This window comes from Paenibacillus yanchengensis, assembly GCF_042684845.1.
In the GTDB taxonomy this organism is placed as follows: domain Bacteria; phylum Bacillota; class Bacilli; order Paenibacillales; family Paenibacillaceae; genus Pristimantibacillus; species Pristimantibacillus yanchengensis.
Map to the genome: position 1 here is coordinate 173014 of NZ_JBHUMH010000016.1, position 114536 is coordinate 287549.

The following is a 114536-nucleotide window of genomic DNA, read 5'->3' on the forward strand; positions in this document are numbered from 1 at the left end:
ATAGAAACAGGGCAAGTGCAATATAAAGAAGCTGCAAGAAAACTCGTTGCATATATGCAACGAAGACAGCTATACGATGGTTCCTGGCTAAACGATGAACCGTCGGATTGGAAAGGTACGACCGTTTTTCAAGTGTTATCATTGAGCCATGCATATGATTATTTAAGTCGTGCTGGTGAACAACAAGAAGCAGAAAATTTGCTTCCTCTCATACAGAAAGCAGCGGGATGGCTTGTCTGGGCGTTTTGTCAGGGAGGCATTCCTAAAAACAATATAAATTATTTGGTTTCAGCGGCAGCTGCATTGCAATGGTGTGCAAAAATATTGGACGATAGCTGCTATGCAACTGATGCGGAAGAGTTAATGAGGCAGTCTTTAGTTCAAGTCAATCGTGACGGCTTTTTAGTAGGCGAATCTAAGTATCCCCATCTAGCAGGTGATCAGATTGATATTGGTTACAATATTGATATGTCCATCGGTGTCATGGCAGAATATGCGATGTTAACGAATGATGAGGCGGTACGAGAGCAAGCGGTTCGAGCATTGCAAGCCCATATGGAAATGATGTATCCAGATGGTTCTATCGATAACTCATTTGGTAGTCGGAGCTATAAGTGGACGATGTATGGAAGTAAAACAGCACATGGTTGCCAGATGGCATATATGATTTTGGCTGATGAAAATCCAGCATTTATCGAAGCAGCGAGTCGTAACCTTACCTTTTTAACTAGTTGTATAACATCGAATGGCATGGTTGGTTATGGGCCTGCCCATGAACAGCTGAAGCTGGACACTTGTATTCATAGTACACTAAATCGAGCGGATAGTTTAGCGGTTGCATTAGTTTATGGGAAATGGGATGTAAAAACGGCTAACAAAGCAACAATTCCAGCAGATATTAACTTCGGCTTTAAATATTACCGTTCATTAAATACAGCACAAATACGCAGTCAGTCATGGATGGGAACGATTAGTGGGTATGGTAGTTTAAATGCCGCTACAGGTGGTATGTTATCTTATTTGTGGCAAGAGCAGTATGGAGCTGTACAAGCAAGTTCTGCAACGGTATACAAACGTACGGAAATCGCGAATATGCCAGAATATCCAGGACGATATGTAGGACCGCTTACGCCAAGAATAGAAGCTATTATAGCTGGAAACCGAGTGAGTAGTTTATATGAACATCAGCCAGCGATTTTACAGGATGAAAAGACCAACACATTGGGTAAAGTTCGGGTAGAAGGGAAATTAAAATCAGTACCATTGGAAACGCAAGTAGAGAGTCAATTGTTCTACACCATCGATTATGAGTGGTCGGATAAACAAATTAAAAAAGTGTACTATATCGATGTACAAGTAGCATGTGAGGAACTCTATATTACGGAGCCGATTATTGTTACGGATGATGTAGAAGTGAAAGGGCTTACAACTGGTTTGCAACTAACAAAACAATCAATAAAACTTCATATTGAAGGTAGTGGGGAACATTTTGAGAAACAGCCGACTACAGCAGAGAAAGTTATAAGCTTATTTCCAGCGCTCGAGAGTGTACCGCTTAGATGGAAGTTATCTCATGTTGAGCGTGGAGTTTACACATTCACATTTACATTAACTGATGGAGTAATAGAACAGCGAGAAGAGGGTGAGACCGATGAAAACAGCTAGTTATAAAATAAGTAAGTCAGCTCGTAAAGAAACGATAGCTAGTTATCTATTTATTTCTCCGATGTTGATTGGTGTTGTAGTATTAGTTCTAATACCTGTTTTAGCAACAATCATATTAGGATTTACAAATTGGAATTTCGTAGCAGGATTTGAGCAAGCAAAGTTTATTGGGCTAGATAACTTCAAAGCATTGTTGGATGATGATATCTTTTTAGTATCGATGAAAAATAATGTATTATTATTATTTGTAGTTCCGATTGGGATGGCATTTGCATTACTATTGGCAGTTGTTATTAATAATTTTGTTTACTTGAAAGATTTGATGAAAGTAATTTATTTCATGCCTTATATATCAAGTACTGTAGCAGTAGCGGTTGTGTTCCAAGTATTGTTCCATCCTAGCTTTGGTCCAATCAATCAATTTTTAATGGCAATTGGAATAGATAATCCACCTAAATGGCTTTCTGATATTACCTTTGCACTTCCTTCTGTTATGTTCATTATGATTTGGATACAGATCGGTTTTCAGTTAATTATTTATATGGCTGGATTGCAAAATATTCCTCGAGATTTGTACGAAGCAGCTGATATTGATGGAGCAAACGGATGGCAAAAGTTCCGCAATATTACATTCCCGATGCTTACATCGACTAGTTTTTTCTTATTAATCGTTGGGGTTATCGGTACATTCAAGGTGTTTGACCTTATTGCAGTATTAACAGCTGGTGGTCCATCTAACTCGACCTCAGTTACGGTTTACTACTTATATGAAACAGCATTCCTTAATTTGAAGTCAGGCTACGCTTCGGCGATTGCATTAGTATTGCTGTTATTCGTTTTCATTATTACCCTCATCCAATGGATAGGGCAAAAAAAATGGGTGAATGAATAGGAGGAAATAACATGCAATCGAAAAGCTTAAATCAATTAAGTCTTAAAAGAGTTTTAATTACCGTAGTGATGTTAATTGTCGGTTTAGTATTTTTATTACCGTTTGTATGGATGTTAGTTACTTCATTCAAATTTGAAGACGATGTATTTAATTATCCTATTCAATGGTTACCAACGCGATGGAATGCAATTGAAAACTATAAAGAAGTTTGGTTAGGGGCATATCCATTTACACTATATTATTTGAACTCGATAAAAGTTGCATTGTTAACTACAGCTATTTCAGTTATTGTATCTAGCTTGGCAGCATTTGCTTTTGGAAAGCTGCAGTTTTTCGGAAAAGACTTTTTGTTTATACTTATTTTAATGTTGTATATGGTTCCCGTACAAGCAATATTAGTACCACAATTTTTAATTATGAAATGGGCAAACCTTTACGATACACATCTAGGTATGATAGTATTGCATAGCTTTAGTGTTTTCGGTACATTTATGTTACGGCAGTTTTTCATCGGTATTCATCCGGAGTTTCTAGAGTCTGCTAAGATGGATGGTGCAGGATATTTTAAAATATTTACTCGGATTGCGCTGCCATTAGTAAGACCGGCGATAGCGACATATGCGATATTACGATTTATTTGGACGTGGAATGATTACCAAACACCGTTAATATTTCTACGTGATAGAGCGTTGTACACGATTCAAATGGGAATGCAGCAGTTTGCCGATAGTGAAGGTCAATTTTATGCTCTAACGATGACAGGCGCTGTATCCGCTATTGTTCCATTGCTAATTGTGTTTATTATAGCTCAGAAGAACGTTATTGAAGGTATTGCAGTCGGCGGTGTAAAAGGATAAGCTGGATGAAAACTATATTTATTAAAGGATTGTGCGATAGGAATGAAGAGACGAGTTAATAAATGGGACACATTTTCATTACGACAAAAAATTGTAAGTACATCTGTCATTTGTTTATTAGTGCCATTGCTCATCTCAACAGCAGTTTCCAACTATTTGTCTAAAGATGTTTTAATGGAGAATGCTGTGAATAATGCACAGGACGCAATGAAAATTGTTGAACTCAACTTGGCTGGTTTAATGAATAACATTTTGTATATTACTAACTATATTCAATTTGACAGCGAAATGAATGCTCTCCTTCGTGAAGGACAGACGAATGATGCGTCCGCTCAAAACGTGTTGAATTATGCAAAGATAACGTCGCGATTAAATAGTGTTACAAATTTACTAAACGATATTTATATTACTATTTTGACGGACTCTGCTGGTGGATATACAAACTATTCAACCTATAATCATAATTTTGAATTGTTTTTCAAAGAACCTTGGTTTGCACAATTGCAAAAACAAAGTGCTTTTGAAACATTATGGCTTGGAGGACAACCTAATTATATGTTGTCCTCTCAGCAAGATAATCCTTATTTAATAACTATTGCTCGAAAGATACAGCCGTCTACAACACCGTTAGGGTACATTATTATTAGTTTGAAAGAATCTGATTTTAGTAAGTCTTTCGCACAATTAACAGGTAGTCAAGAACTGATGCTAGTAGATTCGGAAGGCACTGTACTATCTCATCCAGATACGTCGAAGATTGGACAGAAGTTTGCTTATAGAGATAGTATTCGTTATGATCAAAATGATGCGTTAGTCACTTCAATCGCTGGCGAAAAGTATTTACTTGCTAGTCATAAACTGACCTATTCCGATTGGTCGTTAGTTAGCTTGACGCGTTACAAAGATGCAAATGAAAAATTGAACTCCATTCAACGAGCGAATTTGTTTATTCAAGTTTCGTTTTTTTCTATTTTCCTTATTATTTTAATCTTTTTCATTCGACGGTCTACAAAACCATTAGCCAAGTTAGGTCGGGTTGCGAGTGAGTTTGAAACAGGTAACTTGTCAGTACGAGCGCACATTGAAGGAAATAATGAAATAAGTAAAGTTGGTCATTCCTTTGATAAAATGCTTGATAGAATTGAAACTATGCTTAACCAAATTGTACAAGATCAAGCGAAAAGAAGAATGCTCGAGCTGGAAACGCTACAAGCGCAAATACATCCACATTTTTTGTTTAATATATTGAATTCGATTCGATTGAAAATATTGATGAAAAATGATCATGAAAACGCAGCATTGATTCAATCATTATCACATTTGTTAAGAATGACGATTAATCGTAATAATGAGTTTATTATGCTATACCAAGAAATCGAAGTAGTGAACCATTACATCAAGTTAATGAACATGCGGCAGCACAAACCGATTGAATTTATAGTTGAATTAACAGAACAAGCCAGTATGGTGGAAGTACCACGATTGTTTATTCAACCATTAATTGAAAATGCGTATATTCATGGGTTTAATGAAAGTGGCGGTAAGATTTGTATTAAAGCATCAATTCAACAACAGCAGCTTGTCATCACAATTGTCGATAATGGCAATGGAATGAGTGAAGAGCAAGTGAACAAATTGCTTACCCACTTACACAACAGTGGTGAAGAATCGGAAGCAGAAGAGAAATATAATATATTTTCTGGTATTGGCATGAAAAATGTTTATGAAAGATTACAATTGATTTATGGTCCCACCGTCAAACTACAGCTAGAAAGCGAGCTAGGAGTAGGAACAGAAGTAAGTCTATTTATACCAATTATTGCCGGGGAGGCCCGTTATGTATAAAGTCATATTAGTTGATGATGATGTTCCAGTAGTGGACTACTTGCGACAAGTTATTCCTTGGAAGTCTTTGAATATGGAAGTAACGGGTGTGTTCGATAATGGAAAAAAGGCTTACGAATATGCTAAGCTGCATATACCAGACATAGTAATAACAGATATTGGCATGCCGTTGATGAATGGTTTAGAATTAATAGCGGCTTTATTAGAACACAAAGATGATGTGCATACTGTTATTTTATCTTGTCATGATGAGTTTTCCTTTGCTAAGCAAGCGATTCAGTTAAATGTTGCAGATTACATTTTGAAAGAAAGTTTGGAGCCGGAAACATTAATTGAATTGTTGAAAAAAATAAAATTACAGCTTGATTCTGAAAAACAGACAAAGAAATTAGAAGTAAGTAGCCAATTACTGAATTCTTTGACCGATGATCCTTTAATGAATGAAGCTAGTTGGTCAACACAAGTAGAGCAGATTGGATTAGATTTCAGTTTATATGGCTATATTCCTGTTCTATGCTTCATTAATCGCCCGTTAGTAGCCGAAGAACGTTACTCTTCTCAAAAACTGTTAATGTTTGCTATGCAAAACGTGATGGAAGAAAGTATTACAGGTGACCAAAAGAAATCGGTATTCCATCTTGCTTATAACGGTCAAGAAACGGTACTTTTATTTCAATATCGTGATTTTGTGAAAGAAAATGTATATACACAGACGGAACAAGTACTAGAGGCAATTAGAGAATCATTATTAGCTTATTTAAAATTAACTGTAACGTTTATTATTGGACAATTAACAGAAGAAAAGTTGATTTTGAAAGAAAATATGAAACAATTGTTGAAGGGCAAAGAATTATGTTTTTATTATGAAGAGGGCTTAACGATTAAACTAGAACAAATCAATGCTTCTTATATTTATACAGATTTGTTGAGTTATCATCTGGAGGCGAAACAACAGTTCCAACAGTTAATCATGAACGAAGATAGTGAAGGTTTACGAACTGCATTGTCTGAATGGATTGAGAAATTGCGAAGTGGACGATTTCAACCACATATGGTACGTGAGTGGGGAATAAAAATATTATTGGATTTACGATTGAAAATACAATCTTTGCAGTTTTTTGAAACCAAGTTTTCTGAAGAAATTGTTCATCAAAATTTGTTTCGAGTAGAATCATTGGATCATATGTATGATGTAATGTGGTTTTATATGAATGAACTGTTAAGTATTATCCACTATGTACACAAAGGTTCCAAGCGGAAAGAAATCATTGAAGCACAAAATTATGTTGTACAGCATTTGCATGAAAAAATTTCGATGGCTGACGTAGCCCAAAAACTACATTTGAATGCAGCTTATTTTAGTAGACTATTTAAAAAAGAAACGAATGAAAATTTCGTTGATTATGTGTTACGAGTTAAGATGGAGAAAGCCTGCGATTATTTGGATCATAGTGATCTCAGTATTGACCAAATTGCAGAGCGGCTGGGGTTTGATAGTAAAAGTTATTTTATTCGAACGTTTCGTCGCTTAGTTGGTATGCAGCCTGCATTATGGCGACATCGAATATAGTGCTGTATTATATAGAAAAGCCTTTGCACCAGTTAAGATGATAGGTTATATACCATCTTGTTGGCACAAAGGTTTTTTTGTTATTGTATCAATAGTTACAAGCTCGATTACATTTTCATTACGCCGCCAGTACTTGCTGAAGTAACAAGATGAGCGTAGCGTGCAAGGTAACCACGTTTAATTTTCAATTCAAAGCCTGGCCATGCAGCACGACGTTGTTCGAATTCTTCGTCGCTAATAAGAACATTCATCGTTCTATTGTTCATATCGATTTCTACAATATCGCCATCATTAACGAATGCGATTGGTCCGCCTTCCGCAGCTTCTGGGGAAGTATGACCAATACTAATACCACGGGAAGCGCCTGAGAAGCGACCATCGGTAACGAGAGCAACTTTTGCACCTAGTCCCATACCAACGATTTGGGAAGTTGGAGCTAGCATTTCTGGCATACCTGGACCACCACGTGGGCCTTCATAACGGATAATCACAACATCGCCTTCTTTGATTTTACCATTTACGATACCTGCAAGACATTCATCTTGTGAGTCGAAACAAACAGCAGGTCCTTTGTGGTAGCCACCAACAGATGCATCAACAGCTCCTGTTTTGATGATAGCGCCATGAGGAGCCAAGTTACCAAACAATACTGCTAGTCCACCACGCTCGGTATGTGGGTTATCGATAGGACGAATAACGTCTGTATTTTGAATTTCACAGCCTGCTACATTTTCACGTAGTGTTTTGCCAGTAACGGTAATACGACTACCATCAAATGCATCTTCTTTTTTTAGAAGCTCATGAATAATTGCACTTACACCACCTGCATTGTGTACATCTTCAATGTGATAGTCTGACGCAGGAGCAATTTTTGCAAGATGCGGTACACGTTCTGCAACTTCGTTAATACGTTCGATTGGATATTCGATGCCTGCTTCATGAGCAATAGCAAGTGTATGCAATACAGTGTTCGTAGAACCACCCATTGCCATATCCAATGCGAAAGCATTGTCGATAGCTTCAATCGTTACAATATCGCGAGGTTTGATGTCTTGTTTAATAAGTTCCATTAATTGACGAGCACATTGCTTTACAAATTCTTTTCGCTCAGGTGCAACAGCAAGAATTGTTCCATTACCTGGCATAGCTAGTCCAAGTCCTTCAGCTAGACAGTTCATGGAGTTAGCTGTAAACATACCAGAACAAGAACCACATGTAGGGCAACCATACTGCTCAAGCTCTAACAACTCATCGTCGCCAATCATGCCTGCTTGATGCGCGCCTACTCCTTCGAAAACACTGGATAGAGAGATTGAACGACCATCCGATGTTTTTCCAGCTTTCATCGGTCCACCACTAACAAGCATCGTTGGAATGTTAACGCGTAATGCTCCCAAAATCATACCTGGTGTAATTTTGTCGCAGTTAGGGATACAGATCATCCCATCAAACCAGTGTGCATTAACAACGGTTTCTACAGAGTCAGCGATAATTTCGCGACTAGCTAGCGAGTAGCGCATACCGATATGACCCATCGCAATACCATCATCTACACCGATTGTGTTAAATTCGAATGGAACGCCACCAGCTTCGCGAATGGCTTCTTTTACTAGCTTACCGAATTCTTGTAAGTGGACATGCCCGGGTACAATATCAATGTAAGAGTTACAAACAGCAATAAACGGTTTGTCGAAATCTTCTTCTTTTACACCAGCTGCACGTAGTAAACTACGGTGTGGAGCACGGTCGAACCCTTTCTTGATCATATCTGAACGCATTCTTTTGGATGCCATTAGTTAAAGAACCTCCTCGTTTATATAGAACAACAAATAGAATCAAATTAATTCTGCTCATTGTCATAACATTAGTCCTGTTTAGTTTATCATATTGGCGATGCATTGGCTATATTGGTTGGCTCCTTTCGACAGTGATTTACATTACAATGTTGTGGCAAGGAACAGAACAGTTAATTATTAATAAAAACTTAAACATTGTAAATATTTAATAAGAACTATGCCAGGAAAACTGGATTTCATGTATAGTAAGTAAAGTAGGACTAGATCTGATTTTTTAATTTATTAACGGAGGCGAATGTCGCTTTGGATAAACGGATTTTAATTGTAGATGATGAAAAAGAAATTGCTGATTTAATCGAAATATATTTGCGTAACGAAGGATTTTTAACTGAAAAAGCATATGACGGTGAAGAAGCATTGCAACGATATGCAGAGCAGTCTTTTCAACTGGTTATATTAGATATAATGATGCCGAAATTAGATGGGCTGGAAGTTTGTCGTACATTACGTCGTGATCAGCATGTTCCTATTTTGATGCTAAGTGCTAAAACACAGGATATGGATAAAATATTAGGGTTAATGACTGGCGCAGATGATTATATGACAAAACCATTTAATCCATTAGAATTGTTAGCAAGAGTTCGTTCCTTACTGCGGAGATCGTATCAATATAGTGCAGTAAAAGAAGAAGTTCAACAGGAACAAGACGAGATGGAGCTGCATATTGGACAGCTGAAAATAAATCGGTTAAGTCACACAGCAGAAGTAAATGGACAAGCATTACATTTGACGTCTACGGAATTCGGAATTTTATATTTGCTTGCCAGTCAACCAGGTCGAGTATTCAGTGCGGAAGATATATTTCAGCAAGTTTGGAAAGAAAAGTATTTTGATTCTAACAATACGGTAATGGTTCATATTAGTAAACTGCGTGATAAGTTGGAGAAAGAACTAGGAGAGAAACTTATCGTTACCGTCTGGGGGGTAGGCTATAAAATTGAAGGATAATATTATGTTCCGCCTTCTTATGCGTAGCACTTTAAACGTTGTTTTAAGTGCGATTTTGGCATTTATTACACTTACAGCTACTATCTTTTTAATTGCAGTCGCATCGGATTATTTTCCGTTTGTCTCTAATATTGCACACTCGATTAGAACCGTATTATCTAGTGATACGGTGTTATTTATTACGTATACATTAATGCTGATCGGTTTATTTTTTGTTTATTTTATATTGTTGCAATGGACATTGTTTAAATATTTTATTAAATTAAATACAACCGTGAAAAAAATTGCTGACGGAGAACTTCATTTGAATTACCAAATTCCGATTCGGAAGTCTAATCCGTTTGGGATGTTGGCGTTTAATGTGAATCAGCTTTCATTTCGTTTGGCTGCTGCATTGGAAGAAGAAAGGAAAGCAGAACAAGCGAAAAATGAGTTAGTTACAAATGTTTCGCATGATTTGCGGACGCCACTAACTTCCGTTATCGGTTATTTAGGGTTAATCGAACAAGATCGTTATCGGGATGAAATAGAATTGCGGTACTATGTACAAATTGCTTATGAAAAATCGCTTCGTTTGCACACGTTAATTGATGAATTATTCGAGTATACGAGAATGAGACATGATTCTGTTGTCCTTCATAAGGAACAACTTAATTTGGTTGAATTGTTAGGTCAACTATTAGCTCAGTATCATGTAACACTACAGGAAGAAGGTATGGAAGGGAAAATGATGAGCAGTAGTAAATCAATTATGTTGGAAGCCGATCCTACTATGCTCGCTCGCGTATTTGAAAATTTAATTGCCAACGCACTACACTATGGAAAAGAAGGTAAATATTTAGATATTCATGTGGAACGCAGAGGGGAAAAAGCCGCAGTCCATGTTATTAATTACGGTGAGCCAATTTCTGTTATGGATTTGCCACATATTTTTGATCGTTTTTACCGCGTCGATCGCTCTAGAACACATTGGAAAGGTGGCTCTGGATTAGGACTTGCTATTTGTAAAAGTATTGTTGAAAAACATAACGGGCAAATAGAAGTAAATAGTGCGGACGAAAAGACAGTGTTTACTATTTATTTACCTATTACTGTTTAGTTAGATTATGTCATGATAGTGATGACTAGAAATGAAAGTTAGACTTATGATATATGTGACCAAATGATGAACATTGGCGATTGCCATGCAAATATTTGAAAATGGATATGTTATAATGATTGGTTTGAAACGTTAAATATAGGGAGTGTAGAGAAATGTATTTATCCGTATTAGAAGTAGGGGCAGAACAATTGCCAAAATTAGCTCTTGTTTGTGGTGATCCAAGAAGAGCGGCATTAATAGCTACAAAATTAACCGATGCCAAAGAGCTGGCGTTTGCTAGAGAGTATCGTACATTTGTAGGAACATACGAAGGAGTAGCGGTTGCTGTTGTAAGTCATGGAGTAGGATCGGCTGGAGCTGCTGTTTGCTTCGAAGAATTAATTAAAGGTGGTATAGAGACAATTATTCGAGTGGGGACGGCTGGTTCATATACAGCGGACATACCTGCGGGTAGTCTTGTCGTAAGTACCGCTTCTGTTCGTGCAGAAGGGCTGACGAAACAGCTAGTGCCAGACGGATTCCCAGCAGTTGCGGATGGTGCAGTGACTAATGCATTATATGAAGCTGCTACAGCACTTGGTGGCGGTGTCGTGGCGAAAGGAATAACATTAACGCTGGATGTGTTTTTTAATGGTGTTGTGGAATTTCCACACAAGTTATACAAAGCAGCAGGTGTTCTCGCTGTAGAAATGGAAATAGCCGCATTGTATGTTATTGCTTCATTACGCGGAGTTAAGGCTGGAGCGATAATAGCGATTGATGGATATGCAGATAGCGATTTGGCAGCGGAATATAACCCCCATACGAATGCTGTTAGTGATGCTGTAGAGCGAGAAATAATTGCTGCATTAGATGCGTTAGTATTACTGTCAGCTACCACTACTGCATAATGATTGCGTGATCAGAATGTGCTACAAGAAATATAGACTGGCGCTGGAGGCAGCTGAAGATGGTACTTTGGGCTAAGCGTGGGAAATGGTTGATCGATAGGTTTAGTAGACATGCGCAAGTTATTCCTCCCGAAAAAAAGTTAAGTCGAGACGCGGTAATTACTTTAATTATACATTGTTGTTTTCAAATCGGCGCCTCTATGTCAGGGTTATTTCTTAATTTATATTTGTGGCGATTGACAGAAGATCTTGTCATCAATGGACTTTATAATATTATTATGCATGGGGTTACCCCGCTAGCATTTGCTGTTGGTGGGTACTTAGCGAAAAAAACGGATCGGATGGTTACTTATCGGTTTGGGATAGTAATGATCGCCATATTTTATTTATGTGTAGTCATTGCCAAAGAACAAGTAGTCAATTATTATATTTTATTTGCGATATGCAATGGCATTGCCGCAGGCTTTTATTGGACAGGATATTTGATTCTGCAATATGATGTTTCTACTGAACAAAATCGGATTCGTTTTTTAGCAATTAATTTAGTTGTGTTCAATACGGCTGGTTTAGCAGGACCGGCTCTAGCTGGTTATATTATTCAACGTAGTAACGGATTAACAGGCTATATTATTATTTTCTCCATAGCCTTTGTTATGTTTGTTATTGCAGCTATCGTTAGCTTTAAAATTCCGAAAATAGTGAGTACGTCAAAAACTTATTATTTAAAGTTTGCCGGTATTTTAATGCGCAGAGATAAGTTATGGTTAAAAAGCTTATACGGATTTTTTTTCGTCGGTTTATTTCAAGGAACGATGTTGTTTTTACCTAACATACTGTTATTTCGTGCCGTTGGTCGTGAAGACTGGGTAGGCTACTTGGGAATGTTATTTGCTACTGTCACTGTATTAATCGGTTATGTCATATCACGTAAAGGTTCCGCTGAACAGAGTAGGCGGTATATGTTTCTCTCTGCGGCAGGTGTAACTTTTGGTTCCTCATTATTATTATGGGATGTTTCGCTGTGGACAGTTGTTATATTTATGATATTATTTTCAATCTGTAATCCGTTAGCTCTGAACACTTTATCTACTTATTATTACAAGCTTATTGCCGGGCTTCCATTGCGTGGTCAATTACGAGTAGAGGCAGTTGTGATGCGAGAAGTGTTTATTAACTTGGGCAGAATAGTATCTATTGGCTTATTGATTTTATTTGCTCGCAATACAGAATCGATTGCTATCGCTATTATATTATTTGCAACTGCTGTATCGCAGTTCATGATATTATTTTGTATACAACACAAACAACGAAAACAACCTACATTGCAGCAAGATAGTCGTTAAAAACAACATAAGATGATGGTCGAAGCTGCGCTTTATGCGCAGTTTTTTATTTAGTAAGCTGGATGTAATCAGCAAAAAAGGTTAAACTAGCTACATAACATCGGTATGTTAGTTTGAAAACTCGAATGGAGAAGCAGCATGTCAAAAAAAAGAATTCGTATAATCGCCAATATGGTCATTATAGTTTCTGCCATAGGCATCTTAATTACCTTTCCATTACAGCATACATTTATTGGAGGCTGGTTGTTTGCCATTTGTAGTGCTGCCGTCATTGGCGGTTTAGCAGATTCATTTGCTGTTTCTGCACTATTTGGACAACCACTCCGAATTCGTTGGCCTAATTGGATGGGAACTAATATTATTGCCAAAAATAGAGATCGCTTAGTAAAAGAATTAGTTGATATGGTTCAACATGAATTACTTTCTGTGGAACAAATTAATAGACAACTATCATCGTTATCTTTTTCCAATATGATTAATCAATATGTAACGAAACCAGGCACTGTATCTTTTTTGCAACAACTTATTACGTTGTTTTTAAAAGAAATGCTTGAAAATACGAATAGTGAAAAATTAGCGACAGACTTAAAAATATTAGTCCAGAAGCACGGCACTGCCATTCCAATTGTTGAACTTGTTGATGTGTTGCTGGATTGGGTGCTAGAACATAAGTATGAACGTAAATGTGTTGCATTTCTTGCTTCTCAATTAAATACGATCGTTCAAGCTCCTACGTTTTATTATATGATCAATCAATTTATAGCTACTTCTCTTCGGACGTATGAAGGAGATAAAGTAAGTCGTCGATTAGTGGATCAAGTTGCTGGATTGAATAGTGAGACGATTACGAAACATGTGCAGCACTGGTTAGTTGGTTACTTGCAACGGGCAGAAGATAGTGAGTCTGAGGTCAATTCCAAAATAGCTGTTGAAGTGAAAAACTTGGTGGAGAAGTGGAAAGTAAACGAAGATTGGCGTTCAGGCTTAGAGCAGCAGCAACATAAATTAATATCGGCGGTGACAGAAAGCAAGCAATGGAATAGTATGATTGTTCCGTTGATCGAAAAGCTGCGAGAAATGATACTACAGCGGTTCGGAAATGAGCAAGAAATGGTTGTGCAACAAAAATTGGAACAGCTTATTATAAAGTGGCAATCAAATGAAGAGCTACAGCTCCGTGTAGACGACAATTTGAAACGATGGATTATTCAATTTATAGAGCAATACCATCATACTATCGGGAAGATGGTGGAGGATGGGCTTAATCAATTTGATGAACAACAGTTGAATGAGTTAGTCCAAGATAAAGCAGGAAAAGATTTGCAATTTATTAGACTCAATGGCATTATCGTTGGAGGTCTGATCGGATGTTTCATCTATCTCGGCACATTTTGGCTAAAAGGAGTGTAGCCGAATGACTATGCGTAAAAAAGCTAACCTTAGTGTTCTATTATTAGCGATATTGTTTTTGATTATGGTCTGGTGTAACTATCGTTTTGAAGATGTGTGGTGGACAGGATTTTTATTGTATACGACAGAAGCGGGATTAATTGGAGCTTTAGCGGATTGGTTTGCTGTCACTGTACTGTTTCGCCATCCATTTGGATTAACTTGGTTTCCTCATACAGCCATTATTCCACGTAACCGAAACAAACTAGTAGATGGCATTGTCATGCTAGTCGAAAAGCAGCTATTGAGTAAAGATTTACTGTACAGTAAATTGGAACAAGTCGATTTTATTAAATTAATTTTGCAAATAGGTGATCAGGCGACTACAAGGTATAAATGGGGGGATAAGCTTTGGGAATGGGTGTTACAATTCAGTACTGCTGAGCGATTAACGTTGTTTTCGAAACGGGCAGATAATATAGCGAAACAAAAATTACGAGAAACAGATGCAGCTCCTCTATTAGGAAAAGCACTACAGTATGCTTTAGAACAAGGAATGATCGATCGTGTTATTCAAATAGTGGTACCGATTATTGCCAACAAGATGAACCAACCTGAGGTGCGTCTAGAAATTTTTAAGATGCTCGATCGTGAAAAACAAAAAATTAGTGATGAAGGCAGCGGATTAAAACGGTGGTTTAAACAACAAATGATTCGATTTGCCGAAGAGACTGATGCGGTCAACTTGCAAGTAGCAGCTTCTGTATTACACCGTGATTTAATACAATTCGTTCATCGATTACAAGAAGAAGATCATGAGATTAGGCAAATGCTTAACCAAATGCTGCATAATCTTGCGGAACAATTACAAACTAGTACTAATATGGAGCAAACGATTCGTAAATGGTTAACGCAACTGATGCAGCAACTATCTTTTGAGCCTATTATACTTGCGTTATTAACAGATATAAGAACGGCCATGGGTTCTAATTCCGAATCGATGCGTAGATGGCTACAACAATGGATTACAATTAGTTGGCGTCATTTTCGCAGTAATAAACCATTACAGCAACAACTGCAACAATATATTCAACAATTACTTGTTACAGTTGTTGAATCAGAACATGCACAAATTGGACAAATAGTCCGCAGTACGTTAGATGAATTTACAGAAGACAAACTAGTTAATTTTATAGAGAGCAAAGTTGAGGTTGATTTACAACGAATTAGGCTGAATGGTGCATTAATCGGTTCGGCTGCTGGTGCATTAATTTATATTTTTTTGCACACGATCTATGCTCAGTTTTTTTTATGATATTTAACCGGTCGTTCATTTCATTAAAATCTCATCTTAAACAATAAACAGGCCTCTACATACAATAAATGAAAGGCCTGTTTAAGTTTTCTTTTTCTTATGTTTAATAATGGAGACTGGTTTGGCAGAGTAATGGACCAATGGTTTCGTTGTATTCGTTCGTATAGAGTAAATTGGTTCTTGTTGTTTTGGTTTTATTTTTTTCACAGCAGGAACATAATTAGTATACTCACGTTGGAGTAGATCAATTGTTTTGTAAATAATATATTTGTTTTTCTTACTTGAAAACGGAAAGGTATGTGACACTTGAACGAGTAATGTACTTGCTTCATGCAAACGATAATTATTTTGTTGTAATTGAGTGTCAGCATCACCATGAGATGAGTAACAAGAAATAGGATAAAAACTAATCTCGTCAGGAAATGATGTCATTATGGTAGATATCATTAAAGCTAATTTTACAAGTGTTGTTTCATACTTAACGAGGTTGATGTGGTGTTGGTTTACCTCCTGTAACACCTTGGTCATCTCTGCTAGAGATAAAATCCAATCACTTTTTAATAATAGAAGTGCTCGTAATTGTGAAATGTCTAAATGTTTATCCAATTCTTTATCCAGAGCGTTTCCATATTGTGTATGTAAAACGTCAAGATATAGGTTAGTTTTTTGAAAAGAAATCATTTGCAGTGTATTAATTCGTTCACCCATATTGAGCTGAGATTGTACAGACATAATAAAGTTAGAGTTATCAGATTTATTTAACGATTGTTTAGAAGAGGAGCTGTTTTGTAAAATATGAGCCTCTAACAATCGAGACAGAGATTGAAACTGTACGTTTATTGAATTAATTATTAATAATATAGTTGCTTCATTGTCCAAACTGTTCAAGGAGTGAGTCCATGCGTTTTGCTGTGTAACAGATAGGGGAACATTATTCTCCTTCTTCATAATGCTCATTACAACTGCATGGTCGATTCGTACATTTCTTATTGCTCCGCCCTTGACAAGCCGGATCATCACAACAATTGGCCATTGAGTTTCTTGGATCGACATTATTTGCTAACTTCATCACGTCACCTAATTTATGTAATAACAATATTTGATTTGTCATTACTCCTCTCATCATTTGCTCCACACTATTATTGATAGTAAGGGCATCACAGAGTGACAAATGTTCATCCTTCAGGAAGTGTTGAATCTTTTCGGCTTCTGCATTAAGAATGTGTGAGAAACTAATTTCTTCCATAGCGATGGAAGTTAATAGTAAATGGACGACATCTTCTCTGTCAAGAATGATATCAGGTGTAATGTCTGGAATATTAGGCATTGACATACTCATCAAATCCTTCCGCTAGTAGTAGCTATCCATACATTATATGTAGGCTTATCTTTAACTTTACTAAATAACGATAATTTATTTTTGATAAGAGTCTAATCATCACGCATAACATAGTATTATAAGCATAGTACGGGCACCTTTGGGCATATACCTACATATACTGAATAACAACATTCAGATGATACGAATCCAATAGCTGACTAACAAGAAACAGCTTATTCGTAACATAACATCATGGAGGTGTAGCAGTGTATGGCTGGATTACTTGCGTCAATTGCGTTGTTTATAAAACAAATATCATTGTTAGTTTCTTATGTGAAAAACAATGCATTTCCACAGCCGCTAAAAGAAGATCAAGAAGCGAAACATTTAGCACTTATGGCGGAAGGTAATGCTGAATCAAGAAATATTCTTATCGAACATAATTTACGCCTTGTTGCACACATAGTTAAAAAATTCGACAACACAGGAGAAGACCAAGAAGATCTGATCAGTATTGGAACAATCGGATTGATCAAAGCAATTGAAAGCTTCCAAACTGGAAAAGGTACGAAACTAGCTACATTTGCAGCCAGATGTATAGAAAATGAAATACTGATGCACCTTCGATCGTTAAAAAAAGTGCGTAAAGATGTTTCGTTGCATGATCCGATCGGAACGGATAAGGAAGGTAATGAAATAACCCTTAGTCTATAGACATATGAAACCGCAGCTTCAATCAGGAAACTGCGGGAACACAACTAGCGAGAAATCATCATTTCGCTGGTTTTTTTCTTTTTTATAGATGCAATAATCAACAACGGATTTTAAAATGAAGTTTTTTTCGGAAGGTTCGTTAGAGTTATGATACAGAATAATAGCGGATTCGATTTTCGGAATAATGTCATGTCGAGCTTTATTACGTTTTTCATCTAATTCAAGTGCTGCTGTTAAATCAGTAATCGATTGTTCTGCAACATGAATCCGTTCTGCAATTTCTTTGGAACGAGCGAGAAACAATTCTTCGTTATAAATACCTCTTTCCAGTAAATCAAATAGATTGTTTTTTTGCACGGACAGATCATCAAGTTCTTTTTGCTTTTCTTTTAGCAGCTTTGTTTTCATTCTACGAATATCGTGATCAGGATTGTGATCATCTTCTGGTTTATAATTGAGCCATTTGTTTCGATAATCTTCCATCCAACTTTCTAGCCCTTCGATTAATTTGGATTCCACATATATGTACTTACTGCTTTTATTATCGCAACTTTTGTATGTACACATAATATGAGCATCCGCATTCACGTAAGGACGATAGACCATTGACGATCCACAATTACCGCATCGGATTAATCCAGCAAGTGGGTTAGTTATACCGTTAACTAACTGGTAGGGGACATGATATTTTTTCCCTAATATGCGCTGTGCTTTAGCAAAGACTTCTTCTTCAATTAGAGGTTCATGCCTACCTTGAATATCAATCCAGTTCTCCCGTGGTTGCAAAGCGACTTCTCTACGCTTACCAGGTACTTTCGATTTGGAGCTACGTTTCTTTCCCCACTGTATTCTGCCAATGTATACTTCGTTTTTTAATATATTAAGTACGGTGCTTGCTTCCCATGCTTTTCCACTATAGGTTTCTACTTTCATTTGATTAAGTTTGGTCGCAATTTTACTTGAACCAGCTCGCTTAGCCGGATCATCGTGTGTGTACAGTGAGAATATCAATGTGACAATACCCGCTTGATCGGGATGGGGGACCAATGTCCGGCCAATCGTATCTTGGTGTAAGTCATAACCGAATGGGGGACGAGTACCTAAGTAATTTCCTTCTTGTACGGAGCGTCTGCGTCCGCCTTGCATTCGTTTTGTAATTTGTTTGAGCTCCATCCGAGCCAGGAAGGACCTAACTTCAACATTGAATTCTCCTGCTTCGTTATTCATATCAAATACATCTACTGGTGTAACGATGAGTGTTTCGCTTTCTTTGAACGTTCGTTCTATAATCCCTTGATCAATTTTATCCCCACGTCCGAACCGATCAATATCCATGACCAGCACACCAGCAGGAGGTTTGGCTTCCAAATCTTTGAGCATACGTAGCATTTCGGGACGATGTAATATGCTTTCCCCGCTAGCGGTTTCTGCATAAATTTGAGTAATCGTTAAGTTACGATCTTTGGCAAGTTGCAACAATGCTTTCCGATGTTTCGCTAACGTTTCCCCTTCGCCGCGGGCTTCTGCTTCCAGATCAGCACGGCTTTTCCGTAAATACATCCAATATTCACCTTGCGGCAAATTCATGTTGCTTCCTCCAATCGATGATATATTCAAGTGTATCTTCTATATCTGCTATTCGTAAAATTAAGCGTGTAATATCAAGCACGTGGTGTGCAAAATTACTTTGTGTCTTGTGAAGTTCCTCTTTTATATAAGGTAAGTTAATTCCGATTTGGTTTGTTACTTGTGTCCTTACGAGTGCATGTGCAGGTATATTTATAGCTGGAAAATCGAATAGTTCCCCATATGATATGTATGCAAAGGGAGCGATAATATCAATATGTAACATACTATTCCAACAAAAATCTGCCGATTCCACTAACACCCATACTGGATTTTTACAATAAGCTTCGCCTGTATATTCATATAAGACGTTAATGTTGTACATGATAAGGTGCATTCCTTTCTGCTACTTGCTGATGTAATTGATTCAAAATTCGTTTAGTTTCGCTGCTGTACTCGTATGTAGCTGGTTTAGGTTTAGTTTGATTTATGTAGTCTCTATCTTGTTGTTCTTGCTGGATGCGATTTAATATTTGCACAACTCGTTTTCGTACGAAACTATAAGGTAATTGAAATATATCTACTAAACAAAGAACGTAGTCGTCATAGGAACCGTAAATAACGTTCGGAATCATGTAGTAGGGAATAGCAGCATAATATTGGAATCTAGCACTTTGAGCTTCTTGCAAGTTTTTAAATAGTTCATGCATTTGATGCTGATCGCCAGCATGAAGAACACAATGCGCTGCTTCGTGATAAAAGATTACTTTTTGTTGTATGTAGGGATCCTGTTGGTTTAATACAACGATACCGATATCATCATCCCAATCAGCAAACGGTTTGCCATCATAATAACCTAATTCTATATTGAAAGCAGCTGAAACGTTATCAATCGTCAAATCATCAGGTGTGTGTATACCGTGTTGTTTGTAACACTGTTCTATCTTCAATTCTAAATGGGCTGGTCTGTAGAGATTCATATCTATTGCCATATGAGTACCTCCGCTAGTAAGTATTATAAAACAAAAAAGAAACATATGTTCTATTTTGAGGTTAAAAGAAAAGCCCTGAAGGGCTGGGTATTATCTGTTTTTTAACATTTCTATATCTGTCTTGAGCTTCAACTGTTCACGATTTAGAATATCAATACCAAACTCATGTGTGTTCAAGGTAGACGCTGTTTTCTTATCGGATTCTTTTATTAACTCCAAAGATTCAAGAGTAGCACGGCGAATCAATGGGATGTCGGAGGTGTCGGCTTTGATCGAATTCATTGTTTCTTCAATGCTACTTATTCGATCATCAAGATGATTAAGTTTTTCGAGAATTTGCTTTAATATTTTTTCACTCATCATTAGCCAGCCTCCTATAACTTAAATTAAGTATACAATGGGTGATGGGAAAATGCATCTGTTGAATTTTTGAATGATACACTGAATACTATTATTCCGGTTCTTTGCCACCTAATGCTTCATAAGCATCTAACACATTACGTAAAGCTTTCTTTTCTGCTTCTATAACAAACCAATCAAAATAGTATTGATCACCTTGATGTCTAATAATTGTTGTTTCAGAATCGATAATAGCAGTAATTATGTTATAGATTTCATTCGTTACAAGAGCATCATAATATTCCCAAACTTTACCATCTTTATTATCTCTTTTTATTTTTCCGTTCGATGGATTGATGTTGAATGTAGTGTCATCTACTTTAATAATATAGGAATCTACAAATACCCACTCATATCCCGAATATTGCAAACGAATTCTAAGCCAAGGATATCCAGTTGTTTGTTCACCAAAATACAAAGCAAAGCTACTTCTATCTACACCCTCAGTTGTTGTTTTGTCGTGATACCAAGTTATATCTTTAACAAGATCATAATTAGTACGCATTTTTTCTATTTTTTCTTCTAATCGCTTCTCCTCAGCGGCTTGTTTTTTAGCAGCTTCTTTTTTTTCCTGTTCTTTTTCCTGTTCTAATTTTTCGGACAATGTAGTAATTAGTTTTTCTATAGCATTAATCTGCTCTACGGATGTCGGATATTTATCAGTTAGTACAGTTAATGTATCTTTAATCCCATCCAAGTCTTTTTTATAAAAAAATTGTTGTGCTTTTGCATGTAAGACATTAGGACCATTCTGCAAGTCCTCCGGTTTACTTTCCGTCGTGAGCACTATTTGTTCTTCTTTTACTTGTGAAAGCTCTGAGGTATTAGAAATAGCAGTACATCCTGTTATAACTGATAACAATATTAGAGCGATTAGAATTTTATATTTCAAATGTGATCATTCCTGTTGGATCCCCATCGGCTGAGGTACTTGCTTGAAAGATTAGTCCAGTGATTTCATTTTGTATCCTTTTGCAGCATCTAGATTCATCTTTGAATTACTTGAGCTAGGCCTTTTAGCTGCGTAATTTGGTTTATTGTCCGAATCTGTGGAGGATGCTAGGCTGTACTTAAGATCATTCATGTCTTCTTCTATATAAATCAGCTTTTCCAGTATTAATGCGAACGTAAAGAATAAAACACCCGATATGATACCAATTATCCACCACGTTAGAGCAACTGACCACTGAAAAGGGATTTCAATACTTCTACCTAGTATTTTTTCAACACCACTATAGCTTTTTGCACTTGTATATCCATTAATAGCTCCACCAATAATTGTTAACACCCCGATAATCCTTAAAATCATTGGCATAATTATCACCTAATAAATTCCCCATCGGCTGGGGGAGTTGCTTCAAACATTAAAAGAAAAGCCCAAAGGGCTTATTGTTTATCATTTTTCTAAGTCTGTTACAGGAGTTGAAATTAAATCTGAAAGAACTAAACCAGAAGTTTAGATCAGCTTTAACAGTTTGTTTACTGATAAACATCTAAGAAAGAAGTTTTCTTGAGAATTTCTTTTATGAGTTCGCTGTATTCGTAGATATCAACGTCTCCTTTTCCAAATTGTAGACTTGTCATTACAATAGTTGTTCTGAACTCAAAATTCTTATAATCATTATTGTTATTAAGTGCTGAAACAAAATTAGAGATCGTAGTTCCTTTAGGTGAATTTATTTTTATTAGTTCATTAAACGATAGTTGGATATCTTTAACATGTTCAAGTAGTTTTGTATCATTACCAGCCTGTAACAGCTTAGCTAAGTGATTTTCTAGATCCTTTATAATAGATTGCGCTTCATTAACAGCAATTAGTTCTTTTTTTGCTTTTTGCATTTGTGTTCTGACTTCTGTATTTTCATGAAGAGATAATGCCTTTTCATATACCTCGATCGAACTTTCAAGCTGATGATTATCATACAGTTCATCTGCTTGTATTTTTAAATTGTTAGCCTCTTTTTCATTTGAGCATGCAGTTAATAAAATAGATAATACGATGAAAAGTAAACCTAATTTTTTATACACTGAGATTTCACCTGATAAAATTCCCCATCGGCTGAGGTACTTGCTATAACATTATTGTTTTCTTTTCTTCCTCAATAATTTAATAAAATCATCTGCTGCTTGAATTTCTTCCTCAGTCCAGTCCTTACCACCGTCTAAATAGGCACGACCAGAATTAGATGGTTTATCACTATTTGCGCTTGTTGATGAATCATCGGTTCTACCTAAAAGGTAATCAACTGAAACATCGAAAAAATCAGCTAGGCTTTGTAATGTTTCCGTATCTGGAGAACGATTACCACTTTCGTAACCTGATATAGAGACGTGTGTCACATTTACTTTCTCGGCAAGTTGTTTTTGCGTTAATTTATGTGAAGTTCTTAAATTCTTTAAACGAGAACCTAGCATATAAACCACTCCTTAGTATCATTATAATTTAACGAAGTGTTAAATCAAATGAAAAATGAGTTGTAGAAAGAAGATTTAACTAAATAGAAAATTTGTTGTTGACTTTAACTTGTTGTTAAGTTATATTTTATTTAACACCAAGTTAAGTTAAGGAGGTTGATAAAGTGAACTTAGATAACTTACAAAAATTTCGTCAAAGTAAGGGTATATCTTATCAGAAAATGGCTCAAGAATTAGGAATTACTTTTCAATCTTATTGGATGATTGAAAATGGTAAGAGAGGGATGTCTTATGAAATGGCAATAAAAATAGCGAATATTCTAGAAACCACACCTGACAATATTTTTTTGAACAATAATTTAACTACAGGTTAATTCGGAGGGCTAGTAAGTGTTACAACTAAAGAAATAGACCAGACAAACAACGTCTCAGGAGGGAGGTGGGGTAGGTGGATACTCAAAAATATCCGCGGAGAGGAACAGATAGTGCACGGGTTATTCGAGTGATAGAAACTAAAGCCGCTCGAGGTTTGGGTACTGAAGAAGACCCTATGAGGGTCGTCATTCAGTATTGGAGCTTTGACGGAAGACTGTTGGCTGAAAATGATTCTAAATGATTGTTATGTTTTATTACGTTGTACCCGTTTGCTTTCGTCAATTTGAATTATTTCAGCATAAAGTTGTACTTGTTCGTGACGTTGTATGTACCATTGCTCGATTAACAATTCAATTAATTTAATAAGTTTGGTGGCTTCTTCTGGCTGAATATCAATAATTAAGTTAACATCTTTTTCCATGTGAGCGCCAATGTTACCTATGCGACGAATTCCGTCAATTACTCGCCATTGTGCAGCAGGGACTAAGTTCTTTAATTCATCCATTTCATCTACGAGTCTTTTTTTGGAAATATTCCAAAAATCACGAATCATACCTTGAAGACAGCGGCGTGAGAGTGTTGCTGAAGCTTTAGGACTAAGATTCACAATTGCACAAGCTTCTTCATAATCACTGCGAATAGGTTTAGGAATATAATCAGGAAATTGTATAGCAAAAGATTGTGGAAATAAAGGAGTAACGATATCGATATTTTCTACTCCAGAGCCTATTGAATACACACATGTTTTATCGCAACCCGGACATTTATGATATACCAAAGTAATGTTTACGTCTTGCTGGTGTTTAGTGTTCTCTAAATAAAAAGAGCTTTGATAAATCCTAAGCGTGCTTGAGTTCTCGCTCATAATACGCCTACAAAATGGGCAAGTAAATCCAGCCATTAGTCTATCATCCTTTCTATGAATATGTGATCTGGACAATCTCATTTTAACAGAGAAGGAGTAATAAGCACAGAAGGGAGGTGAGAAATTGAATAGGGTAGTCCACTCGAATATGCAGCATATACATCCCAATGGGAGGGATGTAACTATGGCAAAAAAGAAACGTGAGACTAAACGGGAAGAAATAGTTCGTCTTGCCAATGGAGATGCAAATATTGTAAAGACCATTCATAACGGAGATACAGTTATACACTTCGCAGACAATTCATACAGCGATAAAACCCCAGAAGAAATTGAGGAAGCCATTGCTCATCACTGGCACGTTGCTTGGCAGGTTGTAAAGTCGATGCGTGAAAGAGGTGAGGACATATGAAATGAGGTGAGCAAATTGGAAATCGGATTTTCGGATGTAAAGGAAATACTTCAAACTTCTGATGAAGAGCAAGTAAATGAAATGTTAGAAGATGGCTGGATTTTGCTTGATGCTACTCGTGGAAATCTTAAATATCTATTTTTATTGGTACGTGTTTGAGGGTAAGCCGCCGATCTGCTAGCCGTTCCGGCGGCGATGGGGATTGTAGGGGAACAATATAACTTAATTTTACAGCAAGAAACACCTGCAAGTCCTCTCGAATTTAGAGAAGGGAGGAATCAACTTGAACTTTGGTGTGATCGTAAAAGCTATCAGAGTTAGAAAAGGTTGGACCCAAGAGGAGCTTGCGGATCAGTTACATATGTCTCGCAGCGCAATCGGAAAGCTGGAGAATGATCAGCAAACGTTGGATGTGCCGACGCTAATGCGGTTGGTCAGTGTTACTGGGGAGCCAGCCATTGCAGTATCAATTATGTTGGGTATGGATGGGATTACACTATTACAGCAGTTTATGAGTTTTATAGGAGGGTGATTGAAATGTCGAGAGAACAATTAGCTGCGGATGCATTGGCTGCAGGTCAAGCAGCGAAACATAATCTTCGCTGGATGGACAAGCATCCAGAACGAGTAAATCAAAATAAGCGTGATGGTATGGAAGTGTATTTGAATAATATGATTCGGTTTTCAGAAATAGAAATGAAAAATGCCCGCCGGGCAGGGCGAGCATCACTTCGAAACAATTTGAAAAATCTCTTGAAATCTATTGTAGCATTCGAAACTAAAGCAAGCAATACAGGAAAAGAAAAAGGTGATCGACATGACATACGTTCCACATCCTGATAAGCCAGGTGAAATTAATACTATACGTAAAGCAATTGACGAATTAATAGAATGCCAATCAGTTGGCGGTGGCATCGACTTAATCAAATTAAATAGTTGGTTGCAATTGTACCCATATCAAATGTTGGAGGCAGCTGAAGTACTAGATAGTATATTAGACGAGCATTATCCACCAGGGAAACTAATAGAAACTGAGCAGATTGCTTAAGTAATTATAAAGAGGAGCGATATAAATGAAAGCAACTGGAATTGTAAGACGTGTAGACGAATTAGGACGGGTGGTTATTCCGAAAGAAATGAGAAAGTCATTCGGAATGAATGAAGGTGAACCGATTGAGTTTTACGTAAGAGATCAGGATATTATTCTACGAAAATATCAACCTGGTTGCGTGATTAGTGGCACTTTAGAAGATTTGGTTGAATTTCAAGGCAAGCAATATAGTAAAGAAATCATCAGGCGTATGGCAAGGAAAGCAGGTATCTAGTTATCGGACAAGGTTCAACCTTGTCTCAGAGCATCAAACTTACACCCCCAAGTTCGGTGTTCTGAGATGCGGTTGACGCATCAATAAAAAAAAGGAGGATTACGATGGGCGAAGCTGCTGAAATGGTTTTTGAAGGTTTGTTATGTAAAGTTTGTGGGAGTTATATCGATGGCGAGGAGCCGGGTTATCCGCGAAGCTGTGAAGATTGCGAGGAGGCATAGACATGATCAAACAAACACTTGATGAATGGCGTAACGAAGCAATGGAACGATTCGGAGAAAAAACTTCACAGTGGAAATTCACATGTCCACGTTGTCAAAACAGCCAGTCTCCGCAGGATTTTGTAGATGCCGGTATTGCTCAGCAAGAAGCAGCTAATATGTCTTACCAGCAATGTATTGGTCGCAAGGTTACAGGAAAGGGTTGTGACTGGGTGGCCTATGGATTGCTTGGAACGCTTGGACAAGGAAGGGTTGTTGTAGCACCTGACGGTAGAGAAGTTGAAGTGTTTAATTTTGCAGAGCAACAAAAAAATAGCCCGCGGTAACGGACTATCACAAAACAAATTAATTGCTCTCATTTTAACATGGGGGCTGTGAGGAGGCAACAATAATGAACAAACAATCAATTATTGAAAGACTTTTAGCGCTGCCGAAAGAGATCGCTGCAGCTGAGGAAGCAGTAATTTCAGCAAACAAAGCTGTACAGGACGCGAAAAATGCTTTGCAGGGACATGAGTATGTACTCCTTACTTCCGGAGCGATTGACGGTAAGAATGCGGAAATCCGTTCGGCTCAGTTGCGTTCATTTACATCAGAGCAACATGAAGCAGTTACCCAAGCGGAATATAATCTTGTCCGAATTAAGAATCACTTGGCTTTACTGTACAACGAGTTCAGAGCACTACAAACAGTAGCGGATCTTTTAAAGGGGGCGGCTTAATTGTCTGAAGCAAATCTTCAGGTACTGCCCCAATCCTCCGGTGGAAACACCGGGGGAGGGGCAATTATTGATCTTGAGTTCGGTAGCGTGGCTGATTTTCGTAAAAGGCTGGTTGATATGGAGCAAAAGTACAATTTTCTGCAAGAGTTTTTCCAAAAAATTATGGTTAAGGACGAAGATTTCGGTGTTGTTCCTGGTACTAAAAAGCCAAGCCTGTACAAGCCTGGAGCTGAGAAGTTGTGTGAGCTCTATGGTTTTGCCGCTATTGTCAAAAGCAAGGAAGAAGAGCGCGACTTTGATACGGGGTACTATCGGGTATGCTACACACTTCAATTAGTCCATCGAGCATCAGGAATAGTTGTTGGAGAGGGTGTTGGTGAGTGTAGCACATATGAATCGAAGTATCGCTGGCGTTGGGTTAATGAAAATAAAGTACCGGTTCACCTAGCTAAAGAAGATTTGTTGTTTGAAGAAAAAGATGGTTCTTATGGTCCATATAAGCAGTATCGTATTCCCAACGAAGATATGTTTTCGCAATGGAATACAGTTTTGAAAATGGCTTACAAACGTGCTTTTGTGGGCGTTACCCTTCAATGTACCCGTTCAAGTGGAATATTTACACAAGAAGAATCGGAAATGGACGAATATGCTGACGTTCCAAAAGAAGAAAGGAAACAAGGTGCGCAAGGTCGCACAGCCAATGCTAATAGCGGTCGTTACCAAGGTGGCAACCGATCTACTGGCGGAACTGCCCAGAAGAATCGAGTTTTGAATCTGATGAAACAGCAGGGGCTAGATTGGAACGGACTGGCGGACGCAGCGAGTGAAGCACTTCAAAGGCCTATTAAAAAAGTTATTGCTGATATCACTGCAGAAGCTGATTGGAAAACAGTTGGCGATTATCTTGAAGCTGATGACAGTCAAAATGATATCAGTTTCGACGATCTGCCGGAGGACCTCCGATGAAAATAGCCCACGTTGCAGATAGTCACTGGGGTTTTGGCTATCCTGGTCCGAATCCAGAATCGCGCTTTGAAGATATTACTCAAACAATGGATTGGGTAGCTGATCAGATTATTGGAGAGGGCTGTGATTTGGTATTGTTTGCTGGCGATGCATTTAAGGATGCACGTGTGTTTATTGATAGAGCTACTGCGGAGATTCAAGCATTTGTTGCTTGGCTCCGCAAGCTATCCGCTGCTGGTCTCGAGGTAATTGTCATTAGCGGTACACCTTCGCACGATGCAATAAGTGCTTATCTATTGATTGCAGAGATGCAGATACCTGGTGTGGAAGTGTTTACAGAGCCTGCTACTACGAATTACGGAGATATAGCGATCTGCTGTCTTCCCGGTATGAACAGATCGTCTTTTGCAACAAATTCACGTTATACAGGGTTACCACCACATGAATTTCATACAAAGATGACGGCAGATATTACTGCAGAATGTGCATATATGCGTGAGGAAGTAGAAGGTCAATCGGCTATTCTTCTATCCCACCTTACCTATGATTTAGCTGATACCGGGTTCGAAGATGCTCTACTACAGAATGAGCCTATTCTAACGGATGAAGCAGCTCAAATGTTTAACCTTGTCTGTCTTGGTCACATACATCGACCGCAACGAGCTGGTACTAATGTATTTTATAGCGGTGCACCAGAAAGGCATAACTTTGGAGACGAGCACACGACACCAGGATTCTGGATTCACGAAATACCACCGGCTCCTAAGCTGATTGTAGCTTCTACATTTATCCCAACACCAGCACGACAGTTCAAGACGATTGATTGGTGCGACATGGATATTGCGGCTTGGCTGGATGGTCAAGTAGATGATTTTGCTGATATTCAAGACGCAATCATCCGTGTTCGCTATTCTTGCAGTGAAGAGTTACAAAAGCAATTTGATCGGCGATCGCTGGAAAAGGCTCTGTATGATGCTGGTGCATTCTTTGTAGCTGAGATACGTGCTGAGGTTGAGAGATCGGAACGCATTCGCGATGCAGAAGTTACTGAGGGTCTAAACCCGTTAACAGCGTTAGGAGTATGGGGAACTAATCAGGAAATTAAAGAAGCAGAGATCGTTGAGCTTCAAGCTTTGACTACTGAGTTATTGGAGGGAAGTATATGAGTGGCTTGAATCCAAGAATATGTAGGGTCTGCGGCTGTACTGAGAACAATGCATGTGTACATGAGTGGGGAGCTTGTGGATGGTACGATGACACTCGAACGCTCTGCGATTCTCCTATATGTGTAGAGGAAATTCAACGGAATGAACAGTTTTATGGCTACTGTTACCCTGAGCCTGATGGTTGGCACACTCCTTCTGTAACGCTTAATTCGGCTGAAGAAGTTTTTCATTACACGCAACTACACGGTAGAACGGGAATGTTTCGTGAAGTACGTATAACGGATAGTGGCGATCATATTGTTGTTCAGATGATTGATGGCCAATACGTTTGGCCTGAAGAGTGGAAGCAGTTCAATAAGGAGGATGCTGCAGGATGATTCCTATACGACTTATTATTCATAATTTTAGAGCAATTGAACATGCCGACATCGATTTGTCGGCTGTCTCCTTAGCTGCTATTGCAGGCCGTAACGGGGCTGGCAAATCATCAGCCTTTACGATTGCTCCACGATATGCACTGTTTGGCGATGTAATCAGTGGTGTTAGCCTGGACGATCTTGTACGACGAGGTGCGTCAGATATGTCAGTAACGTTTGAGTTTGAGCACCAGGGCAATGTGTACAGAGCAATTCGAACACGTAGCACCAAGGGAAAAGGCAAGTCAACGCTCGAATTACAGAAGCGTGTCAACGGTCAGTGGGAAAGTCGTTCTGCTGAAAAAATTGTCGATACTGAGGCAGTCATTCGTAACTTGCTCAATTTGGACGATGAGACATTCACAGCTAGCTCTATGATACTGCAAGGACAAGCCAACGCATTTACAGGGGCAACTGCTGGTAAGCGTAAGGAGATTTTATCACAGATTCTTGGACTTCATATTTACGAAAAATTACAGGAATGCGCTCGTCAGCAAGCGAGTTCATTGCATATAGATATCGAAAAAATGAAAGACAAAATGCTACTGCTAGAAGAACGGATTGCTATAAAACCTATAAAAGAACAAGAACTATTGTTGCTTGAAGCACAACATATTAGTGTATTGGAAAACATCAAACAAGAGGAAACCACCATCAAATTAGCAGAAACTGAGCTAGCTATGCTGGATACCAAAAAGAATCGAATTGAACAAATTAATAAAGAACTGTTTACGCTAGATGAGGAACAAGATAGTTTGCAGAAAGAAAAAGTAGTGCAGTCGGAACGATTAGAACGTGCGAAAAAAATACTTGAGAATGAAGAAAACATTTTAGAGAAATCAGCAGAGTTGGAAAAAATCCAGCAACAGATATTGTCCTTGGAAACTCGGAAATCAGAACTAACTCGAATACAAACTGATTTTCTTACGTCACAAACAGAACTACAGCAACTGGACGATAACTTGGTTCAATTGGATGATCGTATTACGAAATTACAGCAAGAACTAGCTGGGAGAGAAGCATTGCGTGAACAATATGAATGCTACGAAAAAGAAATTGTAAAGTTACGTGATTGGGAAGTTAAAGCAGATACATGGAATTTATTAAGTGCTGAACTATCGGATATATCAAGTAAGAAAGAGCGAGAAGAGTCACAGTATAAGCTAAAAAAGCAACGATTAACCGATAGAATTGCTGCACTTGAAGAACAAGCAACACATTTACACGATAGCGGATGTTTACCTACATGTAAATATCAACAAGCTGCTGCATTAGCTTTAGAAGAACTTCCTAAACTACAACAGATATTGGCTGCACTTGATAGAACAGAAATAGATCAGCTAGCAGTTTTGATAGCTAATAAGCAAATGGAACAAGAAGCACTCGGATATGATTATGCTGCACATCGAGCATGCAAAGTACAAGTGGATCTACTTGTAGAAGCAGTTGCTGCATATGCGCAGTTGTCAAGCAAGGAAGAACTTCTGCAGCAACTTAAACAACAACAACATGAAAAACAGAATAGAAAACTTATGGAAACGAAGCGATTAGATACCTTACAAGAACAGCTATTAGAACTGGAACAATCGCTAGCGCCTTTAGTAGAGTTACATGCAAAAGTAACTGAATTGGAACGATGGGCAAAGCTTAAAGATCAAATTGCTGTCGCTCGTGAAATCAAGGTAACTGCTACAGAGCGACTTGCTTCCATTGCTAAAGCAATATCTGCGATAGAAAGCAAACAATTCGATGCATTGCAGGAACGAGATCGTTTGATGATCGACACACTTGATTATGAGCGTATCGGAACGTCACTCATTCATGCCAAAAGTCTGTTACAAGAACAACGTGAGCAACTAACATCTTTAGCTGAGCAGATCGGCGGCATAAAGGTAATTCTTCAGGCGATTGAGCTGGACCAGCAAGAACACAATCATTTAGTTAGTGAATTAGAGCCAAAAGCACTTCGCTGGACAAGGTATCAGACGCTCATAAAAGCATTCGGGCGAGACGGTATTCCAGCTTTAATTATAGAAAATGCTGTTCCACAGCTCGAGCGCATTGCCAATGAAATCCTTGGTCAGATGAGTAAAGGCAAGCACTATGTGCGATTCGAAACGCAACGCGAACTTAAGAGTCGTGCTGGTGTGACAGAAACACTTGATATTCTAATTGGCGACTGGACAAGTGAGAGACCATACGAGACCTTCAGCGGTGGCGAACAACTTCGTATTGACTATGCAATTCGTTTTGCACTAGCAGAGCTTCTAGCTCAGCGTGCTGGCAGTAAGGTTGAGTGGCTAACGATCGACGAAGGATTAGGCAGTCAAGATGCTGAACATCGTGCCCTCGTTTTGGAATCTATCAAATCAGTTGCTAGTAGGTTTAAGAGAGTGCTTGTCATAACCCACATTGAGGATGCACAAGCTGCATTTGACCAGGTAATTCGTTTTGATAATGACGATGGTGGAGTTGAGATATTAGTTGCTTGATCCTATCTACGATGATTATGGCGTGCCACTATGTCGATCAGGTGTTTCAGAACGGATATGGGGACTATATCATCAAGATTTGGAGTTATTCAAACAAGAGGTAAGGAAATACTTCGAGCGGGGTTATCCTGGCTGGACGGTAGTAAGAGTCAATTACAAGCATCGTATCATTTGGTTGCGTGATGATCGGAGGCGAAGCGTTTGAGCGTGGAGCAGCTAGACTTATTTAATTTGGACGAGTCTGTTCAAGTGCATAATCAGACTGAGTTAAGAGGCTTTTATTACGAGGAGCTGACCAAGCGGTTCGTCTCCTTTGCAAACGGGAAAAGGTATTTTGAAATATTGGCCAGTCGGTGTAGACCACCGAAATGGCCAAAAGAATGGCAAGATCAAATTATGAGGGAGCGATCAATTTGAATAAATACAGTATCGAAATTAAACGGTTGATGGACCAGGCTGCAGCAGATGGTGCATCAAAGCAAGTCATTCAAGAAGTTACTAGAATTCTCGGGGCTCACGCAGCACAGCAAGCTAAATCCCCGGAAGAAGTACCAACTATGCTTAGAGATATTCTAGAACAAGCATCTAAAGGAATTACTGCCGGCATGCTCATGTATCACGGCAGGCATGGCGTAATGGACATCCATATGATGCAGGTCAAAGGATGAAGAAAGGAAAACGACCAACACGCCGTCAAAAACAATTGATTCATATGGCAGGTTTAAACGCAGAAAACTGGTTAGTAGTTAAAAGTTTACCAACACATTTGCACTTAGTTCATCGTTATACGACAACAACGAAGATCATTGTAATTTAGGAAGGTGAAAGCCGGTGGATTCCAGTGTAAACCCTCAGCCAACAGACGCACATATTCGAATATCGCATGATTTTCATCGGAATTTGATCCGGAGGAAATTTACACAAAGACAACGGGTCATCATAGATTTCATCCTCACGTTGAGTTGGGGATGCGGAAAGCCATCGGCAATCATTCCTATGTTAAAGCATTTTGAGCTATGTGGTATTCGTAAAGGTCATATTCGTAAAGAGCTTACAGCGCTCGTTGAAGCGAATGTGCTGTTATGGGATGAATCGTTAAATATATTTCAGATCAATAAGCATTATGACAAGTGGAAAGTGGAACATGTTGACAAATTCGAACCGAGTAATATGAACAATTTGATCGCACTTAACCTTGAAAACAAGACTCAAAATCTATTAAAAAAAGTTACTGAAAAGGGTACTGAGTTACCAAAAGAGGAACCGAAAAAAGTTACTAAAAAAGTAACTTGGTTACTAAAAAGGGAACTAAGCAGTTACCGAAAAGGGAACTCGTCGGTTACTAAAAAGGTAACTCTGACACGCGAATATCCTTGTTATATCAAGCGATTTCAGCTCTCTAAAACAATTATTAAAGCTATTATTAAAAAAAGAACTACTACAACTACAACAACACAACCGAAATCGAAGCATGATTATTCTTACGGAAATGTATGGAGAGCTTATCAGCAGAACTTCGTTGTTGGTGGCAAGGTCACGCAGTTCGATGTTGATGAGTTTTCCATATTGTTCGACGATTATGGTGGAGACTGGTTACTGCAGGCAATGCGAGAAGCATATCGTCAAGGACCGGACAAGCGTAACATGGCTTATGTGCATGGTGTGTTAAAGGGATATAAAGAACGAGGTGGTCCTGATATTCAGACGGAGAAGAAAGGAACTGAGAATGCAAGGGCTCCTGATCAGAAGACGAAACAACAACAGCGTAGCAGTAGAGCTGCCGAATTAAGACGACTAGCAGAGGGAGGGACAACATGACTAAAAACGAAGTTATTTTGATTATTGCAGAGCTTGTCGAAAACTATCCGAATTTTGATTCCGGTGATGAAAATATAGATCGGCATTATAAATATCTTTCAGATTTTCCGTTTGAAGCTGCTATGCAAAATGTGCAAGAGCACATCAAAACTAATCGTTTTCCACCTTTGATTGCAGATATACGGGGCAGACTGGGCGATCAGATGGATGGCCAGCGGAGTAAGGATGCTACAGCTGCACACTTTGCTAATCTCGATGCATGGGGAGCAGACGGAACACCGCCGCCAGAAGGGTATTGGGAACATGGACGTCGGTTGTTAAGAGGTGAAGCAGATTGAGCACATTCGACGAGTTTTTAGGCATTGAAACACCTTGTGATATTCCAGCAGAACAATCGTTACTTGGTGCTATATTGCTTAAACCAGAAATATTTGATTTGACGCAAGAGACAATACATGGTGGTGAATTTTTCGATAAAGCTCACGGACGAATCTATCGAGCGATGAGTCGCATTACTGCAGAAGAAAAAGCGATTGATATTATCACGCTTACTGGATACTTACAAGATTCAGAAGAGCTTGATTCCATTGGTGGCGTATCGTATTTGTCAAATCTAGCAAGTTCTGTTCCGACAGCAGCAAACTTCGGAGATTACGCTGAACGAGTGAAAGAAATGTTTCTCCGCAGACAAAACATTGATACGGCATTGTCGTTGCTAAAAGAAGCCGCACAAAAACAAGATGTTAGTGGGTTTGTTGCGATGGCGGAAGCGGCACTTGCACAGCTGAATGATCAAACGACACCTGTTCGAGAATTTACTGAAATTAAGCAGGTACTTATACAAGTTTGGGAAGAGGCGGAAGAACGTTACAACACCAAGGATATCAATCGGGGCGTAACCGGTATCCCTTCCGGCTTCATTGACTTGGACCGTATGACCGCAGGATTTCAGCGTAATGATCTCATCATCGTTGCGGCACGACCGTCGGTAGGTAAAACAGCTTTTGCACTCAATGTAGCGCAGAATGTTGGCGTCAGAGCAAATGAAACGGTGGCTATATTTAGCCTAGAGATGTCTGCAGGTCAGCTAGTACAGCGTATGCTGTGTGCTGAAGGACAGATTGACGCAACACGAATGCGTACAGGTCGTTTTGAAGGTGATGATTGGGAGCGGATGTCTACTGCAGTTGGGCTGCTATCAAACGCAAATATTCACATCGATGACACACCAGGAATTACGGTAAACGAGATTCGCACAAAGTGTCGCAAGTTAAAAAAAGAGCGAGGATTAGGTATGATTGTAATCGATTATCTGCAGCTTATCCAAGGTCGCGGGAGCCGTGGAAGCAACCGACAGGAAGAAGTCTCGCAGATTTCTCGTACGCTGAAGCAAATTGCTAGGGAACTTGAAGTACCGGTTATTGCACTATCTCAGCTCAGCCGTGGCGTAGAACAACGAACAGACAAGCGTCCAATGATGTCAGACCTTCGTGAATCGGGGGCGATTGAACAAGATGCGGATATCGTAGCGTTTCTCTACCGGGATGATTACTACGACAAAGAATCGGACAAGAAGAACATCATCGAAATCATTATTGCGAAGCAGCGTAATGGTCCGGTAGGTACGGTTGAGCTGGCATTCCTGAAACAGTTCAACAAATTCGTCAACCTTGAACAAAGCTATAGCACTACTCCAGAACCGCCTGAGCCGAAAAATAAAGGTTGGCAGAATCCGGACATGTATAGGGGGCAGCAGGGAGCATGATACAGTTCACAGTTTACGGAGAACCGGTCGCACAAGGACGTCCTAAGTTCACAACTGCTGGAGGTTTTGCGAGAGCTTATGATCCTAAGAAATCTCGTGATTATAAAGACTATGTGAAGATAGCTGCAGCGGAGTATGCGCCAAGCGAACTGCTAGAAGGTCCATTGGCCGTTATGATTATCGCTTATCGTTCTATTCCAAAAAGCTTCAGTAAGCGCAAAACAGCAGCTGCAGAAGCAGGGGAAATTTATCCGACAACAAAGCCTGATGCAGATAATTATCTGAAGGGCGTCAAGGATGCACTTAAAGGTGTTATGTGGAAAGACGATAGTCAAGTAGTTGATGCTTACGCTCGAAAAAGATATAGCAGTAGACCACGAATTGAAGTGAAAATTAGAAAGCTGGGAGCGTGAATGAGATGGCATATACAGAGTTTGAAGCAGTGTTGAAAAAATTTGTTGCAGTTGATGATGTCGTTTTTACAATTGTAGCAGAGGGAGATGCTATCGCAGGTAAGCTAGATATGCTGAAACGGATGAGCGGTAAGCGTGTGTTAATTGCGATTGAGTCAGAAGTAGTTCGTTACAATGTCGAGATTAATGCACGTACAGAAAAACCGATTAAATCCTATAAAGTTGACGAACATGGTGTCGTATCAGAAATCAAGCCAGAAGGCGAGCAATTGGAACTGGATTTAGGTGTACCTAAAAAAGCAGATCCTATCGAAAATATTCCAGAGGAGATCAGCCGTGAAGTAGTAGATGAATTTATATTGTCAGGTCTTGCTCCTCGTCCGAAAGAATTTTACCCAATTCACGATTGGATCGAGCGCATAGATAACGGAGAGACCTATCTTAGACTAGCAAACGAGTATGGCATTAGTAGCGGAAAAATCGTTGATCTAATAGACGAATATCGTGAATCTGTTGCTCCATTGGCCGCCAAATGGGATGAATGGCGCCAAGATGGCGGTGTTGCAGCTGAGGTTGTCGAACAAGCGGAAGAGTCGGAAGAAATCCAAGAACAAACGGACAGCGACAAAAAGGAACAAATTGAAAATGATGTTGGTGACGACATTGTTTTTGAAGATGGGGAGCAGCAGGAAGAAGTTCAGAGTACAGAAGATGAGCTTAGCGATTGGGAAAAGGAAGTCATGGGTGAATCGTCGAACGACAGTGGGCCTGTACCTGTTATTGATGATTTGGACACTTTCATTCTACAAGAAAAACCGCAGTTTGAAGATATTCCGTTCGATTTTCCGACACTGTTACAACGTAAAAAGGACGGGGAAACGTGGATGGATATCGCAAATTCCATTGGTACTAGAAGTTCTGTTCTAAGTGCTGCGTTCTCTAAGTATAAGACTCGGGTTAAAGAGCAATACGGTGGAGCTGCATAACATTATTCAGCGGATGTGTACTCTTCGGAGTATGCATCTGCGCTGATCGTAGGAGGTGTGGGTAGTGGAAAAAAGGGAGAATGGTTTTGGCCAAGTTAAATCATATTTCATGACGCCAGAACAGATCGCTGAGATGGACCGTAAGGCACGAGAAAAGAATGAAGGACCAAGAACTTGGAAGTGGGAACGCACGATGACAAAGGAACAGTATTTGCAAGCTGTGGCGGAGGGCCGCAGCAGGGGAGATATTATTCTGAAACATTTTAATAACGATCCAAGAGAGTTCAGAAAACAACTCAAGGATTGGGAGATGACTGAGGAGGAGGCGATGGAATTGGCTAAGGTGGCTAAGCCGATTGATTTGACGAAAGAGCAGTACCTGCAGCGTAGATTAAACGGAGAGAAGAGAACGCAGATTATCAACTCACTTGGCATTGCGAAACCGCGTGCGTATGAACTGCTTAAAGAATGGGGTATTCGTGAGCTTGATGCTGAGGAATGTGAATTGGAGCTATTAGCACCAGCGAGAGAAGCGAAAGAAGTTGACAAGCGAGTTTCAGAGCAGATTGAACAAAAGGTGGAAGCACGATCTGATCAACAATGGCATGCCGAAGTTGTGAATGAGTTGGAACGAACCGATGCAGGCGAGGAAATCTTAAAGCGAATAGAACAACGTTCAGAGGCACAGGAACAAGAGATCGCAAATCTACAAGCTGAAATAGCTCAACTGAAAGGAAATCGTAATGACTTACTAAAAACGATTGGGCAAGCGGCCAGCACAGATACAGGCATGATCACATTTCATATTCCGATATTGCCAGTTCAAGTAGCAATAATCGAACGTACTCGAATATACGATGCTTTGGAGTCTCTCGGACACGGTATTGAGGGAGCTGAGATTGACAGGCAGCGAGTAGCCCTAGAATTGTTCGAGTTGTTGCAACGCATTGTTAACTTCGTTACAGCTGATCTGACAGAGCTTCATCCTGGACAAGATGCTACAGCATTCATTCATCGATTTTTCGGATTTTACAATGATCAGCATATCCAATCAGCATCAGAAGCACTATCAGATCTTCGTGAGGTGGGGTGAGAGAATGCGTAATACATTAGGCGATTTGAATAATCATTTGTTCGCTCAATTGGAGCGTTTGTCCGAAGAGGAACTTACTGGAGAGAAGCTAAACGAGGAAATTAACCGCGCTAAGGCAGTTACAAGCGTGGCCTCACAGATCATATCAAATGGTTCTCTTGTGTTGAAAGCGAGAAAAATTGTTGATGGTAGCATTAATGCTGATGCAAAACTCCCTAAGATGCTGGAGGGTTAGTCAATGTTTCGGTATACGTCAGAACATAAGGATTTTATCCAGAAATTTGCACCAGGCAGATATAACGATGAGATTACCAATTTATTTAACGCACGGTTTGGAACTAATCTCACAGAAAATCAGATAAAGAATTTCAAATCGAATCACAAGATAAAAAGCCACGTTCCAAGCGGCCGGGCAACTGGCCGAGAAATTTTATTCACTAAAAAACAGAAAGACTTCATCGTTAAACACGTTGAAGGGAGAAGTAACGTAGAACTGACAGACTTATTTAATAGTCATTTTGGTTTATCTATAAAAGTGTCTCAAATTAAATCATTTAAGAAAAACAACAGATTGAGCAGTGGGTTGACTGGGAGATTTGAACCTGGACGAGTTCCATTCAATAAAGGTATAAAGAAATACTGGATTGGTGGAGAAGATACGCAATTTAAGAAAGGACATATACCCAAAAATTATATGCCTGTGGGTACTGAAAGAGTTAACACAGACGATTATGTAGACATCAAGATTGCTGATCCTAATAAATGGCGCGGGAAGCACTTAGTTATCTGGGAAAAACATAATGAAAGAGCTGTTCCAACAGGATACGTTGTTATTTTTGGTGATGGTAACCGTCGTAACTTTAATCCAGATAATTTAATTTTGGTGACGAGGGGACAACTCGCGATCATGAATAGAAGAGGACTTATTCAGAAAGATGCTGAACTGACTCGAACGGGAATCTTACTGGCGGACATCTACAAGAAGATCGGAGAGAAAAAGCGCGAAAGGAAGAATGAGAAATGAAAGCAATTACGATACATCAGCCGTGGGCTACGCTAATTGCGATCGGAGCGAAGCGATTTGAAACGCGCAGCTGGTCGACAAAGTATCGAGGGGCATTAGCTATACATGCAGCGAAGAAGATTGATCGAGAAGCTTGCGAACGGGAACCAATTAAGTCAGTGCTAGCTAAGTATGGGTATACGGTGGACAACCTGCCTACTGGAGCAGTTGTTGCTACAGCCGAATTAAATGAATGCTTTTTGGTTAAGCATGATGTTATAGGTGGCGTGGTCCTGTTGGAATCAGATAAACGTAATACTCATTTCAATACGTTGGATAACGAGTATTATTTCGGCGAATATAGTTCAGGTCGTTACGCATGGAAATTGACGGACATTGAGCAAATAGATGAGTAAGCAAGAGAAAATCAGGCAGATGGAAGCAGCTTTGCGGAACATTCTTGAAATAAGTACGTGTGATTTCGCAAAGCATCAAGCAGCTTGGGGACTTGGGCTGAAGATAGATAGCGCAGTAAGTAAGTCCAATAAAAAATAAAATGACCCCTCACGTTAGCTTGCCGGCGGCGTGGGGGATCTGACGTTAATTCTCACCATCAGTATAGCATAAATGGGGAATGGTGAGGGGATGGCTATGGTACAATCAGAATTATTTCCTATTGCAAATAAACAAGAGATTGAGCGGACGAGGTTTTGGCTTGAGAAATATACACATATGGTTAGTTTAATGTCCGACTTTGAACAGAATGAAAAAGCAATGCAGCAAGTGGCCATCGACGGAGAAGTTGCTCGTCGCATCGATCAGGAAGATTTACATGCGGATAAGACGGCCAATGCTGCTGTACTGCTTGAAAAGCAACGCTGGGTGTACGAACAATATAGTTACTATACTCGTCATCTCCAGAGGGCGGCAGCATTGATACAAGATATAGATGAGCGAGTAGCGATAGATTATAGATATATGGAAGGGCATAGCTTCAAAGAAACGGCACTCTATCTCAGACGTTCAATAGGTGATGCAAGTACAGTAAGGCGCAAAATCAACAAGGGCATTGAAAGCATGGCCAATACGCTTAAGCTGCTCGGATTCTTTGAGCATGACGACAAGTTCTAAATTTGCCTATGAAGTGCCTCCACATTGCCTACAAGATGCAACTCTATTGCAACTATTACCGTGCTATATTGGTATTGTGCCAAATGAGGTTAACCGCCTCAACCCTCCTTGACCGCTCTGAAAGAGGTGGTCTTTAATTTTGACATTTGAAGGATTTGGAAGATTGATGTCGAAAGTAAACTTTAGTTATTGTCAAAGGGGGAGTAGTAAATGTCAAATGGTAAGAGTGTTGAACTTGTAACTGACAAAATAGATCTGCTAGAAAATCAGATAAAACGATATTTGAATTTAAAAGAAGGGATTTTTGATAATGAGTATCTTGAAATCGCAGGGGATACTGTTCAGTTTATAGGGGCTGTAAAAAAGATCTCTTCTTTAATAATGCAAAAAAGATTCGAATCCTTTTTAAAAGGATTCGATAATGAAGATCCAAACGTTGACCAAATTGAACGACTTATTAAATACGTTAACAATGAACGGAAAGCAGAGTTTCTATCTGATACTCTGTCTAAAATTATGCTTGCGCGTTCAACGAAAGCGTGTGTAATTATGGGAACATTGTTTAGTTCTTTGATTGACGATAAAGCTAATATAAGTCATATTGATTTAATTGGCCTGCAGGCATTATCACAATTCTTTGATGACGATATAGTTAATTATGTTTTTATTTGTCGATATATACAAATGAAAGGCGAAAATAAGTATACTGTTTTATGGGGAAGTAAGTTTATTCAAGCGTTGAATAATGAAGGACTTGAAGAGGAAAGTGTAATGTTAACAATAGAAAAATCTGTTTCGAATCAGCTATTGAGTAAAATCAATGATGTAGAGTTGAGCATAGACGATGATCATCCTTCATTTAGTAGCTCTGCCGAGGTTGAAGAAAACTTTAAGATCACAAAACCAGGTGAAGTGTTAAATAAATATATATTGAAAAGTGGATTAAATTAAAGGAATGTAGTTTGAAAACCAACTCAACACAAGGGATTTCCCATTTATCGTCGAATTATGATATCAAGGAGGGAATTCATGAAAATAATAGGCTTCATGATTTTGGGGATGGCCATAGCATATTTGTCATTGCTCTTAGGTGAGTTTGGTTTAGTATTACTTGGTGGAGCAGCTTTTGGACTGTTATTATATATTGCAATTAATGTTTCGAACAATAATAAATAAGGAGTTAATCAATCGAAAGTCAGGAGATCGAACCCTGGCTTTTGTTTTTTGTCCGCAGGTTTTCGTAAAATCGGACGAAGCAAGCGGCGAGGACTGCTCCTTCTACAATTTCTTCCTTGACCACTAGAACGACCTGTACGATACTGAATAGAGAAATGATTGTGTCGAGAGGGGGGAGTTTGGATTTGGAACAACCAAGTCTGGATGAATCGAAAAGTAATACCGAGAGTATTACTAGAACTTTTGAGCTAATCAGTGAATCCTATCAGATGCAAATGCCTTCTTTACAAAATGTGTTCAGATCAGCGACAGAATTAATGCGAATAGCTACACCCAAAATAGCATTGTCACAAATTCAATTTCCACAACCTATACTTCCGAATATTGACTGGTCCGATTTTTACGAACGGTTTGCCGATGAATGTAAAAGTAACGCAAAGTATGGTTGGTGTCTTTCATCTAAAATGTCGTTTAGTATGTACAGGGAGATAGCACGAACTGAAGACAGACAAGAGGTAAGGGATGCTCTATTTGCAGAGTTGTTCGAGAACAAAGATTCGGAATTATATATAGCCGAAAAGATATTTATAATTACCCAAAGTTCTGATAACTGGAAGGGATTTTATGAAGAATGTTTTCAATCTTTTGAAAATGGACTATATAAACCAATCATTCCAGCGCTAGTATCCTCAATAGAACATGAAATTTCCATTAACTTCGAAAGTAATGCAATAGGTGGACGACTAATAAAAGTAGCAGATCAGTCTATTAAAGAAAAGTATGGGCCACAGGGTATAGCTTATATTATGGGTGCATCAGTAATTTCATTACTTGAAAATGGGGTTTTTAAAGGTGATGATTTTACGCAATATAGACAACCACTATTGAATAGAAATAGGGTTTTACATGGAAGAGATGATCCTGAATCTTGGTCAAAAGTTGATGTGTATAAGTTGATGTCTATTATTTCATCTATAAAAATGTTTTCATTATAATACAATATCAGATTTTATATTAGCATCTCGAAGTAATGAGATGCTTTTTCTATTGGGAAGGAGTATTTATATGAACATACAAACGATTTCAATTGATCGTATTAACGCAGCAGTCTACAATCCGCGCATCGATCTTCAGCCAGGAGATCCGGAATATGAAAAACTAAAGCGTAGCATAGAAACCTTTGGCTACGTCGAGCCGATCGTGTGGAACGAGCGCACCGGTAACATGGTCGGCGGACATCAGCGGTTCAAAATATTGAAGGAACGTGGCGACACGGCAGTGACTGTCTCCGTAGTTAATCTTGACGATCAGCAAGAACGGCTGCTGAATCTAGCACTTAATAAAGTATCCGGCCGTTGGGATGATGAGGCACTTGCTAGACTACTAGACGAGTTGCAAGCTACTGGAGTAGAGCTTGATTTGACGGGATTCGATGCGGAGGAGATTGGCGAACTAATTGCTATATTACCGCATAATATCGAAGTACAGGATCCTGTTATTGATGATGACTTTGACGTTGGAAGAGCGCTGGAGAATATTAAAGAGCCTGAAACACGATGCGGCGATGTGTGGCAATTAGGTAGGCATCGGCTAGTGTGTGGAGATGCTACGTATTGCGATGATGTAGCGCTATTAATGGATGGTGCTAAGGCTTCACTGGTCGTAACAGACCCTCCATACAATGTTGCAGTAGAAAGCGACTCTGAGCGTCTTGCTGCTGATGGCCGAGATAGAATAATGAACGATGATATGCCTGCAGAAGAATTTGCGGGCTTTTTGTATGCCGTTTTTGAGCAGTACGCTTCAATCATGGCTTCTACGTCTGCAATATATATATTTCATCCGTCATCATATCAGCGAGAGTTCCAGGATGCGATGGAGGCTACGGGAATTGCTATTCGCAGCCAATGTGTATGGGTGAAGAATGCAGCTTCGTTTGGCTGGTCGCAGTATCGCTGGCAGCATGAGCCGATTTTCTACGCTCATATGAAAGGTAAAGCGCCTGCCTGGTACGGCGATCGTAAGCAATCAACCGTATGGCGATCAGGATTAGACGAGCCAGAACCTTCAACAGTCTGGGAAGTGTCTCGAGGTGATGTGAACAAGTATGTACATCCCACACAAAAGCCACTGCCGTTATTAGAGATACCTATCAGCAATAGTAGTAAGCGAGATGATATTGTGGTTGATTTCTTTGGTGGTAGTGGATCCACGCTTATGACCTGTGAGCAGATGGGAAGGGAATGCCGTACACTTGAGCTAGATCCATTGTTTTGTGATGTGATTAAGGAGCGATTCCGTGTATCGACAGGTATTGAGCCAGTTCTATTACAGCAATCTAAATAATAAAAAGAGAGGTGCGGAAACACCTCTCAACCAACCAGGGTAACACCCCAGCAAGAGATCATGCACAGTCGTGGCCACGATTTGCGAACGCATGATCTCATATCCATAATAATGGACAAATGGGGTGATTACCAATGCCTAATTCAGATGATTTACTTCAGCAGCATGAAGCTGAGATCATGCTTGGGATCATGGAGAGTAAGGAGCAGTACCGCAAGATAATTAAGGCTGCTATCGCTCGTTGGGTGAAAGACTTCCAGGATAATCGCATTGAGATTAGTACCGTTGACGATTTGAGGAAGCTGATCGAACTGGACATAGAGCTACAGAAGGACGAGCTGAAATAGATTTAACCTATTTGTGTCGGAGGTGGTGATCATGTAATGGCGAGGCAACGTAGTCCAAACCGTGGCAAAGCGAAACAGATGTGGCTTGATAGCAATGGAGAAATGCTACTGAAAGATATTGCCGCTGAGCTTGGAGTTAGTGATTCGCAAATACGAAAATGGAAGAATCAAGATACTTGGGAAGCTTCTTTGAATAGTAACGTTACCAATGAAAGCAATAGTAACGTTACTAAACGAGTAGGAGCGCCAAAGGGTAATAAGAATGCTGTTGGCAACATAGGCGGTGCACCGAAAGGAAATAATAATGCGGTAGGTAATCGAGGCGGAACAGGTGGTCCATACGGTAACAAGAAGGCGGTCACCACTGGAGAGTATGAATCTATTTGGTTTGACACATTGACAGATGAAGAAAAAGAGTTGCTCGACACAATTGATACTGATCCGATTCAACAGGCAGAAGAAGAGATTCAACTTTGGTCAATAAGGCAGTTTAGGATGCTCCAGCGGATAAAGAAGTTGAATGATGGTCTTACCGAAAAGGAACGCAGCGTTCTATACGAGCTTAAGACAACGAAGGATGTCGCCATTGTACACGATGAGAAATCAGGTCAGACAAAGAAGGTCCCTGTATCACGTGATGAACTAGTTAAGTCAAAAGTGGAGATAAGCACGTTTCGCAAGCTGGACGACATACTGAAGCTTGAAGAAGCGCTGACTCGCGTTCAAGACAAAAAGTTAAAAGCAATCGAGCTCAAGAACAGATTGATCGCAGTTGATGAAGAAAAGCAAGTCCGAACTGCGATACTTCAAATTGAATTACAGAAGCTTCAGGGCGGCGCTGGCGCAACACAGAGCTGGACCGAAGCACTTAAAGATATTGCTGAACGACGAAAAGCAAAGCGTGCTGAGGTGACTACAAATGAGTAAGCCGTACAACGTTGTAGCGGATCTCGTGCAGCTGCTTGATCTTTACTGGGACGATCCGGTGGCATTTGGTGAAGATATGCTTGGCTTTGAAGCTGATGAATGGCAAAAGGCTGCCATGATGGATGTGGCTAATCATCCACGTACTAGTGTCCGATCAGGGCAGGGTGTCGGCAAGACAGGTTTCGAAGCAGTGCTTGTTATATGGTTTCTTTGTTGCAGACCTAATCCAAAGGTGGTTTGTACAGCTCCAACAAAGCAGCAGCTGCATGATGTATTATGGGCGGAAGTAGCCAAGTGGTTAGAATCATCTATGGTCAAGAATTTACTCAAATGGACCAAGACAAAGGTTTACATGATCGGTCATGAGGAACGATGGTTTGCAACTGCTAGGACGGCCAACAAGCCCGAGAATATGCAAGGGTTCCACGAAGATCATATGTTATTTATCGTTGACGAAGCATCTGGGGTATCTGATGCGATCATGGAAGCTATTCAAGGTACGTTATCTGGTGAAGACAACAAGCTGCTCATGTGTGGTAATCCCACGCGAACGAGTGGCTATTTTTATGACTCGCATAACCGGGACCGAAAGCTATTTCGCACTCATAAAGTAGATAGCCGTGACAGTAACCGGACTAGTAAAGAAAACATTCAGATGCTCATCGATAAGTATGGAGCTGAAAGTGATGTTGTTCGCGTTCGCGTCTACGGTGATTTTCCCAAGGCTGAAGCTGATGCTTTTATTGCGTTGGAACTTACAGAACTCGCTGCAAATGCTACTGTGCAGCCTATCGGAGATACGCTTCATTTGGGAGTTGACGTAGCTCGCTTTGGTGATGATGAAACGGTTATAGCCCCACGTATTGGCACAAAGGTATTTGACCTTCGTTGTTATAACAAGCAGGATACGATGGTGACGGCAGGTTGGGTAATTGCAATTGGTAGAGAAATACTAGGCTTATATCCGAGACTAATGCAAGTTTCAATAAAAGTGGATGACAGCGGTGTTGGTGGTGGTGTGACTGATCGTTTAAATGAAGTCATCCTGGAAGATGGTTTATACAATTGGACAGTTGTTCCTATTAACAATGGCAGTAAGGCTACTGATGATGAAGTGGAGCATTACGAGAATCGTGGTACTGAGACATGGGCTACCGTTCGAACTTTACTGCAAGAGTCATTTTCGAAGCACATGCAAGGTTTGCCGGCTGAGGTTGAGTTGCCTGAGGATGAACGGTTAATAACTCAACTTACACAGCGCAAATATCGAATGACAAGCAAAGGGAAATTAGCGATAGAAAGTAAAAAAGATATGAAGAAACGAGGACTGGATTCCCCGGATAGGGCGGATGCAGTCGTATTAGCGTTTGTAGAAGAAAGAACAATGCAGTATAGCGACCAGCGTCCAAATGGTTGGTAGAAAGGAGAGTATCATGACGATCGTTTATACAAATAAGAAGTTTCCGCCGCCACCGTTCGACAAGGATGTCGAGCTAATGCGCTACTATCGCGCGCTATACGATGGCGATCATGATGAGATCTTCCCACGTGCAAAGACGGTTGGAGCTGATAGGCGCATGAAGTGGCGACGTAAGAGTTATAAAGAATGGGAACAGACTCACGAGACAATACAGAGTAATCATCCGTACATCGTTGCTAACTTTAGTTGCCTTGTCGCAGAGGTGCCTGCCGACTTAGTAAACCGTGCGTTAGGTAATATTTCAGCTGATACTGAGGAAGGTCCCGAGCTTGAATTTGTTTCAAATGTAGTTAGTGTATCCAAGATTAACGATAAGATATGGGCAGCTGTTACGCAACAGCAGGTGGACGGTTTTATCGCCTACAGAATTCGTCGTAATGACCAGGGCAAGGTTTGGTTTGAATGGCTGCTTGGCGATCGTTATTTGCCGCATGATGACGATCAAGGCGCCGACATCGCATGGATTGAAGAATGGGGCGACGAATCGAACAAGAAGCGTTTCTTACGAGTAGAACGGCAGCTACTTACTAATGCTGGTTTGTCGGTTCAGCAGTTGGTTTATAAGATGGATAGTGATAATGTCACAGAAGAATTGGATATTAAGCAGTATGCGCAGGAGTATGAAGCATCGGTTCCAGAAGATATTGACTTACCAGGTGTAACTGAGCTGCTCTGTGGCTACGTACCTAACGATGATACACTTTGTAACCCTAGAGGTCGTTCATCGCTTCGGAATATCGATGTGCTGCAAGAAGAAATCAATTGGACCATTACTCGAGACAGCATCGTTTTCGAAAAGCATGGAAAGCCGAAACTTGCTATTCCCCGTGCGCTTTGGGATACAGTGGCCAATACGAATCAAAAGCATTATGGTGCACGATTCGTTCGTAATGCTGATCTTGAGGTTGTCAGTTATGACGAAAAGAATGGTGCTGTACCACTGTATATAACATGGGATGCTAAGACAGAACATTCCTTTTCGCACGTTGAGAGGTTGATCAAGTATATGCTCGCTGTGTCTAAGACTTCGCCACAGGCTGCAGGACTTGAAGAAGGCAGTGGGGCAAAGGCAGCTGTTGCTATGCTTTATGAATGGATGGTATCGGTTATTAAAGCTGAAGCTATTCAAGCCAAGTTTGATACTGCGCTTAAGGATGCTATTCGCAAATGCATGATACTTGAAAATGTGCTTGGCTCCTCTCAATTAGAAGTTAAATCCCCTGTGGTTGAATGGGGCGACATGCTACCAAAAGCTGATAGCGAAAGGGACACAGAGGAAATTGCGAAATACGAAGCAGGTGTACAAGCGCTTGAGACGACCGTTAGACGTATGCATCCTGACTGGTCTGAGGAAGCAATTGAGGAAGAGATGACTAAGATAGAAGATGAGCAGACTGCTACTCGTATGAATCCGACATATAGCCAGCCGCCGAAAGTGACGTTATAGTATGACTTACGAAGATATTGTTAGGCTGTATGCGGAGACGGATGAGCGACTGCGATCACTTGTTCAACAGCTTGAAAACGGGAATTTGAGCACTAGACGAGTTGAGCAGCTGAATCGTGAGATAGAACAGATTGTAGCAGAGCTAGCGGAACGAGCTGGACTAAATGTAGCTACATTGATCGGTAATGAATATCGAACTGGTGTAGCTATTGCAGTTAATCAGATGATTGCTGCAGGGAGAGCCAAGGAGAGCATAGACGTATCCGTTAAGTCTCTACAGCACCAGCGCGCTGTACAGGCGATATCAGACGAAGCGTTTTATTCGATCCTTGAATCCACGGATAATATGGCTATGGACACAAAAGAGCGGATTAAAAAGGCAGTGCAGTTGGCAAACGAGAAATCCCTAACGCTTGGTATGAGCCGTAAAGAATCGACCAAGCAGGCAGTTGCCGAACTTAATACCAAGGGAATTACTGGCATCGTTGCAAAAAATGGTGCTGAAATACCCGCAGATAAGTATGTGGCTGGTGTGGTCCACTATCATCAGCGGAAAGCCCACGTCACCGGAACAGAAAACATGGCCACACAGAACGGTTATGATCTCGTATATGTCAACTATGTAGGCATTACCTGCGAGCATTGCGCTCGAAAGCAAGGGCGTGTTTACTCTCTTAGCGGCAATGACAAGCGTTGGCCACATATGACAGACGAGTACAAGCCGCCTTATCATTCACATTGCGTGCATAGCATTTCTATCTGGGTTGAGGAGTATCAATCACCGGAGGAAGTAGAACGGCTATTAGATATATCTAATAAGCTCGGTGAAGAGACTCGATCAGAGCAACATATTAATCGCTATAAGGAGATACAAGCGCAAAAGGCACAGCTCAATGCAGATCGCAAGCAATGGGAGCGATATCGGGAGGTAGTTCAGGAGACGCCGAAGACGTTCTCGGCATTTCGACGAATGAAGAACAGTAATGCAGAACAATGGCAGCTTACTCAATTAGATTACCGCCGCCAAAGGCGACTTACGGCCAATCCGGAACTTGCTCTGCCAAACGCGGGTAAGGCCAGCGCTGCGGATGCGAAGTTTAGCAAGTATTTATTCAATCCGGACAATCCTGTCGGATACGCTAAGGGTGCTGCATTTACAAGTAGACTAGGGTATAATTCAGATAACTGGAAGAAGCTCCAAAGTGAAATCATTGAAAGGTCTAGCTTATATCCGTCAACGTTGAAACTAACGGATCAACACGGCTCACGCTATGAGCAGAAAATGATTTTATATGGCGTAACTGGGAAGCCGACAAACGTTGTAGTTGGCTGGAATGTTGCTAATAATGAAACTAAGATGACTACTGCATATATCAAGGAGGTGAAGAGTGGTGGAGGTAATTAAGCAATATGATGTAATCATACTCAGGGATGATCGAAAAGGTTGTGTTGTTGAAATTTTAGGTGAGCAAGATGTATTTATTATCGATATCGGCTCTTCGCCAGAAGATTGGGAAACGATTGAGGTTAGGCGAGATGAAATTGAAAAAGTAATTCCACAATAAAGCACTCTCGAGTTCGGGGGTGTTTTTGTTTTGTCTGAACGGAGTTGGTTTGTATGAAGGTCTTTACTTGTAATGATCATCGTGGTCATTATCCTGTTGGAGCAGCATCGGTCATTATTGCAGAGGATGAACAACAAGCTCGTTTATTACTTAGCGATGAGTTAGTCCAGAACGGACTTGATGATAAATACTTTACACTACAAGAGATAGACAGTTCTTTTCCCAAAGCAACCATTTTGCTTGATGGCCAATACTAGAGGAGTGATGAATTGAAAAAGCAGTTCATTATTGAGGTCGATGTTGTCGAGGGCACGGTTGATTACCAGAATCCAGATGAACTAAGTTATTTCGAAGTGCTTGGGGCAATGGAATTTGTAAAATTAATGATATCCAATAGGTACGACGATGAGGTCGCTGAATAGGCGGCTTTTTATTTTGTCCAAAACACCGTGATGACTTTAAAAGCTGCGGCAGGATAGTCCACCCGGACTTTAATTAGGAGGTTATTTATATGCACGAAATGATAGCAAAACCGTTTATCCCTATGAATCTGCAACTATTCGCTGGTGAAAGTGGCGGCGAAGGTGGTACTGGTGGAGAAGGCGGCGATGGTGGCACCGCTGGCGGAGGAAACGGTGAGAAGACTTTTACACAAGCTGAATTAGATACGGCTGTTCAAGCACGCGTATCAAGAGCAGAGAAAACAGCGAAGACAGCTCTCGCAAAGGAGCTTGGCTTTGATTCAGTTGAAGCTATGCAAGCTGCCTTAAAGAAGCAGGAACCAACGAAAAAAACTGACAAGAAGGATGAAAAACCTATAGATGTTGAAGCGTTGGTTGAAGAGAAGTTGAAAGCGAAACAAAAGGAGCAGGACGATCGCACGTTCAAGCGCCTGCTTACTGCCGAGGTAAAGGTTTTGGCGAACGAACTCGGGTTTGCCGATTGGGAGGATGCTCTTGCACTAGCTGATATGTCAAAAGTGACAGAGGACGACAAAGGCAATCTTATAGGCGTCAAGGAAGCAATGGATGATTTGCTCAAGAAAAAGCCACATTTAGGTAAGCAAAAGCCTGGTGCTGGTTCTTTTGGTGCTACCGTTCCTAACTCCCAGGAACAGCGTAAGAAATCACAGGAAGCATTGATTAATTTAGCAAAGAGTCGTGGAGTAGCAGGCGGTCAATCTGCTCATGATCCATGGGCAAATAAATAAGGAGGTCTTGAGATATGCGTTTACAACCAACAAAACGTTTCGAAGTACAAGATGAATATGAAATTCTTGCATCGTTTGAAGTTATTCGCGAAGTAACAAATGGAATTACAATTGATTCTACAGGTGTTGGAGCAGACAGTAATGGTGACAAGTTCATCAAGAAGGGTATGCCGATGGCTAAGATCGCCACATCAGGCAAATGGGTGCCTTACAATCCTGACGGTGAAGATGGTAGTGAAAACCCAACAGTTATTTTGAAACGTACAGTCAACGTCAAGGATGGCGACCATGTTGTCGGTGGATATGAGGTAGGCAAATTTATTAAAGAACGTATTCCTGTTACCGTGGATGCTGCACTTATCGCTAAGATGCCTCATATTGTTTTTTCCTAATTAGAACAGAAAGGATTGAAGAAAGTATGAAGAATAAAAGTATGTTTACGATGAACTTACAGCTTTTCGCAGCATCTGATCCGCTTGATTTAACTTTAGAAGAAGCACTATCTGGTGATGATCTACTCGTTTATTCTCGAAACTTAGAGGTGTCAAACGAGTACCTGCACCCTGTATTGTTCCCACCAAAAGAAACCTCTGAACTAACAGTTGATGTTATTAAAGAAGCATCTCAAAGCTTGCCGGTTATGGCGAAAATTGCGGAACTAGGAACTGAAGTTGAATATGCCTCTCGTGAGGGAATGAGCGGAACACGCATTGAAATTCCGAAAATTCAACTAGGTCGTTATATGGACGAGCGCCTAGTGCGTCTTGCTTTACAAGCATCTCAAAGCTATGGTTTGCGGAGTGAAGAAGTTAATCAACTAAGAAACAGACAACTCAATGACGCACAGTTTGCAGTGGATTCGATTCATGCTCGTCGTGAATGGATTGCTATGACGAGTGTTTGGAGCGGTGGAGTTAATTACATTGAAGGTAATGTCAACGTTCAGGTGGACTTTGGATACACTCCAGAGCAAAAGCCTGTTCTTACGGGAACGGACAAGTGGGATGATTTCGTTAACTCTAATCCATTGGATGATATTCAAGGTTGGGTAGATGCTTGGAGAGCGAAAGGTATTCGTTTACGCCGTGCTATGACGTCTCAGAAGATTATTACGTTGTTGCGTCGTAATCTCTCCATTAGGAAACATTATCATGGAGATCCAAGTGGCTCAGCACAACCACCAGCACTTACGAAAGGGCAACTCGATTCCGTATTTAGTGAGATGGAATTCCCTGTATTGGTTGCTTATGACACACAGGCTCGTACTGAAGATCGTGCACTGACTGGAGGTAAACTGTCATTTACAACCCTACGTATGGTACCGGAAAACAGATTTATTTTATTACCTGAAGGAACACTAGGTAATTATTTATGGGCTAAGACAACGGAGGAAATGATGGCTGAGATAGAAGCTGAGCAAACAGGTGATATGGGAATTTTCGTATTCCGAGATGTGACTAAGAATCCGATTCGTTTGCGTACAGCAGGTGTTGCATTGAACTTCCCGGCGTTTGCTTGGGCTGACAGTGTGGTATCAGCAACGGTTATCTAAGGAGTGCCTACGGGTGCTCCTTTTTTTGAGGAGTGGTGACTTTGAAAAAACGAATACAAGTACCTCTTTCTAATGGTCGTATCATGCGAGAGGATGGGACCATTATTGAACTGTTTGATGATGATGGAAACCTGAAAGTTAGTTTTGCGGGAGGTGGAGGCATGCAAGGTCCTGCAGGAGCATCCGCTTATGAGATTGCAGTTGAAAATGGTTATAGAGGAACGGAAATGGAATGGCTTACTTCGTTAAAAGGTGAGAAGGGAGAACAAGGAACACCGGGTACTGCCGGGACTAATGGTACCAATGGCGCAAAGGGAGACAAAGGTGATCAAGGTCCTCCGGGATCATATGACTTAACGGCAGTACTCCCTATTGCTGATCCAGAGACGGCAACATCGAAGGATGTCGCAGCAGCGTTTAACACACTTCTGGCTGCCTTAAAATCATAAGAAAGGGTGAATGTAGTGAAGGTCAAACTTAATCGCACTGTAAAAGTACAGGGTTCGTGGCGTGGACCAGGTGACGAAGTAATTGTTTTGGACGAACTGGGTAATGAGCTGATTTCAAAGGACTGCGGAAAGCTCGTCCCTAAGTCGCAAGCGGAGATTGATGCAGAGGAACTTGCGTTGAAAGCAGCGCAAGAGAAAGTAAAAGCTGAAGATGAAGCAAAGGCCCTTGCTGCTAAGGAAGAAGCTGAGCGTAAGTCCGCTGAAGCTATAACAAAGAAAGACGTAGCCGATAAGTCCAAGACTGCAGCGAAAGAGTAGGTGATAGTTATGGATCCTTTGGAAGTAGGAAGTTGGATCATAACTAACATGCTCGACACTGAAGCATGGCTCCGTGCATCCGATCAACGACAAACGGTCGCAGTTGTCCAGGCAGATCGTAACCTTGCCCGATGGTATCCAGATATTGAATTGTACACAGAAATCGTTGCATATCAAGCGATCTGGGAGTTACAGAGCATTGATCCAGCGCTCAAATACCAGAAGCACAATGTTAAGCAGGTGACCGACAATGGCGAAACTGTTAGCTATAAAGATGTTGAACGTCCTGTTGTCGCTCCTGATGTGCGTGCTTTGCTAGGTGCAACAGCTGATGAACTTGCAGAATTGGAAGCTGAAGAAGTAGAACAACGGCAATATGGTGGTGCTTTGATATGAGTTTATTTGGTTATCCAGCTACAGTTACTCATTTTCATTCGGAAACGGATGAGTGGGGGCGACCATTACCGCCTGTCGAAACAGAACGAGCTGCAAAAGTTGTGGAGGAACAAAAACTCATTAAGAACGCTCGTGGAGAGGAGGTTCTGGTTACCGGTGAAATCCATATCGAAGGCGCGATTGCTGTCAGCTTCGATGATTACTTTATTTACATTGATGCTCTGGGCAGAGAAATCCGTTACGACGTTGCCCATTACGAAATCCGAAAATATATCGGAACAGACGATGTAAAGAAGGTGGTCGTCTATGGCTAAGGGATACGGATTTAATTTTGGTATTGTTGGACTTGAAGCCATGATTGGCGAATTAGATGACATGGCAAAGAAGATTGACGAACGAATCGATGAGACTCTGGAAAAGCTGGCTCTTCAAATCATCCATGACGCTAAAAGATTGGCCCCTAACCTATCTGGAGATCTTGAAGCGGCGTTTCACATTGGTAACGATACTTCAGCCCCGTTTAATGTTGGTAAAGTTAAAAAGCTTATAGGAGTATCGTATATCGATTTTGGTACTAGTCCGGAAGTAAATGATTATGCTGTAGTACAACACGAAGGCTTCCGGAAGACAGCATCAGGAAAGATTGTACAGCTAACGCCTGGTGAAAAAACAGTTAGTAAGGGAGCATACAACGGATATTTGCCAGGAAAAAAATATCTCGAAAATGCAATTAAGATGAACGAGATGCTGATTATTGAAGAGCTATCTAAAGTATTGGAGGGATGAAGCGTGTTGTCGGAGGATTTGATTAATTACCTGGCCTTATCGGGCTTTAATGTATACCCAGATGAAGGCTTTATCCCAGCTGATCTACCAGAAACGAAGCTACCATGTCTTTTTGTATTTGCCAGCGGTGGCTATGCACCACATGACTATATTCCGCGTGACAGTCCGACATATCAAGTTATCGTCATGGGTAAGTCGTACAAGGCCAATCCTGCGAACAAGGCTGCTGCAGAGGAGGAAGCAAAGCACTTGATAGACTTACTGCACCGTAAGCACAATTACACAGCTGGCACTGCCTATGTATGGTCGAGCAGGGCGATGCAGTCTAATCCTATCGCGTTGGGATTAGATGAAAAGGATCGACCAATGTATTCAACTAACTTTATTTTTAGTGTGAAAGGAGCATGAACATGAGTGATGTAGATAAAATCTATGCTGGACCTGGTATTTTTGAATGGGGCGTAGATGAGGATGGTGAACTGGAGGCAGATGGACTTATTATCGATCTGACTCAAGGTGGAATTAATTTTACGACTACGACAACATACTTTGAACCGACAATAGATCAAACCGGAACGGCACCGGTTAAATCAATTGCAACTGGAACCACAGGATCCATTGATTTTGAAACGCCAGATATGGACTTTGAAAAAGTTTTAAAATATAATCCGAACGCTTCCAAGGTTGAAGATGGGACAGATCCGAAAAAAGTGAAATATCATGTAACTGGCTTGGCTGGAAAGGAACTGCCTCGAAAGCGAGCTGTTATTAAACCACAAGGTGTTACGGATCCTGATCAGTTTATTTATATCGAATCTGTAGGTATCAAGTTTGATATGAATGCTGCATACGTGTTAGACAACAACCGTCGCTTAACTATCTCAGCAATGGCATATCCTAGCTTAAGTGCAACACCGAAAGGATTGCTCTATACGTGGGGAGATATTACAGCGATTGCTTAACGATTAGAGAAAGCGCCTATTATGGGCGCTTTTTATGCGAGGAGTGATAAAGAATGATTGAAAAGAGACTAGAAGCTATTCGTAAATACTTATGTGCTCTTGAAATGCTTAGCCTACACTTTACTGATCTCAATGAACTTATAACATCAGGACTTTTGGATGCAGAAAAATTGTTACCTACAGCGAAAGCACATGCATTTATTGATAATACTCATAGTAAAGAACGATGGAATAAGGTTATAGCAAGTGCAAGTACATTAGTCGAAGCAGTTTCTTTAGCTGATCAATATGCTCGTGAAGATGTTTCGTTTGAATAAATTTGCGATAAGGGAGAACGGTAAAAATGCAGATGATCGTGTCTTATCTAGCTCTTGTTTTTGCGCTAATATCAAGTTCATTGACGTTCAGTAGCTATTTTATGAGTCGTAAAAAATATGAAGAAGTACTGTCTATTTATTGTGATTCAATAAAACAACATCAGACTGAAACAAACAAGCTGAAAAATGAAATAGATGAGCTTTACATTCGCTTGAATGCTATGCGTTTATATCTGAGTGAAGATGAATTAGAAGCTTTTTGTGAAAAGTTTTCCTTGCAGAAACCAGAGTAATGGTAAGTTCAGTTTTTTGAGACGGTTCAAATGGGAGATCTATCAATATGTAGCCTTCAACCGAACTGAAAGGTTTTAGTATACCCGTCGTTAGTAGTTCGTTCTCTATAATATGTATTTCTTTACTTGGCACGTATAGTTCGTCCGAGAGTAAAGTAAGCTTTTCCTTCTTGTGAAGTACGTATATCTGTTTTAATTCATTTGGCAAAGATGAGTTATTTGTAACAGATAAATAAATTATTGTTGTATACACTTTAGTATCCGATTGATAGACATTACGTCCCCAACTATCTATATAATCCTTGTCACGTTTAATTACAACAGAAGGCTTTGTTTCAAAAGAAGTCATTATAAAACGAGCTTTTTCACTTTTGTGTTTGATTAAATTTATGAACAAATTAACGACACTGATTAATAGCGCACTCCAAGCTGCAATTTCTGACCAACTTATTAAGTTACCATTAAAATTCAAATTCATTGTATCATCACCTGTAATCATCATAATCTAATTGATTATAAAAATAAATGCCAGTAAATTTCACATAGACAAAAATGAATAACAAGATTGGAGGAATGACATTGTTCCCATTCATAAAGAAAGATCGTGTTCAACTTGGTAACAAACAAATTGAAATTCCAAAGTTAACCCGAACAAGACTAAAAAAATTAACCGATCATATTGGCACGATCGGCGATTATCTCGTGAAGCTGTTTTTGACTCCTGAAAATGACCGCGCGGTGTTTATTGTTGCTGCAGCTGACGTCGCGATCGATGAAATATATGAACTTACATCCATTTTGAGTGATCTTCCAATTGATTATTTAGATGAGCATGCATCATTCGCTGAATGCACGGAGTTTCTCCGTTTAACATGGGAGATAAATGATATTAACGCAGCCCTGGGAAACCTGAACGGCCTAATTCCACCGATGGCACAACAATTCGTACAAAGCATAGTCGGCCGGATGCAGGCCAAAGAATAACCCAAGATGAATTTGTACTACGCTGCTGTTTGATATTAGGCAAGACGCAAAATGAAATTGAGAATGGTTATGCATGGATTGACTTGCCACGACTAATTGAACTACAAGGCGAACGAAGGGCGATAGAGCTGTTAGAAAATATCGAGGTTGCTACATTTCCTCATATTACCGACTCGAAGATTAGAGAAGCTATACTGAAGCAGCATCGTGATAAGTTACCTAAACCGCCACCTGAAACACCAAAATCAGCTCAAGAACAGTACGAAGCATTAAAACTACGGATGAAAGGAGGGTAAAACATTGACAGTTGAGATAGGAGAGTTGCGAGCTCGATTAACTGCTGAATCTCGGCAAATGCGTCAAGAGGTCCAAGCTGTGAAAAAAGACTTCATTGATCTTGGGGAACAAGGGAAAAAGTCAGCTTCTGACTTGAAAACGGTGGAAACAGCTATTGCTCTGGTCGGAGCATCAAAGGACAAACTTGCTATATTAACTGCTACATTAGATAACGTGAACGCTCGAATAGAACAGCAACGTAAAAAATTGGCTGAATTGAAAGCGTCTTATGATAACACATTTAACGAGTCTGCTAAATCTAAGCTGCAAGATCAAATTTTAAATACTGAATCATCACTTCTTAGATTGATCCAGACTTCGGACAGCACAGCACAGAAAATATGGGATTTAGAAGATAGCATTAATCAAGCGGGTGTTGTAAGTCAACAAGCTGCTAGTGAGTTTAATACTCTTGACAATGCATTGAAAGAGATCGGTCTCAACGGGGAACAAATTAATGTAGTAAAACGGCATTTGGATAATCTTGACCCGACGAAAGCAGACCGTCAATTAGAAAAATTAAGTGTAACGTTGAAAAAACTTGGTGTAGATAGCCAGAGCATTGATAAAATCAACCAAGAACTACGACAAACGGAGCAAGAATCAAATAGAGCGAAACAAGGTATCAGTGGTATAGCATCAGGGCTTGCATCTCTTGGAGCAAGTGCGGTGTTATCTAAACTGATAGATGGCGTAAAAACACTAGCAGGTGAGGCGCATCAGTTAGCAAGTTCTTATCAAGGACTAAACGTGGTAGCAAAATCGTTCAATGTAGATACAGAAAAAGCAGCTGATTTAGCAGATACACTTGCTGATCGCTGGGGATTAAGTAAAACTGTCATGGCAGATACAGTAAAGACATATCTGTCGTTAAACTTGTCTCTAGAAGAAGCAGAAGAGATCATTACAGCAACTGCAGATGCTGCGGTTTACAATCGTGAAGCGCACCTGTCATGGGAAGAAGCAATCAAACAAGTATCGCAAGGGATTAAATCTGGTAATTCTAACTTAACCGATGCAGCAGGTATTACAACGAATTTATCGGTGATGCAAGATCGCTATGCGAAATCTATCGGTACGACTGCAGCTAAGCTTACTGAGTCTCAGAAGATACAAGCGGCATATAACGGAATGCTTGACGAAGGAGCTATATTTGCTGGCAATGCTGATGACGCGATGACTGGTTATACAGGTACGCAAGCCACTTTCCAATCCACTTTAGCAAATGTTAGAACAGAGCTAGGCGAAGCTTATATTCCTTACTTGGAACGAGTATTGGAGTTAATAACACCATTATTAGGAAGAACAGCGGAATGGACAAGCGAAAATCAAGAAGTTGCTGCTGGATTGACAGCTGCTGCAATTGCTGTAGCAGGGCTTATTGCAGTGCTTGCAACACTGTCTGCTGCTCTGCTTGCAATAAATACTCTAATGGGACCAATTGGTTGGACTATAGTAGCCATAGGTACTCTAGTTGCAGGTGTTGGTGCATATACTGCAGTTACCAATCAAGCGTCTGAATCTGTAAAAGAATTCACAGCCAATCAAGAGCAGCTAAACAAAGCACTTAGCGATACATCTAATAGTTTGAACGCTAATCAATATGAAATGTTGCAATCCAACATGGAAACATTAAGTGAAGTGTTGGCGAGACGAAATGAATTAGAAAAAGAATATAACGAACTTACGTCAGCAGCTGAACGTGGTGAGGGATCAATTGAAAATACCCACAAAATGTTTGAACTAGCAGATGCCATCAAAGCAGTAGATAAAGAATTAAAGGCACTCGACTTCAGCAGTGTAGAAGAAGCTGAATTTGCCCTAAGGAACATGAAAAAAGCTTCTGATGAATCATTAGGAGCGCTTGTGCAGCTGACTAGGCAGCAGATGCAAGAGAACATTGCGCTTGTGGACAATATATCCGAGATGAAAGCTATGTCAGAAGAATATGATGAGCTGAACAAACAAGCTAACTTAACCGAACAGCAGAAAGCGCGGTTAGAAACTATTGTCAAGAAATTGAAAGCTGAGTATCCTGATTTAATAGTGTTGTTAGATGAAGAAAATCAATGGCATATTGAAAATAAGAATGCCTTAGACGATTATATCACTGGAGAAGAAAATCGTTTAAATGCTGCCATCGCTACTGCTAAACAGGTAATTGAAGCTGCTAAAATAGAAGCGGAAGAGCGTGTGCGACTAGCGCGAGAAAGCATGGCGGAAATAGAACGCATCGAAGCAAAAGGACTTACATCATCGAAAACATCGATGCCATTTTTAAGCGATGCAACAGCTGGTATTTTTGATAGAAACAATGAATGGGTGTTGAATCAAACTAAAAAGCAGCTTGTGAATGATATTAATAAAGGGAATTATAGCGTTAATGAAGCTAACAAGCTGTTGGATGATTTAACAATTGGTTATGATCCGTTTCGACGAAAAACAAATCCTGAAGTTCCAGAAGATAATAAGAAAAAAGGGAAAAAGGAAAAGAAAAAGAAAGAGAAAGAGAAAAAACAGAAGACAGCTGCTGAACTAGCGGAAGAAGAATATCAGAAGTCTCTAGCTTATATTCAATATAAGAAAGATTTGAACCAGTTGTCAGAAAAACAAGAACTAGCGATGTTAGAAAAGCTGGAGAATCGCTATAAACAGTACAGTGATATTCGTAAGGACGCAGAGGTTCGTATTTATAAGCTTAAAGATGAGATGTACAAAAAAGAATATAATGACGAAAAGAAACTAATGAACTATAAACAGGATTTAGGACAACTGTCTGAGAAAGAAGAGCTTGCTCGACTAGAAAAAATGTTAAGGAAGTACAAAGATAACACAGAACTACGAATGCAACTAGAAGTTGAGATTTATCAGTTGAAAGAACAAATGAAGGAGCAAGATTTTCAGCATAGCAAAGAGTGGATTGCCAAGGAAGAAAAGCGAATGATTCTAGCCGGCGCAACTGAAGAAGCTATCGCCAAAATGAAAATGTCGGCGTGGACTCGTGTTCGAAATCGTTATGCGAAGGATATGGACTTCTATAAAGAAGCTGATGAGCAAATAACGAATTTAAAAATCAATCAATTAAAAGAAGTGGCCAAACAAGAAGCAGAAGCCGCCAAAGAAAAGGAAAAGCAACGTAAGGATGATTTGAAACGTACACTAGACGCTATCAATAAAGCGAAGAAATCTGAACTAGATGCTTTGAATGAACGTCGCAAAGCGATTCAAAAGTTTTATGAAGAACAAAATGAGAACATTGATGATTCAGAACGTTTAAAAGAACGAAATGAATTGCTTGCTGAGATGGAAAAGTATCGTTTTGCAACAAGTGAAAAAGGGCAGAAACATTTTCAAGAGCTACAAGAAAAGTTACGTAAGATGGACATCGATCAACAGAAGCGTGATTTACAGGAGGAACGAGATCAGAAGCTGGAAGCAATAGATGATGAAAAGAAAGATATTGAAGCCTGGTATGATGAGTTGCGAGAAGCAACGGATGAACTAACAGGTGATCTGACTAAGCTTTACAAACTCGCAGATGATGAACGACTAAAATCATTTATCGATACGAATGAAAAAATTAAAGAAGAAATGGAAAAATTGAAAACGATTATGACGGGCGTATCTGCGCAAGATACGAAAGTTGTTGCTCAAATGATTGCGAATAGCGCTGCATGGGCTTCTGCCAATCCTGCAGAAAGAGCGCGATTGAGTGAAGAGAATGACAGACTTGGTGCATCAATTGGAGCAGTTAAAAATGAGATGCAAGGACGTTGGTATAAGCCAGATGGTACACCGCTCTACCATTCGGGCGGCATTGCCGGTGAAATGAACTTCCGTTCTGCTGATCAGCTGATGCCAGATGAAATAACGGCCATTTTAAAACGTGGAGAGCCGGTACTCACACCACAGCAGATTGGTAGTTTGGTTTCTGCTTCTGCTGGTAATGGTGGGGCTAGCATTCATATTGAAAAGTTTATGGAAGTAAACGAACCGGTGTTTGAAGATGGCATTGATCTTCGTTCTTTTGGTAGGGATACTGGCAACGAAGCTGCCGAAATACTTCGTAAGCAGTTAACAGGGGGTGCGTGATTTGTACGGATTTCGTTATCGGGGTCGTCATTCTTCCGAATTTGGTGTTGATCTACTATCATATACTATTAACTCACCTGAATTGAGAGAATATGAAGAGGAAGTACCGGGGCTTCCTGGTATCGTAGATTACGGTACAGAATGGAGCAAGCGCAGTATCGACATGCAAATTGACATTACACCAACGGCTAAACCGTTTAAAGTGCAGCAATCCAAAATATTAAACTGGTTCAAACCTACATTGCCGGCTGGAATCTTAGTCTTTGACGAGATACCAGACCGGTTTTATTATGCCAAATTTACCGGAAATCTAGGCATTCAACAATTTGGAACCTACGGTACGTTTGAGTTTGCTATGAAATGCACAGATCCATTTATTTATGGTCCTGAACAAATAGTGGAGAATACCATCACTAGTAATCCAGAAAGCATCTTTGTTGTATCGGCTGGAACTGAGCCAACTTACCCTGTTATTCGGTTACAGAATGCAGGCAACAACACGATCAACGGCTTTAGTTTAACTATTATATCAGAGGTCGAATGACCGAGGAGGCAACGCTATGGGAGCAATGAGTAATTATTTAGAGGTAGCATTGTTAAATGCAGTATTTCGTAACACGCCTTTCACTTCACCTACAACTGTGTATCTAGCTCTGTATACGAGTGATCCAACAGAAGCAGACACAGGCACGGAAGTATCCGGGGGAGCATATGCAAGGCAAGCAGTAACCTTTTCAGCCCCTACACAAGTTGGAAGCAAGGCAACGATATCTAATTCTGCCGATGCATCATTTGCCGTTGCAACTGCAGCATGGGGTACTGTGACACATGTTGGATTACGTACTGCTGCTACAGGTGGCAATTTGCTTTATTATGGACCAGTAAATAACGCGCGATCGATACTTGTTAACGATCAGCTTAAATTTCTCGCCGGGGAGCTTATCTTAGACCTCGATTAATAGGAGGTCGATGAAATATGTTTAATAGAGCCGGATTTAATAGGCTACGTTTTAACCGAGCGACTGTATCGGTTGTTAATTTATCAGCATCGCTACAAGCTGATAGTGGCATTACAGCAGACTACAAGCGAGTTATTTCAACTGGTATTATTGCTACCGCTGAGACAGGTATTGATATAACGATAACACGAGTTGTACCGCATACAGCTGCATTTAGTGTTAACAGTGATATTGAGACGAATGTAACTAGGGCAATTGGTTATCAATCTGCAACGTCAACTGAAGCTAATATGTTTGCAGAGGTTTTGAGAATTATATCTCTTGAGAGCAAGCTAAATGCTGAAGGGAAAGTAATGGCAGATAGTGCTGTGCTATGGAGTGGACAAGCACTAGTATCAGCAGAAGCTTTATTAAAAGCGAATCCATTACGAATACTAAGCTACGATGCTCATATGGGTGCGGAGTCTAAAACTGCGGCTAAAATAATGCGCATTATTAGATATCGAGCGTACTTGTCAGCTGCTGCTGGAATACAAACAGATGCGAGTAAATACAAGATTCAACGATTAAATGTTAACGATTCGTTTGCTCCAGGTGATGAAATATTTATCATCCCACAGTATAGACGCATTACTAAAAATGGCGAGAATGTGCGTCATATGTTAGAGGGAGATTGGATGATATTACTACCTGGTGAAAATCAAATACAATACAGCGACACGGGGATGCAGCGAATGATTAAGCAGCGCATTACTCACCGTGATCGCTTAATATAGCAGGGGGGTAGCGTTATGTTCAACCGCTCTGCATTCAATAGACTAAAATTTAATCGTTCTAAAGACCATAAAACATTATCGGCAGAGTTAAGTACATCTGCAGCTATACAAGCAAACGAACGCGTTATACTGACCACATCCGCACATTTGATAGCCGATAGTGATTTGCGGCAGCTAACATATATGTCTGCACATCTATCTGCGGATAGTAACCTTAAAGCTTCAGCAGGGCTTGTTATGCCGGTACAAATAGCCCTATCAGCTGAAGCTGAACTGGTAGCTCGTGCATCTAAGTGGCAGCGTCGTGAGATTGTTTTCAATGGCACGTGGCTTCCAGGGCAAGTCATTATCATTAATCATAAAGAACTGACGTTACTATTAAATGGACAGAATGCATTGCGATCAATGAAGGGGAAGTTTGGTTCGTTTTCGTTAGGGCTTAATGAGTTAGTTTATACAGACACAGCAGCTCTTCGCACTGTACTCGCTCAAATTATTTATCAACAGAACAATGTTTAGAAGAAGGTGATTACTATAAAAAGTGTAGATGAAGTACTGGCGCTGTATGCTGGTGATGATCGACTTGCATTTCTGCTAAATGCTAAAGAAGTCTTAGTTCGCGAAGTGATTAACGGCGAATTTTATGTTCAATTTGTTTATCCCTGTCAAACAAACGATGCCGAGCGTTACGGTTTATTGGTAGAAGGAAATGATATTCAGTTTCCTGATGGGGTAGAACGAGGACAGAAATTCCGTATTCGCAATGTAGAGGAAATTCGGCAAGGTCGAAAGATTTATAAGATCGTAGAAGCACATCATATCGCTTTTACATTAGGTAATTACTTCTTGGATAATTATATAGACTTCGCTGCTGCCAAGACGCTTCCTGAGATGTTGACGCTACTCGGATATGGTACGCCGTTCTCCTTTGTAGTGGAAGGTTCTTTCCTTGTCCAAGACATTTTCGACTGGGGCGAAAAAACGAAGTTTGAATTGCTGCAGGAACTGCGTCAGCTCTACAGTGCAGAACTGTATTTTGATAATTACGAAATTACATTGACTACACGCAAGGGCGGTAACTATGGCGCTCGTGTTGAATACCGGCACAATATGAAGGGTATTAAGCGAAAGAGTCATGATATGGAGCGTATTACAAGGCTCTATGGTTATGGGAAAAATGGTCTGACCATTGAAGGTTTATCAGGTTATCCAGTTAAATTTATTGATTCGCAGTATTTTGATCCACTATATCCGTTTATGGGTAAGGTAGAATTTCCCGAGATTGAAACGCAAGCTCGGCTGCTTGAGGAAATGCAGAAACATCTGTCCAAGTACGAACTGCCATCCGTAACTTATGATGTGGATTTTATCCAAATGGAAAAGATCGATCGAGAGTTTTTGGATGAACGATTGAAAGAGGCGGGCGATACGGTAACATGTTTCGATGAAGTATTAGGTTATTCATTTGATGCCCGTGCTGATTCATACGACAGGTATCCGTTCGAGAAGAAGTCTGGCCGCGCCAGTCTGACCAACTTTCGAGAAATGAAAACATCGGATTATATTTTCCAAGCTACCGTGGGCAGCAAGAAAGCAATAACTTATACAACGAAAAATGCAGTGCTAAAAGGTCAGAAGTATGATGACAGCATAACCTTAGTCGATGGATTTGGTATGAAAGTTGCTGATGACTTTAATCGAACAATGCTTCGGATTGGTCAGACTGCTCCTGGTGAATATGGACTAGCTATGTTTAATAAAGCTGGTGTGAGGACGATTTGGCAAGATTCTGCAACGGGAGATGCTGTTTTTTCTGGGACATTACAAGCGGCAAAAGGAAAGTTTACAGGTGAAATAATAGCACAGTCAGGTTTAATTGGGGGTTGGACGATTAACAGCAATAGTTTATCTGGATCCGGAATGATAAGTGGTGGTACAATCAACGGAACCTTTATACAAGGCGGATTAATTCAAGGTACCACCATGCAGACAAGACCACCAGGGCAGTATCCGAGGGTGGAGTTCTCTAGTACAGAAGATATGTTGAGACTACAAGGGAATGCAAACATTTCGATAGATCTTGTATCTAATCCAGGAACGTTTGGATCACCTTTGCTCTATTTTAATTTTCTAGGCGATACTACTAGGTTTGCGCAGTTGCCAGGTTTATTTAGAATAGACTCCGATAATGGTGTATTAATTGCGGGTCCTAGAGTAAGTATCGCAGGTTCTATGAGTATTAATGGAGGCACATCGTTAGGTTCAATCCCAGCGCCAACGGTTAGTTCAGAAGATGATTTGCTAAATAGCTTTATTGTTCTAACTGCTATTTTAAAAAGTATGAAGATATTGGCATAAAATTAAATACCTTCTATAATGCTTATAGGAGGGGATTCTATGAAAAAATTTATTGTTGGTATAATTATAGGTAGTTTACTGACTGTCGGAATACCTGCTGTAGCCAAAGAGGTAACAGAAGTAGTAAAAGCCAAAATAAGGGGCGATTACGAGGTTATGGTTGAAGACAAAAAAATTAGTTTAGAAAAACCTGTGTTAATTTACGATGATACTTCTTACTTGCCAGTAAGGGAAGTGGCATCTATTTTAGGAAAAGATGTAACATTTCAAAATGGAACTATTAACTTGAAAACGAAAACGATCGATAAAAACACGGAAATAAAAATAAAAGTAGTAAAAAAAGATGGAGAAGCAGATGAATTAACAGTGAAAATGGAGGAAGTAGATGGTGTTTTGCAGCCTTATATAGAAAAAACACCGGAAGAACTACTGTACAATTTGGAATTCGAGTTAAGTAATTTAGACTTTTCCATCAAGGCTGATAAATATGATCTAGAAAGAGTATCTTACAGTTCTGAGGAAGCAAGAAAAAAAGTAGAAGATAGGATATCGGATAATCAAAAAAAGTTAAAAGATACTGAAAAGCAAATAGCAGAACTGCTTGAAAAGCATCCGGAGCTAAAAAACAACTAAGCGAACAAAGAGGTCAATTAAATGAAGAAGTACATTGTGGGTTTTCTCGCGGGTGCACTTATATTTTCGGGTATTTTTCTAATTAAAGATACTGCGATATTTGGTGAAAAAGTAGAGAAAGAAATGGGAGTTATCCTGAACGGTGAAAGCTTTGGTAGAGGAATTGTCATTGATGGAGTAAATTACGTTCCGCTAGAAAGTATTGCTGATGTAGCAGGTTTTGATGTCAATTTTAATGACGAGAAAATATTATTACATGATAAGAAAATTCTACGTATTGAACAACTTAACGATGAGTTATTAGCTTTAAAAAAGTCACTTGAAAGTGCTTATGAAAGAAGAGATAAAACCGAAAATAAGATTGATTTAGAAGAACAAACTATAAATAAAACAAAACTTGAATTAGCTGCTTTTGGCCATGAAATGTCCCAAGAAAAATTTTCGTCTATGTGGGGTATTGTTGAGATTTCTGAAGTTGCTAAAGAAAAATATTTGGAAAAACTTGCAAAAGAAAAAGATGAAATACTTGAACTTAAACAAAAAATTAATGATATAGAAGTAGAACTTAAATGTCTGAACACATAAAAAATTAAAGTCGTCCGTTGGACGGCTTTTTTTGTATCCTCTTTAAGAAAGGAGTTAACCTCATATGGCAGTTGTTGCTCAAAAACTAGTAATAGAAGCCGATCCAAATCGACCGAAAGATGAGATCATTAGTATTATTGCAGCGTACTTGCAAATTTGGCCGGGAAGCGAGACGGTTATTCTAAAAGCAGTACAAAAAGAGATTGAAACAATCATTCAGAAGTATGAGAAGAAGGGAGGAAACGAGCATAATGAAAATCATGTATCCGGGCATGCCCAACAGTCCAACAACAGAATTGGCAGCAGCGATCACAGCAACACAGACGACGATCACAGTACTTAATGGATCTGCACTTCCTGATGCGCCGAACTTAGCTGTTATTGGCGGGGAAGGAGAACTTGCAGAAACAATTCTTTATACCAACAAGTCCGGTAATACGTTATCGGGAATCACGAGAGGTCTGCAAGGAGTAGCAAGAGCGTGGGAATCTGGTCTTGGGATTGCGCGGAATTTTACAGATGTTGATTACGCCGCATTGGTTGCCAACATCACCAATCATGACGAGCAGCTGACAGGAGCAACCGCAACACCTACAGCTAATAGGATAGCTATGTATGATGTTAACGGTAGGTTAAAGAGTGGCGCAGCTCCATCGGCTAGTAGCGATGTATTGCGTAAGGTAGAGTTAGATGTGGTAAATACGCAGATGGATACTTTAAATACGGAGATGGCTAATGTAAAGCAATCTGGCAGTGAGTTTAAACGTGATGTCGCTGGTGCTATCACTGCCAAGGGAGTACCTACAGCACCAGACGCAGATAAACAGACGTTTGTTGGTAACATTAACTCTATCGTAACCGATCCATCAGGCGATGCAACCGCAACTGCTGCCGACTTGTTGAGTGGTAAAACGGCTTATTCAAAAAAGCAAAAGATTACTGGTACAATGCCTAATCGGATAGGGACACAACAAGCGACTAGTGCTCAAGTTGTTGGTGATAAATTACAGATTAAAGTACCTAACGGTTACTATGGCGATAGTAGCATGGTCGAGAGAGATGTAGAGGTTGTGGATATAGAACCTAATGAATTATGGTCCAGGAGTGATATCGGAGGTAGTCATAGTGTTTATGCAGATGCTCAAGGAAATGTGTATTGTGCTCATAGTGCATATATGGACATAACAATACGAAAGTTTAATAAAAATGGAAATGAGATTTGGTCAAAATCGGATGTTGATTATGGTAATGGGGTTTATGCAGATGCTCAAGGTTTCGTGTATTGCGCTCATGGTGTAGATGCAAATCGAAAATCTATTCGCAAACTAAACAGTGGTGGAGCAGAGATTTGGTCAAAAACAGATGTTCCATTAGGGCAAAGCGTTTATGCCGACGCTCAAGGAAATGTATATTGTGCCCACAGATTGGATATAGGTCGAAAATCTATTCGCAAACTAAACAGTGGTGGAGTAGAGATTTGGTCAAAAACAGATGTCCCAATTGGTCAAAGCATTTATGCAGATGCTCAAGGAAACGTATATTGTGCTCATGGTACGAGCAGCGGCAAATTCATTCGAAAGTTGGATAGTAACGGAAATGAGATTTGGTCAAAAACAGATGTTCCATCGGGGGGTGGCGTTTACGCAGATGCTCAAGGTTTCGTGTATTGCGCTCATGATATAGCTGAAAATTATAAATCCATTCGCAAATTAAATAGCAGCGGGGTAGAGATTTGGTCAAAAATAGATGTTCCATATGCTCGTAGTGTTTATGCCGATACTCAAGGAAATGTATATTGCGCTCACGCTGTAGTTTCAGATCAAAAATCTATTCGCAAACTAAACAGTGGTGGAGCAGAGATTTGGTCAAAAAAAGATGTTAGGTTTGGACAAAGCATTTATGCCGATGCTCAAGGTTTCGTGTATTGCGCTCATGGTGCAAACAGTGGTAAGCCAATTCGCAAGCTCCAACGTCCTCTCTTCGCATTAAAATAAAAAGGAGTCGATAATATGTCAAAACTATTAATTGGCGAACTCGTAGCGCCTAACAAACTACGAGTACAAACCATATACAATCTAGAGGTAGCCGAAAATGCAGAATTAGATTTGTCGCAAGGGGTCGTTGTAGCGGATGAACCAGAATTTCCAGCGCCAGAATTCGGCAAGGCGCATATATGGTACGTAAACCCTGAAACGGGAGAATCGTTTTTTGAAACTGTTGACCGACCATTAACCGAAGAAGAACAACGTACACAGACTGATTTAGATAACAAGGAAGCCATTGCAAACCTTTACGAACTAATGTTAGGCGGTGGTATCGATGGTTAATTTACAGCCGATTATCAATGTGTATGTGTCGTTGGTAAAAGCAGGTCGCAAGACAATAGAAGATGTTCCAGCTAATATTCGTGACGAGGTAACAATTCAAATAACAGGTAAACCATACACCGACTAGGTGTTATTTTTTTGGCTAAAAAGGAGCTGATAAAGTGGACGCATTATTTAAAACGATTATCGCTGGTAGCGGTGCAGTAATAACATTTTTGCTTGGAGGATGGACTAATCTTATGACGGTGCTGCTGGTGTTTATACTGATTGATTTTGCACTAGGGGTAACCCTAGCAGGTAAAAACGGCAAGTTAACCAGTCGAGAGATGTGGTTCGGCGTGACTCGTAAGTTAGGTTCGCTAGCCATTGTAGCAGTGGCTCATATGTTAGATACGATTTTAGGAGATGCGCACCTGATTAGGGATGCTGCTATCTTTTTTTATTTGGCGGGCGAATTGTTGAGTTTGACCGAAAACGCTGGTCAGTTAGGCATCCCAATACCATCAGTTGTTAGTAAGGCGGTTGAAGTATTGCGTGGGAAGTCGGGTGAAAAAATTGATACAGACCAAACGCATCAATAATATTGACGTTGATTATGTTATTGCTGATCCTGCTATTAATGATATTGGAATTAGTTTTAAGATCGGTGCAACGGTCAAAGAGTTAGGACAACAAGCAGCTGCTACGGTGGCTGCTAATTTTAATTATGCTGATAATGCGACTGGCACACCAATAGGCTTGGTAGTAGACGGCGGTAAGACGGTTATAGGAAATATAGCCAAGACCGCTGCACGTGATGAGTTATTTGCTATGCCTAATGGTACGTTACACATCGGCAAAGCTCCTATGGGTGCGGTATGGGCTGTGCAAGGCAGTCCTAGATTGTTGCATAACAAAATTAATATTATAGCCGAGACTGTCAAACGTGACCAAACAGGCAATGACATTTGGCAGTCAAAAGCATATCGACTTGCTGTAGGGCTTACTGCTGATAATAAGCTTGTAATTGTACGCACTAAACAAATCGTATCGCTTAATGCATTAGCTAGCATCATGACTAGTCTAGGGTGTATTGATGCACTCAATGGAGATGGTGGCGGCAGTGCTTACTTATGGCCGTCTGATAATGGGTGGGGTCGTAAGATGGGGGTCGCTCTTACAGTGACGAAAGGAGAGGATAAAGTGAGTAAGCATATAGGGGATGCAAATCCAAAATTAATCATTGATGCTGGTCATGCTGGAGCTGATCCTGGAGCCAGCGGAAATGGTATTGTCGAAAAGCACATGGTGCTGGATATATCGCTCTATCAGTACAAGCGATTTAAGGAGCTAGGCGTGCCTGTTGCCTTGACTCGTGATAATGATAAAACACTACAACCTAATCAAAGGACAACAATAGTCAAAAACAGCGGCGCAAAGCATTGCATCAGCAATCATATTAATGCAGCGTCATCTACAACAGCCAGCGGTGCAGAGTTAATCCATAGTGTTCATTCCAATGGAAAATGGGCTAAGATGATGGCTGATAGTCTAGCAGCTGCTGGTCAAGTATTACGTCCTAAAGTAACTTATTCAAAAACAGCATCTAATGGACAGGACTATTATTTTATGCATCGCCAAACTGGTAATGTGGAAACGGTAATTGTGGAGTATGGTTTTTTGACTAATAGCGTGGATGCGAAAAGGCTAAAGGATAATTGGCAGTCATATGCCGAAGCAATTGTTAAAGCTTACTGCTTGTATATCGGTCATAAGTATGTAGCGCCTAAAGCTATTAAACCAGCAAGCGACAGCGTGGATGTAGTTGTTAATGGTAAGCTGCTAGACCAACAAGGTGTGCTTATAGACAATGTTACGTATGTGCCTGTTAGAGCTGTGGCTGATGCGTTAGGGGCTAGTGTTAAGTGGGAACAAGTAACAAAGACGGTTTTTATAAGTAAATAAAAATTTAAACAATGAGGCTTTGAAATATCATAGCCTCATTGTTTTAAAACTATAGGGGTAGTGTATCTAGAAGTTGTTACTTTTGTTAATAGTTAATACTACTAGTACCCATAGCAACTTCATAGAAGTCTGTTGGATTGTTAAAAACCGTCGCTTTAACCATGAAGAAAATTTCACAGTTTGCTGGTAAGTAAACCCTGCTGACAAACTTAGTAGAGAGAAATTTATCAACAGCTTGAGCTGAAGTAGAAGAGATTCCATCAGGATACCTAATGAAATATTCAAAATCATAAACATAATTGTAATTAGATCCGATAGGGGGCCTCAAAGAAAAATCAACGAAAAGTGGCGAATTAGTTGTATTTTTCCAAGTGAAAAAATCCACATCAAATTGATTTGATAGAAATAAAGACATGAATCCTGTATTTGGAGAAATTGGAATGGCTGTATCTATTGTATCACCAATACCAGCGGCAAATGGCTTGATACTTTCCGCATAGGCGGATTGAGCAAATGTCAACATAAAGAGAGCAATTGCAACAATAAAAATTTTTTTGAATTTCATAAAAGTTCCTCCTGCTAGATTATATTAGATGCTGGCCAGCAACTTAATTGTAACTGATTCCAACAATTGGTACAACTATAAAATGATTGGTATTTTCCGAATCACTGATTGCGGCTAATAAAATAAACTATTATCTCTTGGTGGAATCGCGAGTTCGTGCAATAGTGAAAGCATTAGTTAAAAGGGATAGCATGACGAGGACTGTAGGATTAATAAGTGAAGTAAAAGCCTGTCGACCATAGCTGGTTAGCAGGCTACTTTATTTATTATAAATTATCTATCGCATATTGTGCTTCTTCTTTAGTGAACTTTTCACCATACTCTGAAGTCAATTGATTATAAATTTCCTTATCCGACATATTCATCTCTGCATATAATTGTGCCGATTTTAATGCATTTTCTTTCCAATCAAATACAATGTTATCTATTGCATATTGAGCGGCTTCTTTAGGGAATTGCTCTCCGTATTCAGATGTCAATTGTTCATAAATGCCTGCCTTTGACATAGGCATCATTTCAGCATATGATTCCGCCGATTGTAATGCTGCTTTATATTCCCGAGGAATCTTTGCTTCGGCTTCTTGTTTAGCTAATTTTTCAGCGGCAGCTTTAACTTCTGCATCTTCCTTAGCTTTCTGCTCAGCAGCAGCTTTCGCATCTGCTTCTTGTTTAGCTTTTTTTTCTTCTTCTTTTTTAGCCTTTTCCTCAGCAGTTTCCTTATCTGGTGTACTCTCAACATTTGCAGTTGGACTTGGCGAACTATTAGACTTTTGATTCCCTACACTATTTGAGGAACAACCTACAACGATAAGAATGATAAAAAAAGCCGATACAAAACTCTTCAATAATTTCACTTACTTACTACCCCTTCCTAAAAACAATGTTTATTGGTAGAACAATCTACATATTACCACGGATTCCCAAAAGCGACTATATTATTACCAAAACTCATCGGTCCTCACATCATGACTATGTTTTCTCAGAGCAGAAAAGATTTTGCTACAACGGTCAAAGGTTTTGCAGGTACGTTGGCGCTATATGAGAGTGATTGTGTTGCATCTCGTAAAGGCGGATAGCAAAGCTCACTCCGATGCACTATTACGCATCCTAATCGCTCTACATTAAATATCTAACAACACCAACTTTAAGATTGTCATAGGGCAGCCAATTGGCAAGTATATGCCGAAGCAATTGTTAAAGCGTATTGCCATTATATTGGTGTTAAATATTTAGTCCCAAACAATAATATGGAGGTTGATAGCGTGGCAAAGGACGTACCCAAAAATCATTGGGCGGCTACTAGCATCAAAAAAGCCATGGATAGCAAAGTTATCAATGGGTTATGATGATGGTACATTCAAACCGAACAACATCGTTACTCGTGCAGAGTTGGCAGTTATTTTAGATCGAGCAGGAATGATAAATAAAGGAAATTTCTGACCAAACAACTAAGATAGTTTTATTTATTGATGATAGGATAAATTTTAAAGTGAATTAGTTAGCCTAAGTAGCCTTTTCTATTTTAGTACCTTGTGCTAAAATCATAACTAACGAATATTAGAAGGGAGGGGACGATAATTAAAACTCGTGATATAGATATTCGCACCTCTCTTCATGTTCTTTTGCGTAAGGAACACCAGAATGAAGATGACACTTTAATTCTAGATGAGCTTGCATTATGTCAAGGTGACGCTAGGATTGATATTGCAGTTGTGAATGGCTCGATGAGTGGGTATGAAATTAAAAGTGAAAGTGATACGTTAGAACGATTACCAAAGCAAAGTGACACCTATAATAGAGTTTTCGATACTGTTACTATTTTCACTGCTTCTAGGTTTATTGAAGAAATTGAAGATATTATTCCTAATTGGTGGGGAATAACTAAAGCTGAGATGGAAGAGGAAGGAATAGTTCATTTCTTTCAACATAGAATCCCTGAGCAAAATCCAAACGTTGATCCTTTTGCAATTACGCAATTACTTTGGAAAGAAGAAGCGCTCTCAATATTAAAAGAACGAGACTTGCATAAGGGGTATCTTAGCAAGCCTCGACAGGTTTTATGGAAAGTTATCGCAGAATCTCTTGAGTTAAATGACTTAAAGAACGAAGTAAGAAATAAACTTAAGGCAAGAACAAAGTGGAGAGTTCACTAGCCACATATGTTAGATGATGATTGGTTCCTGCCTTGCGCCAATTTGTCGCATTGCCAGGACCGTCATTACTTTGTGATACTTCATAAATATAAAGATCGCCTTCTGAAAAGTTTCGACCTGAATATTCAGGGTGTTGCACGACTTGATCTGCAAGGTCGTGGTATTGGGAAGCGCCAAAGCGCTTAGTAATTTTACCCTTAAATATAATGTATTTGTCTTCAGCCGTATATCTAATGTTTGCACTCATATTAATAACTCGTGGGTCCCCTTCAAAAGGTACTGGGTTAGAGATTCCGTAGTCCCCGAAAATCGGTTCTCTTATAGCTGTTTTACCTTGCATCATTCTTTTCCACAATATCCATTCTGATCGCTCAATCTGTCCTATCGTATCAGCTCGCACTCCTGATAAATCTTTAGGAAATCCAGTCCCGCATAAGATTAAGTTTCTCCATTTATTTAGATAGGGGATAGAATTAATTAGTCCTGTAATAAAAAAACTAGTTCTAATTATATGATTGGGATCAGCGTAGCCATAATCCACAATTAAATCTACTTGATCGGGATTCAACTGGATTGCTTCTAGCAGATTGTCGATTGTCAGTTGGAGAGAATCAAAGTCCTTTTCAGTTATGCGTATTGCAGCACCTAGTTCATCAACTACATTGGCACTTACTACTTCAGTATTATAATGAGAGTCATAAATAGAACATGTAATAGGGATGAGAGGATTTTTTCGAGATCTCGCTTCTCGAAGAATATACGCGAGCGGATGTTGCCCCGTCATCATTCTTTCATTTGCGTCAATGTAAAGTAAATCGATAAAAGCTCCTTGAGACCAGCAACGAAGTAGAGTATCTCCGAAATTTTGGAGATGCTCATCTATGGTTTTCTTAGGTACCTCGTTTTCAAAATCCCAATCAATAGGTGGGATCTCGATAACAGGAATAATACTTTCTTTTAAAGCAGGAGATAAGGCCTCCAAAGCTTTTTGTTCACCCTGTTTCCATTTAATCACTGGAACATAATGTTTTCTACTTAAAGTCATAGAATTAGCCTCCTGAGCTTTTAAATTCCCTTATTAGCTAAGGGTATCCTAGGTCATCAAGTCTATTCGATTATACTCCAAAAGTCGCATTTTGGCGATATATAGCAAATAATAAAACATTTATGCTATCATACTAATTAGAACCTATTTACGTTTGCTAGGGCGCTTATGTTTGGTTTAAAGAATATACAAAATAAACTATAATATCATGCAAGCTGGGTGTATGATTTTATGAATAGTATTTGGGAGTAATAGGGAGATATATGGCTATATTAAAAGATATTAACGGAGAAACTGTGTTTGAATTCAAATTTGTACGTCATTTCCCCGGAGAGTTCGAAGGAAGTAAACTCAAAGTTAAAATTAGTAGTAGTAATGGAAGTCGAGAGTTAGTTTTTGGTTGGATGAATATTACACTTAATAATTTTATAGCTTTATTAAAAGATTTTCCAGGGGATAAGTATGATAGAGTGTTTGATCATTCTGACGAAAATTTTGAATTGAAATGGTTGCATGAGTATCGATCGGATTTGTATGTCCTGTTTTTTGTGTATGACGGGTTTTTCCTTCCCCATTTAAAAGTAAGTAGAGAAGATTTGAGAAGTTTAGGAAATGAGCTGGAAGAAGAGATGCGAGTTGCTCCAACAGAAGAGCCAGAATAATTAAGATCGATAAAAGCATCCCTGCGGTGCGGGGAATTATTTTAATGTTCTGGCAAAGTGGAATAATAGTCTAATACTGCAACTCAAATTATAAAATTCGGTAGTAATGCCAAACAACCTTCCGATTAATCAGAAGGTTGTTTAATCTTGATATGCGCTGCCTCGACTTGAAACTTTCAATACAAGTATCACTAATTGTTGATCAACAATTTCATAAATGATCCTATATTCACCAACTCTTTTTCGAAACTGTCTTTCACGACCTACAAGTCGTTTAACTTGAGATGCACGATAAGGATTTTCGGCAAGTTCTAATAATGCGTTTTGAATACGTAATCGAACAGTATTATCTTGCTTTTTCAGAAACTTTTCAACATTCTTATCAAAAATCAACTTATACATTTAAGTCACCAAATACATCATCGAATGTTGCATACTCTCCATTAGCAATTCGTTTTTTGGCTGCGTCAATTTCTAACGCTTCTTCTTTGTCAATGTTTTCTTCTTCGTAGATACGAGATAATAAATCACCAATTGCAGGTAACTTTTCATCAGGTATTTGGTTTATAAGATGGTGAAGTTCTTCTCGAGTTAAGGCCATAAATATTCACCCCATTTAGTTTCTTCATATACATAGTATACAGGATTCGATTTATATTAGCCAAATATATTGTGGGTAAAGTAATTACATGTTTTTTTTCATCGTGTTACAATTGCAACAAGAGATTAGACAGGAGAAGCAATAGTATGTCCTTAAAATACGTCCATCCTGCCGATGTTAATGATATCACCTTAATAGATATACTTGGTACGGATACGGATGAAGTGGCTGATAAAGTGCAGCTGGAAATAGAGAAAAGTAAAATTTATAAAAATTTAAGTATACTGGATGATCGTGAAAAAGAAGTTGTAATCAATCGTTTTGGATTGATTTCTGGAGGCGAAGAACGAACGCAACGAGAAATCGCCAAAGAGTTAGGTATTAGTAGAAGTTATGTTTCGCGAATAGAAAAAAGAGCACTGATGAAGCTATATCATGAACATTATAAAAAGAGGTAATTAACTACAGTAATGTCAAACAACCTCCCGATTAGTTAATCAGGAGGTTGTTTAATCTTGATACGCGCTGCCTCGATTTGAAACTTTCAATACAAGTATCACTAATTGTTGATCAACAATTTCATAAATGATCCTGTATTCACCAACTCTTTTTCGGAACTGTCTTTCACGCCCTACAAGTCGTTTAACTTGAGATGCACGATAAGGATTTTCGGCAAGTTCTAATAAAGCGTTTCGAATACGTAATCGAACAGTATTATCTTGCTTTTTCAGAAACTTTTCAACATTCTTGTCAAAAATCAACTTATACATCTAAGTCACCAAATATATCATCGAATGTTGCATACTCTCCATTAGCAATTCGTTTTTTGGCTGCGTCAATTTCTAACGCTTCTTCTTTGTCAATGTTTTCTTCTTCGTAGATACGAGATAATAAATCACCAATTGCAGGTAACTTATCATCAGGTATTTGGTTTATAAGATGGTGAAGTTCTTCTCGCGTAATGGCCATAATCATTCACCTCAATTTTATTTGTTTGTACATGTATTATACAGGATGGAAATTAAATTAGCCAAATAAACTACTTGGTTTGTAATACTATCGTATTTATAAGTCCTTAAGTTGTTTTAGGACTAACTCATGTTTTAAAAAAGGAACAGAAAGAGCTTCTAGTTATTTCAATTTTATTATTTCGATTGATAGTTGTAAAATTGCTGTAACAATTGAAATTATACCAATACTAATTGTTATAATGGATTCAATTCTACCTTTTGATTCTCTACTTGTCTTAGTCTGATCTTTCTAATCTTTTTTTGAATTATTAAAGAAATAAGATAAACTATATAGGAATATACCAGATCCTATTAAAAATAAAAGCACGTTTAAAGATTTGACAACATATTTGAAAGCCATGTTACTAACATAAATTCTTTGATATCCTTCGAGCAGTATCAATGGAATAAAAAATATATTGTTGGTTGTTGGTGTAGCAGGTGGTATTGCTTTAGTGGGGGATATACTGCAAGGCATCATACAGGGTGTGTTGGTGACTGGCGCTACTGTATTGGGGCATCAACTTGTTAAACAAACAATTAATAGAGAGTAAAAGACAAAGCCTGTCAACCGTAACTGGTTAGCAGGCTATTTTAGCTTATTATAAATTATCTATCGCATATTGTGCTTCTTCTTTAGTGAACTTTTCACCATACTCTGAAATCAATTGATTATAAATTTCCTTATCCGACATATTCATCTCTGCATATAATTGTGCCGATTTTAATGCATTTTCTTTCCAATCAAATACAATGTTATCTATTGCATATTGAGCAGCTTCTTTAGGGAATTGCTCTCCGTATTCAGATGTCAATTGTTCATAAATGCCTGCCTTTGACATAGGCATCATTTCAGCATATGATTCCGCCGATTTTAATGCTGCTTTATATTCCCGAGGAATCTTTGCTTCGGCTTCTTGTTTAGCTAATTTTTCAGCAGCAGCTTTAACTTCTGCATCTTCCTTAGCTTTCTGCTCAGCAGCAGCTTTCGCATCTGCTTCTTCTTTAGCTTTTCTTTCTTCTTCTTTTTTAGCCTTTTCCTCAGCAGTTTCCTTATCTGGTGTACTCTCAACATTTGCAGTTGGACTTGGCGAATTATTAGACTTTTGATTCTCTACACTATTTGAGGAACAACCTACAACGATAAGAATGATAAAAAAAGCCGATACAAAACTCTTCAATAATTTCACTTACTTACTACCCCTTCCTAAAAACAATGTTTATTGGTAGAAAAATCTACATATTACCACGTATTCCCAAAAGTGACTATATTATTACCAAAACTCATCGGTCCTCACATCATGACTATGTTTTCTCAGAGCAGAAACGATTTTGCTACAACGGTCAAAGAGGTTTTGCAGGTACGTTGGTGCTATATGAGAGTGATTGTGTTGCATCTCGTAAAGTTATGTAATTATAGTACTCTTTTTAAAAATACTTTTTATAGAAGGGACAAATCAGTGGCTACTATTATAATAGGAAAACATGGTACATAATTGACATAAAAGATTAATACATGGTACTATTTGGTGCATATCTAGCCTATTAATAACTAAACGCATAGTAGAATAGGAGCGATAGTGTGAAAAAATCGTACAACAAAATCGTGGTTGTTATTTTGGCACTATCTTTATTCTTCTCGTTTAATTTCGCTGTATTCGCAAAGGAAAATGCTAGTTCCGATGAGGTTACCTATCAAGTTACGGTCATAGATTTTGAGACAAGCAAGGAAATTGGAACAAAGTCAATTACAACAACCGTTGATAGAGTAGTCGATGGGGCGGGGTAATTACTGCAATAATTACTACTACTAACTATGACTTTCTAATTTAAAATATGAAGATGATCCTTTGTAGAAGGATATGTGTTTACATTTCCATATTATAGTATTACAGTGTTGAGTATGGATTTTATTGATCACTATATTTATGTAAATTGGTGAAACAGCCAGCAGTTAAATACCTGCATTTGATTATCATAGCTGATTCTAAATAAGAGTTTTTTTAAATCCTATGGTTCCAATGCTTCTAGTTTTAATCTGGAGGTGTAGATATGAAAAATAAACTTATATTGTCTGCAGTTATTTTTGGATTAATCGCTGTTATCGTACTAATATTTTTGAAGAGTTATGATTTTCCAACTTCAATAGACATTACAAAATCAGCAGTAGCTTTTGTGGGAGATAGTGATTATCCAATAGAAAACACAACAGTACGAATTAAAGGGGTTTTTTATCGTCCTGTATTTGATGCCCATTTTTTTGAAGGGAAAATTGCAATAGAACAACATGAGTTTACCGATGATTTTGAAAATCTACACGTACCAGTTATTAAGAAACGAAATGGGGTTGAGATGAGTAGTCTATTTTATACACCAGATGAGTATCCTTTTCCTTTGTTAGGAAGTGCTGTTATATATTTTTCGGATAACTTTGAATCATTTAATATTATCGCAAACGGAGAATGGGTGGAGCAACCAAAAACAACACGATATTACATCGTAAGTGGCGAATCAATGGAAGATGTTTACAAGTTACAAAAAAAGCAAGCAGAAAAGTGGGGAGAGGAGCTAATGGTAGCTCCACAGTTTAGAACTAAAAAATAATAAACATGTTCGTTTTCGTGAAAAAGAAGTTGTAATCAATCGTTTTGGATTAATTTCTGGAGGAGAAGAACGAACGCAACGAGAAATCGCTAAAGAGTTAGGTATTAGTAGAAGAAAACGGCAAGCTGGATATATGATTTTATAAGTAGTTGGAAAGATTAGGAGGATGTATGGCTAAATTAAAAGATATTAACGGAGAAACAGTGTTTGAATTCAAATTTGTACGTCATTTCCCCGGAGAGTTCGAAGGAAGTAAACTTGAAGTTAACATTAGTAGTAGTAATGGAAGCCGAGAACTAGTTTTTGGTTGGATGAATATTACACTTAATAATTTTATAGCTTTATTAAAAGATTTTCCAGGGGATAAGTATGATAGAGTGTTTGATCATTCTGACGAAAATTTTGAATTGAAATGGTTGCATGAGTATCGATCGGATTTGTATGTTCTGTTTTTTGTGTATGATGGATTTTTCCTTCCCCATTTAAAAGTAAGTAGTGAAGATATGAGGAGTTTAGGCAATGAGCTGGAAGAAGAGTTGCGAGTTGCTCCAACAGAAGAGCCTGAATATCTAAGATAACAAAAGCGGCAATGGGAAAATATCCTACGGCTTTAAATGTATCTTTATTTTTTATTTCACAGACAGGGTTTTTAACAGTGGAAGGTCGCCTTCACCAATACAACCAGAAAAGCGACCGTGGTAAGTCGCTTTTGTGTGTGATTTTTATATGAATAAAGATAACGAGGAGTGTAAAAGCAATATTTTTATATATTATTTACGAACAATTTGACCGCGAATTTCTCCATCCGGGTTCTGTATTGTGTGCACATTAACCTAGGCATTACCTCGTTTAATCTCACAAATTAAATTGCAAATAGTCTTACCTTTTAACGCTCCTACTAAATCACTTCTTCTTAGCGTACCTCTAATAACGCCTCGATTTACAGAAATTCCAAATTTAGATGGACCAAATAGAAAGGCCACGACGGGGCCGTTCTCCCCTCTTCGCCCTAGATGGATATGAGCTTGAGTTACTTTTTTAATATTTCGGATGGAAAGTTTAAATAGTAGTAAATTGCGAGTTCTACCTTGTTTAAATAGTGCATCTCCTGTAGCAATCGTATTTACATGTGGAACTTCATTTCTTCCGTTTAAGGAAGCTCGAAACCTTTTCATCTAATATTACTCTTTTTGTTTATAGAAGTATATTCCTAATAGAAGAAAGGGTTTGTTTATTAGCCCGATACCGAAAAATTTGACTAATTTAGGCACTTAGAGACAGCATCAAGACCATAGCAACTCTATTGGATATAAGTGAAATTGCGTACTATCTCCCTGTATTGTCCATGTGTCGAATTGGGGCTTGCTCTATGTGGGTATGCCGCATGATTGAAGACAAACAGAACTGACCATACTAGATATAAAATATTAAAGGATGATTCCATGATCTATATTTATAATGACTATGGGGGGACACATACAACGTCTCTTGCAGCTGCATATCACTTAAAACAAATTTCTCAGTCAGAACGAAAGTTAACGAAAGAAGAAATATTGAATGTAAATTACTTCAACAAATTGACTAAAGATGATTTCGGGAAAATTATATTTCACGGGGTAGATGAAAATGGAGATTCCGTATACACAGTAGGCAGGAAATCTGCAAAATTTGTTGTACAAGCGTTAAAAGATTTATGCCAGTTACTACAGAATAAACATCACTTTCATGAAAAAATAGTATTTTCTAATACTTCCCCAACTGTACCGTTCGTTATGTCAATTGGCGGATTTTTTTCAAGGGGATTAAAAATTGATTTTATAGGCGTTCCTTTATTGGTTTTAGGTGCTAAACAATGCTGCGACAATATTTATAGATTGGTTGAGAATACTAAACAAGTAGGAAGATCCTCTAATGAGGCACAAATCATTATTTTAGAAAATGAAGTGTATAAGAAATAAATGAAGTAGATACGTTGCATTGGTTATAAGTATTTTACCACCTAATGCTTCATAAGCAGCTAACACATTACGTAATGCTTTTTTTCTGGATCTCTTACCGTCCAATCAAAATTATTTCCATCTCCTTGTCCCGTCGCACCTTATGTAGGTGCTGGATTGAAATCGTTCGTCGTTGTCGATTTAAAAATGGAAGATATGTATATAAATATTAAAATTCGATCTTAAGGTCGGTTCTTTGTATTTACAAGTGTTGTAGCATTTGACCATAGGTCGTTCGGACTTGGCTTGTATCGCATGAGGTCATAAAATCTACTGTGAAAATTTGTAATAGGAGATTATAGTGGGAGTTTATACGATAAAACGTACAAACATTCAAATAAGTGCTGGAGGAGATCAAGTTTATACGAAAAACCATATAAAATGCGGCCCATAGTAGGTTAAACGTAGGGGGGTTTATACGATAAAACAAACAAACAACCGTAATTTGGTTGATCGGAATGCCGCTTTGTATGAAATAACGTACAAGCTTACCGCTCCATTCATTGATCTTGAACATGACCTGTTATGACGCGAAATAACCATTAATAGTATAGTGCGTAGGCGAAGCAAAACCCGGCATTCCTTTCCATATGGAAGTAAGTTTGTCGTAACGAGTGGCTACGTGTTTGATCTAAGGTAGTTAATGTTTATTTTAAAAATCAACAGGAATTTATTGTATGTTGCATATCGAACGTTTGTTTGGTATATATTATATAGAACAAATGTTCGAATGGGGCGCATATGATGAAAGAACATAATGAACGAACAATACTGTTGGTTGATGGACAGTCTTTTTACGCATCGATTGAAAAGGCAGCACATCCAGAATATCGAGATATGCCAGTAGCGGTTGGCGATCCAACGCGCAAAAGCGGTATTATTTTGGCTGCATGTCCAATGGCAAAAGATCGGGGAGTGACAACAGCGAGTAGGGTGGAGGAAGCTCTAACTTTATGTCCAGATCTCGTCATTATTAAGCCACGGATGCAACGATACATCACAATTTCGTTATTTATTACACAAATATTCGAATCTTTTACCGATTTGGTTGAGCCATATTCCATCGATGAGCAATTTCTCGACGTGACTGGATCGGTTGGTTTATATGGTTCAGCTGAAGAGATTGCACGCCAAATACAACATAAGATCAAGTTGTCGACTGGTGTTTGGTCCCGAGTAGGTATTGGACCGACAAAAATTTTGGCAAAAACGGCAACAGATAATTTCGCAAAAAAACATCCAGAAGGGATATATCGGCTAGACCAGACAAATATTGAGCAGGAACTATGGCCACTACCAATCAATAAGATGTTTATGGTTGCCTCGCGGATGACAAAGCGTTTTGTAATGCAGGGGATAAATACTATTGGAGACATTGCACAAATGGAGCTTACAGCGTTCAAGCAGTTGATGCGCAAGATAATGGGGAAACAGAGTGATATCCAGGCTGAATATTATTGGCAGACAGCACGCGGTATTGATCCAAGTCCGGTAGTTTCTGCAATACGAGGAGCGCTCAAATCTGTCAGTCATGGTAAGGCGCTGCGAGCGTCCCTTTATTCTCGTAAAGCGGATATTGAGGTAGTAATTCATGAGCTTTGCGCTGAAGTGTGTCGGAGAGCTCGAAGAATTGGGGTACAGGGGCGCGTAGTATCATTGGGCATTGGCGAGACTGATGGTCAGCGTGTCAATTCATTTGGTCGACAAACGACTCTCGATTATCCAACAAATCTTACTCAAGAGCTACAAGCGGCTATACTTAAATTATTTAACGAGTACTGGCAGGGGATGCCCGTCAGTTATATAACAATCGTGTTAACTCAACTAGCAGGAGATGAGGTGCAGTACCTTGATCTTTTTATGGATCGAGCCAAAATATATGATTTAGAGTGTGCGACAGATCGGATCAGAGAGCGATATGGAGAGGCTGCCATACTTCGAGCATCATCTTTATTGGATGCCGGAGTGGCGCACGAAAGAGCCGGACAGATTGGAGGACACTACAAATGACAAAGTTGGACGGAAATGAACGCTGGAAAGGGAAAATGTTACTGACTGAGCATCAAGAACAGTATGATCAACGACAAGTTATAAAGTCTGCGGCGGGCAGACCTACTTCGGAAGAACTCGATATGATAAGAGATTTGGTTGTGCTTCCCCATTTGATAACGATGATCCAGAAGTCGCTTGAAGATATGGCGTTTTCTAAAATAACATTAAAGGGAGTTGTCATTCGTTGCCTTGAAGTTATTATGTTTAAGATAACGGATGATTATTATGTTCTAAAAAGAGAACTTAAGCAGCGTAATATTAAAGTGTCGGATGAAGAGACAAATGACGGGATACTTTATTACCGATATTATTGTCGGGGATATGAAGAAAAGTTTGGTATTGTTCGCGAAACACTTCGATCAGATGTTACGTTAAAGCTCACCAAATATACAAATGATATAGGCAAATTGTTGAAACAAGTAAATAAAGGAAAATAGTTATCTCTGTCGAAACTCTTATCAAAGAGATAATCAATACAAAAGTCGTCCATTGGACGGCTTTTGTGTATTTAGGAATAACTGGTTAGAGAGACGTTATCTTTAAAATATTTAAAGCCATTCTAGAAACTCCAGTCGATTGCCAAAAGGGTCGTTTAAATAGAAACGTTTGACTCCTTCATCTATTCTTGCTTCATCAATGACTTGCAATGCTAGTGATTCAGGTTAATTTATTTTAGGTAATATATTACAAAAAAGGACATATACAACCATGGATATTCATGCTATTATAGCAAAGGGATAATACATAAATTAGATTAAAAGGAGGTATTTGTGTGTTATCAACGTATGTCCTGTTCGATGGTATAAAATGTTATTCAAACTACTATTCGAGTATGGATATGAATCTGAGGAAACTTGCGATTTCCCTTTCATTATGCATGATGGCTTTTTCTGCAGTAATTCCCGTTTCAGAACAAGAAATTGCTACAGAAGCAATCGAAAACACTTTTGTTGACTCTGCTTCGTTAAAATCGCTACAAGAAGATTCAGAGGTATCGATGGATATCGTAGATGAAAATGGTCAACTGGTTCCGAATGCTGACGTTACCGTACTTTCAATTTCGGAAGACCATAAACTTATTTATCAAGGTAAGGCTGATGAAAATGGCAATGCTACATTCAAAGTTAGTTTGTCAAATGAAAGTAAAGCTTCTCAAGTGAGTGTTGTTGCCACTGGCGTTTACGAGATTTACTATGTAAATCCAACTAATAATGAAATGGAAACAATGAATTTTTCCGTTCAATTCTTAAAGGAAAACGTTAAAGTTTCTCAGAAAGATTTCGAGGAACTAAAAGGACAAAGAAAGATCAAGCTAAAAGGTAAATTTAATAACGACAAAAGCAAGCAACCAAAGAATTATGTCGATGCAACTAATGTCTCAGCACTAACCCAACTTGCCAACTATCCGGGCACTGGCCCTAACTGCGTATCTGGTGGTGGAAATGGGTATACCATTTGTACGAACGCTAGTACAGATTCTAACCAAGAAGTTAAAATCGGAACCGTAAACGTTGGAAGCGATGAGAAAGTAACCATTACGAATTCAACAAGCTCTACGGTTAAACTTTCTTCTGGTATAAAAACGAGTACTAGCGCAGGATTTAGCAATAGCGGAGACGTCTCTGTTGCGAATACATCAGGTACTTATACAATTAACGGAAAATGCATTTATAATAATGGAACCTATTGCAATGTTTCTGCTGACTTTTATGGGTACTTTACCTACAATTATACCTCTAAATCGGTTTGGTATATGGGAGTGAAGCAATACGATGAGTACAAAGTAACGCCTGTTAAGTACGACGGACCTTCCGCTAGACTAGATTACAATACAACTTCTAACAATGGCTATACAGTAACAGCGGCCAAACTAGCACCAGGGTATTTTGAAGTATCCTCTGTGGCTTCGGCCGAAAAGTTAAACACTTCAGAAAAAACGTACGCTGCTTCAGTGAGCTTTCCTACTCCTGCTGGCAGCTTTACTGGCAATACGTCAACGACATATGCTAACACTACAAAATATTTGTGGGCTCCGTTGACACCAACATCCACAGTCATTTATGGTCACTATTTGGTTAATGGTTTCTACCATGTTACAAGAGTTAATTAATCCAGATTAACAGAAAATGATTAATAATCGTCTCTTGGTGGTGTATGACTACATCAGGAGGCGATTAATTTCTTGAGGAGTTTATTATGAACAGACTTATGTTTTTAGTTCTAGCCTTCATGAATAGCAAAAGTAGAATTGTTAGTGTACCAAGCGAAACAAAGTTCTTTAGGTTATCAAATGATTTTTAATATCAAGAAAGCAGGTACTTAAGCAAAATTGAGATTCAGTACCTGCTTCTTTATTTTTGGCTATGTTAAATTTCATTGTTGATAATAACCAAGTATTTGTAACAATATTTAGCATGGTTCCGTTATTTAGATAGCAAGGAATTTGAGATCAATGAGAAACTTTGATATATGTGTTTTTTTTTGCTAAGCTGATGAGCGCTACATTTCTAGTTAAGTTGTCACAAGGAGGCGTGAGTATCATTAAAGTTCAAAAATACATTCTATTGTGCTGTGTTTTAGCAATCTTTCTATCTGCTTGTGGCAAGAAACAGTCATTTGAATCCGAAACTCTTTATTTTTACAGTGGTGAGATGTTATCTTTAGTTGATCAACGGAAGAATGAGCATTCTCAGGCTAATGGAGTTTTGTATACCTTAATGCTTACTGATTTTCGACCGCAAGGACCAGTATTTCAAAAGTTTATTGAGTCCTATCAGGGTGCGACGGGCAAAGAAGGTCATATCGTATTAACAAAACGCACTAAGATATATACCCGCTCTCCATCCACGAATACAAAGATCTCGATTCCTGTATCAGATCTATATGAGTTTATTAAGCCTGTCGGTGCAGGAGATTATCCCAAAATCGAATTCTGGGTAACCCCTTATAAAAAAGTTGAATCTGACGTTGAGGCGGTTGAAGTTATTTTGATACAGTAATTACTTCGGTCTGTTTATTTACAAAATCTGAAAATATACTCGCGGACAGAACAATGGAGAAATCATTGAGCTAACGGCGAACGGTAGCTAATTTAACCGCCCTTTTTTAAGAGGACGGTTTTCTTTTAGTGTTGTTTAAAGCCATTCTAGAAACTCCAGTCGATTGCCAAAGGGGTCGTTTAAATAGAAACGTTTGACTCCTTCATCTATTCTTGCTTCATCATCCATCACTTGAATATCATTATTTTGTAAATGTTGACGTAGCTTATCTAAGTTCTGTACGTGAAATGCTGGGTGAGCTTTGATAGCGGGAACAAAATTTTTTTGCACTCCGATATGAACTTGGTGAATGCCGCATTGGAACCAGACGCCACCACGTTGTTTTAGAGCTTCAGGTTTTGGTATTTCGGTCCAGCCTAAGATGTTATTGAAAAAATTTAGAGCTTCTGTTTCGCAACCTTCTGGTGCTGCCAACTGAACGTGATCAAGACCATAGAAAGTATAGCTCATCTAACCGACTCCTTTAGTTTCGTTTAGCGAAACACAGTTTCATTTCCGTTCTAATTATACAACAATATGTAATATGAATCCAGTTTTTTTCTGTAAAAGTGGATTTAAAATTAACAATCAGTACAGCAGTTATGTGCTAGACAATTCCAAATATTTCAAGTAATATACTCGGTGGAAGTTATTTTTTTTCACAATGAAAGGCTGTGTTGCGGATGGCTTCAGCGAAGAAGCTGATCGTCATTATTGTGGTAGCAATGATCGCTGTATTTGTAGTGTTATATAATTATTCTTTTCCAAAACAGGTGGATATGGTGCAACAAGCGGTTATTTTTAAAAACGATGATGGAACGTCCATAAAGACAACTAGTGTGACGATTAAAGGAACGATGCATCGCCCTTTGTTTAAAGACAGATATTTTAAAGGTGAATTTCGGATCGATGGTTTTCCATTTACTTATAATAGTGATAGTACTAATTTGTTCATAGACAAACATAAAAATGGTGTCAATAATGGGATGTTACATTATACGACGTACTCGAATGTTAATGGGCAATCTCATCATGATGTGTTTACAGCGCCGATTTTTTTTGCGGATAATTTTGAAACATTCAATATCATTGCTAATGATGATTGGTTTGATAAATCTACGCAGGAAGTCCATTTTATTGTCAGTGGTGGATCGTTGGAGGAAGCTCGGTTAATACAGACGATGCAAGCGGAGAAATTGGGAATAGAGTGGGGGTTAACCCAAATATTTCGCAACTAACAATCGGATGGAGATTACTATAAAGCAAATAAGAGATAGAGTAGGAGATCGTACCATTAGTTAATGATCTCGCTACTCTATTGTTCGTCATTGTCTACTTTTTTTATGGAATGTAGATAACGTTCCCGATATTGCTTGGGTGAGCAATCGTTATATTTACGAAAGCGTTCGTAAAAGTGACCAATGTTAGGTAGTCCGACGTTAATTGCTATTTCAGCGATGCTATCGGTGCAAGTAAGTAGTAGCTTTTCTGCTTTTTTTATTCGTTTGTGTGCAACAAAGTCGGTAAAAGACATACCCATCGTTTGTTTAAACATTTTAATAAAGTAAGTGTAGCTCATGCTAACTGCTTGAGCGGCTTCTTTTACAGATAGTTTTTCGGTGAGATGGCTATCCATATATTGTAGTGCTGGCATTAATCGTTGCATTTGATGATTGTCATCATATTCTAGTTGCTTATCCGTATCGTAGCGGAGCAATAGTAACAGGATTTGTTTAATATAGGCAGACACGGCTAATTCATAACCGGTTTCGCACTGATTCATTTCCTGAAAAATGTGGTTTATAAACTGACGAGCTTGATCACGGACAGCATCATTGTGTTGGAAAATATAATTTAGATTGCTGAGTGGTCTAATAACTTCGTTAAAATGGTGCATCAGATGTGTCGTACTGGAGTCCCAATATTGTGATAATTGAATTTGTAACACGATATAACGTAGGTTCGATTTCGTTTGTAGTGTAAGGTGAGGCTCTGATGAACCGAGTATAGCAACATCTCCTGGTAATAGCTTTCGTTCCTCGTTATGATAAAAGACTAGCATCTCTCCTTCTAATAGAAGTAATAATTCGATTTCAGGATGGTAGTGCCATTGATATTGTTGTTTAAGTAATTCCATCGTTTGTAATTGTTGTTCATTTATTAGTCTATTGTTATCATGACAATCAATTTGCCAAATTTTTATTGCTAAAAAGGGATTAGAGTAATCTACTTGTTCTAAGTACATCTCGTTTTCCACTGTCAATCCACCTCCGTAGTTGTAATCACAACAGTTTTGCGTAATAGAAATACCGCTATATTAGAAATACTACATTAAGTATAACAGAATACCGTAATAAAAAGATGAAAAAGACAATCGTATAAATTTGAAATGTTGTCTACAATATAGAAGAGTAGTGTTCATTACATTTAGGATAGAGGAGTGTTACAATGAATAAGAAGCTGAACGTAACAATTTGGAATGAATTTTATCACGAGAAGAACAATGAGAAAGTTGCAGAAGTTTATCCACAAGGGATTCATCAAGTTATTGCTGATGGCATTGAATCAGCGAGTAAGATACGAACGGCAACGTTAGATATGCCCGAGCATGGATTAACAGAAGAAGTGTTGAATGATACCGATGTTCTTATTTGGTGGGGACATATGGCGCATGATAAAGTAGAGGATGCTATCGTAGAGCGTGTACATCAGCGTGTGCTGCAAGGTATGGGTTTAATTGTGTTGCATTCGGGACATTTTTCAAAAATTTTCAAAAAGCTAATGGGAACGACGTGCGATTTGCAATGGCGTGAAGTTGGTGAAAAGGAAAGAATTTGGGTTGTTAATCCCGCACATCCAATTGTGGAAGGCATCGATCGTTTTATTGAACTGCCACAAGAAGAAATGTATGGGGAGCATTTTGATATTCCTCAGCCAGATGAGTTAGTGATGGTTAGTTGGTTCGAAGGTGGAGAAGTGTTCCGAAGTGGTTGTTGCTACTCGCGTGGAGCAGGTAAAATCTTTTACTTCCGTCCAGGACATGAAACGTTCCCAACATATTATCATCCACAAATTAGAAAAGTAATTGATAATGCTATTAAGTGGGCAGCTCCCGTTGCTCGTCCAACACCTACGTATGGGCATGCACCGGAGCCGTTAGAAAAAATCGGACAATAAAATAATGAAAGGAAAGGAAGTTGCTAACTTATGTCAAACGAATGGCAAGCCGTTCATGACGTTATTCGCAGTGGGCAGCGAATCGTTTTTTTTGGAGGGGCAGGCACGTCTACAGAAAGTGGCATTCCTGATTTTCGTTCAGCTAATGGTATTTTTGCATGGAAAGATATGGAGTTTACGCCGGAACAAATGTTAAGTCGTAGTTTTTTTGATCGTTATCCAGCGTTGTTTTATCAATTTTATGTTACAAAAATGCTTTATCCAAATGCCGAACCTAATTTAGCACATGTTGCACTCGCAAAGTTAGAGGAAAGAGGGCAATTACTAGCTGTTATTACGCAAAATATAGATGGATTACATCAACGAGCTGGTAGTAAACGTGTGTTGGAATTGCATGGTTCCGTTCAGCGCAATTACTGTATGAATTGTAACCAGTTTTACACGTTAGAGGAATTGCTTGCACTTAGTCACGTTAGCTCGTTGGATAATACTCAGGAAAAATTACGGACGGAGAGTGCAGCTGATGGTCAGGGGGAAATCCCGTATTGTCGGCAGTGTAACGGAGTGATTAAGCCTGATGTTGTTTTGTATGAGGAATCGTTAAATATGGATACGCTAGAGCAGGCTGTTCGTGCAATTGAACAAGCCGATGTTTTAATTGTAGGCGGTACGTCACTGACGGTGCAGCCTGCTGCTAGTTTAGTACAGTATTATAAAGGTGATCGACTGATCGTTATTAATAAAAGTACGACATCGCTGGACCGTAGCGCTGCTTATACGGTGAATGATAGTATTGCAGCAGTGTTAGGGCAGTTGGTTACTGTATAAAAATAATAGCTAGATTGGTTCATTTTTCGATGACTCTTTTAGTTACTCCGGCATACTATGTAAACATAGCTGTGAACGGGGTGATAAGGTATGGATCGACGAAAATGGATGATCGTGTCGTATGTGTGTTATGCCTTGTTAATGATCTGGGCGATTGTGACGATAGTTTGTAACGGCGTTTAAATACTCCATTTAATTGTTTTTTTGGCGGCGATAATCTTTGGGAACGATACCTTTTGTGTCACGAAATACACGTGAGAATGTTTGGAATGAGCCATAGCCAACTTCTAGTGCAATTTCGGTAATGGACATATCGGTGGAAGCTAATAAACTACAAGCATGTCGTATTCTTACATCATGTAAGAAAGGTACAAAACTTTGACCTGTTGTTTCTTTAATAATTTCACTTATACGCGACAAACTGATAGAAAAACGATTTGCCAGTTCAGTTAGTGTTAAAGGTTCTTGGTAGTTCTGATGAATATAATAAATAATTGGCCAGACAGATGATTTGGATTCGGTTTGGCGAATGGCATTGGTGCTACCATCATGATGTTGTTGTCGTATACGGTCAAATGTAATGAGTACTTCCATTAGCCTTGCTTGTAGTAAAGCGGTTTTCCAGCGGTTGTTTTCATTGTATTCTTTTAGCATATTTTCAAGTAACTGTAACATGTAACGATGATCATCGTGTTGCAGTTGGATATGTGAAGTCGGTTGTTCTCGATCAATTAAAGAGAATAGGCTGACTTCTTTGTTTTGTTCCATCAATAGCTCCATATTAAAATTACAGTTGATAAGTACGAGTGTTTGCCCAGGATCGGTGAAAATCTCATGGATTTGATAAGGTAATACAAAAGTGAAGGTACCTGGCTGCATCTGATGTTGTATACCATTAATTACTTCGCAACCACTGCCGCTAATGACATAAGAAAATTCTAGAAAGTCATGTCTATGCGCACGGAAACCATGTTGTAGCTCGTTTTTACTTATATGCAAAGGGTAGGAGCTATCTTTATTAGGATAGTATTTTAAATAGTCAGGAATATAAGTCAATCTATATCGCTCCTTTGGAGGCAATGATGTACTTTTGAAGCTTCCATCGAAATAATGAGATGTTTATCGAAAAACGAAAGCGCATTCGTTCGTAGTTTATTCTATCATATATTATGAGTATCGTTTACTTATAATAGTGACAGAAGGATTGAAGGGAGTTATGTAAATGTCTAATTCGCCAAAAATAAAAATAGGTATTATAGGAGCAGGTAATATTGGAGGAGTTCACGCGGAACAATTTTCAAAATTATCGGATCTGTGTGAAATACGTACAATTACAGATGTTTACTTACCTGCTGCTGAACAAAAAGCAAAACAATATAATATTGCCAGTGTTTCTTTATCGGCAGAGGAATTAATTGCTCGTGACGATGTAGATGCTGTTATTATTGGCGCACCTAATAAATATCATGCATCATTAGCTGTGAAAGCTCTTGCTTCAGGTAAACATGTACTACTGGAGAAGCCGATGGCTATTAATGGAGAAGAAGCGCGTGACATTATGCGAGCGTCCGAAAAATACGATTCTTTACTGATGGTAAGTCATCAAATGCGCTGGGAATCTATTCCGATGCAAATAAAAGAACAAGTGGATCGCGGCGAATTAGGTCATATTTATGCAGCGAAAGCAGGGTGGTTTCGACGCAAAGGTATACCGGGTTGGGGGACATGGTTTACGCAAAAATCAGAGTCCGGCGGCGGCCCATTAATTGATATAGGTGTTCATATGGTCGATTTGGCTCTTTATTTAATGGGAAATCCCAAACCAGTTTCCGTATATGGATCTACGTACGCTGAGTTTGGTCCCAAAAGAAAAGGGATTGGCAATTGGGGAACACCGGATTGGGCTGGTACGTTTGATGTTGAAGATTTGGCGATGGCATTTATTAAAATGGAAGATGGTAGTACACTCACATTAGATTTGAGCTGGGCGGTTCATATGGATACCGATAATGCTCCTTTCATTCATTTGCTCGGTTCTGATGGCGGAGCGACTTATCGGGGAACACAAGGGAAATTTTTAACGGAAAAATTTGGTTTGCCTATGGAAACGTTGCTACAGCAACCAGCATCCGATGAAGGGGAGCGGCTTCGCTTGAGTCGACATTTTTTAGACTGTATTATATCTGGCAAGCAACCGATATCATCAGCATTTAGTGGCTTTACTAATAATTTATTATTAGATGCGATATATGAATCATCTCGTACAGGAAAAGAAATTACGTTGGATTACCGTTATTAATTATATAAAAAATAGCTTGTGGAGGGATAGGTATGTTAAAAGGATTAAGTGGTGCTGGTTTGGGAAAAGTAAGTAGTAATCAACATTTAATTGAGCTTGCAGCGAACCATCAATTTCAAGCAGTTGATTTGGACGCTTTAAGTTTAATTAATGAAATGTCCGGTGTTCAAAATGCCAAATATTTACTTGCCAAGCATGATGTTGCCATTGGTTCTATCGGTTTATCGGTCGACTGGCGTTCCACAGAGGAAAATTTTCAAGCGGGACTTAGCAAATTGGCAGAGCAAGCAGAAGCTGCTGCGGCATTAGGATGTACAAGCTGTTGTACGTATATATTGCCAGCTACGAATGAACCAGCTGCCTTATTTATGGCTAAAGCGATTCGCCGATTGAAAACATGTGCCCAAATATTAGGTGCTTACAATGTACGTTTAGGATTAGAGTTTGTAGGTCCACATCATTTGCGGACCGCTTGGGAAAATTCGTTTATTTGGTCGATGGAAGATACATTAGAGATGATAGCAGCGATAGGAGAACCTAACGTTGGCTTATTGCTCGATGCTATTCATTGGTATACGAATGAAGGAACTATCGATGATTTGTTGCAATTAAAAGCAGAACAAATTGTTCATGTTCATATTAATGATGCGCCGGATGTAAAAGTGGAGGATGTTTTAGATAACGGCAGATTATATCCAGGTGAAGGTGTTATCGATTTAGTTGCTTTTTTGCAGGCGTTACAAACGATCGGTTATAAAGGCGCGATTGCGCAAGAAATATTAACAGCAGAAGCACCAACAGAAAGTGCTGAGACATTAGCGGAGCGTTCTGGTAGATTATATAAGCAATTGTTTGAAAAGGCACGTATTTCATAAGGATTATTTCATTCGCAACATGTTTGGTAAATGAAGCCGTTTAGCTTAATTGGAAGCTGAACGGCTTTTTTGTATTTATTTGTCTTGCATATTGTATTAGTTAAAATCAAACAATGTAATTAGTATCAACAATGTAATAGTTAGAAAGGAGTGGTGTCCGTTATGCAAACTAAAACGAAACAAGCACCATATAAGAATATGTCATTGTCGTCGAAAGAGTATCAGGAGCTGGCGAAAACAAAAGAACCAGAGCGGTCTATATTTACTAACTGTATTCGTGCGTTTTTGGTCGGTGGAACTATTTGTATTATTGGACAAGGGGTACAGGAGATGTTTATTTATTTTATGGGTATGACTAGAGAAGCGGCAAGTAATCCAACAGTAGCTGTTATGATTTTACTGTCCGTTATTTTAACTAGTATGGGTGTTTATGATAAAATAGCGCAATTTGCTGGAGCAGGTTCTGCCGTTCCGGTTACCGGGTTTGCCAATTCGATGTGTTCGGCAGCATTAGAGCATAGAAGTGAAGGGCTTGTGCTTGGTGTTGGAGGAAATATGTTTAAAATGGCAGGTGCAGTGCTAGTATTTGGTACAGTGGCTGCTTTCTTTATCGGTATTATTTACTGGATATTTGGGTTGGGAGGGCATAGCTAAATGTATACAGGAAAACAAACGTGGGTTTTTGCTAAACCACCTGTTATTGTAAGCCACGCAACCATTGTCGGTCCAGATGAAGGAGAAGGTCCAATAGCGGAAGATTTCGATTATATTTATTCTGAATTAGATATTGGCGAAAAAAGCTGGGAAAAAGCAGAACGGAAATTGTTAGAGCATGCAGCACAAAGTGCTTTGGAAAAAATAAATATGACGCAGGAACAGTTGCAATTTTATGTGGGCGGCGATTTGTTAAATCAAATTATATCGAATACCTTTGCCGCTCGCACGCTGGGGGTTCCTTACTTAGGAGTATTCGGTGCTTGTTCCACTTCCATGGAAGCATTAGCACTCGCCGCATTAATGGTGGACAGTGGAGCGGCTGACAATGTGATGGCTGGTACGTCTAGTCATAATTGTACAGCAGAAAAACAATTTCGTTATCCGACAGAATATGGTGCGCAGAAACCTCCGACTGCACAATATACGGTGACAGGGGCAGCTACTGCTATCGTTGCAGCAGTGGGAGAAGGACCGATTGTTGAATGTGCTACTATCGGAAAAGTGGTAGATTTAGGAATTACTGATCCATTTAATATGGGTGCGGCGATGGCACCGGCAGCTGCTGATACGATTAAAGCTCATTTTAATGATACTGGTCGCACACCAAATGATTACGATTTAATTGTAACTGGAGATTTGGCTAGTGTAGGGATACCTATACTGGAAGAATTATTAGCGAAATCGAATATTCAATGTGGACAAGGGAAGCTGCAAGATTGTGGCTTAATGGTATATGATATCGGCAGTCAAAATGTGCAAGCAGGTGGTAGTGGCTGTGCTTGTTCAGCTGTAGTGACCTATGGGCATCTGCTGAAAAAAGTAGTCAGTGGGGAGTACAATCGCATACTGGTAATTGCTACTGGAGCGTTGTTATCGCCACTTACGTATCAACAAGGTGAGTCGATACCTTGTATTGCTCATGCAGTATCTATCGCCAGACAAGGAGTGAAATAATATGATTTTTTTCTGGGCATTTGTAGTAGGTGGATTGATTTGTGTCATCGGTCAGTTGATGTTCGACGTTTTGAAACTGACTCCTGCGCATACGATGGCGACACTTGTTGTACTTGGTGCAATTGTAGATGGTTTGTACTTGTATGAACCGTTAGTGGCGTTTGCCGGCGCAGGTGCGACTATTCCGATAACCAGTTTTGGTAATGCGTTAGTGCATGGTGCATTAACAGAACTAGAAACACAAGGATGGGTCGGCGTGTTAACTGGTATTTTTAAAGTGACAAGTGCTGGAATTTCAGCAGCTATTATATTCTCATTTTTAGCATCGCTCGTCGTAAAGCCGAAAGGTTAAAGCTAACATAAATGATGAAAGTTACTATTCCAAAGTGGAGGTGCTCCGGAGCATTCTCCACTTTTTGTAATTGTAAAATTAATCTAAAATTACCCACAACTGAGTCTAAAGATGCTATAATCTAGCAAACTCGAATTTTGGGAGGAAGCTGCATGATAATAGATAATGTAAGTCAGTCCGTTTGTGTAAATGTACTTCATAATTTACAGCGTTGCATATTAGGAAAACAAGAGCAAATTGAGCTGTTGCTCATTACTATAATAGCGAATGGTCATATACTTTTGGAAGATGTACCTGGAACAGGGAAAACACAATTAGTAAAAGCTTTGGCAAGTACAATTGGTGGTCAGTTTCGAAGGGTACAATGTAATCCCGATTTATTGCCTACCGATATTACCGGTGTTTCTATCTATCACCCCAAATACGAACAATTTCAATTTCGACCGGGACCGGTGATGACCAATATTTTACTTGCTGATGAAATTAATCGTGCAACAACCAAAACGCAATCTGCTTTATTAGAAGCGATGGAAGAGGGACATGTGACCGTTGATGGGGACTCTTACGAATTACCGACACCATTTGTATTATTAGCAACGCAAAATGGAATAGAGTTTGAAGGGACATATACGTTGCCGGAAGCACAACTGGATCGTTTTATGATGCGATTGACGCTAGGTTACCCGGATGCAACGGATGAACATCAAATGATTGTTGCCGGCGACAGTCAAGTTAAAGCGAATCAACTCGAGCAAGTCATTACGATTACTGAATTAGTGCAATTACAAGAAGCAGCAAAACTTATTCACATTGATGATACAGTAGGTAGTTATTTATTATCGATTGTACAAGCAACGCGTGAGCATCAACATATACTACTCGGAGCAAGTCCGCGTGCATCATTAGCATTAGCGAGAGCGGCTAGAGCAAAATCATTTATGATGAATCGTAGTTATGTTACTCCAGATGATGTGAAATCGCTTGCCAAGCATGTGCTTGCTCATCGATTATTATTACAGTTAGATGCAAAAATGCAAGGTGTTACAGCTGACCAAATAATGGATGAAATTATACAATCGACAATAGTACCCGTTGGTTTGGTACAAGGAAGATGATTAGCTCCATGCAACAAAAGCAAAGGTTTTGGCTGGCATGTACACTATATTGTATTAGTTTAATGTACCTTCTATTTCAAGGTGGAAAAACTGCTTTAATGTTATTTACTATTTTGAACTTATTATTTGTTTATTTATTACTCAGCAGATGGAGCGGGATTGCAAAAGTTACTGGCAGACATTATATAAAAAATGTAATCGATCAAGATAAAAAGCAACAGGATTTTACAATTTTAGCGGGCACAACATTACATGTCGAATTACAAATTACGATTCCAGGTTTTTATCCGATTCCCTATGTCATTGTTGATGATTATTTGATTCGTCATGATGGACATCAGTTTGTGTTTCGGAATGCATTGTTACCGAGCTGGAAACGAGAGGGGCAAGTACAGTATACGACGCTAGCACTTAAGCGTGGAGCATATTTATTTGAACAAACAACTTGTACTACGAAAGATGTGTTTGGTTTATTTGCACATAGTGGGAAGTTTTATACGAATCAAAAATTATATGTCCAACCACGTATGATTGAAATAACGAAATGGGAAAAATTAGTGAAGTCAAGCGCAGGAGTTTACGCTGCAAGTAGTTCGACTCGTTATGCGAAAGAAACAACACAGATCAATGGTGTACGACAGTATGTACATGGCGATCGATTGTCACGGATTCATTGGAATGCTACTGCTAGAACAGGTCAATTAAAATCAAAAGAGTTCGAGAAAGAAGCGTTGCCCAAATTATGTATTGTACTGGATTGTTGTCACGCATCGGATAATGATCTGCACGATTTTGAACTAGCGGTATCGGTTGCTGCATCGTTAATAAATAGTGGGCTTCGATTTAGTTCTGCGGTCGGTTTGATTACAGCTAGTGAGAAATCGACGACTTTTCCAACGAGTACTAGCCCTGCTGCACGACAAATGATGCTGCGACACTTAACTACGATAGAATGTAGTAGCACTGTTACTTTAATGCAAGCACTTCAGTCTGTTTCGTCTGCAATAGATGGACAATCCATCGTGTTACTCGTTTCTGCTAATGAGAAAACGCAGTTGTTACCAGCATTACAGTGGCTGGAGAGGAAGGAACTTTTTCCGCAATTATTTAGTACATATCCTTCGTTACATACAGATCCACCCGCAACATTAAGTCGTCAAATGGGAAACCGCTGGCCTGTTTATGATATTTATAATTTGGCACAATTACGACGTGTGATGGAAAGGGGTGGAGCAGGATGAAGGCTCTTCTAAATCATTGGTATGAAAAAATTACTTCCATTATAGTGTTCCTTATTGTATTGCAGACAATTGAAGTATTTGAAAATTATTGGTGGTCAGAAACGTTTACTGTAGTGTATGTCACCTTATCAGCAGCGTTGGCTGTACAACTATTATTACCGTGGAGATGGTTTACAACTAAAATTGTATTGCACTGGTTATTTGCTGGAGCAACTATCGTGTATCTTTCTGGCATGCAGTTATTGTTGCCACTACGAGAGTACAGCTTGAAACAGCAAATTTACTCGTTAATTGATCAGCTAGAACAAATATATGCTTATGTTTTAATTGTGATAGCATTATTATTTATTTACGAATTTATTATTTATAAAATGTTTACTCGGAAGAAAATGACGTTAGTTTTTGTTGCCAGTATGTTAACGTTAACGATTGCAGATTCGTATACTCCCATTTGGCTGTGGGACAACGTTGCCATTGTTGTGTTAGTTTTTCTGATCTATTTGGCAATGCATCATCTGCATGAATTGCACCAGCGCCATCCCCAAAGAGGAAAACAGTTGTTGCAGTATCCTATACAAGTACTGTTACCATTATCGATTGTACTTGGTCTTGTTATGATCGTCGGAGTGAATGTACCTGCTCCAGCTCCTTTTTTACAAGATCCCTATACATGGTGGAAACAGTCAAAAGGTGAATCGGTTCATGTGTTTTTAGGTGAAAAAGCAGCTAGTGTAGATAGAAAAGAACCGGTATTAACTGCTACTTCAGGGTATGGTCGGGATGATTCTCAGCTAGGTGGCGGGTTTATGTATGACTATTCTCCCGTGATGACGGTCGAGACGACACAAAAAAGCTATTGGCGTGGAGAGTCGAAGTCTTATTATAGCGGACTTGGTTGGACAGATGAGCAGATGGATGATCAAAGTGAATTTAATCGTGAAATAGCTGTGTTTGCATCGGAGGAACCGCTTTTAACAGGAGATTATATAGAGCAGAATGGAGAAAAGCAGTCTATTGTGCAACATGTGAAATTATTACAGCCGGATCTGTCCCCTGTTGTTTTTGCAGCTTCATCGCCTTATCAGCTTTTAAATGCTCAAAGTGGCACCTATCAGGAAACGAGCAGAGTTGCGACGTGGAATCCAGAGCTAGCTGAATTATATTGGGATGCCACTACGAGTTCGGTTATCGATCAGTATTCGATCGTATCGGAGCAATTAATTATGGATGAAGCAAAATTAAGGGAAAGAGAAGCAAACATTAGTCATCGAGCAATCAATGATCTGTATGTACAATTGCCAACCAGTTTGCCTGATCGAGTAAAGCAGTTGGCATATGAGGTGACGGAAGATGCTACAAATGATTATGAGCGTGCTAAATTGTTGGAAACTTATTTAAGCACAACGTATCCTTATAGTAATCAACCGGATTTTACGAAATTGACAGGAGATTCTACCGATTTTGTAGATCAATTTTTATTTGAAGTACAAGAAGGATATTGCGATTATTATTCGACAGCGATGGTTGTTCTTGCTCGTTCGTTAGAAATGCCAGCTAGGTGGGTAAAAGGTTATACTGCCGGTTCTCGAGCGGATATAACGCCGAATGGAGCGATGCCTCCAGAGACAGAAGATTCAACGGGAGCGGGTGTTTACACAGTTCGTAATGCTGATGCTCATTCTTGGGTGGAAATATATTTTGCTGACTATGGTTGGGTACCGTTTGAACCTACTGCTGGTTTCAGTTACCCCCTTATCGAAGTTGAAAATGCTGTAAGCGATCTGCCATTGCCAGAGAAAGAAGAGAAGCCGGCTGTGGAAGAAGTAGCTCCAGTGGAAGAGAATGCTACTGTAACGAAACAGTTTAATTTGTCGAAACGTGTAATGAGTTATGTTGGGGTAGTGTTATTGCTAGGTGTCATCGGAGTTATCGTTTGGAAGCGGAATACTATGATGTACTGGATTCGGACGTATCGTTATAAAGCTTTAACGAACAATGAAAAAGTAGAGTTAGAAATGAAGTGGTTAATACGTGACTTAAGGCGATATCATTTACATGTATTAGAGGAGCAAACGATACGTGAAGCGATAATGGTTTGGTTAGCAGATAATAAATATGAACAAGAACATGGAAAGCAACTGACGGTAGCACTCCAAACAGTGCTCTATCTCTTTGAAGCAGCTTGCTATGGTAACGAGCCATTAAGCGACGAACAAATAGAGCAATATCAAGTGGCTAATCAACAGATTAGACATTTATTTACAGAGGCATCACAAAAATAATAATTATTTCCCATAGAATGCATAATCTTTTGCAACAAAAATGCATTCTATGGTATAGTTTCGTAAGAAAGTAGGTAGAAAGACGAGGGATCTCTGCGATGTTCGAAAGATTAGTACCGAAACTAAGAGTAGATTCGGTATATCAGATCGATTTGGATAGACTATATGCACAAGGGATTAGAGGGATTATTACTGATTTAGATAATACATTAGTGGGAGCAAAAGCACCGCTTGCAACACCGGAGTTAGCTAACTGGCTAGAGCAAGTGGCAGCCAAAGGGATAAACGTCGTTATTGTATCCAATAACAATGCGAATCGAGTAGGAGATTTTTCAACTCCGCTCCGTCTTCCATTTGTTTATAAAGCGAGAAAGCCAGCATTGCGTGCTTTTAGACAAGCGCTTCACATATTGCAGTTGAATGCTAGTCAAACAGTAATGATCGGAGATCAGATGATGACAGATGTGCTCGGAGGAAATCGAATGGGTTTATTTACGATTTTGGTAAAACCAATTGCTCCGTCCGAAGAAGGAATTGGAACGCGAATAAACAGGATGCTAGAAAAAGTAGCGTTAGTTCGTTTGCGTAGACGTGGTTTATGGCAAGAGGAGGATAATTAGTGGTGAAACAGGACAACTTACAACATAATACATGTGCAGGATGTGGAGCTGCGCTTCAATCAGAAAAGCAATCGGAACCTGGCTATTTGCCAGTTGCTGCTTTGGAGCGTAGCCCTATTATTTGTCAACGGTGTTTTAGAATTAAGCATTATAATGAAGCAGCTTCCGTTGTCATTGATCAAGATCAATTTTTGCAGCTTTTAGGCTCTATTGGAGAAACCGATAGTTTGGTTGTACACATCGTTGACTTGTTTGATTTTGAAGGTAGTTTAATTAGTGGTTTACACCGATTTGCACGAAATAATCCAATATTGCTTGTAGTAAATAAAATTGATTTGCTGCCTAAGTCAATCAACTATAATCGGATACGTAATTGGGTGCAGCAACAAGCGAAACTACAAGGGCTTAGAGTAGTTGATGTTGTACTATGTAGTGCAAAACGCAATATTGGTTTTGATCATGTTATTACTGCGTTAGATCGCAATCGTGATGGGCGTGATGTTTATATTGTTGGTGCTACTAATGTAGGGAAATCTACATTAATCAATCGTATTATTAATGATTACAGTGATTTAGATAACGAGCTAACTACTTCGCAGTATCCTGGAACGACATTGGATGCTGTATATATTCCGTTGGATGATGGTAAGTTTATTATAGATACACCTGGTATTGTCTATGCTAATCGTTTAACGGAAGTTGTTCCCGCTAGCTTTTTAGCAACGCTTTTACCAGATAAAATGATTAAACCATTAGTGTATCAGCTCAATGCAGGGCAGTCATTGTTTCTTGGTAGTATTGCTCGCTTTGATTTTGTAGAAGGTAAGCGACAGTCGTTTACTCTCTATATATCTAATGCTCTTCATATTCACCGGACGAAATTAGAACGAGCAGATCAATTGTATGCTGATCACCGTGGTGAAATGTTAGGTAGACCTTCGTTAGCGGAACTAGAAGAAATTCCGACGTGGACAAGGCATTCTCTTCGAGTTAAGCCAGGAACCCAAAATGATTTGTTTGTATCTGGTTTAGGATGGATTCAAATAAATAGTGATTTGGGTGCTCTAGTGGAACTACATGCTCCCAAAGGGGTAAAGGTCATTATGCGCGACTCGATGGTTTAGCCAGTACAGTAGGTTAAAATAGTATCATGATACATGTTGAGGGAGAGACAGTAATGCAACAGAATCAGCTAGTCCATCCGATTGATAGCAAGTCGATACTTTATGCAGTAATTGGCGATCCAATTGTACATTCTAAGTCGCCAATTATGATGAATAGAGCATTTTTAGAAACTGGGATTAATGGGGTATATGTAGCATTTCATATTAAAGACCATGCGTTACCTGATTTTGTAGCGGGTATAAGAGCGATGAATATACGTGGAGTAAATGTGACGATACCACATAAACAAGCGATTATGCCACTGTTAGATGCTATTGATCCTGCTGCACAAGCAATAGGTGCTGTCAATACGATTGTTAATGATAATGGTAAATTAACTGGTTATAATACGGATGGTATTGGTTATGTACGTTCCTTAAAACAAGAAGCAATGCCACAATTGCAAGGCAAGAAAATTGTTATTCTCGGAGCTGGTGGAGCGGCAAGAGGCATTGTATATGCACTGCTGCAAGAACAACCAGAACAGATAATGTTAATTAACCGTACGGTTAGTAAAGCGGAGGAGCTGGGATCATCTTTGCAAGCTTATTGTATGGAAGGTTCCGTACTACAAGCTTGTTCTCCAGAACAAACGGAGCGTATAATTGCACAAGCTGATTTAGTAATTAATACGACATCTACAGGTATGTTTCCTAATGTGGAGGAAACACCACTTGATACATCGTTGTTATCCGAACATACTGTAGTAAGTGATTTGATTTATAATCCATTAACTACGAAGTTTTTGCTAACAGCAGCGGATCGCGGGATGAAAACGCACGGTGGCTTAGGGATGTTTATTTATCAAGGAGCTTATGCTTTTGAGTATTGGACAGGCGTAGACGCACCAGTTAGCGCTATGCGTGATGTAGTCCTTGCTTCATTAAGCTAACAGAATATTAATTATTTTATAAGACATGTTGGAAAGAAGGAATTTATTGTATGTTAACAGGGAAACAAAAACGTTATTTGCGAGCGATGGCTCATTCGCTTCAACCGATTTTTCAAGTAGGAAAAGGTGGCACTAATGATCACCTCGTACGTCATATCGAAGAAGCGATTGAAGTTCGCGAATTAATTAAAGTGTCTGTGCTTAATAATTGTGCCGATGATGCCAAAGAAATTGGTGTGGAATTAGCGGAGCAATCATCTTCCGAACTAGTACAGGTTATTGGAAAAACGATTATTCTTTATAAACCGTCACAAAATCACAGACAAATTGAATTGCCAAACTAAGGAGTTAGCCACATGAAAACAATCGGTATTATGGGTGGTACGTTTGATCCGATTCATGTAGGGCATTTAATTGCTGCGCAAGCAGCGTTAAATACCGGACGATTAGACGAAGTGTGGTTTATTCCAACGTATGATGCTCCATTGAAAGAACAGCACTCTACCGCTTCAGCTTCCCACCGTTTGGAAATGGTTACTCTAGCTATAGAAGACAATCCACAATTTAAAGTTAACAATATAGAACAGCTACGTGGAGGAACAAGTTATTCCATTGATACTGTAACAGCGTTAGTGGAACAATATCCTGACTATGCTTTTTCTTATATTATTGGATCTGATCGAATAAATGATCTGGTGAAGTGGCATCGTATTGAACAATTAGCGGAGCTGGTTACTTTTATTGGACTGGAACGACCGTCGGATCAATTCCAATGGAATGTAATACCTGATTATTTGCGAGTACGAATTTCACTTGCTGACATGCCGCTTATTGGAATATCATCTACAAATATTCGACAAAAGTTGAGCCGTTCACTCTCCGTTCGTTATGAAGTGCCAGATCAAGTGTTACAATATATAAGGAGGCACAAATTATATGTTGCAGAGTAAACAACAAATAATGGATAGTGTGCAGCAAGCATTGTCAGCTAAGCGCTGGTTGCATACGACAGGTGTAGTTAGTACAGCCATCGAGTTGGCGCAACGTTATGGTGCTAATCCAGACGAAGCGGAGCTAGCTGCTATCGTACATGATGTAGCCAAGTATTGGCCTACGAAACAAATGGAACAAACGATTCGTGAACAGCAATTAGACGTAGATGTACTCGCTTATGACAAACAATTATGGCATGCTCCGGCTGGTGTATTTGTAGCAAAAAGCGAATATGGCATTACGAATGAAGACATTTTGAATGCGATTCGATATCATACAACAGGTCGAGCCCATATGTCATTGCTAGAAAAAATTATTTGGGTAGCAGATTATATTGAACCGGGACGTAGTTTTCCAGGAGTAGACAATTTTCGCAAACAGAGTAAAATCGATCTCGATGGAACATTACTCGCTGGTTTAGAAGCGACGATTATTTTTTTACAATCCAAAGGTAAAACTGTTTATCCAGGAACTTTAGCTGCAAGAGATTGGTTGGCTGAACAAGTAAACAATGTAAACAATGATTAATAAAACCGAACTATCTAAATAGGGGGAGAATGATGAATTTGCAAATTGATACTTTAATGGCAGCTGTCGTACATGCTGCTGAAGATAAAAAAGGGCACAATGTTGTAGCACTTGATTTGAAGGGGCTATCGCTTGTTGCAGACTATTTTGTTATTTGTAGTGGAAATTCAGATGCACAAGTACAAGCGATTGCTACAGAAATAAAAAAAGTAGCAGAGCAAAAAGGTGCTGTTATTCGTGGTATGGAAGGAATGAATTCCGCTCGCTGGGTACTGATTGATATGGGAGATGTTATTGCACATGTATTCCATAGAGAAGAACGTGAATTTTATAGTCTGGAGAAATTGTGGTCAGACGCTAGAGAAGTGGAATTCACATGAATATAATTGCTGGTACAACGATGACATTAACGGTAGATCGTGAAGTATCACCTTATGGGTATTTTTTGACGGATGGAAGCAATGATGTATTGCTTCCTTATCCTGAGCTTGTTGGTTCAAAGCCGAAAATCAATGATGAGGTGACCGTTTTTATTTTTCATGATTCTGAAGATCGTATTACAGCAACGATGAATCAACCACTTATGCAGCTTCATGAGTTAGCAAGATTAGTGGTCGTGGATGTTCATAGTAGTCTCGGTTGCTTTCTCGAAATGGGACTAAGCCGCCACTTACTATTACCACTAAGTGAACTTCCAGAGGATATAGCGTATCGACCGATTCCAGGTGATGAAGTATATGTATTTATGCAGCATGATAAGTCTGGTCGTTTAATTGCTAAGCTGGCAATAGAACCTGACTTGGCACCCTTAGTGTTTCCTGCACCAGAAAGTTGGCATAACAATTGGGTGGAAGGTTTTGTCAGTAAGACGATTCAGATGGGTTCATTTGTTATTGTAGATGGTGGAGTAGTAGGCTTTGGAGTCTACGGATTAATTCCAGACTCAGAGCGAATTAGAGATCTGAGACTCGGGGAACGGGTGCGAGCGCGGATTACGTTTGTTCGGGAAGATGGCAGAGTAAACTTGTCTATGAGTGAGCGAAAAGAAGTGGGACGAGTACAAGATGCGGAACGATTGTTAGCCTTTCTAAATGAGCGACCTGCTCGTCGTATGCCATATTCCGATCAATCGGATGCTGACATTATCCGCAGCCGTTTTGGGATGAGTAAAGCGGCGTTTAAACGAGCGCTAGGTAAGTTAATGCGAGATGGTTTGGTGACGCAAGAAGGAAATTGGACGATAGCAGTTGAGGAGCAATCCGTGTCGAATGATGGTAACAACGATTAAGGAGGGCAAATATGTCACAGTACGAAAGTGAATTTGCAATTGCCTATGATCGATTAATGGATGATATGCCTTACGAGCGATGGGTGGAATTTGTCGAAAAAGCTTGGCATACATACGGTACTCCAGAAACAATCGTTGAACTTGGTTGTGGTACAGGTAATGTAACATTACCGTTAGCTCGTACTGGCAAGCAAATGATTGGAATTGATTTGTCAGCAGATATGCTAACTATTGCGCGTGAAAAGTGGGAGCGGCAAGCAGCACTAACGCCAGTAATAGAGTGGCTGGAACAAGATATGTGTGAATGGCAATCCGCACATTTGGTTGATGCGGTCGTGTCGTTTTGTGACAGTATTAACTATTTGTTGGAGCCGGAACAAATTGTGGCAACGTTTGAGTCTACTTGGCGAGCGCTGAAGCCGGGCGGCATTTTTATATTCGATGTTCGTTTACCAGAACATTTTCAACAATATAATGTAGAGCAACCATTTGTATTGGATGAAGAGGATATTGCTTATATTTGGCATTGTGATTATGACGAGGACACGATGACGATAGAACATTTGCTGACGATATTTTCTCAAAGCTCTTCTAGTTCTGTTTTTCGGCGGTTTGAGGAACGACAACTACAAAGAGCATATGAACCAGAGTGGTTAGAGTCTGTCCTTCGTAAGACTGGTTTTACGCAAGTAGATCAGTATGCCGATTTTTCGATGAGTGATTTTACAGTTGTAAATGATCGGTTGTTTTTTGTAGCTATAAAATAAATCGAAAACAAATCTCGACATTATTCGCGTAACGCGTCTTTTAATCTGCTGTTCATGCTGCTGCGAGCATATGTAGTTCCGCTCTGGCGTCGAACAGCAGTTTTTTCTTTTTTTAATTGTTCTGTAAGTAGTGTGTTCTGTTGTTCTAGTTGATAGATATAGTTTACTAGTTCAGGAACGGAATATCCGGCATCTAGAAATAATTGCTGTAATTGGTCAAGTATATCTTGCTTCGTTTGCTGAATTGTCAATTGTCTCACTCCAATATTTACATCGAATTAAAAATATAACTACCCCATCATAGCGCGATCTGATAGAATAGTCGAGTACGTCTTTTTTATGGTGCGAATATTAACGCATTTTGAATGAACAGGCTGAAAGTCGCTTGACAAATTAGCTGGAATTACTACACTGGTCCAAGCTCCTCAACTATCGAATTTTAGATTGACTATTACTACATATTGATGTACAATTCTATTCGTCAACTATATATTGATGTATTGTTGATTTAACCACTTTTTATTCAGTCAGCAGTTAGGGGCGCATTCGTAGCGAATTTTGTAGTCGGAGGCGCTTTTTGATTGCTGAAATTTTTTTAGAGGAGCGAGGATTTAATGCTAATTGTCTATGAATCTAGAACGGGCAATGTGAGGCGTTTCATTAGCAAGTTGAAAATGAGAGCAGTCTCAGTAGATGAACAAAGCGAAATTAATGAGCCGTTCGTAATGGTTACTTATACAACAGGTTTCGGACAAGTCCCTCCTAAGGTAGATGCTTTTTTAGAGCGCAATGCGGAGCATTTGCGTGGCGTGTCAGCTAGTGGCAACCGCAACTGGGGTAACAGGTTTGCCCAAAGTGCAGATTATATTTCAGAGAAGTATGACGTTCCGGTTATTTTGAAGTTTGAACTAAGCGGTACTGTGCAAGATACAGAGCATTTTGTTGAGAGGGTGCAAACAATTGAAACATATTGAGCTAAATAATGAGTTGATGCAACGAGGCGAGGATGGTTTTTACCAACTATACAAAGATAAAGAAGCTGTAGTTGCTTTTATGCAAGAAGTAGATGAAAAAAGTGTAAAATTTAATTCTTTGCGTGAAAAATTGGAATATTTAATCGAAAATGACTATTATGATAATGTGTTTGAGTTGTATACATACGATCAGGTTATAGCTGTTTTTGACAAAACTATGAGTTATGATTTCCAATTTCAATCTTATATGGCAGCTTCCAAATTTTATAAAGATTATGCGATGAAAACGAATGATAAATCACAATATCTAGAGTCGTATGCTGATCGAGTAGCGATTGTTGCACTTAATTTGGGACAAGGTGATTTTGATAGAGCGATGCGAATTGCAGTGGCGATGATTGAACAGCGATTGCAACCAGCGACACCAACTTTTTTAAATGCTGGGAAAAGCAGACGTGGTGAAATGGTTTCTTGTTTCTTACTAGAGATGGATGATTCTCTTAACTCTATTAACTATGTATTAGGTACCTGTATGCAGTTATCCAAAATCGGTGGCGGAGTAGCAGTCAATTTGTCCAAGCTACGTGGGCGAGGCGAGCCGATCAAAGGGGTAGAAGGTGCAGCAAAAGGTATTATGCCTGTTCTAAAACTGATGGAAGATGCGTTTTCTTATGCAGATCAGATGGGACAACGAAAAGGATCGGGAGCAGGGTATTACAATATTTTCGGTTGGGATATTATCGAATTTTTAGATTGTAAAAAAATCAATGCAGATGAAAAACTACGTATCAAAACATTATCGATCGGTCTTATTATGCCGAATAAATTTTATGAACTAGCAGAGCAAAACAAACCACTTGTTGTATTCGGACCTTACTCTGTCTACAAAGCTTACGGTCAGCACTTAGATGACATGGACATGGATGCTATGTATGATGAATTGCTACAAAATGACCAAGTGAAGAAAAAGACAGTAATGGGTGCTCGTGAAATGTTGACAAAAATCGCTTCGATTCAGTTAGAATCAGGCTATCCATATATTATGAATAAAACCAATGCCAATAAATTCCATGCGTTAAAAGATGTTGGTTCGATTAAGATGTCTAACCTATGTACGGAAATATTCCAGTTACAAGAAACGTCAGAAATCAACGATTATGGTACAGACGATGTTATTCGTCGTGACATTAGCTGTAACCTTGCATCGCTCAATATCGTTAATGTGATGGAGCGGAAACAATTAAAAGAATCGGTACAAGTAGGAATTGAAGCACTAACGACGGTAAGTGACATGTCCAAAATTGACAATGCACCTGGCGTTCGTAAGGCGAATGAAGAATTGCACTCGGTGGGGCTTGGAGCAATGAATTTGAACGGCTATCTAGCTAAAAATAAAATTGCTTACGAAAGTCCAGAAGCAAAAGAATTTGCTGGCGTGTTTTTCATGATGATGAACTACTACTCCCTAGAGCAAAGTATGATTATCGCCAAAGAACGCAAAGAACAGTTTAAAGATTTTGACCGCTCTGAGTATGCCAAAGGAACGTACTTTGATCGTTATGTCAGTACCGATTTCCGTCCTATATTAGACGGTGTAAAAGCGTTGTTCGATGGTATGTATATTCCGGGACCAGCAGATTGGGAAAAACTAAGAGAACAAGTACAACAACATGGTTTGTACCATGCCTATCGACTGGCAATTGCACCGACGCAAAGTATTTCGTACATTCAAAATGCTACATCTAGTGTCATGCCAATTGTAGAGCATATTGAAACTAGAACGTACGCAAACTCAACGACATATTATCCGATGCCTTACTTGTCACAAGAAAACTTTTTCTATTACAAATCAGCGTACAATATTGATCAGTTCAAATTGATCGATCTTATTGCTGAAATTAATCAACACGTGGACCAAGGTATTTCGACAGTACTCCATGTGAATAGCGATGTAACTACGAGAGAGTTAGCTCGATTCTACGTTTATGCTGCGAAAAAAGGGCTAAAGTCGCTCTATTATACAAGAACAAGAATTTTGTCCGTGGAAGAATGTACAAGCTGCGCGGTTTAATATAAATTTTATGCTCTATTTAGGTAGCATGAGAAGGAGTTTGCAATGATAAAAGCAGTAAACTGGAATCGACCAGATGATGATTTTACGTTAACATTTTGGCAACAAAATATTATGCAATTTTGGACAGATGAAGAAATTCCTTTGTCAGATGATAAAATGGATTGGCTTAACATGTCCGATATAGAGCGACACACGTACAAACAAGTGTTAGGAGGACTTACTTTACTTGATACAATTCAAGGTGGAGTAGGAATGCCCAAAATACTAGAATATGTGGACGGTTTGCAGCGTAAAGCGGTACTTGGTTTTATGTCGATGATGGAGCAAATCCACGCGAAGTCTTACAGTAGTATATTTACAACACTTGCTCCAGTAGAAGAAATTGATCAAATATTTCAATGGATTGAAACAAATGAACAATTACAAACAAAGGCAAAATTAATTACAAACTGCTATAATAATATTACCGGTCCGAAAGAGTTATATAAAGCGATGGCTGCTTCCGTATTTTTGGAAAGCTACTTGTTTTATAGTGGATTTTTCTATCCGTTATATTTGGCAGGGCAAGGTAAGATGACTAACAGTGGAGAAATCATTAATCTTATTTTGCGTGATGAAAGTATTCATGGATTGTATGTAGGTGTACTTGCACAAGAACTTATGCAAACTTTCTCAGAGGAAGAGCAAGAAGCTATTCGTAAAGAAGTGATGGAGCTGTTAGAAGAGCTGCATGCGAATGAAGAAAGTTATACAGAAGATCTATATAGTAGTATTGGTCTTGCAGATGAAGTAATGGCGTATGTTCGTTATAATGCTAATAAAGCGTTAATGAATTTAGGCTTTGATCCTTATTTTCCAGAAGAACCTATCAATCCGATTGTTTTCAATGGTATTAGTACGCATACACGTCAACATGACTTCTTCTCTAAAAAAGGAAATGGCTATATTCGCACACTAAATGTAGAGCCTTTAACGGACGAAGATTTTATATTTAATTTTGAATGATTCTATTTCTTTTAGAAATAGAGTAAACTGATAGTGAAAATCGCTCATGCAATTGGTATTATTATATTGCAAGGGCGATTTTTGGCGCTAAAAGGAGGGAGTATGGATGAAGTCAATTACAGTACGACAATTAGCCGACCAATTTCAACTGGAAGTGTTGGTGGGAGAAGAACAATTGCAGCGAGAAGTGACGAAAGCTAGAGCTCATCGTCCAGGTTTGGAATTTGTAGGTTATTTTGAATTTTTTCCAACAGAACATGTTCAAATTTTAGGAAAGAAAGAGATTAACTATTTACATGCACTAACGGATCTGGAACGAAATCTGCACATTGGTAACATTGTTAAATATCATCCCCCTTGTTTTATCGTAACATCTGATCAGTCAGGATTGAAGTATTTGAAGCGATATTGTGAGGAAGAGGGAATTCCATTACTACGTACAAAACTTCGTACTACTCCGTTTATCGGAGCGCTGGATGCCTATTTACTAAAGGTGCTTGCCCCAGAAATATCTATCCATGGTGTTTGCCTAAACGTATCTGGGATCGGTGTGTTGTTACGAGGGAAATCAGGAATAGGGAAAAGCGAAACGGCACATACTCTAATTAGACGTGGTCATCGTTTAGTAGCGGATGATGTTGTTGTCTTGAAAAAGCTCAGCGAGCAGACATTATTAGGGACACATAATGAAGTGACCAAAGAATTTTTGGCATTACGAAGTGTTGGTCTTGTCAATGTTGTTCGTTTATACGGAAGAAAAGCTTTTCAGGATGAAACGCGAATTGTACTAGATATTGAGTTAACCAAATGGAGAGAAAACGAACTTAACAATGAATTAGAGCTAGAGCCTAAGTTCGTAAAGTATATGGATGTTTCTATTCCGCATATCGAAATTCAGTTGCAGCCCGGTCGTGATGTAGCAGGTTTAATTGAAGCTGCCGCAAACAATTGGTATTTGAAACAACAAGGTTATAGTGCTGCGGAAGAGTTTATGAAGCGATTAGAATTTTAATGTGATAAATGTTGTTGTGGTAACATGATAATACCATTAGAATAACAATAGGATAGAAGTAAATGTGTACACGTTAGATGGAAGTTTATGTTATACTACTACTAATCGTTATATATATCCAGGCTTACTGATTCTAGCCGATTAAAGGAGAGAATAGTATGGAAAACTGTTCGATTGTCAACAAACCTGCAATACATCTCGTTGGACTAAGTTATTGTGGTCCTTATTCTACTTTTCCAGACGAAGTTATCGCTTTACAAACACAGTTTTCATCACGTAAACATGAATTGAGTGAAGCGAAAAAACCATCGGTACTTATTTGTCCGCAATTTGCTAATGAAGTACTGGCTACATACTGTGTATGTTTGGAAGTGAAGCACTTGTTGGAAGAAGTACCAGATAAGATGGTGCAATTTACAATTCCTGCACATCAATATGCGATGACATTAGTCGGAGAAAATCGAGTTGGTGAAGGATATGAACAGTTAATGACTTGGATGAACCAACAACAACTGCGGAAAAATGAACATGCATTATCGATAGAAATTTATCATACAGATAGCTCGATGCTAGAAGAAGGGCAAGTGGAGTTGCTAATTCCATTTCTTGATAAAACAATATCTTAATACATGTTGATTAAAATTGTGATTTTATGGTGTCCGATTTGTACTAACTTAATTAGTTAGTGGCAGATCGGATTTTTGTTTATGTTTTGTAATGTGCATTTTTAGGAGAACAAAGCTTATAATGGTATGGTAACGTATATTTTTTAAGATGAGTATCTCGAGGCGTTTGCCTTAGATTTATAATCAGGAGATGTTTGTGTGAAAATTTTACAAGCTTTGTTTTTTCCGCCGGAGCAGCCGGGTGGGGTATCGTCCATGGTACCTTATATTACAGAAGGTTTTAAACAAGCAGATTGGAATATGGAACTTTTTTCGTTACCAAAGCGAGTGAGGGGAAAAGGGCAAGACGATATTCATTTTTATACATTTGATTTTGCAGCATTTGCCGGTAATCCTTTAATTGAAAAATATGTGCAAACTTATCGAGATTATTTGTGGTGGGCACGAATGAGATTGCAAGGCGAATATGATATTATTCATGCTCATCATCCGTTAGTTGCGTTAACACTGAAGCGTTTATTTCCTCATACACCACTTATTGTAACGATCCATTCTAGTTATGAACAAGAATTAATTTTGAATCATCGTATTGAAGAAAATGGGATCGAGCATCGTTTTTTAACTGCATTGTATGGAGAGTTAGAAGCGCGTGTCGATGTGATGTTAACGGTTTCGCAATCATTCAAACAATATTTAAGTGCATATATAAAAAAACCGGAAGCTATTCAAGTGATAGCTAACGGCTTTGATGAACGTCGTTTTCAACCGATTCAACATGATAATGAAACAATCCAGTTGATTACGGTTTGTCGTCTAGTTCCAGCAAAAGGATTAGACACTTTACTACAAGCATGCGCTATTATAAAGCAGCGGGGTCATTCTTTTGTGCTACATGTCATCGGTGATGGGCCAATTCGTGAACAATTAGAGCAATTAGCTATCGATGAGCAAGTGTATGATGAAATTATTTTTTATGGTTATATGCTGCATCCAGAGCAATTTATGCCTTTTTCAGATATATTTGTATTACCTTCCAAAGCAGAAGCATTCGGTTCCGTATTCGCAGAAGCAGCATTATGTAGGCTTGCACTAGTTGGTACAGATGTAGGTGGGATAGCTGAACAAATTGAGCATAATTATAATGGTTTACTAGTACAGCCAGATGATCCGATACAATTAGCAGATACATTAGAGAAATTAATAACAAATAAACAATTTCGCCAGCAAATGGCGTATGCAGCTTGGGAAAAAGCGAAAACTGATTATTCTCTAAAGCGAGTGATTGATCAACTAGAGCAAGTGTATAGTCAACTACTTACGTAATAGCTGGATGAGCCAGATTAAACTGATAAACCCGAATAGCGGGTATAAAGTAGATAATAATGGTTCGAATCCGATTTGACTAATAAAAAAACAAACAAATAAAATGACAGCAAGTAATAAAGTGTGTGACCAAGGAACACGTTTTTGTAATTGTAATGTCAGACCATAGACATCTGCAATCAAAGTGGTGAAAATTTCGGAAAAAATAATGATAATATAACCAAATTGAATGATGGTTCCTAGTTGGTTAGCAATACCGCCCATTGGAATAGCTAATCGTGCAATGTCGGGCATATGAGCGGATAATGCAAAGTGCCCTGCTAGGAGCATAAAACCAATGCCTACACCGCCTAGTATAGCTCCTAGTTTAATGGTATTGTTATTCGATGCTTTTGCACCTAATGGTACAAGAACTGCTTGTGCTAATGCCAAGTTGAAGGCTGTATAAAGAAATGGTGATAATAGTGCAGACCAAACAGGTGCTTGATTGCGTAATTCGAAAATTTGCCCGGAGGTTGGCTGCTGTAATGTATTGACGATTACGATTGCTGTAAAAATTAACATAAGCGGAACGACAATACTGTTGACGGTTAGTATTGCATTCATTCCTTTTCGTAGTACGAAGAAACAGATCAGTGCTGTAAAGAGTAAACCCACTTGATACGGAATGTTCCAATGCTCGTACAGTATTGTACCGCTGCCAGCTAACATGACAGAAGAAACACCTAGTAGAACGATTAGCATAAAGAAGCTAATATATTTGCCGGCTCGTTCTCCTAGCAACATTTTGTTTAAGTCCTCATACGAGGTTGCGGAAATTTTTTTAGCAAGTAGCATTAATTTTTGACCAAGCGCAATAAATAACATCGTAGCGATTAAAATAGTCATACTAGC

The 114536-nt window shown here is 39.2% G+C and carries 143 protein-coding genes and 3 pseudogenes (2 of these 146 only partly in view); 120 read left to right on the top strand and 26 right to left on the bottom strand.

From position 1 onward, the window contains the following. The 5 genes in view from ACFSTH_RS07930 to ACFSTH_RS07950 are tightly spaced (at most 42 nt apart) and all read left to right on the top strand, a layout consistent with a single transcriptional unit that may run on beyond the window. Positions 1–1665, top strand: partial view of a hypothetical protein gene (locus ACFSTH_RS07930; RefSeq protein WP_377772553.1) — the 3' portion only. The gene continues 168 nt to the left of window position 1, outside the view; only the last 1665 of its 1833 coding nucleotides appear in the window; the start codon falls outside the window, past its left edge; its stop codon occupies positions 1663–1665. Beyond that, positions 1652–2557, top strand: a complete 906-nt coding sequence (locus ACFSTH_RS07935; protein ID WP_377772551.1) for a carbohydrate ABC transporter permease — start codon at positions 1652–1654, stop codon at positions 2555–2557. Before ACFSTH_RS07930 ends, ACFSTH_RS07935 begins: the two co-directional genes overlap by 14 nt. A gap of 11 nt (positions 2558–2568) precedes the next feature. After that, positions 2569–3414 (top strand): carbohydrate ABC transporter permease, encoded by an 846-nt coding sequence (locus tag ACFSTH_RS07940; protein WP_377772549.1) that lies wholly within the window; start codon positions 2569–2571, stop codon positions 3412–3414. Positions 3415–3456: 42 nt separating this feature from the next. After that, complete coding sequence (locus ACFSTH_RS07945) at positions 3457–5259, top strand: sensor histidine kinase (protein ID WP_377772547.1); 1803 nt, start codon at positions 3457–3459, stop codon at positions 5257–5259. Beyond that, positions 5252–6829: a helix-turn-helix domain-containing protein gene (locus ACFSTH_RS07950; protein WP_377772545.1), complete on the top strand. Its 1578-nt coding sequence runs from the start codon at positions 5252–5254 to the stop codon at positions 6827–6829. The genes ACFSTH_RS07945 and ACFSTH_RS07950 overlap by 8 nt, the downstream gene beginning before the upstream one ends. A gap of 107 nt (positions 6830–6936) precedes the next feature. Here the strand turns inward: ACFSTH_RS07950 and ilvD are convergent, their stop codons facing one another. Beyond that, positions 6937–8622, bottom strand: coding sequence for a dihydroxy-acid dehydratase (gene ilvD / locus ACFSTH_RS07955; protein WP_377772543.1), 1686 nt, complete (start codon positions 8620–8622; stop codon positions 6937–6939). 306 nt (positions 8623–8928) lie between these two features. On the opposite strand from ilvD, the gene ACFSTH_RS07960 reads away from it, so the two are divergent. From ACFSTH_RS07960 to ACFSTH_RS07985, 6 genes are all read left to right on the top strand, one after another. Then, positions 8929–9633: a response regulator transcription factor gene (locus ACFSTH_RS07960; protein WP_377772541.1), complete on the top strand. Its 705-nt coding sequence runs from the start codon at positions 8929–8931 to the stop codon at positions 9631–9633. Next, positions 9623–10732, top strand: a complete 1110-nt coding sequence (locus tag ACFSTH_RS07965) for a sensor histidine kinase (RefSeq protein ID WP_377772539.1) — start codon at positions 9623–9625, stop codon at positions 10730–10732. Before ACFSTH_RS07960 ends, ACFSTH_RS07965 begins: the two co-directional genes overlap by 11 nt. A 155-nt stretch (positions 10733–10887) precedes the next feature. Beyond that, positions 10888–11625: a nucleoside phosphorylase gene (locus ACFSTH_RS07970; protein ID WP_377772537.1), complete on the top strand. Its 738-nt coding sequence runs from the start codon at positions 10888–10890 to the stop codon at positions 11623–11625. 59 nt (positions 11626–11684) lie between these two features. After that, positions 11685–12968 (top strand): MFS transporter, encoded by a 1284-nt coding sequence (locus ACFSTH_RS07975; RefSeq protein WP_377772535.1) that lies wholly within the window; start codon positions 11685–11687, stop codon positions 12966–12968. Positions 12969–13106: 138 nt separating this feature from the next. After that, entirely contained in the window at positions 13107–14378 is a 1272-nt protein-coding gene (locus ACFSTH_RS07980) for a DUF445 family protein (RefSeq protein ID WP_377772533.1), read from the top strand. Positions 14379–14382: 4 nt separating this feature from the next. Further along, positions 14383–15672 (top strand): DUF445 domain-containing protein, encoded by a 1290-nt coding sequence (locus tag ACFSTH_RS07985; protein ID WP_377772531.1) that lies wholly within the window; start codon positions 14383–14385, stop codon positions 15670–15672. An 81-nt stretch (positions 15673–15753) separates the two neighbouring features. On the opposite strand, the gene ACFSTH_RS07990 is transcribed toward ACFSTH_RS07985, so the two are convergent. Together ACFSTH_RS07990 and ACFSTH_RS07995 are read right to left on the bottom strand one after the other, a co-directional pair. Continuing rightward, the gene (locus ACFSTH_RS07990; protein WP_377772529.1) at positions 15754–16629 is read right to left on the bottom strand and encodes a hypothetical protein; all 876 of its coding nucleotides are present in this window, start codon (positions 16627–16629) and stop codon (positions 15754–15756) included. Continuing rightward, a complete protein-coding gene (locus tag ACFSTH_RS07995; RefSeq protein WP_377772527.1) occupies positions 16604–17005 on the bottom strand; it encodes a hypothetical protein in 402 nt (133 codons plus the stop codon). Before ACFSTH_RS07995 ends, ACFSTH_RS07990 begins: the two co-directional genes overlap by 26 nt. A 258-nt stretch (positions 17006–17263) precedes the next feature. Between ACFSTH_RS07995 and ACFSTH_RS08000 the strand changes: the two are divergent. Beyond that, positions 17264–17698 (top strand): annotated as a pseudogene (locus ACFSTH_RS08000) (sigma-70 family RNA polymerase sigma factor); the annotation flags it as partial. Positions 17699–17725: 27 nt separating this feature from the next. On the opposite strand, the gene ACFSTH_RS08005 reads toward ACFSTH_RS08000, so the two are convergent. From ACFSTH_RS08005 to ACFSTH_RS08040, 8 genes are all read right to left on the bottom strand, one after another. Further along, entirely contained in the window at positions 17726–19294 is a 1569-nt protein-coding gene (locus tag ACFSTH_RS08005) for a recombinase family protein (RefSeq protein ID WP_377772525.1), read from the bottom strand. Further along, on the bottom strand, positions 19275–19658 hold the full coding sequence (locus ACFSTH_RS08010; RefSeq protein ID WP_377772523.1) for a hypothetical protein: 384 nt from the start codon (positions 19656–19658) through the stop codon (positions 19275–19277). Before ACFSTH_RS08010 ends, ACFSTH_RS08005 begins: the two co-directional genes overlap by 20 nt. After that, on the bottom strand, positions 19645–20265 hold the full coding sequence (locus tag ACFSTH_RS08015) for an ImmA/IrrE family metallo-endopeptidase (protein WP_377772521.1): 621 nt from the start codon (positions 20263–20265) through the stop codon (positions 19645–19647). Before ACFSTH_RS08015 ends, ACFSTH_RS08010 begins: the two co-directional genes overlap by 14 nt. A gap of 90 nt (positions 20266–20355) precedes the next feature. Beyond that, complete coding sequence (locus tag ACFSTH_RS08020; RefSeq protein ID WP_377772519.1) at positions 20356–20628, bottom strand: hypothetical protein; 273 nt, start codon at positions 20626–20628, stop codon at positions 20356–20358. Between the two features lie 88 nt (positions 20629–20716). Next, a complete protein-coding gene (locus ACFSTH_RS08025; RefSeq protein ID WP_377772517.1) occupies positions 20717–21556 on the bottom strand; it encodes a hypothetical protein in 840 nt (279 codons plus the stop codon). A 51-nt stretch (positions 21557–21607) separates the two neighbouring features. Then, the gene (locus ACFSTH_RS08030) at positions 21608–21988 is read right to left on the bottom strand and encodes a hypothetical protein (protein ID WP_377772515.1); all 381 of its coding nucleotides are present in this window, start codon (positions 21986–21988) and stop codon (positions 21608–21610) included. Positions 21989–22143: 155 nt separating this feature from the next. Next, positions 22144–22692: a hypothetical protein gene (locus ACFSTH_RS08035; RefSeq protein ID WP_377772513.1), complete on the bottom strand. Its 549-nt coding sequence runs from the start codon at positions 22690–22692 to the stop codon at positions 22144–22146. A gap of 51 nt (positions 22693–22743) precedes the next feature. Then, on the bottom strand, positions 22744–23079 hold the full coding sequence (locus ACFSTH_RS08040) for a helix-turn-helix domain-containing protein (protein ID WP_377772511.1): 336 nt from the start codon (positions 23077–23079) through the stop codon (positions 22744–22746). A 164-nt stretch (positions 23080–23243) separates the two neighbouring features. Here ACFSTH_RS08040 and ACFSTH_RS08045 point away from each other — a divergent pair, with 164 nt between their 5' ends. Then, positions 23244–23453 (top strand): helix-turn-helix transcriptional regulator, encoded by a 210-nt coding sequence (locus ACFSTH_RS08045; RefSeq protein WP_377772509.1) that lies wholly within the window; start codon positions 23244–23246, stop codon positions 23451–23453. 74 nt (positions 23454–23527) lie between these two features. Beyond that, complete coding sequence (locus ACFSTH_RS08050) at positions 23528–23695, top strand: carboxypeptidase (RefSeq protein WP_377772507.1); 168 nt, start codon at positions 23528–23530, stop codon at positions 23693–23695. A 3-nt stretch (positions 23696–23698) separates the two neighbouring features. Here ACFSTH_RS08050 and ACFSTH_RS08055 read toward each other — a convergent pair whose 3' ends face one another. Further along, a complete protein-coding gene (locus ACFSTH_RS08055; RefSeq protein WP_377772505.1) occupies positions 23699–24355 on the bottom strand; it encodes a DUF4145 domain-containing protein in 657 nt (218 codons plus the stop codon). Positions 24356–24503: 148 nt separating this feature from the next. Here ACFSTH_RS08055 and ACFSTH_RS08060 point away from each other — a divergent pair, with 148 nt between their 5' ends. From ACFSTH_RS08060 to ACFSTH_RS08385, 66 genes are all read left to right on the top strand, one after another. After that, complete coding sequence (locus tag ACFSTH_RS08060) at positions 24504–24728, top strand: hypothetical protein (RefSeq protein ID WP_377772503.1); 225 nt, start codon at positions 24504–24506, stop codon at positions 24726–24728. 6 nt (positions 24729–24734) lie between these two features. Beyond that, on the top strand, positions 24735–24887 hold the full coding sequence (locus ACFSTH_RS08065) for a hypothetical protein (RefSeq protein ID WP_377772501.1): 153 nt from the start codon (positions 24735–24737) through the stop codon (positions 24885–24887). A 124-nt stretch (positions 24888–25011) separates the two neighbouring features. Further along, a complete protein-coding gene (locus tag ACFSTH_RS08070; RefSeq protein ID WP_377772499.1) occupies positions 25012–25260 on the top strand; it encodes a helix-turn-helix domain-containing protein in 249 nt (82 codons plus the stop codon). Between the two features lie 5 nt (positions 25261–25265). Then, entirely contained in the window at positions 25266–25568 is a 303-nt protein-coding gene (locus ACFSTH_RS08075; RefSeq protein WP_377772497.1) for a hypothetical protein, read from the top strand. Then, positions 25546–25776, top strand: coding sequence for a hypothetical protein (locus ACFSTH_RS08080; protein ID WP_377772495.1), 231 nt, complete (start codon positions 25546–25548; stop codon positions 25774–25776). The genes ACFSTH_RS08075 and ACFSTH_RS08080 overlap by 23 nt, the downstream gene beginning before the upstream one ends. 25 nt (positions 25777–25801) lie before the next feature. Further along, the gene (locus ACFSTH_RS08085) at positions 25802–26053 is read left to right on the top strand and encodes an AbrB/MazE/SpoVT family DNA-binding domain-containing protein (RefSeq protein WP_377772493.1); all 252 of its coding nucleotides are present in this window, start codon (positions 25802–25804) and stop codon (positions 26051–26053) included. Between the two features lie 223 nt (positions 26054–26276). Then, on the top strand, positions 26277–26600 hold the full coding sequence (locus ACFSTH_RS08090) for a VVA0879 family protein (RefSeq protein ID WP_377772491.1): 324 nt from the start codon (positions 26277–26279) through the stop codon (positions 26598–26600). A 65-nt stretch (positions 26601–26665) separates the two neighbouring features. Then, a complete protein-coding gene (locus ACFSTH_RS08095; RefSeq protein WP_377772489.1) occupies positions 26666–26995 on the top strand; it encodes a hypothetical protein in 330 nt (109 codons plus the stop codon). Continuing rightward, the gene (locus tag ACFSTH_RS08100) at positions 26996–27961 is read left to right on the top strand and encodes a hypothetical protein (RefSeq protein WP_377772487.1); all 966 of its coding nucleotides are present in this window, start codon (positions 26996–26998) and stop codon (positions 27959–27961) included. Beyond that, the gene (locus ACFSTH_RS08105) at positions 27958–29127 is read left to right on the top strand and encodes a metallophosphoesterase family protein (protein WP_377772485.1); all 1170 of its coding nucleotides are present in this window, start codon (positions 27958–27960) and stop codon (positions 29125–29127) included. The genes ACFSTH_RS08100 and ACFSTH_RS08105 overlap by 4 nt, the downstream gene beginning before the upstream one ends. Further along, positions 29124–29504 carry a hypothetical protein gene (locus tag ACFSTH_RS08110; protein ID WP_377772483.1) on the top strand — a complete coding sequence of 127 codons (381 nt, stop codon included), beginning with the start codon at positions 29124–29126 and terminating at the stop codon, positions 29502–29504. The genes ACFSTH_RS08105 and ACFSTH_RS08110 overlap by 4 nt, the downstream gene beginning before the upstream one ends. Then, positions 29501–32035, top strand: a complete 2535-nt coding sequence (locus ACFSTH_RS08115) for an AAA family ATPase (protein WP_377772481.1) — start codon at positions 29501–29503, stop codon at positions 32033–32035. Before ACFSTH_RS08110 ends, ACFSTH_RS08115 begins: the two co-directional genes overlap by 4 nt. Then, entirely contained in the window at positions 32028–32240 is a 213-nt protein-coding gene (locus ACFSTH_RS08120) for a hypothetical protein (protein WP_377772479.1), read from the top strand. The genes ACFSTH_RS08115 and ACFSTH_RS08120 overlap by 8 nt, the downstream gene beginning before the upstream one ends. A gap of 175 nt (positions 32241–32415) precedes the next feature. Beyond that, the gene (locus tag ACFSTH_RS08125) at positions 32416–32703 is read left to right on the top strand and encodes a hypothetical protein (RefSeq protein WP_377772477.1); all 288 of its coding nucleotides are present in this window, start codon (positions 32416–32418) and stop codon (positions 32701–32703) included. Next, entirely contained in the window at positions 32700–32852 is a 153-nt protein-coding gene (locus ACFSTH_RS08130; protein WP_377772475.1) for a DUF6906 family protein, read from the top strand. The genes ACFSTH_RS08125 and ACFSTH_RS08130 overlap by 4 nt, the downstream gene beginning before the upstream one ends. A 14-nt stretch (positions 32853–32866) precedes the next feature. Beyond that, positions 32867–33853, top strand: a complete 987-nt coding sequence (locus tag ACFSTH_RS08135; protein ID WP_377772473.1) for a replication protein — start codon at positions 32867–32869, stop codon at positions 33851–33853. Next, positions 33850–34191 carry a hypothetical protein gene (locus tag ACFSTH_RS08140; RefSeq protein WP_377772471.1) on the top strand — a complete coding sequence of 114 codons (342 nt, stop codon included), beginning with the start codon at positions 33850–33852 and terminating at the stop codon, positions 34189–34191. Before ACFSTH_RS08135 ends, ACFSTH_RS08140 begins: the two co-directional genes overlap by 4 nt. Next, a complete protein-coding gene (gene dnaB, locus ACFSTH_RS08145; RefSeq protein ID WP_377772469.1) occupies positions 34188–35618 on the top strand; it encodes a replicative DNA helicase in 1431 nt (476 codons plus the stop codon). Before ACFSTH_RS08140 ends, dnaB begins: the two co-directional genes overlap by 4 nt. Beyond that, positions 35615–36031, top strand: coding sequence for a RusA family crossover junction endodeoxyribonuclease (locus tag ACFSTH_RS08150; RefSeq protein WP_377772467.1), 417 nt, complete (start codon positions 35615–35617; stop codon positions 36029–36031). Before dnaB ends, ACFSTH_RS08150 begins: the two co-directional genes overlap by 4 nt. A gap of 5 nt (positions 36032–36036) precedes the next feature. Further along, complete coding sequence (locus ACFSTH_RS08155) at positions 36037–37017, top strand: hypothetical protein (protein WP_377772465.1); 981 nt, start codon at positions 36037–36039, stop codon at positions 37015–37017. A 64-nt stretch (positions 37018–37081) separates the two neighbouring features. Next, complete coding sequence (locus ACFSTH_RS08160) at positions 37082–38110, top strand: hypothetical protein (RefSeq protein ID WP_377772463.1); 1029 nt, start codon at positions 37082–37084, stop codon at positions 38108–38110. 4 nt (positions 38111–38114) lie between these two features. Continuing rightward, positions 38115–38345: a hypothetical protein gene (locus ACFSTH_RS08165; RefSeq protein WP_377772461.1), complete on the top strand. Its 231-nt coding sequence runs from the start codon at positions 38115–38117 to the stop codon at positions 38343–38345. 3 nt (positions 38346–38348) lie between these two features. Continuing rightward, positions 38349–39134 (top strand): HNH endonuclease signature motif containing protein, encoded by a 786-nt coding sequence (locus tag ACFSTH_RS08170; RefSeq protein WP_377772459.1) that lies wholly within the window; start codon positions 38349–38351, stop codon positions 39132–39134. After that, positions 39131–39529 carry an ASCH domain-containing protein gene (locus ACFSTH_RS08175; RefSeq protein WP_377772457.1) on the top strand — a complete coding sequence of 133 codons (399 nt, stop codon included), beginning with the start codon at positions 39131–39133 and terminating at the stop codon, positions 39527–39529. Before ACFSTH_RS08170 ends, ACFSTH_RS08175 begins: the two co-directional genes overlap by 4 nt. Beyond that, entirely contained in the window at positions 39522–39668 is a 147-nt protein-coding gene (locus tag ACFSTH_RS08180; protein ID WP_377772455.1) for a hypothetical protein, read from the top strand. The genes ACFSTH_RS08175 and ACFSTH_RS08180 overlap by 8 nt, the downstream gene beginning before the upstream one ends. 96 nt (positions 39669–39764) lie before the next feature. Further along, complete coding sequence (locus tag ACFSTH_RS08185; RefSeq protein WP_377772453.1) at positions 39765–40244, top strand: hypothetical protein; 480 nt, start codon at positions 39765–39767, stop codon at positions 40242–40244. Positions 40245–40454: 210 nt separating this feature from the next. Continuing rightward, entirely contained in the window at positions 40455–41195 is a 741-nt protein-coding gene (locus ACFSTH_RS08190) for a hypothetical protein (protein ID WP_377772451.1), read from the top strand. Between the two features lie 78 nt (positions 41196–41273). Next, positions 41274–41420: a hypothetical protein gene (locus ACFSTH_RS08195; protein WP_377772449.1), complete on the top strand. Its 147-nt coding sequence runs from the start codon at positions 41274–41276 to the stop codon at positions 41418–41420. A gap of 185 nt (positions 41421–41605) precedes the next feature. Then, a complete protein-coding gene (locus ACFSTH_RS08200) occupies positions 41606–42415 on the top strand; it encodes a hypothetical protein (protein WP_377772447.1) in 810 nt (269 codons plus the stop codon). A gap of 70 nt (positions 42416–42485) precedes the next feature. Then, a complete protein-coding gene (locus tag ACFSTH_RS08205) occupies positions 42486–43766 on the top strand; it encodes a site-specific DNA-methyltransferase (protein ID WP_377772445.1) in 1281 nt (426 codons plus the stop codon). 134 nt (positions 43767–43900) lie between these two features. Then, a complete protein-coding gene (locus ACFSTH_RS08210) occupies positions 43901–44113 on the top strand; it encodes a hypothetical protein (protein ID WP_377772443.1) in 213 nt (70 codons plus the stop codon). 36 nt (positions 44114–44149) lie between these two features. Next, complete coding sequence (terS, locus tag ACFSTH_RS08215; RefSeq protein WP_377772441.1) at positions 44150–45040, top strand: phage terminase small subunit; 891 nt, start codon at positions 44150–44152, stop codon at positions 45038–45040. After that, entirely contained in the window at positions 45033–46460 is a 1428-nt protein-coding gene (locus ACFSTH_RS08220; RefSeq protein WP_377772439.1) for a terminase B, read from the top strand. Before terS ends, ACFSTH_RS08220 begins: the two co-directional genes overlap by 8 nt. A 13-nt stretch (positions 46461–46473) precedes the next feature. Continuing rightward, positions 46474–47967 (top strand): hypothetical protein, encoded by a 1494-nt coding sequence (locus ACFSTH_RS08225; protein ID WP_377793634.1) that lies wholly within the window; start codon positions 46474–46476, stop codon positions 47965–47967. A 1-nt stretch (position 47968) separates the two neighbouring features. After that, positions 47969–49372, top strand: coding sequence for a phage minor capsid protein (locus ACFSTH_RS08230; protein WP_377772435.1), 1404 nt, complete (start codon positions 47969–47971; stop codon positions 49370–49372). Next, positions 49359–49532: a hypothetical protein gene (locus tag ACFSTH_RS08235; protein ID WP_377772434.1), complete on the top strand. Its 174-nt coding sequence runs from the start codon at positions 49359–49361 to the stop codon at positions 49530–49532. Before ACFSTH_RS08230 ends, ACFSTH_RS08235 begins: the two co-directional genes overlap by 14 nt. Positions 49533–49585: 53 nt before the next feature. Further along, positions 49586–49789 (top strand): hypothetical protein, encoded by a 204-nt coding sequence (locus ACFSTH_RS08240; protein WP_377772432.1) that lies wholly within the window; start codon positions 49586–49588, stop codon positions 49787–49789. 12 nt (positions 49790–49801) lie between these two features. Then, positions 49802–49954 (top strand): hypothetical protein, encoded by a 153-nt coding sequence (locus tag ACFSTH_RS08245; RefSeq protein ID WP_377772430.1) that lies wholly within the window; start codon positions 49802–49804, stop codon positions 49952–49954. 89 nt (positions 49955–50043) lie between these two features. Then, a complete protein-coding gene (locus ACFSTH_RS08250; protein ID WP_377772428.1) occupies positions 50044–50742 on the top strand; it encodes a scaffolding protein in 699 nt (232 codons plus the stop codon). A gap of 14 nt (positions 50743–50756) precedes the next feature. Beyond that, a complete protein-coding gene (locus ACFSTH_RS08255) occupies positions 50757–51134 on the top strand; it encodes a head decoration protein (protein WP_377772426.1) in 378 nt (125 codons plus the stop codon). A 26-nt stretch (positions 51135–51160) separates the two neighbouring features. After that, entirely contained in the window at positions 51161–52294 is a 1134-nt protein-coding gene (locus ACFSTH_RS08260; RefSeq protein WP_377772424.1) for a major capsid protein, read from the top strand. 41 nt (positions 52295–52335) lie between these two features. After that, a complete protein-coding gene (locus ACFSTH_RS08265; RefSeq protein WP_377772422.1) occupies positions 52336–52743 on the top strand; it encodes a collagen-like triple helix repeat-containing protein in 408 nt (135 codons plus the stop codon). A gap of 15 nt (positions 52744–52758) precedes the next feature. Next, on the top strand, positions 52759–53061 hold the full coding sequence (locus ACFSTH_RS08270) for a hypothetical protein (RefSeq protein ID WP_377772420.1): 303 nt from the start codon (positions 52759–52761) through the stop codon (positions 53059–53061). 9 nt (positions 53062–53070) lie between these two features. Next, positions 53071–53457 (top strand): hypothetical protein, encoded by a 387-nt coding sequence (locus ACFSTH_RS08275; RefSeq protein ID WP_377772418.1) that lies wholly within the window; start codon positions 53071–53073, stop codon positions 53455–53457. Further along, on the top strand, positions 53454–53771 hold the full coding sequence (locus ACFSTH_RS08280; protein WP_377772416.1) for a hypothetical protein: 318 nt from the start codon (positions 53454–53456) through the stop codon (positions 53769–53771). Before ACFSTH_RS08275 ends, ACFSTH_RS08280 begins: the two co-directional genes overlap by 4 nt. Next, positions 53764–54243: a hypothetical protein gene (locus ACFSTH_RS08285; RefSeq protein ID WP_377772414.1), complete on the top strand. Its 480-nt coding sequence runs from the start codon at positions 53764–53766 to the stop codon at positions 54241–54243. The genes ACFSTH_RS08280 and ACFSTH_RS08285 overlap by 8 nt, the downstream gene beginning before the upstream one ends. A 3-nt stretch (positions 54244–54246) precedes the next feature. Then, positions 54247–54651, top strand: coding sequence for a minor capsid protein (locus ACFSTH_RS08290; protein WP_377772412.1), 405 nt, complete (start codon positions 54247–54249; stop codon positions 54649–54651). A gap of 2 nt (positions 54652–54653) precedes the next feature. Next, a complete protein-coding gene (locus ACFSTH_RS08295) occupies positions 54654–55205 on the top strand; it encodes a hypothetical protein (protein ID WP_377772410.1) in 552 nt (183 codons plus the stop codon). A 53-nt stretch (positions 55206–55258) separates the two neighbouring features. Next, positions 55259–55522, top strand: a complete 264-nt coding sequence (locus tag ACFSTH_RS08300; RefSeq protein WP_377772408.1) for a hypothetical protein — start codon at positions 55259–55261, stop codon at positions 55520–55522. 26 nt (positions 55523–55548) lie between these two features. Then, the gene (locus ACFSTH_RS08305; protein ID WP_377772406.1) at positions 55549–55815 is read left to right on the top strand and encodes a hypothetical protein; all 267 of its coding nucleotides are present in this window, start codon (positions 55549–55551) and stop codon (positions 55813–55815) included. Between the two features lie 579 nt (positions 55816–56394). Beyond that, positions 56395–56799 carry a hypothetical protein gene (locus ACFSTH_RS08310; protein ID WP_377772404.1) on the top strand — a complete coding sequence of 135 codons (405 nt, stop codon included), beginning with the start codon at positions 56395–56397 and terminating at the stop codon, positions 56797–56799. A 29-nt stretch (positions 56800–56828) separates the two neighbouring features. Continuing rightward, positions 56829–57095, top strand: coding sequence for a hypothetical protein (locus ACFSTH_RS08315; RefSeq protein ID WP_377772402.1), 267 nt, complete (start codon positions 56829–56831; stop codon positions 57093–57095). Between the two features lie 4 nt (positions 57096–57099). After that, the gene (locus tag ACFSTH_RS08320; protein WP_377772400.1) at positions 57100–61227 is read left to right on the top strand and encodes a hypothetical protein; all 4128 of its coding nucleotides are present in this window, start codon (positions 57100–57102) and stop codon (positions 61225–61227) included. A gap of 1 nt (position 61228) precedes the next feature. Next, complete coding sequence (locus ACFSTH_RS08325) at positions 61229–61771, top strand: phage tail domain-containing protein (protein ID WP_377772398.1); 543 nt, start codon at positions 61229–61231, stop codon at positions 61769–61771. Positions 61772–61787: 16 nt separating this feature from the next. Further along, on the top strand, positions 61788–62186 hold the full coding sequence (locus tag ACFSTH_RS08330) for a phage tail fiber protein (protein ID WP_377772396.1): 399 nt from the start codon (positions 61788–61790) through the stop codon (positions 62184–62186). A gap of 17 nt (positions 62187–62203) precedes the next feature. Beyond that, a complete protein-coding gene (locus ACFSTH_RS08335; protein WP_377772394.1) occupies positions 62204–62962 on the top strand; it encodes a phage distal tail protein in 759 nt (252 codons plus the stop codon). A gap of 15 nt (positions 62963–62977) precedes the next feature. Then, positions 62978–63481, top strand: a complete 504-nt coding sequence (locus ACFSTH_RS08340) for a hypothetical protein (RefSeq protein WP_377772392.1) — start codon at positions 62978–62980, stop codon at positions 63479–63481. A gap of 6 nt (positions 63482–63487) precedes the next feature. Continuing rightward, positions 63488–65320 carry a phage tail spike protein gene (locus ACFSTH_RS08345; RefSeq protein ID WP_377772390.1) on the top strand — a complete coding sequence of 611 codons (1833 nt, stop codon included), beginning with the start codon at positions 63488–63490 and terminating at the stop codon, positions 65318–65320. A gap of 39 nt (positions 65321–65359) precedes the next feature. After that, entirely contained in the window at positions 65360–65953 is a 594-nt protein-coding gene (locus tag ACFSTH_RS08350) for a stalk domain-containing protein (RefSeq protein WP_377772388.1), read from the top strand. A gap of 21 nt (positions 65954–65974) precedes the next feature. After that, positions 65975–66538 carry a hypothetical protein gene (locus ACFSTH_RS08355; RefSeq protein ID WP_377772386.1) on the top strand — a complete coding sequence of 188 codons (564 nt, stop codon included), beginning with the start codon at positions 65975–65977 and terminating at the stop codon, positions 66536–66538. 64 nt (positions 66539–66602) lie between these two features. Next, positions 66603–66881: a hypothetical protein gene (locus ACFSTH_RS08360; RefSeq protein ID WP_377772384.1), complete on the top strand. Its 279-nt coding sequence runs from the start codon at positions 66603–66605 to the stop codon at positions 66879–66881. Continuing rightward, a complete protein-coding gene (locus ACFSTH_RS08365; protein ID WP_377772382.1) occupies positions 66790–68532 on the top strand; it encodes a hypothetical protein in 1743 nt (580 codons plus the stop codon). Before ACFSTH_RS08360 ends, ACFSTH_RS08365 begins: the two co-directional genes overlap by 92 nt. Before the next feature lie 15 nt (positions 68533–68547). Continuing rightward, a complete protein-coding gene (locus ACFSTH_RS08370; protein ID WP_377772380.1) occupies positions 68548–68865 on the top strand; it encodes a hypothetical protein in 318 nt (105 codons plus the stop codon). Then, positions 68858–68992 carry a CD1375 family protein gene (locus ACFSTH_RS08375; protein ID WP_377772378.1) on the top strand — a complete coding sequence of 45 codons (135 nt, stop codon included), beginning with the start codon at positions 68858–68860 and terminating at the stop codon, positions 68990–68992. Before ACFSTH_RS08370 ends, ACFSTH_RS08375 begins: the two co-directional genes overlap by 8 nt. A 34-nt stretch (positions 68993–69026) precedes the next feature. Continuing rightward, positions 69027–69446, top strand: a complete 420-nt coding sequence (locus tag ACFSTH_RS08380; protein WP_377772376.1) for a phage holin family protein — start codon at positions 69027–69029, stop codon at positions 69444–69446. Further along, positions 69412–70809, top strand: a complete 1398-nt coding sequence (locus ACFSTH_RS08385) for an N-acetylmuramoyl-L-alanine amidase (RefSeq protein ID WP_377772374.1) — start codon at positions 69412–69414, stop codon at positions 70807–70809. The genes ACFSTH_RS08380 and ACFSTH_RS08385 overlap by 35 nt, the downstream gene beginning before the upstream one ends. A gap of 85 nt (positions 70810–70894) precedes the next feature. On the opposite strand, the gene ACFSTH_RS08390 is transcribed toward ACFSTH_RS08385, so the two are convergent. After that, on the bottom strand, positions 70895–71374 hold the full coding sequence (locus ACFSTH_RS08390; RefSeq protein ID WP_377772372.1) for a hypothetical protein: 480 nt from the start codon (positions 71372–71374) through the stop codon (positions 70895–70897). A 266-nt stretch (positions 71375–71640) separates the two neighbouring features. Continuing rightward, positions 71641–72228, bottom strand: coding sequence for an Ltp family lipoprotein (locus ACFSTH_RS08395; RefSeq protein ID WP_377772370.1), 588 nt, complete (start codon positions 72226–72228; stop codon positions 71641–71643). 400 nt (positions 72229–72628) lie between these two features. Here ACFSTH_RS08395 and ACFSTH_RS08400 point away from each other — a divergent pair, with 400 nt between their 5' ends. Beyond that, entirely contained in the window at positions 72629–72814 is a 186-nt protein-coding gene (locus tag ACFSTH_RS08400) for an S-layer homology domain-containing protein (protein WP_377772368.1), read from the top strand. Between the two features lie 182 nt (positions 72815–72996). Beyond that, positions 72997–73527 (top strand): sce7726 family protein, encoded by a 531-nt coding sequence (locus tag ACFSTH_RS08405; protein WP_377772366.1) that lies wholly within the window; start codon positions 72997–72999, stop codon positions 73525–73527. Here the strand turns inward: ACFSTH_RS08405 and ACFSTH_RS08410 are convergent. Further along, complete coding sequence (locus ACFSTH_RS08410; RefSeq protein WP_377772364.1) at positions 73496–74572, bottom strand: beta family protein; 1077 nt, start codon at positions 74570–74572, stop codon at positions 73496–73498. The genes ACFSTH_RS08405 and ACFSTH_RS08410 overlap by 32 nt on opposite strands. Before the next feature lie 263 nt (positions 74573–74835). Between ACFSTH_RS08410 and ACFSTH_RS08415 the strand changes: the two genes are divergently transcribed. Further along, positions 74836–75234, top strand: a complete 399-nt coding sequence (locus ACFSTH_RS08415) for a hypothetical protein (protein ID WP_377772362.1) — start codon at positions 74836–74838, stop codon at positions 75232–75234. 141 nt (positions 75235–75375) lie between these two features. Here the strand turns inward: ACFSTH_RS08415 and ACFSTH_RS08420 are convergent, their stop codons facing one another. Both ACFSTH_RS08420 and ACFSTH_RS08425 read right to left on the bottom strand, forming a co-directional pair. Further along, entirely contained in the window at positions 75376–75636 is a 261-nt protein-coding gene (locus ACFSTH_RS08420) for a type II toxin-antitoxin system RelE family toxin (RefSeq protein ID WP_377772360.1), read from the bottom strand. After that, positions 75629–75835 carry a hypothetical protein gene (locus ACFSTH_RS08425; protein ID WP_377772358.1) on the bottom strand — a complete coding sequence of 69 codons (207 nt, stop codon included), beginning with the start codon at positions 75833–75835 and terminating at the stop codon, positions 75629–75631. Before ACFSTH_RS08425 ends, ACFSTH_RS08420 begins: the two co-directional genes overlap by 8 nt. 32 nt (positions 75836–75867) lie before the next feature. On the opposite strand from ACFSTH_RS08425, the gene ACFSTH_RS08430 reads away from it, so the two are divergent. Then, positions 75868–76293, top strand: coding sequence for a sigma-70 family RNA polymerase sigma factor (locus ACFSTH_RS08430; protein WP_377793640.1), 426 nt, complete (start codon positions 75868–75870; stop codon positions 76291–76293). A gap of 51 nt (positions 76294–76344) precedes the next feature. Here the strand turns inward: ACFSTH_RS08430 and ACFSTH_RS08435 are convergent, their stop codons facing one another. Then, the gene (locus ACFSTH_RS08435) at positions 76345–76605 is read right to left on the bottom strand and encodes a type II toxin-antitoxin system RelE family toxin (RefSeq protein ID WP_377772356.1); all 261 of its coding nucleotides are present in this window, start codon (positions 76603–76605) and stop codon (positions 76345–76347) included. Further along, on the bottom strand, positions 76598–76804 hold the full coding sequence (locus ACFSTH_RS08440; protein WP_377772354.1) for a hypothetical protein: 207 nt from the start codon (positions 76802–76804) through the stop codon (positions 76598–76600). The genes ACFSTH_RS08435 and ACFSTH_RS08440 overlap by 8 nt, the downstream gene beginning before the upstream one ends. Before the next feature lie 460 nt (positions 76805–77264). Between ACFSTH_RS08440 and ACFSTH_RS08445 the strand changes: the two genes are divergently transcribed. Then, a complete protein-coding gene (locus ACFSTH_RS08445; protein WP_377772352.1) occupies positions 77265–77399 on the top strand; it encodes a hypothetical protein in 135 nt (44 codons plus the stop codon). Positions 77400–77447: 48 nt separating this feature from the next. Here the strand turns inward: ACFSTH_RS08445 and ACFSTH_RS08450 are convergent, their stop codons facing one another. Next, positions 77448–78035, bottom strand: a complete 588-nt coding sequence (locus tag ACFSTH_RS08450; RefSeq protein ID WP_377772350.1) for an Ltp family lipoprotein — start codon at positions 78033–78035, stop codon at positions 77448–77450. Positions 78036–78427: 392 nt separating this feature from the next. On the opposite strand from ACFSTH_RS08450, the gene ACFSTH_RS08455 reads away from it, so the two are divergent. From ACFSTH_RS08455 to ACFSTH_RS08470, 4 genes and pseudogenes are all read left to right on the top strand, one after another. Beyond that, entirely contained in the window at positions 78428–78634 is a 207-nt protein-coding gene (locus tag ACFSTH_RS08455) for a hypothetical protein (RefSeq protein ID WP_377772348.1), read from the top strand. A 263-nt stretch (positions 78635–78897) separates the two neighbouring features. Next, entirely contained in the window at positions 78898–79449 is a 552-nt protein-coding gene (locus tag ACFSTH_RS08460) for a hypothetical protein (RefSeq protein ID WP_377772346.1), read from the top strand. Between the two features lie 16 nt (positions 79450–79465). Continuing rightward, positions 79466–79561, top strand: a pseudogene (locus ACFSTH_RS08465) (sigma factor-like helix-turn-helix DNA-binding protein); the annotation flags it as partial. 58 nt (positions 79562–79619) lie between these two features. Further along, entirely contained in the window at positions 79620–80027 is a 408-nt protein-coding gene (locus ACFSTH_RS08470; protein ID WP_377772344.1) for a hypothetical protein, read from the top strand. A 192-nt stretch (positions 80028–80219) separates the two neighbouring features. Here ACFSTH_RS08470 and ACFSTH_RS08475 read toward each other — a convergent pair. Further along, positions 80220–80624 (bottom strand): annotated as a pseudogene (locus ACFSTH_RS08475) (CHRD domain-containing protein). Positions 80625–80891: 267 nt separating this feature from the next. Between ACFSTH_RS08475 and ACFSTH_RS08480 the strand changes: the two are divergent. The 5 genes from ACFSTH_RS08480 to ACFSTH_RS08500 all read left to right on the top strand — a co-directional run bounded on the left by ACFSTH_RS08480 (position 80892) and on the right by ACFSTH_RS08500 (position 86497). Next, positions 80892–81407 carry a DUF3189 family protein gene (locus ACFSTH_RS08480; RefSeq protein ID WP_377772342.1) on the top strand — a complete coding sequence of 172 codons (516 nt, stop codon included), beginning with the start codon at positions 80892–80894 and terminating at the stop codon, positions 81405–81407. Between the two features lie 783 nt (positions 81408–82190). Then, a complete protein-coding gene (locus ACFSTH_RS08485) occupies positions 82191–83456 on the top strand; it encodes a DNA polymerase IV (RefSeq protein ID WP_377772879.1) in 1266 nt (421 codons plus the stop codon). Beyond that, complete coding sequence (locus ACFSTH_RS08490; RefSeq protein ID WP_377772340.1) at positions 83453–83935, top strand: hypothetical protein; 483 nt, start codon at positions 83453–83455, stop codon at positions 83933–83935. The genes ACFSTH_RS08485 and ACFSTH_RS08490 overlap by 4 nt, the downstream gene beginning before the upstream one ends. Positions 83936–84270: 335 nt before the next feature. Then, entirely contained in the window at positions 84271–85608 is a 1338-nt protein-coding gene (locus ACFSTH_RS08495; RefSeq protein ID WP_377772338.1) for a hypothetical protein, read from the top strand. Positions 85609–86029: 421 nt separating this feature from the next. Beyond that, the gene (locus ACFSTH_RS08500) at positions 86030–86497 is read left to right on the top strand and encodes a hypothetical protein (protein WP_377772336.1); all 468 of its coding nucleotides are present in this window, start codon (positions 86030–86032) and stop codon (positions 86495–86497) included. Between the two features lie 135 nt (positions 86498–86632). Here the strand turns inward: ACFSTH_RS08500 and ACFSTH_RS08505 are convergent, their stop codons facing one another. Next, positions 86633–87007 carry a VOC family protein gene (locus ACFSTH_RS08505; protein ID WP_377772334.1) on the bottom strand — a complete coding sequence of 125 codons (375 nt, stop codon included), beginning with the start codon at positions 87005–87007 and terminating at the stop codon, positions 86633–86635. A gap of 212 nt (positions 87008–87219) precedes the next feature. Between ACFSTH_RS08505 and ACFSTH_RS08510 the strand changes: the two genes are divergently transcribed. Then, positions 87220–87774: a hypothetical protein gene (locus ACFSTH_RS08510; RefSeq protein ID WP_377772332.1), complete on the top strand. Its 555-nt coding sequence runs from the start codon at positions 87220–87222 to the stop codon at positions 87772–87774. A gap of 77 nt (positions 87775–87851) precedes the next feature. Here the strand turns inward: ACFSTH_RS08510 and ACFSTH_RS08515 are convergent, their stop codons facing one another. Next, a complete protein-coding gene (locus ACFSTH_RS08515; protein ID WP_377772330.1) occupies positions 87852–88793 on the bottom strand; it encodes a helix-turn-helix transcriptional regulator in 942 nt (313 codons plus the stop codon). A gap of 191 nt (positions 88794–88984) precedes the next feature. Here ACFSTH_RS08515 and ACFSTH_RS08520 point away from each other — a divergent pair, with 191 nt between their 5' ends. Together ACFSTH_RS08520 and ACFSTH_RS08525 are read left to right on the top strand one after the other, a co-directional pair. Beyond that, on the top strand, positions 88985–89713 hold the full coding sequence (locus ACFSTH_RS08520) for a ThuA domain-containing protein (RefSeq protein ID WP_377772328.1): 729 nt from the start codon (positions 88985–88987) through the stop codon (positions 89711–89713). A gap of 30 nt (positions 89714–89743) precedes the next feature. Beyond that, on the top strand, positions 89744–90541 hold the full coding sequence (locus ACFSTH_RS08525; RefSeq protein ID WP_377772326.1) for an NAD-dependent deacylase: 798 nt from the start codon (positions 89744–89746) through the stop codon (positions 90539–90541). A 192-nt stretch (positions 90542–90733) separates the two neighbouring features. Here the strand turns inward: ACFSTH_RS08525 and ACFSTH_RS08530 are convergent, their stop codons facing one another. Continuing rightward, positions 90734–91597, bottom strand: coding sequence for a helix-turn-helix domain-containing protein (locus tag ACFSTH_RS08530; protein WP_377772324.1), 864 nt, complete (start codon positions 91595–91597; stop codon positions 90734–90736). 166 nt (positions 91598–91763) lie between these two features. Here ACFSTH_RS08530 and ACFSTH_RS08535 point away from each other — a divergent pair, with 166 nt between their 5' ends. The 17 genes from ACFSTH_RS08535 (at position 91764) to ACFSTH_RS08615 (ending at position 106628) form a co-directional block, all read left to right on the top strand. Beyond that, positions 91764–92840, top strand: coding sequence for a Gfo/Idh/MocA family protein (locus tag ACFSTH_RS08535; RefSeq protein ID WP_377772322.1), 1077 nt, complete (start codon positions 91764–91766; stop codon positions 92838–92840). A gap of 32 nt (positions 92841–92872) precedes the next feature. Beyond that, complete coding sequence (locus ACFSTH_RS08540; RefSeq protein ID WP_377772320.1) at positions 92873–93715, top strand: sugar phosphate isomerase/epimerase family protein; 843 nt, start codon at positions 92873–92875, stop codon at positions 93713–93715. A 162-nt stretch (positions 93716–93877) separates the two neighbouring features. Continuing rightward, entirely contained in the window at positions 93878–94369 is a 492-nt protein-coding gene (spoVAC, locus tag ACFSTH_RS08545; protein WP_377772318.1) for a stage V sporulation protein AC, read from the top strand. Beyond that, on the top strand, positions 94370–95386 hold the full coding sequence (gene spoVAD / locus ACFSTH_RS08550) for a stage V sporulation protein AD (protein WP_377772316.1): 1017 nt from the start codon (positions 94370–94372) through the stop codon (positions 95384–95386). Position 95387: 1 nt separating this feature from the next. Further along, positions 95388–95738 carry a stage V sporulation protein AE gene (spoVAE, locus tag ACFSTH_RS08555; protein ID WP_377772314.1) on the top strand — a complete coding sequence of 117 codons (351 nt, stop codon included), beginning with the start codon at positions 95388–95390 and terminating at the stop codon, positions 95736–95738. A 152-nt stretch (positions 95739–95890) separates the two neighbouring features. Further along, on the top strand, positions 95891–96853 hold the full coding sequence (locus ACFSTH_RS08560; RefSeq protein WP_377772312.1) for an AAA family ATPase: 963 nt from the start codon (positions 95891–95893) through the stop codon (positions 96851–96853). An 8-nt stretch (positions 96854–96861) separates the two neighbouring features. Beyond that, entirely contained in the window at positions 96862–98094 is a 1233-nt protein-coding gene (locus tag ACFSTH_RS08565) for a DUF58 domain-containing protein (protein WP_377772310.1), read from the top strand. Further along, positions 98091–100376, top strand: a complete 2286-nt coding sequence (locus ACFSTH_RS08570) for a transglutaminase family protein (RefSeq protein WP_377772308.1) — start codon at positions 98091–98093, stop codon at positions 100374–100376. The genes ACFSTH_RS08565 and ACFSTH_RS08570 overlap by 4 nt, the downstream gene beginning before the upstream one ends. A gap of 98 nt (positions 100377–100474) precedes the next feature. Beyond that, the gene (locus ACFSTH_RS08575; RefSeq protein ID WP_377772306.1) at positions 100475–100996 is read left to right on the top strand and encodes a YqeG family HAD IIIA-type phosphatase; all 522 of its coding nucleotides are present in this window, start codon (positions 100475–100477) and stop codon (positions 100994–100996) included. Further along, positions 100996–102120 (top strand): ribosome biogenesis GTPase YqeH, encoded by a 1125-nt coding sequence (yqeH, locus tag ACFSTH_RS08580; RefSeq protein ID WP_377772304.1) that lies wholly within the window; start codon positions 100996–100998, stop codon positions 102118–102120. Before ACFSTH_RS08575 ends, yqeH begins: the two co-directional genes overlap by 1 nt. 53 nt (positions 102121–102173) lie before the next feature. After that, positions 102174–103052 carry a shikimate dehydrogenase gene (gene aroE / locus ACFSTH_RS08585; protein ID WP_377772302.1) on the top strand — a complete coding sequence of 293 codons (879 nt, stop codon included), beginning with the start codon at positions 102174–102176 and terminating at the stop codon, positions 103050–103052. 50 nt (positions 103053–103102) lie between these two features. Further along, positions 103103–103396, top strand: coding sequence for a ribosome assembly RNA-binding protein YhbY (gene yhbY, locus ACFSTH_RS08590; RefSeq protein WP_377772300.1), 294 nt, complete (start codon positions 103103–103105; stop codon positions 103394–103396). A 12-nt stretch (positions 103397–103408) separates the two neighbouring features. After that, entirely contained in the window at positions 103409–104002 is a 594-nt protein-coding gene (locus ACFSTH_RS08595; RefSeq protein ID WP_377772298.1) for a nicotinate-nucleotide adenylyltransferase, read from the top strand. After that, positions 103989–104573 carry a bis(5'-nucleosyl)-tetraphosphatase (symmetrical) YqeK gene (yqeK, locus tag ACFSTH_RS08600; protein ID WP_377772296.1) on the top strand — a complete coding sequence of 195 codons (585 nt, stop codon included), beginning with the start codon at positions 103989–103991 and terminating at the stop codon, positions 104571–104573. The genes ACFSTH_RS08595 and yqeK overlap by 14 nt, the downstream gene beginning before the upstream one ends. Positions 104574–104605: 32 nt before the next feature. After that, positions 104606–104953, top strand: a complete 348-nt coding sequence (gene rsfS, locus ACFSTH_RS08605) for a ribosome silencing factor (protein ID WP_377772877.1) — start codon at positions 104606–104608, stop codon at positions 104951–104953. Next, a complete protein-coding gene (locus ACFSTH_RS08610; RefSeq protein WP_377772294.1) occupies positions 104950–105861 on the top strand; it encodes a CvfB family protein in 912 nt (303 codons plus the stop codon). Before rsfS ends, ACFSTH_RS08610 begins: the two co-directional genes overlap by 4 nt. An 11-nt stretch (positions 105862–105872) precedes the next feature. Further along, positions 105873–106628: a class I SAM-dependent DNA methyltransferase gene (locus ACFSTH_RS08615; protein ID WP_377772292.1), complete on the top strand. Its 756-nt coding sequence runs from the start codon at positions 105873–105875 to the stop codon at positions 106626–106628. A gap of 20 nt (positions 106629–106648) precedes the next feature. Here the strand turns inward: ACFSTH_RS08615 and ACFSTH_RS08620 are convergent, their stop codons facing one another. Further along, positions 106649–106879, bottom strand: coding sequence for a hypothetical protein (locus tag ACFSTH_RS08620; RefSeq protein ID WP_377772290.1), 231 nt, complete (start codon positions 106877–106879; stop codon positions 106649–106651). Between the two features lie 363 nt (positions 106880–107242). On the opposite strand from ACFSTH_RS08620, the gene nrdI reads away from it, so the two are divergent. The 6 genes from nrdI (at position 107243) to ACFSTH_RS08650 (ending at position 113642) form a co-directional block, all read left to right on the top strand. Then, the gene (gene nrdI / locus ACFSTH_RS08625) at positions 107243–107602 is read left to right on the top strand and encodes a class Ib ribonucleoside-diphosphate reductase assembly flavoprotein NrdI (RefSeq protein WP_377772288.1); all 360 of its coding nucleotides are present in this window, start codon (positions 107243–107245) and stop codon (positions 107600–107602) included. After that, complete coding sequence (gene nrdE, locus ACFSTH_RS08630; RefSeq protein ID WP_377772286.1) at positions 107589–109673, top strand: class 1b ribonucleoside-diphosphate reductase subunit alpha; 2085 nt, start codon at positions 107589–107591, stop codon at positions 109671–109673. Before nrdI ends, nrdE begins: the two co-directional genes overlap by 14 nt. Before the next feature lie 48 nt (positions 109674–109721). Further along, positions 109722–110681, top strand: a complete 960-nt coding sequence (gene nrdF / locus ACFSTH_RS08635) for a class 1b ribonucleoside-diphosphate reductase subunit beta (protein ID WP_377772875.1) — start codon at positions 109722–109724, stop codon at positions 110679–110681. 106 nt (positions 110682–110787) lie between these two features. Then, positions 110788–111693 carry an HPr(Ser) kinase/phosphatase gene (hprK, locus tag ACFSTH_RS08640; protein ID WP_377772284.1) on the top strand — a complete coding sequence of 302 codons (906 nt, stop codon included), beginning with the start codon at positions 110788–110790 and terminating at the stop codon, positions 111691–111693. A gap of 158 nt (positions 111694–111851) precedes the next feature. Then, complete coding sequence (locus ACFSTH_RS08645; protein ID WP_377772282.1) at positions 111852–112319, top strand: GyrI-like domain-containing protein; 468 nt, start codon at positions 111852–111854, stop codon at positions 112317–112319. Positions 112320–112517: 198 nt separating this feature from the next. Beyond that, positions 112518–113642 carry a glycosyltransferase family 4 protein gene (locus ACFSTH_RS08650; protein ID WP_377772280.1) on the top strand — a complete coding sequence of 375 codons (1125 nt, stop codon included), beginning with the start codon at positions 112518–112520 and terminating at the stop codon, positions 113640–113642. Here the strand turns inward: ACFSTH_RS08650 and ACFSTH_RS08655 are convergent. After that, positions 113631–114536, bottom strand: the 3' portion of a protein-coding gene (locus ACFSTH_RS08655; RefSeq protein ID WP_377772278.1) for a YkvI family membrane protein. The gene runs 129 nt beyond the window's last position; the window shows 906 of its 1035 coding nt (coding positions 130–1035); the start codon falls outside the window, past its right edge; the stop codon is at positions 113631–113633. The two genes, ACFSTH_RS08650 and ACFSTH_RS08655, sit on opposite strands and share 12 nt — an antisense overlap.

Coding starts and splice junctions, on each gene's coding strand:
- ACFSTH_RS08295 (WP_377772410.1), top strand. CDS start 54,654: ATGAGTGATGTAGATAAAATCTATGCTGGACCTGGTATTTTTGAATGG.
- ACFSTH_RS08645 (WP_377772282.1), top strand. CDS start 111,852: ATGGAAAACTGTTCGATTGTCAACAAACCTGCAATACATCTCGTTGGA.
- ACFSTH_RS07990 (WP_377772529.1), bottom strand. CDS start 16,629: ATGAGCATTATGAAGAAGGAGAATAATGTTCCCCTATCTGTTACACAG.
- terS (WP_377772441.1), top strand. CDS start 44,150: ATGGCGAGGCAACGTAGTCCAAACCGTGGCAAAGCGAAACAGATGTGG.
- ACFSTH_RS08370 (WP_377772380.1), top strand. CDS start 68,548: ATGTCAAAACTATTAATTGGCGAACTCGTAGCGCCTAACAAACTACGA.
- ACFSTH_RS08080 (WP_377772495.1), top strand. CDS start 25,546: ATGACATACGTTCCACATCCTGATAAGCCAGGTGAAATTAATACTATA.
- ACFSTH_RS08085 (WP_377772493.1), top strand. CDS start 25,802: ATGAAAGCAACTGGAATTGTAAGACGTGTAGACGAATTAGGACGGGTG.
- ACFSTH_RS08250 (WP_377772428.1), top strand. CDS start 50,044: ATGCACGAAATGATAGCAAAACCGTTTATCCCTATGAATCTGCAACTA.
- ACFSTH_RS07970 (WP_377772537.1), top strand. CDS start 10,888: ATGTATTTATCCGTATTAGAAGTAGGGGCAGAACAATTGCCAAAATTA.
- ACFSTH_RS08140 (WP_377772471.1), top strand. CDS start 33,850: ATGACTAAAAACGAAGTTATTTTGATTATTGCAGAGCTTGTCGAAAAC.
- ACFSTH_RS08485 (WP_377772879.1), top strand. CDS start 82,191: ATGAAAGAACATAATGAACGAACAATACTGTTGGTTGATGGACAGTCT.
- ACFSTH_RS08610 (WP_377772294.1), top strand. CDS start 104,950: ATGAATATAATTGCTGGTACAACGATGACATTAACGGTAGATCGTGAA.
- ACFSTH_RS08255 (WP_377772426.1), top strand. CDS start 50,757: ATGCGTTTACAACCAACAAAACGTTTCGAAGTACAAGATGAATATGAA.
- ACFSTH_RS08280 (WP_377772416.1), top strand. CDS start 53,454: ATGAGTTTATTTGGTTATCCAGCTACAGTTACTCATTTTCATTCGGAA.
- ACFSTH_RS08175 (WP_377772457.1), top strand. CDS start 39,131: ATGAAAGCAATTACGATACATCAGCCGTGGGCTACGCTAATTGCGATC.
- ACFSTH_RS08425 (WP_377772358.1), bottom strand. CDS start 75,835: ATGGCCTTAACTCGAGAAGAACTTCACCATCTTATAAACCAAATACCT.
- ACFSTH_RS08225 (WP_377793634.1), top strand. CDS start 46,474: ATGACGATCGTTTATACAAATAAGAAGTTTCCGCCGCCACCGTTCGAC.
- ACFSTH_RS08005 (WP_377772525.1), bottom strand. CDS start 19,294: ATGAATTTGCCGCAAGGTGAATATTGGATGTATTTACGGAAAAGCCGT.
- ACFSTH_RS08075 (WP_377772497.1), top strand. CDS start 25,266: ATGTCGAGAGAACAATTAGCTGCGGATGCATTGGCTGCAGGTCAAGCA.
- ACFSTH_RS08240 (WP_377772432.1), top strand. CDS start 49,586: ATGAAGGTCTTTACTTGTAATGATCATCGTGGTCATTATCCTGTTGGA.
- yqeK (WP_377772296.1), top strand. CDS start 103,989: ATGTTGCAGAGTAAACAACAAATAATGGATAGTGTGCAGCAAGCATTG.
- ACFSTH_RS08040 (WP_377772511.1), bottom strand. CDS start 23,079: ATGCTAGGTTCTCGTTTAAAGAATTTAAGAACTTCACATAAATTAACG.
- ACFSTH_RS08560 (WP_377772312.1), top strand. CDS start 95,891: ATGATAATAGATAATGTAAGTCAGTCCGTTTGTGTAAATGTACTTCAT.
- ACFSTH_RS08460 (WP_377772346.1), top strand. CDS start 78,898: ATGAAAAATAAACTTATATTGTCTGCAGTTATTTTTGGATTAATCGCT.
- ACFSTH_RS08110 (WP_377772483.1), top strand. CDS start 29,124: ATGAGTGGCTTGAATCCAAGAATATGTAGGGTCTGCGGCTGTACTGAG.
- ACFSTH_RS08410 (WP_377772364.1), bottom strand. CDS start 74,572: ATGACTTTAAGTAGAAAACATTATGTTCCAGTGATTAAATGGAAACAG.
- ACFSTH_RS08350 (WP_377772388.1), top strand. CDS start 65,360: ATGAAAAAATTTATTGTTGGTATAATTATAGGTAGTTTACTGACTGTC.
- ACFSTH_RS08440 (WP_377772354.1), bottom strand. CDS start 76,804: ATGGCCATTACGCGAGAAGAACTTCACCATCTTATAAACCAAATACCT.
- ACFSTH_RS08060 (WP_377772503.1), top strand. CDS start 24,504: ATGGCAAAAAAGAAACGTGAGACTAAACGGGAAGAAATAGTTCGTCTT.
- ACFSTH_RS08090 (WP_377772491.1), top strand. CDS start 26,277: ATGATCAAACAAACACTTGATGAATGGCGTAACGAAGCAATGGAACGA.
- ACFSTH_RS07950 (WP_377772545.1), top strand. CDS start 5,252: ATGTATAAAGTCATATTAGTTGATGATGATGTTCCAGTAGTGGACTAC.
- ACFSTH_RS08285 (WP_377772414.1), top strand. CDS start 53,764: ATGGCTAAGGGATACGGATTTAATTTTGGTATTGTTGGACTTGAAGCC.
- ACFSTH_RS08275 (WP_377772418.1), top strand. CDS start 53,071: ATGGATCCTTTGGAAGTAGGAAGTTGGATCATAACTAACATGCTCGAC.
- ACFSTH_RS08130 (WP_377772475.1), top strand. CDS start 32,700: ATGAAGAAAGGAAAACGACCAACACGCCGTCAAAAACAATTGATTCAT.
- ACFSTH_RS08510 (WP_377772332.1), top strand. CDS start 87,220: ATGGCTTCAGCGAAGAAGCTGATCGTCATTATTGTGGTAGCAATGATC.
- ACFSTH_RS08415 (WP_377772362.1), top strand. CDS start 74,836: ATGGCTATATTAAAAGATATTAACGGAGAAACTGTGTTTGAATTCAAA.
- ACFSTH_RS08155 (WP_377772465.1), top strand. CDS start 36,037: ATGGCATATACAGAGTTTGAAGCAGTGTTGAAAAAATTTGTTGCAGTT.
- ACFSTH_RS08150 (WP_377772467.1), top strand. CDS start 35,615: ATGATACAGTTCACAGTTTACGGAGAACCGGTCGCACAAGGACGTCCT.
- ACFSTH_RS08180 (WP_377772455.1), top strand. CDS start 39,522: ATGAGTAAGCAAGAGAAAATCAGGCAGATGGAAGCAGCTTTGCGGAAC.
- ACFSTH_RS08340 (WP_377772392.1), top strand. CDS start 62,978: ATGTTCAACCGCTCTGCATTCAATAGACTAAAATTTAATCGTTCTAAA.
- ACFSTH_RS08420 (WP_377772360.1), bottom strand. CDS start 75,636: ATGTATAAGTTGATTTTTGATAAGAATGTTGAAAAGTTTCTGAAAAAG.
- ACFSTH_RS08570 (WP_377772308.1), top strand. CDS start 98,091: ATGAAGGCTCTTCTAAATCATTGGTATGAAAAAATTACTTCCATTATA.
- rsfS (WP_377772877.1), top strand. CDS start 104,606: ATGAATTTGCAAATTGATACTTTAATGGCAGCTGTCGTACATGCTGCT.
- ACFSTH_RS08525 (WP_377772326.1), top strand. CDS start 89,744: ATGTCAAACGAATGGCAAGCCGTTCATGACGTTATTCGCAGTGGGCAG.
- ACFSTH_RS08595 (WP_377772298.1), top strand. CDS start 103,409: ATGAAAACAATCGGTATTATGGGTGGTACGTTTGATCCGATTCATGTA.
- aroE (WP_377772302.1), top strand. CDS start 102,174: ATGCAACAGAATCAGCTAGTCCATCCGATTGATAGCAAGTCGATACTT.
- ACFSTH_RS08210 (WP_377772443.1), top strand. CDS start 43,901: ATGCCTAATTCAGATGATTTACTTCAGCAGCATGAAGCTGAGATCATG.
- ACFSTH_RS08375 (WP_377772378.1), top strand. CDS start 68,858: ATGGTTAATTTACAGCCGATTATCAATGTGTATGTGTCGTTGGTAAAA.
- ACFSTH_RS08105 (WP_377772485.1), top strand. CDS start 27,958: ATGAAAATAGCCCACGTTGCAGATAGTCACTGGGGTTTTGGCTATCCT.
- ACFSTH_RS08535 (WP_377772322.1), top strand. CDS start 91,764: ATGTCTAATTCGCCAAAAATAAAAATAGGTATTATAGGAGCAGGTAAT.
- ACFSTH_RS08470 (WP_377772344.1), top strand. CDS start 79,620: ATGGCTAAATTAAAAGATATTAACGGAGAAACAGTGTTTGAATTCAAA.
- ACFSTH_RS08615 (WP_377772292.1), top strand. CDS start 105,873: ATGTCACAGTACGAAAGTGAATTTGCAATTGCCTATGATCGATTAATG.
- ACFSTH_RS08540 (WP_377772320.1), top strand. CDS start 92,873: ATGTTAAAAGGATTAAGTGGTGCTGGTTTGGGAAAAGTAAGTAGTAAT.
- ACFSTH_RS07940 (WP_377772549.1), top strand. CDS start 2,569: ATGCAATCGAAAAGCTTAAATCAATTAAGTCTTAAAAGAGTTTTAATT.
- ACFSTH_RS08390 (WP_377772372.1), bottom strand. CDS start 71,374: ATGAAATTCAAAAAAATTTTTATTGTTGCAATTGCTCTCTTTATGTTG.
- ACFSTH_RS08220 (WP_377772439.1), top strand. CDS start 45,033: ATGAGTAAGCCGTACAACGTTGTAGCGGATCTCGTGCAGCTGCTTGAT.
- ACFSTH_RS08095 (WP_377772489.1), top strand. CDS start 26,666: ATGAACAAACAATCAATTATTGAAAGACTTTTAGCGCTGCCGAAAGAG.
- hprK (WP_377772284.1), top strand. CDS start 110,788: ATGAAGTCAATTACAGTACGACAATTAGCCGACCAATTTCAACTGGAA.
- ACFSTH_RS08125 (WP_377772477.1), top strand. CDS start 32,416: ATGGCAAGATCAAATTATGAGGGAGCGATCAATTTGAATAAATACAGT.
- nrdI (WP_377772288.1), top strand. CDS start 107,243: ATGCTAATTGTCTATGAATCTAGAACGGGCAATGTGAGGCGTTTCATT.
- ACFSTH_RS07975 (WP_377772535.1), top strand. CDS start 11,685: ATGGTACTTTGGGCTAAGCGTGGGAAATGGTTGATCGATAGGTTTAGT.
- ACFSTH_RS07935 (WP_377772551.1), top strand. CDS start 1,652: ATGAAAACAGCTAGTTATAAAATAAGTAAGTCAGCTCGTAAAGAAACG.
- ACFSTH_RS08305 (WP_377772406.1), top strand. CDS start 55,549: ATGCAGATGATCGTGTCTTATCTAGCTCTTGTTTTTGCGCTAATATCA.
- ACFSTH_RS08010 (WP_377772523.1), bottom strand. CDS start 19,658: ATGTACAACATTAACGTCTTATATGAATATACAGGCGAAGCTTATTGT.
- ACFSTH_RS07980 (WP_377772533.1), top strand. CDS start 13,107: ATGTCAAAAAAAAGAATTCGTATAATCGCCAATATGGTCATTATAGTT.
- ACFSTH_RS08480 (WP_377772342.1), top strand. CDS start 80,892: ATGATCTATATTTATAATGACTATGGGGGGACACATACAACGTCTCTT.
- spoVAD (WP_377772316.1), top strand. CDS start 94,370: ATGTATACAGGAAAACAAACGTGGGTTTTTGCTAAACCACCTGTTATT.
- ACFSTH_RS08520 (WP_377772328.1), top strand. CDS start 88,985: ATGAATAAGAAGCTGAACGTAACAATTTGGAATGAATTTTATCACGAG.
- ACFSTH_RS08185 (WP_377772453.1), top strand. CDS start 39,765: ATGGTACAATCAGAATTATTTCCTATTGCAAATAAACAAGAGATTGAG.
- spoVAC (WP_377772318.1), top strand. CDS start 93,878: ATGCAAACTAAAACGAAACAAGCACCATATAAGAATATGTCATTGTCG.
- ACFSTH_RS08205 (WP_377772445.1), top strand. CDS start 42,486: ATGAACATACAAACGATTTCAATTGATCGTATTAACGCAGCAGTCTAC.
- yhbY (WP_377772300.1), top strand. CDS start 103,103: ATGTTAACAGGGAAACAAAAACGTTATTTGCGAGCGATGGCTCATTCG.
- ACFSTH_RS08330 (WP_377772396.1), top strand. CDS start 61,788: ATGGGAGCAATGAGTAATTATTTAGAGGTAGCATTGTTAAATGCAGTA.
- ACFSTH_RS08355 (WP_377772386.1), top strand. CDS start 65,975: ATGAAGAAGTACATTGTGGGTTTTCTCGCGGGTGCACTTATATTTTCG.
- ACFSTH_RS08260 (WP_377772424.1), top strand. CDS start 51,161: ATGAAGAATAAAAGTATGTTTACGATGAACTTACAGCTTTTCGCAGCA.
- ACFSTH_RS07995 (WP_377772527.1), bottom strand. CDS start 17,005: ATGTCAATGCCTAATATTCCAGACATTACACCTGATATCATTCTTGAC.
- ACFSTH_RS08195 (WP_377772449.1), top strand. CDS start 41,274: ATGAAAATAATAGGCTTCATGATTTTGGGGATGGCCATAGCATATTTG.
- ACFSTH_RS08020 (WP_377772519.1), bottom strand. CDS start 20,628: ATGATGAGTGAAAAAATATTAAAGCAAATTCTCGAAAAACTTAATCAT.
- ACFSTH_RS08575 (WP_377772306.1), top strand. CDS start 100,475: ATGTTCGAAAGATTAGTACCGAAACTAAGAGTAGATTCGGTATATCAG.
- ACFSTH_RS07985 (WP_377772531.1), top strand. CDS start 14,383: ATGACTATGCGTAAAAAAGCTAACCTTAGTGTTCTATTATTAGCGATA.
- ACFSTH_RS08360 (WP_377772384.1), top strand. CDS start 66,603: ATGGCAGTTGTTGCTCAAAAACTAGTAATAGAAGCCGATCCAAATCGA.
- ACFSTH_RS08505 (WP_377772334.1), bottom strand. CDS start 87,007: ATGAGCTATACTTTCTATGGTCTTGATCACGTTCAGTTGGCAGCACCA.
- spoVAE (WP_377772314.1), top strand. CDS start 95,388: ATGATTTTTTTCTGGGCATTTGTAGTAGGTGGATTGATTTGTGTCATC.
- ACFSTH_RS08165 (WP_377772461.1), top strand. CDS start 38,115: ATGCGTAATACATTAGGCGATTTGAATAATCATTTGTTCGCTCAATTG.
- ACFSTH_RS08490 (WP_377772340.1), top strand. CDS start 83,453: ATGACAAAGTTGGACGGAAATGAACGCTGGAAAGGGAAAATGTTACTG.
- ACFSTH_RS08190 (WP_377772451.1), top strand. CDS start 40,455: ATGTCAAATGGTAAGAGTGTTGAACTTGTAACTGACAAAATAGATCTG.
- ACFSTH_RS08365 (WP_377772382.1), top strand. CDS start 66,790: ATGAAAATCATGTATCCGGGCATGCCCAACAGTCCAACAACAGAATTG.
- ACFSTH_RS08435 (WP_377772356.1), bottom strand. CDS start 76,605: ATGTATAAGTTGATTTTTGACAAGAATGTTGAAAAGTTTCTGAAAAAG.
- ACFSTH_RS08300 (WP_377772408.1), top strand. CDS start 55,259: ATGATTGAAAAGAGACTAGAAGCTATTCGTAAATACTTATGTGCTCTT.
- ilvD (WP_377772543.1), bottom strand. CDS start 8,622: ATGGCATCCAAAAGAATGCGTTCAGATATGATCAAGAAAGGGTTCGAC.
- ACFSTH_RS08335 (WP_377772394.1), top strand. CDS start 62,204: ATGTTTAATAGAGCCGGATTTAATAGGCTACGTTTTAACCGAGCGACT.
- ACFSTH_RS08115 (WP_377772481.1), top strand. CDS start 29,501: ATGATTCCTATACGACTTATTATTCATAATTTTAGAGCAATTGAACAT.
- ACFSTH_RS08170 (WP_377772459.1), top strand. CDS start 38,349: ATGTTTCGGTATACGTCAGAACATAAGGATTTTATCCAGAAATTTGCA.
- ACFSTH_RS08055 (WP_377772505.1), bottom strand. CDS start 24,355: ATGGCTGGATTTACTTGCCCATTTTGTAGGCGTATTATGAGCGAGAAC.
- ACFSTH_RS08015 (WP_377772521.1), bottom strand. CDS start 20,265: ATGGCAATAGATATGAATCTCTACAGACCAGCCCATTTAGAATTGAAG.
- ACFSTH_RS08565 (WP_377772310.1), top strand. CDS start 96,862: ATGCAACAAAAGCAAAGGTTTTGGCTGGCATGTACACTATATTGTATT.
- ACFSTH_RS08230 (WP_377772435.1), top strand. CDS start 47,969: ATGACTTACGAAGATATTGTTAGGCTGTATGCGGAGACGGATGAGCGA.
- ACFSTH_RS07945 (WP_377772547.1), top strand. CDS start 3,457: ATGAAGAGACGAGTTAATAAATGGGACACATTTTCATTACGACAAAAA.